Source organism: Brevundimonas sp. NPDC046655 (assembly GCF_044901625.1).
In the GTDB taxonomy this organism is placed as follows: domain Bacteria; phylum Pseudomonadota; class Alphaproteobacteria; order Caulobacterales; family Caulobacteraceae; genus Brevundimonas.
This window is the reverse complement of the sequence record NZ_JBJDPV010000001.1, coordinates 1353062-1463857: the sequence shown is the minus strand read 5'-3', so window position 1 is coordinate 1463857 and position 110796 is coordinate 1353062. Positions and strand designations below refer to the sequence as shown.

The 110796-nt window shown below is 67.5% G+C and carries 110 protein-coding genes and 1 pseudogene (2 of these 111 only partly in view); 65 read left to right on the top strand and 46 right to left on the bottom strand.

Translation table 11 applies throughout. The features are described from left to right. The 4 genes in view from ACI2KI_RS07190 to ACI2KI_RS07175 are tightly spaced (at most 49 nt apart) and all read right to left on the bottom strand, a layout consistent with a single transcriptional unit that may run on beyond the window. Positions 1 to 784, bottom strand: the 5' portion of a protein-coding gene (locus ACI2KI_RS07190) for a hypothetical protein (RefSeq protein WP_404618723.1). Its footprint begins 182 nt before the window's first position; only the first 784 of its 966 coding nucleotides appear in the window; its start codon is at positions 782 to 784; the stop codon falls past the left edge of the window. A gap of 18 nt (positions 785 to 802) precedes the next feature. Beyond that, entirely contained in the window at positions 803 to 1375 is a 573-nt protein-coding gene (locus ACI2KI_RS07185; protein WP_404618721.1) for a hypothetical protein, read from the bottom strand. Between the two features lie 9 nt (positions 1376 to 1384). Next, positions 1385 to 1651 (bottom strand): hypothetical protein, encoded by a 267-nt coding sequence (locus ACI2KI_RS07180; protein WP_404618719.1) that lies wholly within the window; start codon positions 1649 to 1651, stop codon positions 1385 to 1387. A gap of 49 nt (positions 1652 to 1700) precedes the next feature. Continuing rightward, positions 1701 to 3386: a sensor histidine kinase gene (locus ACI2KI_RS07175; RefSeq protein WP_404618717.1), complete on the bottom strand. Its 1686-nt coding sequence runs from the start codon at positions 3384 to 3386 to the stop codon at positions 1701 to 1703. 170 nt (positions 3387 to 3556) lie between these two features. Here ACI2KI_RS07175 and ACI2KI_RS07170 point away from each other — a divergent pair, with 170 nt between their 5' ends. Further along, on the top strand, positions 3557 to 4000 hold the full coding sequence (locus ACI2KI_RS07170; protein ID WP_404618955.1) for a SufE family protein: 444 nt from the start codon (positions 3557 to 3559) through the stop codon (positions 3998 to 4000). Positions 4001 to 4005: 5 nt separating this feature from the next. Here the strand turns inward: ACI2KI_RS07170 and ACI2KI_RS07165 are convergent, their stop codons facing one another. Next, the gene (locus ACI2KI_RS07165) at positions 4006 to 5511 is read right to left on the bottom strand and encodes a serine hydrolase domain-containing protein (protein ID WP_404618715.1); all 1506 of its coding nucleotides are present in this window, start codon (positions 5509 to 5511) and stop codon (positions 4006 to 4008) included. 720 nt (positions 5512 to 6231) lie between these two features. Here ACI2KI_RS07165 and ACI2KI_RS07160 point away from each other — a divergent pair. Beyond that, positions 6232 to 6510, top strand: coding sequence for a hypothetical protein (locus ACI2KI_RS07160; protein ID WP_404618713.1), 279 nt, complete (start codon positions 6232 to 6234; stop codon positions 6508 to 6510). A 37-nt stretch (positions 6511 to 6547) separates the two neighbouring features. Here the strand turns inward: ACI2KI_RS07160 and ACI2KI_RS07155 are convergent, their stop codons facing one another. After that, entirely contained in the window at positions 6548 to 6751 is a 204-nt protein-coding gene (locus ACI2KI_RS07155; protein ID WP_292084360.1) for a hypothetical protein, read from the bottom strand. Between the two features lie 88 nt (positions 6752 to 6839). Between ACI2KI_RS07155 and ACI2KI_RS07150 the strand changes: the two genes are divergently transcribed. After that, positions 6840 to 7421 (top strand): DUF805 domain-containing protein, encoded by a 582-nt coding sequence (locus ACI2KI_RS07150; RefSeq protein ID WP_404618711.1) that lies wholly within the window; start codon positions 6840 to 6842, stop codon positions 7419 to 7421. Between the two features lie 7 nt (positions 7422 to 7428). Here the strand turns inward: ACI2KI_RS07150 and ACI2KI_RS07145 are convergent, their stop codons facing one another. Continuing rightward, positions 7429 to 8886, bottom strand: a complete 1458-nt coding sequence (locus ACI2KI_RS07145; RefSeq protein ID WP_404618709.1) for a sigma-54-dependent transcriptional regulator — start codon at positions 8884 to 8886, stop codon at positions 7429 to 7431. Between the two features lie 133 nt (positions 8887 to 9019). Beyond that, on the bottom strand, positions 9020 to 10816 hold the full coding sequence (locus tag ACI2KI_RS07140; RefSeq protein WP_404618707.1) for a DUF4153 domain-containing protein: 1797 nt from the start codon (positions 10814 to 10816) through the stop codon (positions 9020 to 9022). Positions 10817 to 11101: 285 nt separating this feature from the next. Between ACI2KI_RS07140 and ACI2KI_RS07135 the strand changes: the two genes are divergently transcribed. After that, positions 11102 to 12901, top strand: coding sequence for a M3 family oligoendopeptidase (locus tag ACI2KI_RS07135; protein ID WP_404618705.1), 1800 nt, complete (start codon positions 11102 to 11104; stop codon positions 12899 to 12901). Between the two features lies 1 nt (position 12902). Here ACI2KI_RS07135 and ACI2KI_RS07130 read toward each other — a convergent pair whose 3' ends face one another. Continuing rightward, positions 12903 to 13469, bottom strand: a complete 567-nt coding sequence (locus ACI2KI_RS07130; RefSeq protein ID WP_404618953.1) for a universal stress protein — start codon at positions 13467 to 13469, stop codon at positions 12903 to 12905. Positions 13470 to 13578: 109 nt separating this feature from the next. Between ACI2KI_RS07130 and ACI2KI_RS07125 the strand changes: the two genes are divergently transcribed. From ACI2KI_RS07125 to ACI2KI_RS07075, 11 genes are all read left to right on the top strand, one after another. Then, positions 13579 to 13827 carry an aa3-type cytochrome c oxidase subunit IV gene (locus ACI2KI_RS07125; protein ID WP_292084350.1) on the top strand — a complete coding sequence of 83 codons (249 nt, stop codon included), beginning with the start codon at positions 13579 to 13581 and terminating at the stop codon, positions 13825 to 13827. A 230-nt stretch (positions 13828 to 14057) separates the two neighbouring features. Beyond that, positions 14058 to 15191, top strand: coding sequence for a Re/Si-specific NAD(P)(+) transhydrogenase subunit alpha (locus ACI2KI_RS07120; RefSeq protein WP_404618702.1), 1134 nt, complete (start codon positions 14058 to 14060; stop codon positions 15189 to 15191). Continuing rightward, positions 15188 to 15421: a hypothetical protein gene (locus tag ACI2KI_RS07115; protein WP_404618700.1), complete on the top strand. Its 234-nt coding sequence runs from the start codon at positions 15188 to 15190 to the stop codon at positions 15419 to 15421. Before ACI2KI_RS07120 ends, ACI2KI_RS07115 begins: the two co-directional genes overlap by 4 nt. Before the next feature lie 2 nt (positions 15422 to 15423). After that, the gene (locus ACI2KI_RS07110) at positions 15424 to 15750 is read left to right on the top strand and encodes an NAD(P) transhydrogenase subunit alpha (RefSeq protein ID WP_114818003.1); all 327 of its coding nucleotides are present in this window, start codon (positions 15424 to 15426) and stop codon (positions 15748 to 15750) included. Then, positions 15747 to 16031 (top strand): hypothetical protein, encoded by a 285-nt coding sequence (locus ACI2KI_RS07105; RefSeq protein ID WP_292084347.1) that lies wholly within the window; start codon positions 15747 to 15749, stop codon positions 16029 to 16031. The genes ACI2KI_RS07110 and ACI2KI_RS07105 overlap by 4 nt, the downstream gene beginning before the upstream one ends. 11 nt (positions 16032 to 16042) lie before the next feature. Then, positions 16043 to 16420, top strand: a complete 378-nt coding sequence (locus ACI2KI_RS07100) for a hypothetical protein (RefSeq protein ID WP_404618697.1) — start codon at positions 16043 to 16045, stop codon at positions 16418 to 16420. A gap of 41 nt (positions 16421 to 16461) precedes the next feature. Continuing rightward, positions 16462 to 17880 (top strand): NAD(P)(+) transhydrogenase (Re/Si-specific) subunit beta, encoded by a 1419-nt coding sequence (locus ACI2KI_RS07095; RefSeq protein ID WP_404618695.1) that lies wholly within the window; start codon positions 16462 to 16464, stop codon positions 17878 to 17880. A 29-nt stretch (positions 17881 to 17909) separates the two neighbouring features. Then, positions 17910 to 18317 carry a hypothetical protein gene (locus tag ACI2KI_RS07090; RefSeq protein ID WP_404618693.1) on the top strand — a complete coding sequence of 136 codons (408 nt, stop codon included), beginning with the start codon at positions 17910 to 17912 and terminating at the stop codon, positions 18315 to 18317. Between the two features lie 73 nt (positions 18318 to 18390). After that, the gene (locus tag ACI2KI_RS07085; protein ID WP_404618691.1) at positions 18391 to 18780 is read left to right on the top strand and encodes a cupin domain-containing protein; all 390 of its coding nucleotides are present in this window, start codon (positions 18391 to 18393) and stop codon (positions 18778 to 18780) included. Continuing rightward, the gene (locus ACI2KI_RS07080; RefSeq protein WP_404618689.1) at positions 18773 to 19186 is read left to right on the top strand and encodes a DUF1801 domain-containing protein; all 414 of its coding nucleotides are present in this window, start codon (positions 18773 to 18775) and stop codon (positions 19184 to 19186) included. Before ACI2KI_RS07085 ends, ACI2KI_RS07080 begins: the two co-directional genes overlap by 8 nt. A gap of 41 nt (positions 19187 to 19227) precedes the next feature. Continuing rightward, on the top strand, positions 19228 to 20697 hold the full coding sequence (locus tag ACI2KI_RS07075) for an amidohydrolase family protein (protein ID WP_404618687.1): 1470 nt from the start codon (positions 19228 to 19230) through the stop codon (positions 20695 to 20697). A gap of 22 nt (positions 20698 to 20719) precedes the next feature. Here ACI2KI_RS07075 and ACI2KI_RS07070 read toward each other — a convergent pair whose 3' ends face one another. After that, entirely contained in the window at positions 20720 to 20962 is a 243-nt protein-coding gene (locus ACI2KI_RS07070) for a hypothetical protein (RefSeq protein ID WP_404618685.1), read from the bottom strand. 93 nt (positions 20963 to 21055) lie between these two features. Between ACI2KI_RS07070 and ACI2KI_RS07065 the strand changes: the two genes are divergently transcribed. The 3 genes from ACI2KI_RS07065 (at position 21056) to ACI2KI_RS07055 (ending at position 24458) form a co-directional block, all read left to right on the top strand. Then, positions 21056 to 22045 carry a WYL domain-containing protein gene (locus ACI2KI_RS07065; protein WP_404618683.1) on the top strand — a complete coding sequence of 330 codons (990 nt, stop codon included), beginning with the start codon at positions 21056 to 21058 and terminating at the stop codon, positions 22043 to 22045. Between the two features lie 68 nt (positions 22046 to 22113). Then, positions 22114 to 23547, top strand: a complete 1434-nt coding sequence (locus tag ACI2KI_RS07060; RefSeq protein ID WP_404618681.1) for a hypothetical protein — start codon at positions 22114 to 22116, stop codon at positions 23545 to 23547. Positions 23548 to 23624: 77 nt separating this feature from the next. Continuing rightward, on the top strand, positions 23625 to 24458 hold the full coding sequence (locus tag ACI2KI_RS07055) for a hypothetical protein (protein WP_404618679.1): 834 nt from the start codon (positions 23625 to 23627) through the stop codon (positions 24456 to 24458). A gap of 4 nt (positions 24459 to 24462) precedes the next feature. Here the strand turns inward: ACI2KI_RS07055 and ACI2KI_RS07050 are convergent, their stop codons facing one another. Next, a complete protein-coding gene (locus ACI2KI_RS07050; protein WP_404618677.1) occupies positions 24463 to 25893 on the bottom strand; it encodes a short-chain fatty acyl-CoA regulator family protein in 1431 nt (476 codons plus the stop codon). A gap of 155 nt (positions 25894 to 26048) precedes the next feature. On the opposite strand from ACI2KI_RS07050, the gene aceA reads away from it, so the two are divergent. Further along, the gene (aceA, locus tag ACI2KI_RS07045; RefSeq protein WP_404618675.1) at positions 26049 to 27326 is read left to right on the top strand and encodes an isocitrate lyase; all 1278 of its coding nucleotides are present in this window, start codon (positions 26049 to 26051) and stop codon (positions 27324 to 27326) included. Between the two features lie 29 nt (positions 27327 to 27355). Further along, positions 27356 to 27565: a hypothetical protein gene (locus ACI2KI_RS07040; RefSeq protein WP_313102890.1), complete on the top strand. Its 210-nt coding sequence runs from the start codon at positions 27356 to 27358 to the stop codon at positions 27563 to 27565. A 13-nt stretch (positions 27566 to 27578) separates the two neighbouring features. Here ACI2KI_RS07040 and ACI2KI_RS07035 read toward each other — a convergent pair whose 3' ends face one another. Continuing rightward, a complete protein-coding gene (locus tag ACI2KI_RS07035; RefSeq protein ID WP_404618673.1) occupies positions 27579 to 29861 on the bottom strand; it encodes an ATP-binding protein in 2283 nt (760 codons plus the stop codon). 146 nt (positions 29862 to 30007) lie between these two features. On the opposite strand from ACI2KI_RS07035, the gene ACI2KI_RS07030 reads away from it, so the two are divergent. The 7 genes from ACI2KI_RS07030 to ACI2KI_RS07000 all read left to right on the top strand — a co-directional run bounded on the left by ACI2KI_RS07030 (position 30008) and on the right by ACI2KI_RS07000 (position 37483). Beyond that, positions 30008 to 31420, top strand: a complete 1413-nt coding sequence (locus ACI2KI_RS07030) for a cell wall metabolism sensor histidine kinase WalK (protein ID WP_292084324.1) — start codon at positions 30008 to 30010, stop codon at positions 31418 to 31420. 139 nt (positions 31421 to 31559) lie between these two features. Beyond that, positions 31560 to 32990 carry a phosphate ABC transporter permease subunit PstC gene (pstC, locus tag ACI2KI_RS07025; RefSeq protein ID WP_404618670.1) on the top strand — a complete coding sequence of 477 codons (1431 nt, stop codon included), beginning with the start codon at positions 31560 to 31562 and terminating at the stop codon, positions 32988 to 32990. Continuing rightward, positions 32983 to 34290: a phosphate ABC transporter permease PstA gene (gene pstA / locus ACI2KI_RS07020; protein WP_404618668.1), complete on the top strand. Its 1308-nt coding sequence runs from the start codon at positions 32983 to 32985 to the stop codon at positions 34288 to 34290. The genes pstC and pstA overlap by 8 nt, the downstream gene beginning before the upstream one ends. A 4-nt stretch (positions 34291 to 34294) precedes the next feature. Next, on the top strand, positions 34295 to 35167 hold the full coding sequence (gene pstB / locus ACI2KI_RS07015) for a phosphate ABC transporter ATP-binding protein PstB (RefSeq protein WP_400543372.1): 873 nt from the start codon (positions 34295 to 34297) through the stop codon (positions 35165 to 35167). A gap of 10 nt (positions 35168 to 35177) precedes the next feature. After that, complete coding sequence (gene phoU / locus ACI2KI_RS07010; RefSeq protein ID WP_292084320.1) at positions 35178 to 35927, top strand: phosphate signaling complex protein PhoU; 750 nt, start codon at positions 35178 to 35180, stop codon at positions 35925 to 35927. Positions 35928 to 35970: 43 nt separating this feature from the next. After that, on the top strand, positions 35971 to 36660 hold the full coding sequence (gene phoB / locus ACI2KI_RS07005) for a phosphate regulon transcriptional regulator PhoB (RefSeq protein WP_105562885.1): 690 nt from the start codon (positions 35971 to 35973) through the stop codon (positions 36658 to 36660). Positions 36661 to 36763: 103 nt separating this feature from the next. After that, positions 36764 to 37483 carry a CPBP family intramembrane glutamic endopeptidase, BDIM_20840 family gene (locus tag ACI2KI_RS07000; protein WP_404618665.1) on the top strand — a complete coding sequence of 240 codons (720 nt, stop codon included), beginning with the start codon at positions 36764 to 36766 and terminating at the stop codon, positions 37481 to 37483. Here the strand turns inward: ACI2KI_RS07000 and ACI2KI_RS06995 are convergent. Beyond that, on the bottom strand, positions 37480 to 38415 hold the full coding sequence (locus ACI2KI_RS06995) for an Hsp33 family molecular chaperone (protein ID WP_404618663.1): 936 nt from the start codon (positions 38413 to 38415) through the stop codon (positions 37480 to 37482). The two genes, ACI2KI_RS07000 and ACI2KI_RS06995, sit on opposite strands and share 4 nt — an antisense overlap. Positions 38416 to 38603: 188 nt before the next feature. Here ACI2KI_RS06995 and ACI2KI_RS06990 point away from each other — a divergent pair, with 188 nt between their 5' ends. The 8 genes and pseudogenes from ACI2KI_RS06990 (at position 38604) to ACI2KI_RS06955 (ending at position 46773) form a co-directional block, all read left to right on the top strand. Next, positions 38604 to 39143 carry a hypothetical protein gene (locus tag ACI2KI_RS06990; RefSeq protein WP_404618951.1) on the top strand — a complete coding sequence of 180 codons (540 nt, stop codon included), beginning with the start codon at positions 38604 to 38606 and terminating at the stop codon, positions 39141 to 39143. A gap of 84 nt (positions 39144 to 39227) precedes the next feature. Continuing rightward, positions 39228 to 39752 (top strand): annotated as a pseudogene (locus ACI2KI_RS06985) (HAD-IB family phosphatase); the annotation flags it as partial. Positions 39753 to 39887: 135 nt separating this feature from the next. Next, positions 39888 to 41117, top strand: a complete 1230-nt coding sequence (gene serA, locus ACI2KI_RS06980) for a phosphoglycerate dehydrogenase (RefSeq protein WP_404618949.1) — start codon at positions 39888 to 39890, stop codon at positions 41115 to 41117. A gap of 97 nt (positions 41118 to 41214) precedes the next feature. Then, positions 41215 to 43017, top strand: coding sequence for an autotransporter domain-containing protein (locus tag ACI2KI_RS06975; protein WP_404618661.1), 1803 nt, complete (start codon positions 41215 to 41217; stop codon positions 43015 to 43017). A 242-nt stretch (positions 43018 to 43259) separates the two neighbouring features. Continuing rightward, the gene (locus tag ACI2KI_RS06970; protein ID WP_404618659.1) at positions 43260 to 43886 is read left to right on the top strand and encodes a M23 family metallopeptidase; all 627 of its coding nucleotides are present in this window, start codon (positions 43260 to 43262) and stop codon (positions 43884 to 43886) included. Positions 43887 to 43986: 100 nt separating this feature from the next. Continuing rightward, positions 43987 to 44967 carry an ATP-binding cassette domain-containing protein gene (locus ACI2KI_RS06965; RefSeq protein ID WP_313104377.1) on the top strand — a complete coding sequence of 327 codons (981 nt, stop codon included), beginning with the start codon at positions 43987 to 43989 and terminating at the stop codon, positions 44965 to 44967. Next, positions 44964 to 46409: an ABC transporter permease gene (locus tag ACI2KI_RS06960; protein WP_404618657.1), complete on the top strand. Its 1446-nt coding sequence runs from the start codon at positions 44964 to 44966 to the stop codon at positions 46407 to 46409. Before ACI2KI_RS06965 ends, ACI2KI_RS06960 begins: the two co-directional genes overlap by 4 nt. A 79-nt stretch (positions 46410 to 46488) precedes the next feature. Next, positions 46489 to 46773, top strand: coding sequence for a hypothetical protein (locus tag ACI2KI_RS06955; protein WP_292084308.1), 285 nt, complete (start codon positions 46489 to 46491; stop codon positions 46771 to 46773). A gap of 87 nt (positions 46774 to 46860) precedes the next feature. On the opposite strand, the gene rpsU is transcribed toward ACI2KI_RS06955, so the two are convergent. Then, entirely contained in the window at positions 46861 to 47103 is a 243-nt protein-coding gene (rpsU, locus tag ACI2KI_RS06950) for a 30S ribosomal protein S21 (RefSeq protein ID WP_105562988.1), read from the bottom strand. 189 nt (positions 47104 to 47292) lie between these two features. On the opposite strand from rpsU, the gene ACI2KI_RS06945 reads away from it, so the two are divergent. Then, the gene (locus ACI2KI_RS06945) at positions 47293 to 47976 is read left to right on the top strand and encodes a COQ9 family protein (protein ID WP_404618655.1); all 684 of its coding nucleotides are present in this window, start codon (positions 47293 to 47295) and stop codon (positions 47974 to 47976) included. A gap of 27 nt (positions 47977 to 48003) precedes the next feature. On the opposite strand, the gene ACI2KI_RS06940 is transcribed toward ACI2KI_RS06945, so the two are convergent. Both ACI2KI_RS06940 and purE read right to left on the bottom strand, forming a co-directional pair. Beyond that, positions 48004 to 49086, bottom strand: coding sequence for a 5-(carboxyamino)imidazole ribonucleotide synthase (locus ACI2KI_RS06940; protein WP_404618653.1), 1083 nt, complete (start codon positions 49084 to 49086; stop codon positions 48004 to 48006). Between the two features lies 1 nt (position 49087). After that, positions 49088 to 49579, bottom strand: a complete 492-nt coding sequence (purE, locus tag ACI2KI_RS06935) for a 5-(carboxyamino)imidazole ribonucleotide mutase (protein ID WP_404618651.1) — start codon at positions 49577 to 49579, stop codon at positions 49088 to 49090. Between the two features lie 134 nt (positions 49580 to 49713). Between purE and ACI2KI_RS06930 the strand changes: the two genes are divergently transcribed. Further along, the gene (locus tag ACI2KI_RS06930; protein WP_404618947.1) at positions 49714 to 50280 is read left to right on the top strand and encodes a GGDEF domain-containing protein; all 567 of its coding nucleotides are present in this window, start codon (positions 49714 to 49716) and stop codon (positions 50278 to 50280) included. Between the two features lie 12 nt (positions 50281 to 50292). Here ACI2KI_RS06930 and ACI2KI_RS06925 read toward each other — a convergent pair whose 3' ends face one another. From ACI2KI_RS06925 to ACI2KI_RS06915, 3 genes are read right to left on the bottom strand one after another with little or no spacing between them, the layout of a single operon-like run. Then, the gene (locus ACI2KI_RS06925) at positions 50293 to 50517 is read right to left on the bottom strand and encodes a YdcH family protein (RefSeq protein ID WP_400544032.1); all 225 of its coding nucleotides are present in this window, start codon (positions 50515 to 50517) and stop codon (positions 50293 to 50295) included. Positions 50518 to 50556: 39 nt separating this feature from the next. Beyond that, positions 50557 to 51024, bottom strand: coding sequence for a TIGR02444 family protein (locus ACI2KI_RS06920; RefSeq protein WP_404618649.1), 468 nt, complete (start codon positions 51022 to 51024; stop codon positions 50557 to 50559). Next, on the bottom strand, positions 51021 to 51641 hold the full coding sequence (locus ACI2KI_RS06915; protein ID WP_404618647.1) for a UbiX family flavin prenyltransferase: 621 nt from the start codon (positions 51639 to 51641) through the stop codon (positions 51021 to 51023). Before ACI2KI_RS06915 ends, ACI2KI_RS06920 begins: the two co-directional genes overlap by 4 nt. A gap of 115 nt (positions 51642 to 51756) precedes the next feature. On the opposite strand from ACI2KI_RS06915, the gene ACI2KI_RS06910 reads away from it, so the two are divergent. Then, on the top strand, positions 51757 to 51930 hold the full coding sequence (locus ACI2KI_RS06910) for a YdcH family protein (RefSeq protein WP_292084299.1): 174 nt from the start codon (positions 51757 to 51759) through the stop codon (positions 51928 to 51930). 70 nt (positions 51931 to 52000) lie between these two features. On the opposite strand, the gene ACI2KI_RS06905 is transcribed toward ACI2KI_RS06910, so the two are convergent. Further along, entirely contained in the window at positions 52001 to 52669 is a 669-nt protein-coding gene (locus ACI2KI_RS06905) for a cell cycle transcriptional regulator TrcR (protein ID WP_312063353.1), read from the bottom strand. A 217-nt stretch (positions 52670 to 52886) separates the two neighbouring features. Here ACI2KI_RS06905 and ACI2KI_RS06900 point away from each other — a divergent pair, with 217 nt between their 5' ends. Next, positions 52887 to 53519, top strand: coding sequence for a beta/gamma crystallin-related protein (locus tag ACI2KI_RS06900; protein WP_404618644.1), 633 nt, complete (start codon positions 52887 to 52889; stop codon positions 53517 to 53519). 46 nt (positions 53520 to 53565) lie between these two features. Here ACI2KI_RS06900 and ACI2KI_RS06895 read toward each other — a convergent pair whose 3' ends face one another. Beyond that, positions 53566 to 54537 (bottom strand): NAD(P)H-quinone oxidoreductase, encoded by a 972-nt coding sequence (locus tag ACI2KI_RS06895; protein ID WP_404618642.1) that lies wholly within the window; start codon positions 54535 to 54537, stop codon positions 53566 to 53568. A gap of 79 nt (positions 54538 to 54616) precedes the next feature. Between ACI2KI_RS06895 and ACI2KI_RS06890 the strand changes: the two genes are divergently transcribed. Next, positions 54617 to 54820 carry a DUF1192 domain-containing protein gene (locus tag ACI2KI_RS06890; RefSeq protein ID WP_292084295.1) on the top strand — a complete coding sequence of 68 codons (204 nt, stop codon included), beginning with the start codon at positions 54617 to 54619 and terminating at the stop codon, positions 54818 to 54820. A gap of 103 nt (positions 54821 to 54923) precedes the next feature. Then, the gene (locus ACI2KI_RS06885; protein WP_404618640.1) at positions 54924 to 55451 is read left to right on the top strand and encodes a DUF1465 family protein; all 528 of its coding nucleotides are present in this window, start codon (positions 54924 to 54926) and stop codon (positions 55449 to 55451) included. A gap of 26 nt (positions 55452 to 55477) precedes the next feature. Here ACI2KI_RS06885 and ACI2KI_RS06880 read toward each other — a convergent pair whose 3' ends face one another. Both ACI2KI_RS06880 and rpmE read right to left on the bottom strand, forming a co-directional pair. Continuing rightward, entirely contained in the window at positions 55478 to 57034 is a 1557-nt protein-coding gene (locus tag ACI2KI_RS06880; protein WP_404618638.1) for a murein L,D-transpeptidase, read from the bottom strand. Between the two features lie 150 nt (positions 57035 to 57184). Continuing rightward, on the bottom strand, positions 57185 to 57409 hold the full coding sequence (gene rpmE, locus ACI2KI_RS06875) for a 50S ribosomal protein L31 (RefSeq protein ID WP_292084293.1): 225 nt from the start codon (positions 57407 to 57409) through the stop codon (positions 57185 to 57187). A gap of 133 nt (positions 57410 to 57542) precedes the next feature. Here rpmE and ACI2KI_RS06870 point away from each other — a divergent pair, with 133 nt between their 5' ends. Continuing rightward, positions 57543 to 59396: an ABC transporter transmembrane domain-containing protein gene (locus ACI2KI_RS06870; protein WP_404618636.1), complete on the top strand. Its 1854-nt coding sequence runs from the start codon at positions 57543 to 57545 to the stop codon at positions 59394 to 59396. Between the two features lie 3 nt (positions 59397 to 59399). Here ACI2KI_RS06870 and ACI2KI_RS06865 read toward each other — a convergent pair whose 3' ends face one another. From ACI2KI_RS06865 to ACI2KI_RS06840, 6 genes are all read right to left on the bottom strand, one after another. Beyond that, positions 59400 to 60446 (bottom strand): glycerophosphodiester phosphodiesterase, encoded by a 1047-nt coding sequence (locus tag ACI2KI_RS06865; protein ID WP_404618634.1) that lies wholly within the window; start codon positions 60444 to 60446, stop codon positions 59400 to 59402. 198 nt (positions 60447 to 60644) lie between these two features. After that, positions 60645 to 61451, bottom strand: coding sequence for an inositol monophosphatase family protein (locus tag ACI2KI_RS06860; protein WP_404618632.1), 807 nt, complete (start codon positions 61449 to 61451; stop codon positions 60645 to 60647). A 135-nt stretch (positions 61452 to 61586) separates the two neighbouring features. After that, positions 61587 to 62153 carry an elongation factor P gene (gene efp, locus ACI2KI_RS06855; protein WP_292084287.1) on the bottom strand — a complete coding sequence of 189 codons (567 nt, stop codon included), beginning with the start codon at positions 62151 to 62153 and terminating at the stop codon, positions 61587 to 61589. 125 nt (positions 62154 to 62278) lie between these two features. Continuing rightward, positions 62279 to 62830: a TspO protein gene (locus ACI2KI_RS06850; protein WP_404618630.1), complete on the bottom strand. Its 552-nt coding sequence runs from the start codon at positions 62828 to 62830 to the stop codon at positions 62279 to 62281. Between the two features lie 55 nt (positions 62831 to 62885). After that, positions 62886 to 63131 carry a helix-turn-helix transcriptional regulator gene (locus ACI2KI_RS06845; protein ID WP_331044827.1) on the bottom strand — a complete coding sequence of 82 codons (246 nt, stop codon included), beginning with the start codon at positions 63129 to 63131 and terminating at the stop codon, positions 62886 to 62888. Then, positions 63131 to 63628, bottom strand: coding sequence for a DUF2975 domain-containing protein (locus ACI2KI_RS06840; RefSeq protein WP_404618628.1), 498 nt, complete (start codon positions 63626 to 63628; stop codon positions 63131 to 63133). The genes ACI2KI_RS06845 and ACI2KI_RS06840 overlap by 1 nt, the downstream gene beginning before the upstream one ends. A gap of 86 nt (positions 63629 to 63714) precedes the next feature. Between ACI2KI_RS06840 and ACI2KI_RS06835 the strand changes: the two genes are divergently transcribed. Further along, a complete protein-coding gene (locus ACI2KI_RS06835; protein WP_404618626.1) occupies positions 63715 to 64650 on the top strand; it encodes an ABC transporter ATP-binding protein in 936 nt (311 codons plus the stop codon). After that, positions 64650 to 65375, top strand: coding sequence for an ABC transporter permease (locus ACI2KI_RS06830; RefSeq protein WP_404618624.1), 726 nt, complete (start codon positions 64650 to 64652; stop codon positions 65373 to 65375). Before ACI2KI_RS06835 ends, ACI2KI_RS06830 begins: the two co-directional genes overlap by 1 nt. A gap of 64 nt (positions 65376 to 65439) precedes the next feature. On the opposite strand, the gene bfr is transcribed toward ACI2KI_RS06830, so the two are convergent. Together bfr and ACI2KI_RS06820 are read right to left on the bottom strand one after the other, a co-directional pair. Further along, positions 65440 to 65940 carry a bacterioferritin gene (bfr, locus tag ACI2KI_RS06825; protein ID WP_105563101.1) on the bottom strand — a complete coding sequence of 167 codons (501 nt, stop codon included), beginning with the start codon at positions 65938 to 65940 and terminating at the stop codon, positions 65440 to 65442. A 168-nt stretch (positions 65941 to 66108) separates the two neighbouring features. Next, entirely contained in the window at positions 66109 to 66294 is a 186-nt protein-coding gene (locus tag ACI2KI_RS06820; protein WP_105563100.1) for a bacterioferritin-associated ferredoxin, read from the bottom strand. A 121-nt stretch (positions 66295 to 66415) separates the two neighbouring features. Here ACI2KI_RS06820 and thiE point away from each other — a divergent pair, with 121 nt between their 5' ends. The 3 genes from thiE to ACI2KI_RS06805 all read left to right on the top strand — a co-directional run bounded on the left by thiE (position 66416) and on the right by ACI2KI_RS06805 (position 69667). Next, positions 66416 to 67075, top strand: a complete 660-nt coding sequence (thiE, locus tag ACI2KI_RS06815; protein ID WP_404618622.1) for a thiamine phosphate synthase — start codon at positions 66416 to 66418, stop codon at positions 67073 to 67075. Positions 67076 to 67139: 64 nt separating this feature from the next. Next, on the top strand, positions 67140 to 68816 hold the full coding sequence (locus ACI2KI_RS06810; RefSeq protein ID WP_404618620.1) for an ATP-binding protein: 1677 nt from the start codon (positions 67140 to 67142) through the stop codon (positions 68814 to 68816). A 32-nt stretch (positions 68817 to 68848) separates the two neighbouring features. After that, on the top strand, positions 68849 to 69667 hold the full coding sequence (locus ACI2KI_RS06805) for a hypothetical protein (protein WP_404618619.1): 819 nt from the start codon (positions 68849 to 68851) through the stop codon (positions 69665 to 69667). Positions 69668 to 69676: 9 nt separating this feature from the next. On the opposite strand, the gene ACI2KI_RS06800 is transcribed toward ACI2KI_RS06805, so the two are convergent. The 4 genes from ACI2KI_RS06800 to ACI2KI_RS06785 form a co-directional block, all read right to left on the bottom strand. Continuing rightward, positions 69677 to 70009 carry a VOC family protein gene (locus tag ACI2KI_RS06800; protein WP_292081975.1) on the bottom strand — a complete coding sequence of 111 codons (333 nt, stop codon included), beginning with the start codon at positions 70007 to 70009 and terminating at the stop codon, positions 69677 to 69679. Between the two features lie 221 nt (positions 70010 to 70230). Next, positions 70231 to 70743 carry a serine protease inhibitor ecotin gene (gene eco, locus ACI2KI_RS06795; RefSeq protein WP_404618616.1) on the bottom strand — a complete coding sequence of 171 codons (513 nt, stop codon included), beginning with the start codon at positions 70741 to 70743 and terminating at the stop codon, positions 70231 to 70233. A 50-nt stretch (positions 70744 to 70793) separates the two neighbouring features. Continuing rightward, positions 70794 to 71984, bottom strand: a complete 1191-nt coding sequence (locus tag ACI2KI_RS06790; RefSeq protein WP_404618614.1) for a thiolase family protein — start codon at positions 71982 to 71984, stop codon at positions 70794 to 70796. A 66-nt stretch (positions 71985 to 72050) separates the two neighbouring features. Then, positions 72051 to 72884, bottom strand: coding sequence for an acyl-CoA thioesterase (locus ACI2KI_RS06785; RefSeq protein WP_404618612.1), 834 nt, complete (start codon positions 72882 to 72884; stop codon positions 72051 to 72053). Positions 72885 to 73061: 177 nt separating this feature from the next. Here ACI2KI_RS06785 and ACI2KI_RS06780 point away from each other — a divergent pair, with 177 nt between their 5' ends. Both ACI2KI_RS06780 and ACI2KI_RS06775 read left to right on the top strand, forming a co-directional pair. Further along, positions 73062 to 73553, top strand: coding sequence for a helix-turn-helix domain-containing protein (locus tag ACI2KI_RS06780; RefSeq protein WP_292081994.1), 492 nt, complete (start codon positions 73062 to 73064; stop codon positions 73551 to 73553). Positions 73554 to 73674: 121 nt separating this feature from the next. After that, positions 73675 to 74856 (top strand): DUF1624 domain-containing protein, encoded by a 1182-nt coding sequence (locus ACI2KI_RS06775; RefSeq protein ID WP_404618609.1) that lies wholly within the window; start codon positions 73675 to 73677, stop codon positions 74854 to 74856. Positions 74857 to 74937: 81 nt separating this feature from the next. Here the strand turns inward: ACI2KI_RS06775 and ACI2KI_RS06770 are convergent, their stop codons facing one another. Beyond that, positions 74938 to 76182, bottom strand: coding sequence for a hypothetical protein (locus tag ACI2KI_RS06770; RefSeq protein ID WP_404618607.1), 1245 nt, complete (start codon positions 76180 to 76182; stop codon positions 74938 to 74940). Between the two features lie 255 nt (positions 76183 to 76437). On the opposite strand from ACI2KI_RS06770, the gene ACI2KI_RS06765 reads away from it, so the two are divergent. Next, positions 76438 to 78267: a diguanylate cyclase gene (locus tag ACI2KI_RS06765; protein WP_313105659.1), complete on the top strand. Its 1830-nt coding sequence runs from the start codon at positions 76438 to 76440 to the stop codon at positions 78265 to 78267. Positions 78268 to 78285: 18 nt separating this feature from the next. Here the strand turns inward: ACI2KI_RS06765 and mnmA are convergent, their stop codons facing one another. The 5 genes from mnmA to ACI2KI_RS06740 all read right to left on the bottom strand — a co-directional run bounded on the left by mnmA (position 78286) and on the right by ACI2KI_RS06740 (position 84547). Then, positions 78286 to 79515, bottom strand: coding sequence for a tRNA 2-thiouridine(34) synthase MnmA (gene mnmA / locus ACI2KI_RS06760; protein ID WP_404618605.1), 1230 nt, complete (start codon positions 79513 to 79515; stop codon positions 78286 to 78288). Positions 79516 to 79745: 230 nt separating this feature from the next. Then, complete coding sequence (locus tag ACI2KI_RS06755; RefSeq protein ID WP_105563033.1) at positions 79746 to 80030, bottom strand: DUF1153 domain-containing protein; 285 nt, start codon at positions 80028 to 80030, stop codon at positions 79746 to 79748. A 186-nt stretch (positions 80031 to 80216) separates the two neighbouring features. Then, a complete protein-coding gene (flgE, locus tag ACI2KI_RS06750) occupies positions 80217 to 81953 on the bottom strand; it encodes a flagellar hook protein FlgE (protein ID WP_390183095.1) in 1737 nt (578 codons plus the stop codon). 47 nt (positions 81954 to 82000) lie between these two features. Then, a complete protein-coding gene (locus ACI2KI_RS06745; RefSeq protein ID WP_313104116.1) occupies positions 82001 to 82681 on the bottom strand; it encodes a flagellar hook capping FlgD N-terminal domain-containing protein in 681 nt (226 codons plus the stop codon). Positions 82682 to 82684: 3 nt separating this feature from the next. Then, positions 82685 to 84547 carry a flagellar hook-length control protein FliK gene (locus tag ACI2KI_RS06740; protein WP_404618603.1) on the bottom strand — a complete coding sequence of 621 codons (1863 nt, stop codon included), beginning with the start codon at positions 84545 to 84547 and terminating at the stop codon, positions 82685 to 82687. A 411-nt stretch (positions 84548 to 84958) separates the two neighbouring features. Here ACI2KI_RS06740 and flgK point away from each other — a divergent pair, with 411 nt between their 5' ends. The 6 genes from flgK to ACI2KI_RS06710 all read left to right on the top strand — a co-directional run bounded on the left by flgK (position 84959) and on the right by ACI2KI_RS06710 (position 91686). Continuing rightward, positions 84959 to 87073: a flagellar hook-associated protein FlgK gene (flgK, locus tag ACI2KI_RS06735; RefSeq protein ID WP_390183093.1), complete on the top strand. Its 2115-nt coding sequence runs from the start codon at positions 84959 to 84961 to the stop codon at positions 87071 to 87073. Further along, positions 87070 to 88011 carry a flagellin gene (locus ACI2KI_RS06730; protein WP_292082012.1) on the top strand — a complete coding sequence of 314 codons (942 nt, stop codon included), beginning with the start codon at positions 87070 to 87072 and terminating at the stop codon, positions 88009 to 88011. The genes flgK and ACI2KI_RS06730 overlap by 4 nt, the downstream gene beginning before the upstream one ends. 194 nt (positions 88012 to 88205) lie before the next feature. Continuing rightward, positions 88206 to 89327 (top strand): MlaE family ABC transporter permease, encoded by a 1122-nt coding sequence (locus ACI2KI_RS06725; protein WP_404618601.1) that lies wholly within the window; start codon positions 88206 to 88208, stop codon positions 89325 to 89327. Between the two features lie 20 nt (positions 89328 to 89347). Continuing rightward, positions 89348 to 90115: an ABC transporter ATP-binding protein gene (locus ACI2KI_RS06720; RefSeq protein WP_313106203.1), complete on the top strand. Its 768-nt coding sequence runs from the start codon at positions 89348 to 89350 to the stop codon at positions 90113 to 90115. A gap of 15 nt (positions 90116 to 90130) precedes the next feature. Then, positions 90131 to 91069, top strand: coding sequence for an MlaD family protein (locus ACI2KI_RS06715; protein ID WP_292082017.1), 939 nt, complete (start codon positions 90131 to 90133; stop codon positions 91067 to 91069). Further along, complete coding sequence (locus tag ACI2KI_RS06710) at positions 91066 to 91686, top strand: ABC-type transport auxiliary lipoprotein family protein (protein ID WP_313104035.1); 621 nt, start codon at positions 91066 to 91068, stop codon at positions 91684 to 91686. The genes ACI2KI_RS06715 and ACI2KI_RS06710 overlap by 4 nt, the downstream gene beginning before the upstream one ends. 74 nt (positions 91687 to 91760) lie before the next feature. On the opposite strand, the gene ACI2KI_RS06705 is transcribed toward ACI2KI_RS06710, so the two are convergent. Further along, positions 91761 to 92411, bottom strand: coding sequence for a 3-oxoacid CoA-transferase subunit B (locus ACI2KI_RS06705; protein WP_404618599.1), 651 nt, complete (start codon positions 92409 to 92411; stop codon positions 91761 to 91763). Then, positions 92411 to 93115, bottom strand: a complete 705-nt coding sequence (locus ACI2KI_RS06700; RefSeq protein WP_404618597.1) for a CoA transferase subunit A — start codon at positions 93113 to 93115, stop codon at positions 92411 to 92413. Before ACI2KI_RS06700 ends, ACI2KI_RS06705 begins: the two co-directional genes overlap by 1 nt. A 168-nt stretch (positions 93116 to 93283) precedes the next feature. Here ACI2KI_RS06700 and ACI2KI_RS06695 point away from each other — a divergent pair, with 168 nt between their 5' ends. Next, the gene (locus ACI2KI_RS06695) at positions 93284 to 95749 is read left to right on the top strand and encodes a prolyl oligopeptidase family serine peptidase (RefSeq protein ID WP_404618595.1); all 2466 of its coding nucleotides are present in this window, start codon (positions 93284 to 93286) and stop codon (positions 95747 to 95749) included. 160 nt (positions 95750 to 95909) lie between these two features. Here ACI2KI_RS06695 and ACI2KI_RS06690 read toward each other — a convergent pair whose 3' ends face one another. Next, on the bottom strand, positions 95910 to 96800 hold the full coding sequence (locus tag ACI2KI_RS06690) for a LysR family transcriptional regulator (RefSeq protein ID WP_404618593.1): 891 nt from the start codon (positions 96798 to 96800) through the stop codon (positions 95910 to 95912). 103 nt (positions 96801 to 96903) lie between these two features. Between ACI2KI_RS06690 and ACI2KI_RS06685 the strand changes: the two genes are divergently transcribed. From ACI2KI_RS06685 to ACI2KI_RS06660, 6 genes are all read left to right on the top strand, one after another. Further along, positions 96904 to 99057, top strand: coding sequence for a malate synthase G (locus ACI2KI_RS06685; protein WP_404618591.1), 2154 nt, complete (start codon positions 96904 to 96906; stop codon positions 99055 to 99057). A 284-nt stretch (positions 99058 to 99341) separates the two neighbouring features. Then, complete coding sequence (locus ACI2KI_RS06680) at positions 99342 to 99884, top strand: hypothetical protein (protein WP_404618589.1); 543 nt, start codon at positions 99342 to 99344, stop codon at positions 99882 to 99884. A gap of 245 nt (positions 99885 to 100129) precedes the next feature. Then, positions 100130 to 100942 carry a hypothetical protein gene (locus ACI2KI_RS06675; protein WP_404618587.1) on the top strand — a complete coding sequence of 271 codons (813 nt, stop codon included), beginning with the start codon at positions 100130 to 100132 and terminating at the stop codon, positions 100940 to 100942. Positions 100943 to 101119: 177 nt separating this feature from the next. Next, entirely contained in the window at positions 101120 to 101959 is an 840-nt protein-coding gene (locus tag ACI2KI_RS06670; protein WP_404618585.1) for a hypothetical protein, read from the top strand. Between the two features lie 86 nt (positions 101960 to 102045). Next, complete coding sequence (locus ACI2KI_RS06665; protein WP_404618583.1) at positions 102046 to 104610, top strand: hypothetical protein; 2565 nt, start codon at positions 102046 to 102048, stop codon at positions 104608 to 104610. 16 nt (positions 104611 to 104626) lie between these two features. After that, positions 104627 to 105541 carry a hypothetical protein gene (locus ACI2KI_RS06660; protein WP_404618581.1) on the top strand — a complete coding sequence of 305 codons (915 nt, stop codon included), beginning with the start codon at positions 104627 to 104629 and terminating at the stop codon, positions 105539 to 105541. Positions 105542 to 105612: 71 nt separating this feature from the next. Here the strand turns inward: ACI2KI_RS06660 and ACI2KI_RS06655 are convergent, their stop codons facing one another. Both ACI2KI_RS06655 and ACI2KI_RS06650 read right to left on the bottom strand, forming a co-directional pair. Then, positions 105613 to 106044: a hypothetical protein gene (locus ACI2KI_RS06655; protein ID WP_404618579.1), complete on the bottom strand. Its 432-nt coding sequence runs from the start codon at positions 106042 to 106044 to the stop codon at positions 105613 to 105615. A 226-nt stretch (positions 106045 to 106270) separates the two neighbouring features. Then, positions 106271 to 107614, bottom strand: coding sequence for an MFS transporter (locus ACI2KI_RS06650; protein WP_292082045.1), 1344 nt, complete (start codon positions 107612 to 107614; stop codon positions 106271 to 106273). Positions 107615 to 107804: 190 nt separating this feature from the next. On the opposite strand from ACI2KI_RS06650, the gene cyoA reads away from it, so the two are divergent. Both cyoA and cyoB read left to right on the top strand, forming a co-directional pair. Further along, a complete protein-coding gene (gene cyoA / locus ACI2KI_RS06645; RefSeq protein WP_292082048.1) occupies positions 107805 to 109028 on the top strand; it encodes a ubiquinol oxidase subunit II in 1224 nt (407 codons plus the stop codon). A gap of 37 nt (positions 109029 to 109065) precedes the next feature. Then, positions 109066 to 110796, top strand: partial view of a cytochrome o ubiquinol oxidase subunit I gene (cyoB, locus tag ACI2KI_RS06640; RefSeq protein ID WP_292082050.1) — the 5' portion only. Its footprint extends 255 nt past the window's final position; only the first 1731 of its 1986 coding nucleotides appear in the window; the start codon lies at positions 109066 to 109068; its stop codon lies off the right edge, out of view.

Here is a 110796-nt window from a genome sequence, read left to right as displayed (position 1 = left end):
GGATCGAGGCGGTCGGCGGCGAGGTGTCCGCACTGATCTGGGCTAGGGCGACCATGGCTACATAGTCGGCGACCTGCATGAAATCGGCCTGATCCAGAGCCGAGTTCTCGAGAATGATCAGGGCCTGGCGAAGGTCGTCCTGGGTTTCGTCGCGCAAACGGGAAGGCTGGACGATTACGCCGTAGGGGCCGAGGTCCGCAGGCGTACGGATCTCTCCGCTTACGCCGAACGGATCCTCGCCGCGTACGCGAACGGCGGGTTTGCCGGTGGCGGTCTTGATCGGCATGCTGGTGTGCCACCAGCGGATCGGGCGGCCGGATGTCTGGAAGGCGCGCAAGGCGGCCGCGCCCGCGGTCGTGCCCGAGGTGCCGGTTCGGAAGACGCGGCGATGGGTGACCGCCATGGATCGTGCGGCCTCGTCGCCGTTCTCCGCGGTCACGATGAGGATGTTCGGTCTGCAGCCCGGGGCGCCGATGCGCAGACCCAGGCTGTGCCCCCAGTCGGAAACCCGGTCGATCATGGCGCGGGCCGGCTCGTCCCGCATTCCCACGGTTCCGACGCAGATCGGCATACGCCAGACGGCCAGCTTTCGGCCGGGCGCCGGCGCACCGACCGTCGACGCGAACTGTTGCGCGATCTGGTCGTTCCGCAGGCCCTGGACCAGGACGTCTTCCACCTGCGAAGCAGCGGCGTCCTGCTGCGGGGTCTCAACCGACTGGGCCTGGCCCGGCGACGAGGCGGCCAGGGCGATCAGGACGAGAGGCAACAGCCTTTGGAACATCATGGCCGGTCGGGCTCCATGTTACTGGCGGGCAGGCGGCATGCGGGTGATCAGGGTCAGGGCGATCTGCTCCTGGGCCTTGGCGTTCATATAGATCAGGGTCTGTTCCGCCGCCTTGCGGTCGGCGCGGATTGAATGGGTCAGGCCCAGGCTCTCGGCGAAGGCGCGCGGCGCGCGGCGGTCCGCGCAGGCCGGGCCGTCGATGCCGAACACCTTGGCGGCATTGGCCAGGGTGCAGTTGCGGGCCTCGAGCGGGGCCGCGTCCCAGGCTGCGTCCAGCCGCGCGCGGTCCAGGCCCTTCTCCGACAGAACAGAGGCCGAAGCCCCCGTCTGGATGACATGGGCGGCGACGGCGGAGCGCACCCACATGGCCGGCAGGTCGGCGCGGCCCGCGCACGTCGGCGCGGCGGCCATGACCTTCAGGTCATGATGGTTGAGGGCGTTCATGCCCGAGTTCATGCCGCGCCCGTAGGCGGTCAGGACCTGCGATCGGTCCCCGGCGGGCAGGCGCGACCAGATGCATTCGCTCAGGGTCTGAGGCTCGCTGACCACGGGGTTCGTCGCGACCATGGCGGCGAAAAGCAGGGCGATCATGGACAGGCCTCAGGTGTTGGTCGGAAAAAGCGGCAGCAGCAGAAGCGCCAGGATGGTCAGGACCATCAGGCCGCCCAGCAGGCGCCACAGGCCCAGGCCCGAATGCCGGGTCGGATAGGTTTCAAGCGCCCTCTTTTCCTCAAAGAAGGCCTCGGCTGCTCCAGCTTCGAGCGCCGCCAGCCGACGCTGACGGCGGCTTACGGGGATTCCGGCGAACCACTGGGGGCGGATCAGCAGCGCCAATCCCAGCGCGAGATACAGAAGCTCGATGACCATGGGTATGTCATAGGGCGCGCCGCCGGGCGCGGCAAGGCTGCGTCTCCGCTCAGGCGCTGCGGTTCAGGGGGATGACCTCGGCGTCGCCGAGGATCGGCTCGCGCGCCACCACGACCGGCAGGCGGACGGTGACCGCCGTGCCTTCGCCCAGGGTGCTGTCGATACTCATGGCGCCGTGATGCAGTTCGGCCAGGGCGCGGACCAGCGAAAGGCCCAGGCCCGTGCCCTGCGCCCGCTGTTCGGCGCCGCCGGCCTGTTCGAAGGGGCGGCCCAGACGGGCCAGGTCCTCGGGCGCGACACCGACGCCGGTGTCGGCCACGGTCAGTTCCAGAACCGGCCCGAGGGCCTCGGCGCGAACGGTGACCGAGCCGCCCGCCGGGGTGAACTTCACCGCATTGGACAGCAGGTTCAGCGCGATCTGCTTCAGCGCCCGGCGGTCGGCGGCGACGGTCAGGGCCTCGGGCGGAAGGACGGCGGCCAGATCGACCCCCTTGTCGTCGGCCTGCACGCGGACCAGGGACAGGGCCTCGGACACCATTTCGCGCACGTCGAAGCGCTCGATGGTCAGGTCGTAGCGCGCCGCCTCGATGCGGCTGACGTCCAGCACGTCGTTGATCAGGTCCAGCAGGTGGCCGCCCGCCTCGTGGATCGACCGGGCGTAGTCGGCGTAGCGGTCGGGGATGGGCCCGAACAGGCGTTGACGCATGATGTCCGAGAAACCGAGCACGGCGTTCAGCGGGGTCCGCAACTCGTGGCTCATATTGGCGAGGAAGCGGGACTTGCCGGCGTTCTGGGCCTCGGCCTCGGCGCGCGCGGCCTCCAGTCCGGCCTCGCGGGCGTGGGCCAGGGTGGCGTCCAGGGCCAGGGCGATCAGGCGGGGCGGGTCGCCCTGATCCAGTCGGCGCAGCACCAGCAGGATGCGGCGATCCAGGGCCAGCCGCGGGGCGAACCGAACCTGGGCCTCGATGCCCGCCCGCGCCTTGGCCAGGGCGGCCTGGACGGCGGGGCGGTCGGGCGCATGGACAGCGGCGATCAGCCCCTCGTCGAACAGGGGATCGACGGGCAGAGCGGCGGGCGCCGCGCCATAGGCGGCCAGGGCCGCGCCCGAGGCGTCCAGCACCATGGTCAGGCCGGGCTGGCCGGCCAGAACCTCTTCGATCCGGGTCATGGCCCCTTCGGCGGCGGCGAGACGGCGGGCCTGTCGCGCGGCGCTGAGGCGCAGGGCCAGGGCGGCGGCGCCCCCCGTCAGCAGGGCGGCGACGGCCGCCATGCCGGGCGAGGCCTCGGGCGGGCCATGGACGGCGACGGCGATCAGGCCGGCCAGAACCGCCAGCGCCGCGCCCAGGGCGCCGAACGGGATCAGCCGCGACGACCCCAGGGCCACGGCGGCGACCAGAGGCATGAAGACGAAGCCCCCCAGCGGTCCGGTCAGTCCGCCTGACAGGCCGGACGCCGCGATCGCCGCCAGCGACCAGGCCGCCAGCAGGGCGGCGCGCACCGCCCACCCGTCGCGGCCCAGCAGGATGAGGCCCAGCAGGCCCGGCGTCGCCATGGTCAGGGCCGCGGGAACGCTCAAGCCTTGAACGTTTGCTGGTTGATCCAGTCCGGCGGCGGCGAGCGCCGTCAGCCCGACCGTCGCGGCCCATCCCGCGTGCCAGGCGGCCAGCGCAGATCCGCCGCGCGCGTCCTCGACGGCGGGATCAGGCGTTGCGGGCAGGGCGGCGGGAGCGGTCAATCCGGGGCTTTGCGCGGTTGATTCAAGGGTCTCAGTCTAGACCCGGAGCGGCCCCGCCCCTAGGTTGCTCGCCTCGCAGGCGACTGTCCCAAACTGGCGCAGGAGCTGGCTGTGTGGCGGGCCTGGGGCTTGGCGTGGCGGACGGCGGGGCCTATGTCGCCCACATGAGCATGACCGGCGACCTTCCCCCCTTGGGCCCGACCCAAACCCTCGATGAAGCCCTGGCTGAACTGGTCGAGGAATTCGACTTGCTGGGCGACTGGGAGGGGCGGATCGAATACGTCATCGACCTGGGCAAGGGCCTGGCCCCCTTGCCGGAGGAAGCGCGGATCGAGGCCAACAAGGTGCCGGGCTGCGCGGCCCAGGTCTGGCTGTCGACCCGCCGCGCCGAAGGCCGACTGTTCTTCGACGCCGACAGCGACAGCGCCCTGTCCAAGGGCAATATCGCCCTGCTGCTCAAGCTCTACTCCGGCCGCACGCCCGCCGAGATCCTGGGCTTCGACGCGCGCGCGGCGCTGGATCGCCTGGGCCTGCCCTCGGCCCTGACGCGCCAGCGGGCCAACGGCCTGAACAGCATGGTCGGCCGCATCCGCGAGGCCGCGGCCGGATCCTAGCCGCTTCAGCGGTTGTCAGGGTCCGCCGCCACGCCGTAGCCGGCCACCCGGCCCGATGGGGCCAGGGCGACGGTGAACAGCCGGGTGTTTCCGACCGGACCGACGCGATAGCTGTAGCGTCCGCCGCCGTCCGGCCGGCTGAGGTCCCGCACCAGGGTCATGGGGGCGTCGCGCCATCCTTCGGGCAGGGCGGCCGTCAGGTCGCGGGCATGTCCGGGGTCGGGACGGTATCCCGAGCCGGGCGAGAAGTCCTGGGTCAGGTCCTCCCCGGCCGCCGCCCGGTCCAGAAAGGCGCGCAGGCGTTCGGCCCGCGCCGGGTCGTCCGGCAGGGCGGGGGACAGGGACGGCATCACCTCCGGCTCGACCAGTCCGGCCACGACGCGCGCGATCAGGTCGGGGCGACCATAGCTGGAGTCCAGATTGGCGAAGACCACGACCGTCAGCCCGAGGTCGGGATAGCGGGTCATGGTGCTGGTGAAGCCCTGCCAGGCGCCGTTGTGCATGATGCGACGCTGGCCGTTCAGCTCATTGATGTTCCAGCCGAAGCCATAGCCCTGGGCGTTGGGCTTGCCGTCCTTCAGCACGAAGGGCGTCCACATCTTCCGCCGGGATTCCGGGGACAGCAGGGCGTCGCCGTACAGGGCGCGGTCCCATCGGGCCATGTCCTCGACCGTCGAATAGATGGTGCCGTCGGCGGTGGCGTTGAAGGTCGGCGACACCCAGGCCTGATTGCGCAGGACGCCGTCGCGCATCTCATAGCCCGAGGCCCGGCGCGGGATGATGTCGGCGTCGGAAATCACCCGCGTGGCGCTCATCCCCAGCGGGGCGAAAAAGACCTCGGTCAGGTAGTCGCCGTAGGGCCTGCCCGTGACCCGGTGGATCAGGATGCCCAGCAGCACATAGTTGGCGTTGTTGTAGCTCCAGCGCGTCCCGGGCTCGAACTCCGTCGGCAGGGCGGCGATGGCGGCGGCCAACTGATCCTCGGTGAAATCCTTCCGGTAGTCGAACGCCCCGCCCGGCCCGGTCAGCTTGTCCCCGTCATAGGCGCCGATGCCGGAGGTGTGCGACAGCAGATGGGCCACGGTGACGCCGGCCCATCCGCTCGGCGCCTCGGGAAAATACCGGGCGACGGGGGCGTCGAGATCCACCCGGCCTTCCTCGGCCAGTTTCAGGATCGCGGCGGCGACGAACTGCTTGCCGAGGGATCCGGTCTGCATCCGCGTGTCGCTGGCGACCGGGGCGCCCCATTCGACATCGGCCAGGCCATAGCCCTTCATCAGGACAGGAACCCCATGGCGATAGACGCCGACCGCGAGGCCGGGCGCGCGTTGCCGCGCCATCTCGGCCAGGACGTAGCGGTCGATCTCGGCCTGACGGTCGCTGGACAAGGGCGCGATCTGCACCTGTGACGCGGGGGCGGAAGCGGCGACGCCGTCTTCGGCGGCCGCATGGGATCCGGTCGCCGCCGTCATCAGAACGGCCAGCGCCAGCCCTTTGATCATCCTGCTCATCTACCGCCTTCTTGTTCGCTACAAATGTAACGCTACAGTTGTAGCGAGATGGGGCGTGCGTCAATGCTGCAGGTGAAGAAAAGCGGACGTCGGAAGAGAAGAGAGATGGCGGGAGCGGAGGCCCCGGCCGGCCGTCAGAGGATGGACAGGAAGGCCCCGACCAGGGCGGCGATGGCCAGCGTCAGGAGCAGCGCCTCAAACGGCGAAAGCGACCAAGCGGAACGACGTCGGCGGGTTCTTGCAGCCATTGGGGCCTCTCGGTTTCGATGATGACCATGAGGGCCAGCTCCGGCGCGCCGAGAAGCGGAAGCGGCTGGCCGTAAAGGCCTCGCCACAGAGCGTCCAGCGCGCGATCGGCTTCCCCCATGGGTTCCATGCGAATCACGGAGCCATACGGTCGGAGCCCGAGTCCTTAACAATTGTTAGCAAATGTGGATAACAGCGGTTTTTGTTGATGAATATTGAAATTGCGCCCGGTGTCAGGCGGTTGGCCGCCGATGAACTATCCACAGGGGCCGCCGAGGACTGGCTGAATCGCCTGACCCGCTCATCCTGACGCGCCATCGCGCTGAGGCATCGGATGAATGGTCTGAAACACGTTCGCCTTGGGTGGCCGGAGCCTTATGCGCCCGAAGAGGCGAGGACGCGCCTTGCTGGAACGTCCGCTAACGACCCTTAGGAGACATTGACGGAAAGGGGCGAACCGCGTTGGCTGACCTTATGAGCGCGACATTTCTCAGTTTGATCGAGGCAGTCCAACAAGGATCAATGACGGTCGGCGATTTTTCATCATCGGTCGAGTATGAATGGAACTTCGGAGACGAGCGAGCGACGCTCTCCGAGGCCCAAAAAGCCGCCATCCAGCAAATGTTCGACGTCGTGGTTTATTACTCGCCTTATCCAGACGAGCGCGCCCGCGTTCCCAACTATCGCGACGAGCAAGATGTGCTGCAGGCCGCTCAGGACTGTCGTCGGTCCCTTGAAACAGGCGTCCGCTAACCACCCTTAACCGACATCCAGCCCGTCCGCTTCAAGGTCAGCCCTTGGTGCTCCAGGGCCTTACGGCGCCGCTTCTGACGCGGGCGGCCTGTTCGCGCTGGAAGCGGCCGCCGCGCGGGGGCTTGGGGCGTGCGGCGATGGCTTCCTGCTTTTCACGCAGGGCGCGCTGGATCGGGGTCTCGGTCGGCGCTGCGTCCGCCGGGGCGAGGGAGGCGGGCTGGCCGTCGCGTTTGTCGTTCATGGTCATAGTCTAGCACGTCATTGCAGATGACCCGTCACGACGTCTGACGTAACCTTGTGCTTCCAGTGGAAGTGCGCGGGGCCGGAAAATGTCGGCGGTATGGGACGGGTTCAGGCGGTTGGCGGATTTCCGCGGGCGGGATCCGCGGGGGCGCTTCTGGCCCTACGCCCTGGTCGTGGCGGTCCTGCTCTATGTCGGCATGGCGGCGGCCATGATCCCGGCCATGTCCGGCTTCTTCGAGGAGGCGACGCGCTACGCCGCCGCAAACCCGGAGCAGGTGACAGTGGCGGCGGGGCCTGGCCAATACTCGATCCGGATCAACGATCCCGAGGCCGAGCTAATGCCGGACATGAGCGGGCTGTTCTGGGCGATGCGGCTGGTGTTCGTCGCGGCGGGGCTCCTGCTGGCGGCGGCGGTGACGCGGCGGCTGCATGACACGGGGCGACCCGGCTGGTGGGGTCTGCCGCCGCTGGTGTTCGGCGTGATCGCAGCCACCCTGTTTCCCTGGGTGATGGAGCGTTTCATGCAGTCGGACGAGGCGGCGCTCGGCCCCTTCTTCCTGCTGTTCGCCAACAATATGCTCTACATAGTCAGCCTGATCGGCCTAGTGGTCCTTTTGTGCCTGAAAGGCACGTCGGGGCCTAACCGCTATGGGCATGAGCCGGGCTGAGGCCGCTTCAGCCCGCTTCTTTCAACTGCTCTTCCAGTCCCTGTTCGCGGACCTTGCGGTACAGGGTCGAGCGGCCGATGCCGAGGCGGCGGGCAATCTCGCTCATGTGGCCGGAATAGACCTCGATGGCGTGCTGGATCAGATCGCGTTCGATCTCTTCCAGCGTGCGCAGGTGGCCGCGCGCGTCGATGATGCGCACCGGGCTGTCGGGCTGGCCTTCAGCGCCCGCATTATTGACCGGCGTCTCGGCGCGGTCGTGCGATATGGCGGCGCCGGAGGTCAGCGGCATGGCGACGCCCGAGATGGCCGGGAAGTCGTGGGGCTGCAACAGGGGCGAGTCGGCCAGGACCAGGGCGCGGTAGATCGAGTTTTCCAGCTGGCGCACATTGCCGGGCCAGTCGTAGCCCTGCAGCAGGGCCATGGTCTCGACGGCGCAACCGGCGACGCGCTTGCCTTCCTCGACGTTGAAGCGGGCGATGAAGTGCTCGACCAGGGCCGGGATGTCCTCGCGCCGTTCGCGCAGGGCCGGGGCCTCGATCGGGAAGACGTTCAGGCGATAGAAGAGGTCCTCGCGGAAGGCGCCTTCCTTGACCTGCTGGGCCGGGTCGCGATTGGTGGCCGAGACGATGCGGACGTCGACCTTGACCGCGCGCTTCGATCCGACCGGGTCGATCTCGCCTTCCTGCAGGGCGCGCAGCAGCTTGACCTGCATGTCCAACGGCAGTTCGCCGATCTCATCCAGGAACAGGGTGCCGCCGTTGGCCTCCATGAACTTGCCGGCGTGCTTGTCGACGGCGCCGGTGAAGGCGCCCTTCTCGTGACCGAACAGGATGGACTCGACCAGATTGGCGGGCAGGGCGCCGCAGTTGACGGCCACGAAGGGCTTGCCGGCGCGGTCCGAGGCGCCGTGCAGGGCGCGGGCGATGACTTCCTTGCCGACGCCGCTTTCGCCGGTGATCAGCACCGGGATGCCGGACTTGGCGGCGCGCACGCCCAGGGCCTTGACCATGCGCATCGGCGGGCTGTCGCCGACGATGTCGTCGAACGAGGTACGGCCCGAGACGTGTTTCTTCAGCCTTCCGATTTCAGCTGAAAGCTGGGTCAGTTGCAGGGCGTTGCGCACGCCGATCAGCAGGCGTTCCGGCCCGACCGGCTTGACGAAGAAGTCCTGGGCTCCGGCCTGCATGGCCTTGACCACGGTTTCGATGCCGCCATTGGCCGTCAGGACGATGACCGGAACGGCCACGCCCGCCGTGCGGATCTCCGCCAGGGTCTCCAGCCCCGACAGGCCGGGCATGACGAGGTCCAGCAGGACCACGTCCGCGCCGCCGCCCTTGGTCAGGCGGTCGATGGCCTCGCCCCCGCTCTCGGCATGGACGACGGCATAGCCTTCGCGGTCGAGCACCGCCTGAATCAGGCGGCGCTGCGTGGGATCATCGTCGACGACCAGAACGGTCTTGGCCATTGGATACACACCCTAAACATCACCGTGACGGCCGTCCTCGTTGATCGGGATCGGCTCGCTTCGAGCACACCCTAGACCAAAGGGGGTGAAGATCGGGTTTCGGAGAACTGAGTCAGGGGTTAACGGGCGCCCCTCAGGGGCAGTCCTGTTGGGGCTGGAACCGGGCGCCTCCGCGCGGCGTGGTCAGATCCGGCCAGGGCGAGGCCGTCGGCGCCGTCTCGGGGGCCTTTAGCGCCTCGCGGGGATCGGCGGCCACGCCTGAACCGGAGCCGCAGAAGGCGATCCGATAGTCGCCCTGATGGGTCCAGACGCCGTTGCTCTGCGCGAACAGGGCGATGCGGAAACGGTCGGCCAGCAGGACCTCGACCTGCCCGTCCCCGTTCAGGTCGCGGACGGTCGCCAGGCATTCAACAGAGGATTCGCAGTGGTAGCGAGGGTCGCCAGGGCGCGCCGGAACCACGAAGCCGGCGGGCAGGCTTGCGTCCGCCGGCCAGACCGCGACATGCGGCGTGCGCGGCGGAATAGTCTCGTCTTCCTGCCTGAAGTCATAGCGGTTGTCGCTCGCCTGGGCCGCCATGGCGCGGCGCGCGATCTCGGCGTCGGAGGATCTGGCCAGATCGGCCAAGGCCGCTCGTCCCGCCTTGCCCGCCTCGAAGCGCAAGAAGCCGTAGTCGAATCGCGCCGCGCTGACGGCCCCCCGCTTCAACCGGGCGACCTGATCGCCGACCGACAGACGGGCGGGATCGAGCAGGGGGCTGAACAGGGCCAGGATGACGGCGACGGTCAGCACCGCAGCGGCGACATTGGTGCGCTCCAGCGGCTTCATCCACGCCGTCTTCTTCCAGAAGGGCGACAGCGCCGCCCAGCCGTAACCGGTTGCATAGACCGCCCCGACCAGGGCGCAGGCCGAGGCGATGATCCGATCCGGCGTTAGGCCGTGCTGGCCGATCCGCAAGGACAGCCCCCAGACGGCGATCAGGATCAGCGGCGTCAGCAGGACGGCGGCGACCCGCACGGCCACGCGCAGCAAGACCGGCGGCAGGTTGTCTTCGCGTCCGTCCTGATAGGCGGTGTTGATCAGGATGATCAGGGCGGCGGCGGCCGACAGCACCAGGGCCGTGGCGCTGCCCGTCTTCCACAATCCGTCCAGCCCGGTGAAGGGCAGGGCCAGCAGGAAGCCCGCCACCAGAACAGTGATGACCAGCAGCAGCCAGGACAGCAGCATCAGGGCCACGGTCCGCACGCCCCGGATCAGGCCCGCCCGCACGTCGGTCAGCTGCACGGCGATGGCGAAGACCAGGCAGGTGACGGGAATGGCGAACCACTCCTCGCCGATCAGGTCCGACAGGAAGCTGAGGCCGATGATGCGGAACAGGGCCGCGCCGAGGAAGAGCAGCAGCCAGAAGGCCACGGTGAAGCCCAGCGACAGGACCAGCTGCACCCCGGCCTTCCACGCCGTGTCGAAATAGTCGTCGAAGTCGGCGACCCAGCGCCGCCTTCCCTCTGCCGGGGCGACTGCCGGCACGATCAGGTGATGGGCGATAAACAATGCGGCGGCGGCGAAGGCGACGACGGGGAAGCGCAGATAGGGTGGGCGGAAGTGCTCGCTGGCCTGCTGCGCGGCGTCATGCCAGCCCAGCAGCGCCAGCGCGGCGGCGGTGACCACGCCCCAGATCGTCAGGGCCTTGACCGGCAACCGTCCGACCCCGGCCAGCAGCATGACAGGCGTAAAAGCGCAGGCCAGAACCAGGGCCGCGAACAGCGGCGGGTTGGTCGCGGGCCAGCTCAGGGCGTCGTGCGTCGCCATGCTGCGATACAGGCCATAGAGCACCAGCCCCTGCACCAGTCCGATGCCGATGCGGGCGACCGCCAGCCCCCGCGCGCTATCCAGCGAGGCGCGACCGGTCTGGTCGTGAAACGGGTCGGTCATGGCGTGGCCCCTTCAGCTTCACCGGCAGGGTGGACCGGGATGAAGGCGGAGGCAAATGGTGACCCTCTCCCGATGGGAGAGGGCTTGAGCCTCGGAGAGCCGGAGGCGAGCCGTGAAGGCGAAAGGGTGAGGGGCGAGGTTGTCAGTCGGCGTCAGCCGCGGCGCGACGGCTTGCGCCGGCGGCAAGGGACGACCCTCATTCGACCCTTCGGGCCACCTTCTCCCATCGGGAGAAGGAAGGGGAGATGCTTGCGCCCGCCCGTCCGCGCCCCCACAACCAGAGACATGAACGCGCCCGTCCAGACGACCGATTTCGCCGACGCCCCGCTGTGGGACCTGTCCGACCTCTACGCCTCGCGCGAGGATGCGCGCATCGGCGCCGACCTCGATCGCGCCAAGGCCCTGGTGGATCAGATGAACGCCTTCCAGGGCAAGCTTGTGGGCCAGCGCGGCGACGCGGCGGCGCTGGGCGCGGCGCTGAATCAGGCCATTGATCTGTATGAACAGGCGGCGGACGTCATGGGCGGTCTGGGCGCCTACGCCTTCCTCGCGGCCTCGACGGCGCGCGACGACGCGGGCGCGCAGGGCTTCGAGGCCAATATCCGCGAGAAGATGACGGTCATCGCCACCCCGACCGTCTGGCTGACGCTGGAGATCAACCAACTGGACGAGGCCGAGATCGCGGCCGCTCTGATCGCCCATCCGGCGGCCGCCCGCTGGTCGCCCTGGCTGCGCCGCGTGAGAGCGATGAAGCCGCACGAGCTGTCGACCGAGCTGGAGACCTTCATCGCCGAGCGCGGCCCCATTCAGGCCCAGTGGCCGCGCCTGTTCGACGAGACCCTGGCGGCATTGCGCGCCGATGCCGACGGCGAGAGCCTGACCCTGTCGGAGGCCCTGAACCGCCTCAGCGACGCCGACGGCGCCAAGCGCGCCTCCGCTGCCGAGGGCCTGTCGATAGCCTTCGCCGACAAGGCCCAGACCATGGCCATGGTCATGAACACCGTCGCCGCCGACAAGGCGCTGGAGGACAGGTGGCGCGGCTTCAAACGCCCCGCCGACAGCCGCCACCTGGGCAACGAGGTCGATGGCGAGAGCGTGGACGCCATGGCCGAGGCCGTGGCCGAAGCCTATCCGCGTATCTCGCACCGCTATTACGCGCTCAAGGCCAAGGCCATGGGCAAGACGGCGCTGGATCACTGGGACCGCAACGCCCCCATCGAGGCGACGCCGCCGCGCACCTATGACTGGGCGCAGGCCCGCGAGGTGGTGCTGGCCAGCTTTGCCGACCTCGGCGGCGACTTCGCCGAGCGCGCGGCCTGGTTCTTCGACCGGCCGTGGACCGACGCCAGGGCCCGACCCGGCAAGCAGTCCGGCGCCTACGCCCACCCGGTGACGGCGGACCGCCACCCTTACGTTTTCCTCAACTGGATGGGCGAGCGGCGCGACCTGCTGACCCTGGCCCACGAACTGGGCCACGGGGTGCATCAGACCCTGGCGGCGGCGCAAGGCAGCCTGCTGGCCGACACCCCTCTGACCCTGGCCGAGACCGCTTCGATCTTCGCCGAGGGACTGACCTTCGACCGTCTGCTGGCCGAGGCGACGCCCCGGGATCAGCGCGCGCTTCTGGCCGGCCGCATCGAGGACGGGCTGAACACGGTGGTGCGCCAGATCGCCTTCCACCGCTTCGAGACCCGCTTCCACGACGAGCGCGCGGCGGGCGAGGTCTCGGTCGAGCGCCTCGGCGAAATCTGGATGGAGGAACTGGGCGCCAGCCTCGGCCCGGCGGTGACGCTGAATGCCGGCTATGAGAACTGGTGGGCCTACGTCAGCCACTTCGTCCACTCGCCCTTCTATGTCTACGCCTACGCTTTCGGCGACCTGCTGGTCGCGGCCCTGATGGAGACGCGCGCCAAGGACCCGGCGGCCTTCACGCCCCTCTATCGTGACCTGCTGTCGGGCGGCGGGGCCCACACCTATGTCGAGGCGCTGAAGCCCTTCGGCCTCAACCCGCGCGACCCGGCCTTCTGGACCATCGGGACGAAGCGGCTGGAGCGTCTGGTCGATCAGTTCGAGGCGCTGGGCTGATTCAGTCCCGGGTCTGACGCACCACCAGAACGTCGGACGGCAGGCGTTTCAGCAGGTTTGACGCCGGACTGCCCAGAGTCGCCTGCACCCAGCCGCTGCGGCCGTGCGAGCCGATGACGACCAGATCGGGGGCGTCCCTGATGACGCGCTGCTGCATCACCGTCTGGACGTCGCCCTTGGCGACGAGGGTGCGGACGGTGTCGGGCTTAGGCGGGGCGGCGCGGGCGACGAAGGCGGCCATCTCGGCCTCGGCCTCTTCGCGGGCCGCTTCGGTGATGTCGGCCGAGGGCGCACGCGTCTCGAAGGGCACGCTGTAGGCGTTGACCAGTTCAAACCTGGCGTCGGGGAACAGCCGCAGCGCCGTCTGGAAGGCCTGCAGCGCACCGTCGGAATAGTCGGTGGCTACCAGGATCGAGCGATAGGGGCCGCTCGCACGTCGCTTCACCACCAGCACTGGCTGCTCGGCGTGGCGCACCAGATGGTCCACCGCTGTGCCGAGAAAGAAGTCGCTCAGCCCGTTGTAGTGGCCTGTGCCGGTAACGATGGCGCTCGCATCATGAACGCTGATCGGACGGCGTCAACGCGACAAGCTGGACCGTGTGTGCTCAGGTCTTGAGCCTCGCGCCCCGACCGCTATAAGAGCCGTCGAAATCTTGACTCTTTTTCGGAAGACCGGAATGGCCGACCAGCACGCAGACAATGCCGAACACGCCTATGTGCACGGCTCGATGGAAATCTCGGAACAGGTCTCGACCTGGGAGCTGTTCAAATTCATGGCCAAGTGGGGTTCGTTGCTGACGGCTGCGATCCTGGTCCTGCTGACGGTCTGGTTCGCCGTGGGCGCGGGCTTCCTGGCCGGCGCCATCAGCGGCGTGGTGGTGTTCGTGGCGGGCTTCTTCGCCCTGCGCTCCAAGCCTGCGCACTGAGTTCGGCGCCGCGCTCGCGGCGCAGTGAAACTTGAAAGGCCCGTCGGACACGCGTTCGGCGGGCTTTTTCATGTCTCGCGTCGCGCAGAGAAAGGTTGAAACTTGCGTCTGCGGGGATAATTTTCTCTCGCGTTGCAACAAATTGTCAGGCGAGTGGGCGATTTGCGCTTTGACGCCCGCTTTGGCTTCGTCCTAACGTTCCGGCTCTGGGGGATTTGGGAGGGATTCGCTTGGCTGTCGCCATCGCCGTGACCCGCGAGCGCCGTGAAGGCGAAACGCGTTGCGCTGTAACGCCGGAGACGGTGAAGAAGCTGATCGCCCTGGGCGCGACCGTCTCGGTCGAGGCCGGGACGGGCATCGGCTCGTCCATTCCTGACGCCGACTACGCTGAGGCCGGGGCCACGGTGAAGCCCGACACCCGCGCGGTGCTGGACGGCGCCGATATCGTGCTGAAGGTGCGCGGCCCGACCGCGCAGGAGACCAGCGCGCTGAAACCCGGCGCCATCGTCGTGGCCATGCTGGACGCCTATCGCGAGAAGGATACGGTCGAGGCGCTGAAGGGCGCGAACGCCACCGCCTTCGCCATGGAATTCGTGCCGCGCATCACCCGCGCCCAGGTCATGGACGTGCTGTCGTCCCAGGCTAATCTGGCCGGCTATCGCGCGGTGATCGAGGCGGCCTACGCCTTCGGCAAGGGCTTCCCGATGATGATGACGGCGGCGGGCACGGTCGCCCCGGCCAAGGTCTTCGTCATGGGCGTGGGCGTGGCGGGCTTGCAGGCCATCGCCACGGCCCGGCGTCTGGGCGCGGTGGTCACCGCCACCGACGTCCGCCCGGCCACCAAGGAACAGGTCGAGAGCCTGGGCGCCAAGTTCCTGGCCGTCGAGGACGACGAGTTCAAGAACGCCCAGACGGCGGGCGGTTACGCCAAGCCGATGTCGCCCGAGTATCAGGCCAAGCAGGCGGCCCTGACCGGCGAGCACATCAGGAAGCAGGACATCGTCATCACCACGGCCCTGATCCCCGGGCGCGCGGCGCCGGTGCTGGTCAGCGCCGAACAGGTGGCCTCGATGAAGCCCGGTTCGGTCCTGATCGATCTGGCGGTCGAGGCGGGCGGCAATGTCGCGGGCGCCAAGGCGGGCGAGGTCGTGACCACGGCGAGCGGCGTCTCCATCGTCGGCTACACCAACCTGCCGGGCCGGATCGCGGCCGACGCCAGCGCCCTCTACGCCCGCAACCTGGCCGCCTTTGTCGGGTTGATGCTGAAGGACGGTGTTGTGACGCTGGATCTGGAAGACGAAATCCTCAAGGCCGCCGTCGTGACGCACGGCGGGGCTGTGGTGCATGAGGGCGTGAAAGGATGATTCCTGTTCGTCTGCGAAACGCGCTGTCGGTCTTCTCGCTGGTTGCGATTTTCGGCGGTCCGATCTTCTGCGTCTTCGCGTTGGGAATTGGTTTCGTTGAGGATAGCTCTGGTCAGGCGTTCGGCCGAGGCCTCACGAATATTGCCCCCATCTTCTTCGGAAGCGTGCTCAACGGTGGTTTCTTGAGAGTCCTCATCAGCATTGATGCTCGACTGGAGCAAAGGGTCTGAACATGGAACACGTCGATCCCACCGTCTTCCGCCTGGCCATCTTCGTGCTGGCGATCTTCGTCGGCTACTATGTGGTGTGGAGCGTGACGCCCGCGCTGCACACGCCGCTGATGGCCGTGACCAACGCCATTTCCAGCGTCATCATCGTCGGCGGCCTGATCGCTGCGGCGGCGCTCAGTCCTGAGGCGGCGGGCCCGAATGCCTGGATCGCCAAGGGCGCGGGCGTGGCCGCTGTGACGCTCGCCAGCGTCAACATCTTCGGCGGCTTCATGGTCACGCGACGGATGCTGGCCATGTACAAGAAGAAGGAAAGGCCCAAGGCCTCGTGATCTTTTCGCCTGCCCTGTTCGCTTTTTACGTCTCCTGGGCCGTCACCGGCCTGGGCGTCGCCCTGTGGATCTGGAGCTGGGTCCGGGTGAAGGACCCCATCGGCAAGCTGCGGTTTCAGGACTGCGGCGTGGTGCTGGTCTTCGCCGCCGTCCTGACGCGCATCGTCATTCAGAACCGCGAGATGACCGTCTTCGACTGGGCCATGATATTCCTGGGACCGCTGTTCATCGCCGCCGCGCTCTGGCGACTGACGCGCACCCAAAGCCTGACCAAACGCTGAGAGTAACTGTAATGAAGACCTCCCTGATTTTCGCCGCCGCCCTGACCGCCGCTGTGGCCGCCTCGGGCGCCGCTTCGGCCCAGAAGACCGAAGAGGTCGGCCAGAACCCGTACGGCGGCCTGCATTGGTCCGTCGCCGCGCCGCAGGGCGCCAGCTGGGCGCTGCAATGCCAGTTCGCCCCGGTCACCATTCGCGGCATCCACATGAACCGCATCAACCACACCGGTACGGGCCGCATGGCCGGGCGTCTGCCGAGCGACAACGGCAGCTGTCGCGTGACCAAGACGGGCGGCGAGGGCGGCGTCGGCGTCGCTGTCGTCAAGAACGGCGTGGCCACGTCCGCCGGCACTAATGATCCGGCCGCGCCGGCCGTCGTCAACGTCTTCTGACTTAACGCCTGACTGAACATGACCTCGGGGGAGGGGATCTGATGAACGCATCCATAGCCGCGCTGGCCTATCTGGCCGCGGGGGTCCTGTTCATCCTCTCCCTTCGGGGGCTGTCCAGCCCCGAGACCAGCCGACGAGGCAATACGCTGGGCATGATCGGCATGGCTCTGGCCGTCGGCGTGACCCTGCTGACGCTGGGGACGTCCGGCGCGCTGGACCTGATGACCCTGGCCCTGATCGGCAGCGGGGTCGTGGTCGGCGGCGGGGCGGGGGCCCTGATCGCCAAGCGCGTGCCGATGACGGCCATGCCGCAGCTGGTCGCGGCCTTCCACTCGCTGGTTGGTCTGGCCGCCTGTCTGGTGGCGGTCGGGGCCGTCTATGCCCCCGACGCCTTTGGCATCATGACGGCCGAGGGCGGCATCAAGACCCTGTCGATCGTCGAGCTGAGCCTGGGCGTGGCCATCGGGGCCATCACCTTCACCGGCTCGGTCATCGCCTTCGCCAAGCTGGACGGGCGGATGAGCGGATCGCCGATCCTGCTGCCGGCGCGGCACCTGATCAACATCGGCCTGGGCCTGGCCCTGGTCTTCCTGATCGGCGTGCTGATTGGCACCGGCGGCACGGCGATCTGGGCCTTCTGGGGCGTCTTCGTCATCGCTCTGATCCTCGGCGCGACCCTGATCATCCCCATCGGCGGCGCCGACATGCCCGTCGTGGTGTCGATGCTGAACTCCTACTCCGGCTGGGCGGCTGCGGCCCTGGGCTTCACGCTCGAGAACATCGCCCTGATCATCACCGGCGCCCTGGTGGGCTCGTCCGGCGCCATCCTCAGCTACATCATGTGCAAGGGCATGAACCGCAGCTTCATCAGCGTCATCCTGGGCGGCTTCGGCGGCGGGGACGCGGCGGCGCCGGGCGGCGGCGTGGTCGAGACGCGGCCGGTCAAGCAGGGCTCGGCCGAGGACGCCGCCTTCATCATGAAGAACGCGTCGAAGGTCATCATCGTCCCCGGCTACGGCATGGCCGTGGCTCAGGCTCAGCACGCGCTGCGCGAAATGGCTGACGTGCTCAAGGAAGAGGGCGTCGAGGTGAAATACGCCATCCACCCCGTCGCGGGCCGGATGCCGGGCCACATGAACGTCCTGCTGGCCGAGGCCAACGTCCCCTATGACGAGGTGTTCGAGCTGGAGGACATCAACAGTGAATTCTCCTCCGCCGACGTGGCCTTCGTCATCGGCGCCAACGACGTCACCAACCCCGCCGCCAAGACCGACCCGCAATCGCCCATCTACGGCATGCCGGTGCTGGACGTTGAGAAGGCGGGCACCGTCCTCTTCATCAAGCGCGGCATGGCGGCGGGCTATGCGGGCGTCGAGAACGAGCTCTTCTTCCGCGACAACACCATGATGCTGTTCGCTGACGCCAAGAAGATGGTCGAGGGGATCGTGAAGGCGCTGTGAGGCGACGCGGGCGGCTTAGTTTTGTTCTGTTGCTGACGGCCTCGGTCGCGGCCTGCTCGGCCATGATCCCGGTGCGCATCAGCGGCTCCCTGGAACAACCGATGGCGACCTTCGGGGTCGATCCAGTGCGCCCGGAACGAGTCTGCGTCAGCAGTCTGGCGGTGCATGAAACGTCCAACGCCATGATGCGGCCCGTCTGGACCGTCAGCGCGCGCGGACGCGACTGCCGCAAGCTGACACAGGTCGTCTATGGTCAGGCGCCGAAGGGGTTTGTCGCCGATGGTCCTGCACAGGCGTTGAAGCCGGGCGTCCGTTACCTCGTGGTCGGCCATGGCCGGACAAGCTGGTCCGCCGCGGTTCCCTGGAATGGTGGCGAAGATTTCATCTTCGAAGACGGTCAGTGGCGTCCTGCGCCGCCCTTCATCGCCGGCCGTTGAGTCGCGCTGCGAACAGCGCCATCAAGGCGCTGAGTATTTCAGCGGGGCGGCCATGACAGAGGAGGGGGAGATCGTGTTCAGCGCGGACGAGATCATCGCCAACCTGTCGCTGAGCCCCCATCCCGAGGGCGGGCATTTTCGGCCTATGGCGCGCGATCCGGGGCTGGCGGCCTGCGGGTCCGAGGCCGCGACGGCCTATCGTCTGCTGACGGCCGATGACGCGGATGACTGGCGTCTGGTCGAGATGACCGAGATCTGGGCCTTCTACATGGGAGCGCCTCTGACGCTCGAGATTGTCACCGATCAGGGGCTGAGGCCCTTGGTGCTGGGGCCGGACCAGCCGCAGATCGCGGCCCCTGCCGGGGCCTGGCGGCGGATGCGCAGTCAGGGCGATTGGACCCTGGCCGCCTGTTCGACGGCGCCGGGTCTAGCGATCGAGGCTGTGGAGGCGCCCCATGTCTGAACTGAAGACCCAGCCGACCGACGCCTCGGTCGAGGATTTTCTCGCCGCCGCCGAACCGGCGCGACGGCGCGAGGAAGGCCGCATTCTCTGCGCTCTGATGCAGGAGGTGACGGGCGAGGCCCCGGTCATGTGGGGGCCGTCCATCGTCGGCTTCGGGCGCTACACCTACGTCAATACGACCAAGAAGCCCGCTGACTGGCCGCGGATGGGCTTCTCGCCGCGCAAGGCGGCCCTGACCCTCTATCTGGCCTCGACGCCGGAGACCGAGGCCATGCTGGAGAGGCTGGGCCCGCACACGACCAGCGTGGCCTGCCTCTACATCAAGCGGCTGGTTCAGGTGGACATGGGCGTGCTGCGCGAGTTGTGCATCGCCAGCCGGGACGAGATGAACCGCCGCTATCCCTGATTGGCTTGCCGGGCGCGCGCAGGGGCCTATAGCGGACGGTCATGCGCACCTTCCTGATCGTCGCCGCCGCCGCCCTCTTGTCCGCCTGCGCCACGGCGCCGCTGAGGGCCGTTGAAGCTCCAGTCGAGACGGTCGACCTGCTGCTGACCTCGGCCACGGTGGTCGATGTGGAGAAGGGAACGACGGCGCCCGATCAACTGGTGGCCCTGCGCGGCGGGGACATCGTCGCCGTCCTGCCTGAGGGCGAGGCCAGCCGCTATCGCGCCACGCGGACGCAGGACCTGGGGGACCGCTATGTCATGCCCGGTCTGTGGGACATGCACGTCCACTTCGGCGGGGGCGAGGTCCTGATCGAGGAAAACGCCGAGCTGATGCCCCTCTATGTCGTCAACGGCGTGGTCGCGGTGCGCGATGCGGCGGGCGACCTGGCGCAGCAGGTGCTGGACTGGCGCGACGCCCCGCCGACCCCCGACAGCCCGCGCATCTTCACCTCGGGTCCCAAGATCGAGGGCATCGCCCCGGTCTGGAAGGGTGTGATCGAGACCGGCAGCGAGGCCGATGTCGACGCCGCTCTGGACCGCCTGCAGGCCCTGCGCGTCGACTTCGTCAAGATCACCGACAACACCCTGAAGCCTGAACTCTTCCTCTACGCTGTGCGCGAGGCGAAGAAGCGGGGCATGAAGACCTCGGCCCACATCCCGGCCAGCATCACCGTGCTGGAGGCCGCCGAGGCCGGCCTGTCGTCGATCGAACACCTCGACTACGCCATGAAGGCGGGTTCGAAGGATGAAGCGGCCATCGCCGCCGACTATCTGGCGGGCAAGTACACCTACGCCCAGACCATGCGGCGCTACGCCGACACCTTCGACGTCGAGACGGCGCGGCGGGTCTATGCGCGGCTTAGGGAGCTGGGCACGGCGGTGTCGCCGACCCTCTACGGCTCGACCACCCTGGCCAATCTGGACCTGGACGACCACTCGCACGACGACGGCCTGGCCTATGTCGGACCGGGCATCCGGGCGACTTATGACTGGCGCGTCGAGCGCGCGGCCAAGGCCACGCCGCAGCAGATCGAGGACCGTCACTTCGTCAAGGAGGTGACGTCGCGCACCCTGCCCATGTTGCGCGATGCGGGCGTGGTGATCCTGACCGGGACGGATGCGGGCTTCCTCAACTCATTCAACTATCCGGGCTTCTCGCTGCACGACGAGCTGGAGCTGTATGTGAAGCTGGGCCTGACGCCGCGCGAGGCCCTGATGGGGTCGGTCGTGGACGGGCCGCGCTTCCTCAATCAGGGCGCGCGTTACGGCGCGGTGGCGGCGGGCAAGTCGGCCGACCTGCTGGTGCTGGACGCCAATCCGCTGGTCGATGTGTCGGCGACGCGGCGCATCGCCGATCTGGTGTTGCGCGGTCGTCTGATCGAAGGGAGCGAGCTGGAGCGGATGCGTGGCGAGATTCGCGCCCGCGTCGTCGCCCGCAACGGTGCATTCAGACCCTCGCCAGCGTCCTGACCTTGAAGGCGACCCACAGGGTTTACGCCGCCATGCGCCAGTCGTGGGCTGCGGCGGCCGGGGCGGCGTGGAACTCGTCCCACAGGGCGTCTTCGTCCGAGTAGCGGCTGCTGGCCGAGGCCGAAATGACGTCCACGACCTGTTCTTCCTGACGGTCCCAGATGACGGCCAGGTCGCCCTCGGCCTCGCACGGCACGATCATGTAGCGGTCGGCGAAGGTCTTACGGGCCGGCTTTTGAATCGTCGGGGTGCGGGCGAAGGCCATGTCGTGATCTCCTGAAGCGATTGCCTCTTGCTGATGTTGAGAGGATGCGACAGCATTGCGTCAGTTTCGGACGTATCTCTGTGGAGAAGTTTCTTGCGGCACGACAAGGCGGCGATGGTCATTGATCTGGCGCGCGGCATGGCGGCCAGCGCCGAGGGGCTGACGCTGAACGAGATGGCGGGGCAACTGCGGGTCGGGCGGCGCACGGCCGAGCGGATGCGCGACGCGGTGCTGATGCTGTTCCCGCAGGTCGAGGAGATCAGCGATCCGCCGAGCAAGCGCTGGCGCATTCGCGGCGGCCTGTCCGCTTTCGAACAGGCCCCGACGGCCACCGAGATGCTGGAGCTGACCAAGGCCGCCGCCGCTCTGCGCGCGGCGGGCGAACCGGCGCGAGCGGCGGCGCTGGAGGGGCTGGAGCGCAAGGTCAAGGCGGCCATGCGCTCGACCACCCTGAACCGCATGGCCCCTGATCTGGAAGCCCTGGTCCGGGCCGAGACTATCGCCGTCCAGGCCGGGCCGCGTCCCACCGCCGACGAGACGGTGCTGGCCGAGATTCGCGGCGCGGTGCTGGCCGAACGGCCCCTGAGCTTCATCTACGCCCGTCCGGGGGCCGAGGCGCGCAGCCGCAGCGTGGCCCCCTGCGGCCTGATGTTCGGGCGCGCCAACTACCTGGTGGCGGCGGACCGCGAGAGCGGTCGTATCCAGACCTTCCGTCTGGATCGCATGAGCTCGGTCGAGGCAGGCGAGGGGACGGCGCGGCCGCCCGCCGACTTCGACCTGGCCGCCTTCGCCAGCCAGTCCTTCGGCATCTATCAGGACGAGATCGAGGAGGTGGTGCTGCGCATCGCCCCCGAGGGCGCCGCCGAGGCGCGCGGATGGCGCTGGCACCCCACCCAGACCATCGAGGATCAGGCCGACGGATCGGTCCTGGTGCGGTTCCGCGCCTCGGGCATGCGCGAACTGGCCTGGCACCTGTTCACCTGGGGCGAGCAGGCGACCATCGAGGCGCCGCAGCGGCTGAAGGCGGTCATGGCCGGCGAGCTGGCGGCGGCGGGCCGCGCCCTAGAGGGGGCGCAATCCTGAGCAAACCGTAAGCTGACGCTGGCGTCGCGTCGTCTATGCTCAAGCTGAACAGTTCGGAGTTTCTACCTTTGCGTCTGAAAGCCTTCGCCGTTTCGACCGCTTTGGCCACGGCCTTGCTCGGTGCCTGCGCCTCGGCGCCCCTGCCGCCAGGAACCTGGGATGTGCGCGCCGCGCCGCAGGTCGAGGTTACGCGCGACGGCGACCGCTGGACGGCGGACTACGTGTTCAATCGCGACGCGCAGGTCTGGGCCTTCATGGACTCGGCCCTGATGACCGACGTGCGTCAGCCCTGGCGGCCGACGCAGTGGACGGTCGAGACGCCCGGCGTCGTCATGGAGCGGCGCGGCCACTATGACGTGATCCGCGCTCTGGACGGCGGTCCCGTGCCGCGTCACGTCCGTTTCTCGCTCAAGCCCAAGTCGGTCTATCTGGAGGCGGAGTACGGCACGCTGACCTTCTCGGACGGCGCGGTGGCCCTGCCGACGCGTCAGTTCGACGTCTTCGCCCTGGCGTCGGTCGAGGCGGCCGAGGCCATGCCGGCCGATCTGAACGGGGTCGATCTGGAAGGCGGGGCCTCTACCGTCGTCTGGCGCGACACGGCAGGGCCGGTGCTGTTCAACGGTAGGCGCCACGCCGACCTGACCACGACCGGCGAGCGCTCCTATGTCCTGCTGGGCCAGGCGCGGGTGACGCCGGGCGAGGGGTTGACCACGGTCATCGACCCCAACCTGCCGCCTTGGATCGGCGAGGAAATCCGCAGCTTCGCCCCCCATGTCGGCGACTACTACCTGCGCCGTCTCGGCGCGCCCGGCGTAGGCAGCGAGACCTCGACCGTCATGGTCAGCTGGAACGGCCCGACCGAGCGGCTGTCCAGCATGGGCGGCAGCGTCCTGCCCGGCCTGATCGTCATGAAGTTCGAGGGTGTCGGGGTGCTGAATCCCAACAAGGAGGTGCAGGAACGTTCGCGCTGGTTCATCGGTCACGAGAGCGCGCATTTTTGGCTGGGGCAGGCGGTGCGCTATCAGTTCGCCCGCGATGCCTGGATCACCGAGGGCGGGGCCGACCTGATGGCCGTGCGGGCTTTGAAGGCGCTGGACCCGGCCTATGATGATCGCGCGGAGCTTCAGACCGAGGTGGACGACTGCATCGGCCTGAGCCGCAAGCCGGTGGCCGAGGCGGGCGATCGCGGCGAGCACCGGGCCTATTATGCGTGCGGGGCCGTTTTCGCCATGGCGGCGGAAGGGGCGCAGAAACGACGCGACGGCGGCGACTGGTTCGACTTCCTGCGCCCGGTGCTGGCCGCCAACCGTGAGGACGGCGTGCTGAGCCGCGCCGAATGGCTGGACGCCCTGACCCGCGTCTCGGGCGATCCGTCGTTGTCTGCGACCATTGAGAAGATGCTGGATCAGGGCGCGGCCGATCCGGCCGCCGAGATCGCCAGCCTGTTCCAAAAGACAGGCGTTCGGCATCGGGTCGAGAACGGCAAGGTCGTGCTGATCTGATCGCTGTTATTTGATCGGGATCAAGGACCGAACTTCAGCTCAGGCGTTCTATCGTTCTGGAACGAGAGGAAGTCGCGATGACCTGGTCCAGCCTTATCGTCTATGTCGACGACGAGCCCGACAACATTCAGCGGATCGAGCAGGGCGCCAACCTGGCCAAGGCGCACGGCGCCCATCTGATCGGGGTTTCGGCCTGCGCGCCGGAGACGCCGATGGCCGACGCTTACGGGGCAGGAATTCTGCTAGGCGAGGTGCTGACCGCCCAGCACGAGCGGGCCGAGAGCGCGCTGAAGGGCGCCGAGGCTCGCTTCCGCGAGGTTGCGACCAAGGCGGGCCTGTCTTGCGAATGGCGCGCCGACGTAGGCGACCCGACCAGCCTTCTGGTCAAGCACGCCCGCGCCGCCGACGTGCTGATCGTGGGTCGAGATTCCGCCAACGCCAGCGGCTGGCGCTCGCCCATTCCGTCCGACCTGGCCATGCGCGCGGGGCGTTCGGTGCTGATCATGCCGCCCAACCCGGCGCGGTCGGTGGCGGGTGCGCCGGTGCTGCTGGCCTGGACCGACAGCCGCGAGAGCCGCTTGGCCGCGGTGGCGGCCATTCCCCTGCTGCGCGAGGCCGAAAGCGTGCGCGTGGTCGAGCTGTGCGATCCCGAGGACATGGACGGCGCCCGGCTGCGCACCGCAGACGTGGCGGCTTGGCTGAAGCGGCACGGAGTCAAGGCCGAGGGCGAGGCCCGCGCCCATGACGACCGCTCGGCGGGCCGCCGCCTGCTGGACTGCGCCGCCGAGATGAAGGCCGGCGTCATCGTCAGCGGCGCCTGGGGGCATGCGCGGATGCGTCAGTGGATCTTTGGCGGGGTGACGCAGACCCTGATGACGGAAAGCCCGGTGGCCCTGCTGCTGGCGCACTGAGGCGTCAGGCGAAGGGGTAGGGGCTGACCGACTTCGACCAGTCATCGACCGTCAGGGCGCGGCCGACCGGTGGGGCAGCGCGCTCGGCGCAGGGGTGGCGTTCGCACAGGCGGCAGGCGGGGCCGATGGGGGTGACCTCGGGTTTCTGCAGGTCCAGGCCGCGCGCATAGATCAGGCGGTGAGCGTGCTTCAGCTCGCAGCCCAGGCCGATGGCCAGGTCCTGACCCTCTGTGAAGGCGTCCTGACCCTGACGGTCCACGGTGCGGGCCAGGGTGAACCAGCGCGATCCATCAGGCGTCTCGATGATCTGGGTGACGATGCGACCGGGCGTGCGGAAGGCCGAGTGCAGCCGCCAGCGCGGGCAGGCCCCGCCGAAGCGCGAGAAGGGAAAGGCGCCGGAGGCGTAGCGTTTCGACACATTGCCCGCCTGATCCACCCGCATCAGGAAGAAGGGCACGCCGCGCGCGGTCGGGCGTGACAGCGTCGTCAGCCGATGCGCCGCCTGTTCGAAGCCCACGCCGAAGCGAGCCTGCAGCCGGGCCAGGTCGTAACGGGTTTCCTCCGCCGTGCGTTGGAAGGCGGCGTAGGGCATCAGGACGGCGGCGGCCAGGCTGTTGGTCAGGGAGGTCTTCAGCAGGTTGCGCGTCGGCGCGTCGGGGGCGTTCGCCGCTTCGGCCATGGCCTGAAGCTCGGCCCCGTGCTCCATCAGGACCAACTGGCAGGCGACGGCGAAGGCGCGCGACGACGGGCCCAGGGTGTCGGACAGCAGAAGCCGGCCCCGGTGAGGGTCAAAGCGGCGGGTCCATTCCACCATGACCTCGGCGGGCAGGGTGCGGACCGTCAGGCCGTGGCGGGCAAACAGCCGCGCCCGGGCCAAGGCCTCGACGCTCTCGTCCGGCGAGGACGCCTCGGCCCTGAGGGCGTCGTGCAGGGCCTCGCCGAGGGCGTCGAGCTCGGGGAAGTGGTTGTGGCGGGCTTGAACGTATTCGCGCACCCATTCCGAAGGGCTGTCGGTCGGGGCCGCGCCGCCGCCGGCCTCGGTTTCGGCGCGGTCGCGCACGCGGCGGTCGGTGAAGGCGCGGTAGAGGCGCAGCACGGCGTCGGCGGCGGCGGGCTGATCCTCGGCCAGTTGCATGATCTCGTGGCGGGGCACGGCCAGGCCCTGGAACAGCGGGTCGGCGAAGATCTCGGACAGTTCCGCCTCCGACGCCGCGCCGCCCGACTGGCCGAGGTTGCGAAGATCAACGTCATAGGTTTCGGCCAGACGCAGCAGCAGCTGGGCCGAGACGGGGCGCTGATTGCGCTCGATATGGTTCAGATAGGAGGGCGAGACGCCCAGGTCCGCCGCCATCGCCGTTTGCGACAGGTCGAGGTCGCGCCGCAGCCGCTTGAGGCGGCCGCCCAGGAACAGCTTGCGGTCAGCGGCGGCGTTCATGGCGCGATGATGTCACATAATGACTCCGTGGCAAGTGTCATGATGTGACTGTTTGACTAGAATGGTGTGTCTGAATCTGTGTCATTCGTGACGGATGCATGTTCAGGTCTTAGGGACAGCGGTTGCGGCCGCGCCTTATAGAGACCGAGACGAACATGACGACCTTCGCCGATCTGGTTCCTTCGCCCGCCGGCCGTTTCGATGGCATCGAGCGCCCCTATACGCCGGAGGATGTCCTGCGCCTGCGCGGCTCGGTGCCGATCACCCACACCCTGGCCGAGCGCGGCGCCAACCGTCTGTGGGAGTTGCTGCACACCGAGCCCTTCATCAACGCCCTGGGCGCTGTCACCGGCAATCAGGCGATGCAGATGGTCCGCGCGGGCCTCAAGGCCATCTATCTGTCGGGCTGGCAGGTCGCGGCCGACGCCAACACCGCCGGTGCCATGTACCCGGACCAGTCCCTGTATCCGGCCAACGCCGCGCCGGAACTGTGCCGCCGCATCAACCGCACCCTGCAGCGCGCCGACCAGATCGAGCACGCCGAGGGCGGGGCGAAACGGGATTGGTTCGCCCCCATCGTCGCCGACGCCGAGGCCGGTTTCGGCGGCCCGCTGAACAGCTTCGAGATCATGAAGGCCTTCATCGAGGCGGGCGCCGCGGGCGTCCACTTCGAAGATCAACTGGCCAGCGAGAAGAAGTGCGGCCACCTGGGCGGCAAGGTGCTGATCCCGACCCAGGCGCATGAGCGCAACCTGATCGCGGCGCGTCTTGCGGCCGATGTCTGCGGCACGCCGACCCTGACGGTGGCGCGCACGGACGCGGAATCGGCCCAACTGATCACCTCGGACATCGATGAACGGGACCACCCCTTCATCGACCGCGAGAATCGCACGCCGGAGGGCTTCTATCGTCTTAAGCCGGGCACGGGTCTGGACCACTGCATCGCGCGCGGCCTGTCCTACGCCAAATACGCCGACCTGCTGTGGTGGGAGACCTCGCACCCCGATCTGGACGACGCCAGGAAGTTCGCCGAAGCCGTCCAGAAGGAGCATCCGGGCAAGCTGATGGCCTACAACTGCTCGCCCTCGTTCAACTGGGAAGCCAAGCTGGACAAGGACACCATCGCCAGGTTCCAGCGCGAACTGGGGGCCATGGGCTACAAGTTCCAGTTCGTCACCCTGGCGGGCTTCCACAGCCTGAACAACGGCATGTTCGAGCTGGCCTCGGGCTATCGCGATCGCGGCATGGCGGCCTATTCCGAGCTGCAGCAGCGCGAGTTCGCCAATGAGGCCGCCGGCTACACCGCCACGCGTCACCAGCGCGAAGTCGGCACCGGCTACTTCGATGATGTCGCCACGGTCATCTCCTCGGGCCAGTCCTCGACCACGGCCCTGAAGGACTCGACCGAGACGGCCCAGTTCCACGCCGCCTGAGTTCCACGCTTCACAGGAAAGGAAATGACATGGAACCGCTGAGCAGACCCCAGGCCATCATCGACTTCTGTCTGGCGCCTCTGGCGCTGGACGGATCGACCGAGGCGGAGCGCGAGGTGCGCCGTCGACTGGAGCACGTCATCAAGACCTTCCAGTCCAAAGCCGCTCGGCCGCTGAGCGTGGACTTCTCGTCCATGCCCAGTCAGGTCATCAACGAAGCCGCGCACGGCTACGAATAGAAAGAAAAGACCCTCAGGCCGCCTGAACCGCGGCCTGAGGCGCGTCCGAGGTCAGCTCCGCCACCATGGCCAGCAGGGCCTCGACGCTGAAGGGCTTGGCCAGGTGGCGGTCGGCGCCGGCCTCGGTCCCCGCTGTGATGTGCTCAGGCAGGGCGTTGGCGGTCAGCATGACTATGGGCGTGCGCGACATGCCCATGGCGACTTCGTGCAGGCGAATCTCGCGGGTCGCGGTCAGGCCGTCCATGACCGGCATCTGCATGTCCATCAGCACCAGATCGAAGACCGAGGCGCGACAGGCCTCAACCGCCTGGGCCCCGTCCTCGACCGAGACCAGATCGACGGCCTCCTGATCCAGAATCAGTTCGACCACGCGCCGGTTTGTGGGGTGGTCGTCGGCGACCAGGATGCGCAGGCGGCGCGTCTCGGCGAAGATCGCGTCCGTCGGGGCGACGCTCAGCGTCGGCGCGGCGGGGGCTTCCGCGGGACGCAGCGGCAAGGTCAGGATGAAGGCGGCGCCGCCGCCGGGCTCGCTCTCGCAGTCCAGTCCGCCGCCCATCATGGCGGCCAGTTCCTGGCTGATGGCCAGGCCTAGGCCCGAGCCGCCGAAACGACGGGTGATGTCGCCGTCGGCCTGTTCGAAGCGGCTGAACAGGCGTTCGCGCGTCTCGGCGTCGAAGCCGATGCCGGTGTCCTGAACCACGAAGCGCAGACCCTGCGGCGCGGCGTCGACGGTCAGGCTGACGAAGCCCGAGGCGGTGAACTTGACGGCGTTGGAGACCAGATTGGTCAGTATCTGCTTCAGACGCACGGGATCGCCGTGCATCCAGATGCGGGCCTCAGGCGCGACCTCGACGAAGAACTGCAAGCCCTTGTCGCGGGCGGCGGCGGCGTAGAGCTTGCCCGCCTCTTCGACGGCCCTGGTCAGGTCGAAGGGTTCGTCGCCCAGTTCCAGGCGACCGGACTCGACGCGGGCCAGGTCGAGGATGTCGCTGAGCAGGGTTTGAAGCGTGCGGCTGGACGAATGGATCAGGTCCAGCATCTCGCGTTGCTGTGCCGTCAGGTCGGTCCGGGCCAGGGCCTGAGCCACGCCGATGACGCCGTTCAGGGGCGTGCGGATCTCATGGCTCATATTGGCCAGAAACTGGCTCTTGGCGCGGTTGGCGGCGTCGGCGGCGTCGCGGGCTTCGGCCAGGGCCTGGGCGTCGCGCTTCATGTCGCTGATGTCGGAGCAGACGGTGACCGTGCCGCCCTCAGCGGTCTTGCGGTCCTGAACGCGCAGCCAGCGCCCGCCGATCTGCTGCTCCATCGCGCCCATGGGGCGGCGACGGTTGGCCATGCGTTCGGCGATCCATGCATTTTCCCGCCCAAGGGCGGCGGGATAGAGGCCGGCGTTGATGCCCGCCATCAGCACTTCGCGGAAGGTGACGCCGACCTTCAGTGCGGCGGTCACCTCGGGATTGATCTCGCTGTAGCGCTTGTTCCAGATCGCCAGGCGGTCGTCGGCGTCATAGAAGCCCAGGCCGTCCGGCATGGCCTCGATGGCTTCGCGCAGTTGACCCAGGGCGCTGTGCCGCGACCACCAGACCATCCCGGTCAGGAAGGCGGCGATGATGGCCAACAGGGCGACGCTGGCGCCGATCCACAAGGTCAGGGTCGTCTCGGCGGCGGCGGCGGCGGGCAGGAGGATGCCGGGCGTGGGCGTGACGGTCACCGCGCTCATGGCGACGAAATGAAGCCAGCAAACGCTGGCGGCGCCCAGGACTGTGGCGGCGACAACCCGTTTGGCGCCGCTGCGCCATGGCAGGAGGGCGACGGCGCCGACCAGCAGCAGGCCGCCGATCACCGCGGCCACGACCAGCGGCGCGTTCCATGACAGGGTGGCCCCGGACATGCGCAATCCCGCCATGCCCATGAAATGCATGGCGGCGACGCCCAGGCCGCAGGTCAGGCTCGCCACGATGCGACTGACCCGACTGCTTTCCGCGAGGGCCAGTTGCATGGCGACATAGAAGGCGATGACGACGACCCCGAGCGAGACCGCCGTTTCCGATATGTCGTACCGCATCGGCACGCCGGCGTCGTAGGCCTTCATGGCGATGAAATGGGTGCTCCAGACACCGAGTCCGGCGACCAGTGGCGCGGCGATCAGGTAGGCGCACCGCGAACGTCGCGCGACGTTGCGGGCGCGGTCGAACAGGGAGAGGGCGATCAGCAGACTGAACACGGACACAAGCAGGGCGAACGGGAGGATTCGCCAGTCGTGTTGCTGAACCAGGCAGTTCAGGATCGTATTCACGTCACAAGGCCCTCCAACCCGCCGAAAAGACTGCCGCAAATCGGTGAACAAACTACGCTATGCGCGAATCTTCGCCCATCCGGTCGCCTTTTGAGTCGCGACCAGCATAGGGTCAGTGGCTGAATAATGAGATAACGTCGATCTTCATGCCGTATGAGCATTCGCCTTCGCCGGTCGCGCCGACCGCCTCGTCCCGGCTCTGGACCGCCGGCGCCAGCGGCGGCGTGGCGATTCTGGTCATGGCGGTGCTGGCGGTGATGAAGCCCGAGCTGTCGGGCTGGCTGGCGGCGGGCGCCGTGGCTGTCGCGGCGGCGACCTGGCTGGTCAATCGCCGTCCTCCGGCTCTGGTCAGCATCGGTGAACTGGACCGCGGCGGGCCGGTTGATCTGGTCCCCGACGGCGCGCTGCTGGGTGATGTTTTCGAAGCCCTGGGCGATCCGATCCTGATCATCAGCGGCGGTGAAGCGGACGATATCGCCGGCCGGCGAATCGCCCTGGCCAACGCCGCGGCGCGCGAGCTGTTTCGGCTGAACGGGACGGGCGGGGGGCTGCTGGTCTCGGTGATCCGCGATCCCAAGGTGCTAGAGGCGGTGGACGAGGCCCTGTTTGGCGATTTCAGCAGTACGGTCGACTATGTCGGCGGCGGTGCCCAGGAGCGGCACTGGAGGGCCTTCATCCGGCCCCTGCCGGAGCGGGACGCCCATCTTTGGGGCGCGGGCGCACTGGCCTTGCTGGCGCTGCGCGACGAGACCGACGCCCGCCGCATGGAAATGATGCGCGTCGACTTCCTGGCCAACGCCAGTCACGAATTGCGCACGCCGCTGGCCTCGCTGTCGGGCTTCATCGAAACGCTGAAGGGTCACGCCAAGGACGACCCCAAGGCGCGCGACAAGTTCCTCGACATCATGGCCATCCAGGCCGACCGCATGGGGCGTCTGGTCGCCGACCTTCTGTCGCTGAGCCGGATCGAGCTGAACGAGCACATCGCGCCCCTGGGCCGGGTGGACCTGGCGCGGGCGGCCTCGGACGTGGTGGACGCCGTCAGCGTCATCTCGCGCGAGCGCGGCGTGACCATCAAGGCCGACCTGGGGCAGGGTGGGGCCACGGTCACCGGCGATCGGGACGAGATCGTTCAGGTCATCCAAAATCTGATCGACAACGCCTTGAAGTACTCCAGTCACGGCGGCGTCGTTGAACTGTCGATCAATCGTGACCGGACCCTGGACGAAGCCATGGCCGCGCGAATGCCCGAGGGCACGCGCCTGTCGCTGGTCACGCCGGACCGCGAGGCGGGGCAGAAGTATGCGGTCGTCACTGTGCGCGACCACGGACCCGGCATGGCGCGCGAGCATCTGCCGCGCCTGACCGAGCGCTTCTATCGCGTGGAGGGCCAGAAGAGCGGCGAGCGTCAGGGCACGGGCCTGGGCCTGGCCATCGTGCGCCACATCATCATCCGCCACCGCGGCGGCCTGACCGTGGACAGCGCGCTGGGCCAGGGGGCGATCTTCGCCGCCTGCTTCCCGCTGGCCTCGGCGCGTGATGCTGACCCGGCGACGTGAAGGCCGCGCGACATGAAGGATGTGCGCCGTAACAGAACTGTCACGCGCCCGTCTTAATCCGCTCGCCAATCGCAGGCAGTTTCCCGGCCGAAACGCGCCGGACCCGGCACGTTAATGATTCACGCGTGCACGGACCCGGATGATCTGGATTTTCCTGTTACTGCTGATCGGCTTTTCGGTGCTCGCCTATCTGGGCGGACGCAGGCTGGCCGCGCGTCGCAGCAAGGGCGTCAGAGCCCATTCGCGCCCGGGCCAGCACGGCCTCTACGCCCTGATCTGGGTCGGCGTGCCGGCCCTGGTCGTTCTGGCCGCCGCCTCAATCTTCTCCGCGCCGCTGGAGCGCCAGATGCTGGCCGCAGGCGCGCCTGAGAGCGTCACCCAACTGGAGCCCTTCCGTCGCGAGGCCTTCTTCTCGGATGCGCGTCGCATCGGCGACGGCCTTGAGGCCCAGCAAATCTGGCCCGCCCCCTATGCCGAGGAACTGCCGGCCGAGGGCCGTCGCGCCCACCGCATCTCTTCTGCCCTGAGCTGGGGCGGCGGCGTCGCGGCCCTGATCGCGGCCATCCTGGGCGGGGTCTTCGTCTTCGTTCGCATCCGGCCCGACCTGCGCGCCCGCAACAAGGTCGAGGGCTGGATCAGCGTCGTGCTGTTCGCCTGTTCAGCGGTTGCGGTGCTGACCACCGTGGGCATCATCTTCTCCCTGGTGTGGGACAGCCTTCGCTTCTTCGCCTCCGTGCCGGTCACCGAATTCCTGTTCGGGACCAAGTGGAGCCCGCAGATGGCCATCCGCGCCGACCAGATCGGCTCGTCCGGCGCCTTCGGAGCCGTCCCCCTGTTCGCGGGCACCTTCCTGATCATGCTGATCGCCATGCTGGTGGCGGGGCCGATCGGTCTGTTCTCGGCCATCTATCTGTCGGAATACGCCGGGCGTCGTACCCGCGCCGTGGTCAAGCCGCTGCTCGAAGTTCTGGCCGGGGTGCCGACCGTGGTTTACGGCTTCTTCGCCGCCCTGACGGTGGGGCCGGCCTTCCGCGTCTTCTTCAACACCCTCGGCGGCTGGCTGGCCGGCGGACCGCTGGACGGGGTGGGGCAGTACCTGCTGCTGGTGCAGAACCAGATGGCCCTGGTGGCCGGCGCGGTCATGGGGATCATGCTGATCCCCTTCGTCAGCTCCCTGTCCGACGACATCATGAACGCCGTGCCTCAGTCGCTGCGCGACGGCTCCTACGCCATGGGCGCGACCAAGTCCGAGACGGTCAAGAAGGTGCTGCTGCCCGCCGCCCTGCCAGGCATCGCCGGGGCCTTCCTGCTGGCCGTGTCGCGCGCCATTGGCGAGACCATGATCGTGACCATGGCCGCCGGTCTGGCCGCCAAGCTGACGCTGAACCCGTTGGACACGGTCACGACCGTCACGGTGCAGATCGTCACCCTGCTGACCGGCGACCAGGAGTTCAACAGCCCGAAGACCCTGGCCGCATTCGGCCTGGGCCTGACCCTGTTCGTAGTCACCCTGCTGCTCAACATCGTCGCCATGCGCATCGTGCAAGCCTATCGGGAACAGTATGACTGACGCCGCCCAAAACCCGATGGGGCAGAACCCGAGCGTCAGCCCGCGCACCCAGCGCCTTCAAGCAAGGCTGCGTGGCCGCTATGCGCGCGAGACCCGCTTCAAATGGTACGGCCGCGCGGCCATCGGCTTCGCCCTGACCTTCCTGGTGATCCTGCTGGGCAGTATCATCATGCAGGGTCACACGGCCTTCTACAGCCACAGCGTGACCCTGCCGGTCCATATGGACGCGTCGCGTATCGACCGCTCCTATCCGCAGGGCGCGAACTTCGAGCAGATCGTGGCCGAGCAGCAACTGCGCCGCCTGGGCATCCAGGACGATGCCCAGGGCACGAAGGCGGCGGCCATGAAGGCCCTGTTCTCGTCCGAGCTGAAGTTCCAGGCGTCGGGCATGATCGCGCGTCAACCCAGCTTGCTGGGTCAGACGGTGCCGGTCACCGCGCCCTTGTCCGACAACGCCGACCTCTATCTGAAGGGCGAGATCTCCAGGGGCGTGCCTGAGGATCAGCGCCGCGTCAGCAATGAGCAGATGGCCTGGCTGGACCGGATGAAGGCCTCGGGAGCGGTGCGCGCCCACTTCAACACCACCCTCTTCACCAAGGGCGACTCGACCCAGCCGGAACTGGCGGGCCTGTTGGGCGCGGTGGTCGGTTCGGCCCTGATGTTGCTGGTCACCGCCCTGATCGCCATTCCGGTCGGCGTCGGCGCCGCCGTCTGGCTGGAGGAATACTCGCCGCGCAACCGCATCACGGCGATCATCGAGGTCAATATCAACAACCTCGCCGCCGTGCCGTCGATCGTTTACGGCCTGCTGGGTCTGGCCCTCTTCATCAACTTCATGCACCTGCCGCGCGCCAGTCCGCTGGTCGGCGGTCTGGTGCTGGCGCTGATGGCCCTGCCGACGGTGATCATCGCCACGCGCTCGTCGCTGAAGGCCGTGCCGCCGTCGATCCGCGAGGCGGCCCTGGCCATGGGGGCCAGCCGTACCCAGACGGTGTTCGGCCACGTCCTGCCCCTGGCCATGCCGGGCGTCATGACCGGTTCGATCATCGCCATGGCCCACGCCCTGGGCGAGACGGCGCCCCTGCTGCTGATCGGTATGATCAGCTTCGTCCCCGGCGTGCCGCACGCCATCGACGAGCCGGTCGGCGCCCTGCCTTCGCTGATCTACATCTGGGAGAACGCCTCGGAGCGCGCGTTCCACGAGCGGACCGCCGCCGCCATCCTTGTGCTCCTCGCCTTCATGATCGTCATGAACGCCGCCGCCATCCTGCTGCGTCGGCGCTTCGAACGCCGGTGGTAGTCTTATGATCTCCAAAATCTTCCGCGCCCCCGAGGGCCAAGGCGGCGGCTCCGCTGTCGCAGAGCCGTCGACCCTGACGTCGGCGCCCGTCGTCGGCGCCCACGCCTCGGCGCCGCTCGGCCCGATCAAGATCGCTGCGCGCGACGTCTCGGTCTTCTATGGCGAGAAGCAGGCCCTGTTCGGCGTCTCCCTGGACATCCCGGACAAGACCGTCACGGCCCTGATCGGCCCGTCGGGCTGCGGCAAGTCGACCTTCCTGCGGACCATGAACCGCATGAACGACACCATCCCGGGCTGCCGCGTCACCGGCGAGATCGAGATGGACGGCGGCGACATCAATGACCGCAAGATCGACCCCGTGCTGCTGCGCGCCCAGGTCGGCATGGTGTTCCAGAAGCCCAACCCCTTCCCCAAGACGATCTATGAGAACGTCGCCTATGGGCCCAAGATTCACGGCCTGGCCTCGTCCAAGGGCGAGCTGGACGACATCGTCCAGAAGGCGCTGAAGCGCGCCGGCCTGTGGGACGAGGTCGCCGACCGCCTGCACTCGCCGGGCACCGGCCTGTCGGGCGGCCAGCAGCAGCGTCTGGTCATCGCCCGCGCCATCGCGGTCGAACCCGAAGTCATCCTGATGGACGAGCCCTGCTCGGCGCTGGACCCGATCGCCACGGCCAAGATCGAGGAGCTGATCGACGAGCTGCGCGAGCGCTACTGCATCGTCATCGTCACCCACTCCATGGCCCAGGCGGCCCGCGTGTCGCAACGCACGGCCTTCTTCCACATGGGCAAGCTGGTCGAGACCGGCGACACCGAAGAGATATTCACCAACCCGCGCGAGCGTCGCACGCTCGACTACATCACCGGCCGCTTCGGCTAAGGGCGCGAGCATGAACCAGCATACGGTCAAGGCTTACGGCGACGAACTGAACCAGCTGACGGCCGAGGTCGTCCGCATGGGCGGTCTGGCCGAGGCCCAGGTGGCGGACGCCATTGAATCCGTCGCCCGCCGCGACGTGGCCTTGGCGAGGGCGGTAGTCGATCGCGACAACCGCCTGGACGCCCTGCATCGCGACATCGAGAAGAAGTCGATCCGCCTGATCGCCCTGCGTCAGCCGGTGGCTTCGGACCTGCGCCGGACTTTGGGGGCCATGAAGCTGGCGTCCGATCTGGAGCGCACCGGCGATCTGGCCAAGAACATCGCCAAGCGGGCGCTGATCCTGGCCGAGGGCGAGCCGATGCAGCCCCTGACCCGTTCGATCGAGCGGATGGGCCGTCTGGTCTCGACCCGCCTGCGCGACGTGCTGGACGCCTATACGGCCTCGGAGGTCGAGCGCGCCCTGTCGGTGTGGAGCACCGACGACGAGGTGGACGAGCACTACAACGCCCTGTTCCGCGAGCTGCTGACCTACATGATGGGCGACCCGCGCACGATCACGGCCTGCACCCATCTGCTGTTCATGGCCAAGAACCTGGAGCGGATCGGCGACCACGCGACCAATATCGCCGAGACCGTCCACTATGAGATCACCGGCGAGGAAATGCTGGGCGAACGGCCCAAGGCCGTCCCCGGTCCGGGCGAGGAACAGACACCCACGCCCCATATCTCGACCCTGCCGTCCGATCTGACGGACGACTGACTTCCTTTCTTGCTGACGACTTCGACCGACCGGAGAGCCTGACGTGCAACCCTATATTCTGGTGATGGAAGACGAGGACGCCCTGGCCACCCTGCTCCAGTACAATCTGGAGAAGGAAGGCTATGACGTGACCGTGGCCGCGGACGGGGAGGAGGGGCTGCTTCAGGTCGACGAGCGCCTGCCGGATCTGGTGCTGCTGGACTGGATGCTGCCCAAGCTGTCGGGCATCGAGGTCTGCCGCCGTCTGCGCGGCCGGGCCGAGACGCGCAACCTCCCGATCATCATGCTGACGGCGCGTGGCGAGGAGACGGACCGCGTGCGCGGCCTGGATACCGGCGCCGACGACTACATGACCAAGCCCTTCTCGATGACGGAACTGACCGCGCGCATCCGCGCCGTCCTGCGCCGCATCCGTCCGGGTCTGGCCGACGACCGCATCAACCACGCCGACATCGTCATCGATCGCGTCGCCCACCGCGTCCGCCGTGCGGGCAAGGAGGTCCACCTGGGGCCGACCGAGTTCCGCCTGCTGGATCACCTGATGAAGCATCCGGGCCGGGTGTTCAGCCGCGAACAGCTGTTGGACGCCGTCTGGGGCTCGGACGTCTATGTCGAGGCCCGCACCGTGGATGTCCACGTCGGTCGCCTGCGCAAGGCGTTGAACGTCGAGGGCACGGTCAACCCGATCCGCACCGTGCGGTCGGCGGGTTATTCGCTGGATTTGAACAGCTAGGGCGTCGCCGTCGCCGGCGATGGCCGGCGCGTTAAATTTCGGTCATCCGCATCTGCTGACGGCCTGGCTCGCCTCATGACGACAGGTCATGGGGAGGGGCGCGATGCCGGACGCGATCATTGCAATGCTGGGCTGGGTCGGGGCTGTCGCTCTGGCTGGAGGACTGGCGGCGGTTCTGATGAAGGGGCGCGTGCGGTGGGGCTGGCTGATCGCTGCCCTGCTGCTGATGGCGGTCTATGACGCGCTGTTGACGCGGGGCTATGGCCATATTCCCCTGTCGCTCGGCGCCTCGAACTGGAACTGGGAAGGCAAGGCGATGGCGGTCCTGCTGTCGCTGGCCGTGGCGAGCCTGCCGGTCATCGGCTGGACGCGGTCGGGCCTGACGCTGAAGCAGGATCGCCGGGGTTTGCCGGGGGCCTTGGTCCTGTCGGGTCTGCTGGTCGCCCTGTTTTTCGGGCTGGCCCTCTATTTCCCGGGGCAGGGGTTCGATCTCGACAGCCTGGCCTTCCAGTTGACCATGCCGGGGCTGGACGAAGAGCTCTTCTATCGCGGCGTGCTGCTGCTGATGCTGAACGAGGCCTTCGGCAAGCCGGTTCGCATCCTGGGCGCATGGATGGGGTGGGGCGCGGTGCTGTCGTCGCTGGCTTTCGGCCTGACCCATGCGCTGGGCTATTCAGACGGCGGCTTCACCTTCGAGCCGCTGCTGATGGCCTCGACGGGAGGCGCGGCCCTGATGCTGGTGTGGCTGCGCGAGAAGACCGGCAGCGTGCTGCTGCCGATCCTCCTGCACAACTACGGCAATGCGATCTTCATGCTGGTCTAGGCGGCCGGCTGTTCGATCTCGGCGGGCTCGATCTTGTATACGGTCGAGCAGTATTCGCAGGTGGCGTGGATCATGCCGTCGTCCTCGACCATGGCGGCGCGGTCCTCGGCCGGGAAGGACTGCATGACCGTGACCAGCCGCTCCTTGGAGCAGCGGCAGACGGCGGCCAGGGCCTGGGCGCCTTCCAGTCGCACGCCGTCCTCGTGGAACAGGCGATACAGCAGGGTCTCGGCGCTGACCGTGGGGTCGATCAGTTCGTCGTCGCCCAGGGTGTTGAACAGGGCGCGGGTGCGTTCCCACACCTCCTCGGTCGAGCCGCGGGCCTCGTCGCCGGCGATGACCTGGATCATGGCTCCGCCCGCACGCCAAGAGCTTCCGGTCTCGGTCGTGACCTCGCCGACGGCCAGGCGCACCTTGGTCGGAACCTGTTCTGACTGGGTGAAGTAGTGTTCGGCGCACAGCGACAGGCTCTCGCCCTCGATCGGGGTGATGCCCTGGGTGCGCTCGAAGTCCTCGCCCCGGTCGATGGTCATGATGAAGACCCCCTTGCCCAGCAGGGTCTGGGCGCCGGGGCGTGCGAAGCCCTCGGAGGCCTTGGCCACTTCTTCCGGATCGAAGCGGCAGAAGCCGCGCAGGTGACCAGAGGTATCGTAGTCGGCCACGACATAGCGCACAGGGCCGTCGCCCTGGGCCTGAACGATCAGGCGGCCTTCGAACTTCAGCGCCGAGCCGACGATGGCGGCCAGGACGCAGGCCTCGCCCAGCAGGGCGGCGACGGGTTCCGGGTAGTCGTGTGCCGACAGGATCTTGTCCACCACCTCGCCCAGCCGCACCAGGCGGCCGCGCACGGGCCAGCCTTCGATCTGGAAGGCGGCGGCGAAGTCATCGGCGGGGGCGTTGACGGGCTGTGCGGCGGGCGCGTGATCGGTCACGGCGAAGATCCTGAAAAGGCGAAACTGTCTGGAAGCGGCGCAACATAGGGAGGCGACCGGCGCTTGGTAAGGGGGAGGGCGCGATCGGTCGTCCAGGCTTGCAGCTTGGCCGTTTAAGGCGGAACCTCTTGCGGCGCGGTTCGCTCCTGTCCGAAGACAGTGTTTCGACAAGAAGAGGTTGGTTGCCCATGGTTCAACAGTTCAACGCCGTGGACGAGGTCCGCAAACATCCCGGGATCGCCGCAGGCGTCGTCGCCGTCCTGGCGGGCGTGGGCATCGCCGCCCTGCTGCTGAACCAGCGCAGCGGCCCGACGCGCTATGAGCGTATCCGCGAGCGGGTTGATCCGCGCGGCTGGTTCGACGCCGAGGCCCTGCGCCATCGCTTCGACGACATCGCGCGCGGCGTGCGGCACGGCGCCGACGGCCTGGGACATCGCGCGGCGGATCTGGGCGACTACGCCAGCGATCGCGCCGGCCGCCTTGGCCGAGAGGCGCGGGCGCGGGCCGATCACTGGCTGCACCGCTCGGGCGGAAAATCCGGCAAGTCGATGAAGCGTTACGCCAAGCAGGCGCGCCGATACGCCGAGGATGCGGGCGATTTCGCCCGCGATCACGCCAAGGAGGGCGGAGCCCTGCTGGCCGTGGCCACCATCGCCGCCGCCATCGGCGCCGCCGCCCTGGAAAGCCGTCGCAGAAGCGGGGGTTCGGGCGGCTTCGGCAAATTGTGACGTTCTTGGAAAATTCGTGCGGGAAGGGGCGTTTCGGCGCCCCTTTTCATTGCTGCAAGTGCGAAGGTGAGCTAGGTGCGGGGCATGACTTCGCCCGTCTTCATCTTCGACTTCGACTCCACCCTGGTCCGCATCGAGACGCTTGAAGCGCTCGCTGAAATCGCCCTGTCCGATGCGTCCGATGCGGTTGCGAAAAAGGCCGAGATCGCGGCCCTGACCGATCAGGCCATGTCGGGCCAGGTGGACTTCGGCACGGCCCTGCGTCGTCGTCTGGATCTGCTGGCCCTGACCCGCGGCCATGTCGAGATCCTGACGGATCGCATCCTGGACGAGGCCAGCGCCTCGATCCGCCGCAACGTCGACTTCTTCGAGCGCCACGCCGAGCGGGTCTATATCCTGTCGGGCGGCTTCCGCGAGGTGATTGCGCCCCTGGCCGCGCGCCTGGGCGTCGCGCCCGGTCACGTCCTGGCCAATGACCTGATCTATGACGACGAAGGCCGGGTCACCGGCGTGGACGACGCCAATCCCCTGTCGCGCGACAACGGCAAGCCCGAGGTCATCAAGGCCCTGAACCTGACTGGACCCGTGGTCATGGTCGGCGACGGCTGGACCGACGCCGAGGTCAAGCTGGCCGGCGCCGCCGACCGCTTCTACGCCTTCACCGAGGTCGTCAGCCGCCAGAAGGTGATCGAGGTCGCCGACGCGACCGCCGCTTCGCTGGACGAGGTCCTGTTCGCCGAGGGCGTGGCCGGGCGCTGGTCCTATCCGCGCAACCGCGTCCGCATGCTGTTGCTGGAGAACATCCACCCCGCCGCCGTCGAGCGACTGGAGGAGGCGGGCTACACTGTTGAAACCATGAACGGCGCGCTGGACGAGGACGACCTGATCGAGGCGATCAAGGGCGTGCACGTCCTGGGCATCCGTTCCAAGACCAATGTCAGCAAGCGGGTGCTGGAACACGCCGACCGTTTGCTGGCCGTCGCAGCCTTCTGCATCGGCACCAACCAGATTGATCTGGAGGCCGCCGCCGAGCACGGCGTGGCTGTGTTCAACGCCCCCTATTCCAACACCCGATCGGTGGTGGAGCTGGCCATCGGCCTGACCATCGTCCTGATGCGCGACGTGGCTGACAAGTCGGCGGCCATGCACCGGGGCCAGTGGAACAAGTCGGCCACCGGCTCGCGCGAGCTGCGCGGCAAGACGCTCGGCATCGTCGGCTACGGCGCTATCGGTTCGCAGTTGTCGGTGCTGGCCGAGGGGCTGGGGATGCGGGTCATCTTCCACGATCTGTCGGAACGTCTGGCCCTGGGCAATGCGCGGCGAATGCGCTCGCTGGACGCCCTGCTGGCCGAGGCCGACGTGGTCAGCCTGCATGTCGACGGACGCAAGGATAATGCGGACGTCATCGGCGCGGCCCAGTTCGCGAAGATGAAGCCGGGCGCCCTGTTCCTGAACCTGTCGCGCGGCCACGTCGTCGATGTCGAGGCCCTGGCCGAGGCGGTGAAGTCCGGTCAGATCGCGGGCGCTGCGGTGGACGTCTTCCCCGAGGAGCCGCGCACCAACGCCGATCCCTTCGCCAGCCCCCTGCAGGGCCTGAAGAACGTCATCCTGTCGCCCCACATCGGCGGCTCGACCGAGGAGGCCCAGCAAGCCATCGCCGAGTTCGCGGCCGAGCGTCTGCTGGGCTATCTCAACCGCGGCGACACCACCTTCTGCGTCAACCTGCCGAACGTGCAACTGGCCGAGGTGTCGCGCGCCCACCGCCTGCTGCACATCCACAGGAACCAGCCGGGGGTTCTGGCCGAGCTGAACCGCGCCCTGTCGGCGGCGGGCCTCAACATCCTGGGCCAGCACCTGAAAACGGATGAACGCACGGGCTACGTCATCACAGACGTGGACCGCGACTATGATCCCGAGGTGCTGAAGGTCCTGCGTGACCTGCCGGGCACAGTGCGCTTCCGAATGCTTCACTGATCGCTGTTCAGCTTCCCTAGGGGCATCTTGCGCTCACGGCAAAGCAGCGCATCCTCCGGATAACGACCGCATACGGACGGTCGAGGGAGGAACATCGATGTCTCGTCTTCTTCGAGGAGCGGCCCTGGCCGCCCTGACCCTGGCCGCCGTCTCGACCGCAAGCGCCGCCGGGGCCCAGAGCTACAACCGACTGGTCGTGTTCGGCGACAGCCTGTCCGACAACGGCAACCTCTATCTGGCGACGGGCGGATCGACCCCGGCCTCGCCGCCCTATTATCAGGGGCGCTTCTCCAGCGGGCCGGTCTTCACCGAGCGGCTGGGGTTCAACGCCTCGAACTTCATGGGGCCGGTGAGCGGCAGCATCAACTACGCCTTCGGCGGGGCGCGCACTGACAGCCAGGCCGCACCGATGGGAATGCGAGTCCAACTGGCCCAGTATCAGTCGCGGGGCGGCGTGTTCGGGGCCGGTGATCTGGTCAGCATACTGGGCGGCGCCAACAACATCTTCCAGGGCCTGCCGGCGGCGGGCGCCTCCTCCAACCCGCAAGGCAGCATCGCGCCGGTGGCGCTGGGCGCCGCGGCTGACATGAACTTCATCGTCGGCAGCGTGGCCCAGGCGGGGGCAGGAACCATCCTGGTCACCAACCTGCCCAAGCTCAGCCTGACGCCGCAGTTCCGCGCCACGCCCGCCGCGCCGCTGGCCGACTATGCGGTGACGACCTTCAACGGGGCCCTGTTGACCGGGCTGAACGCCACGGCGGCGGCGCGGCCGGGCACCAACATCATCATGATGGACCTGTTCAAGATCGGCGACGTCATCGCCGCCAACCCCGGCGCCTTCGGCGTGTCGAACGTCACCCAGCCCTGCTTCAACGGGGTGACGGTCTGCGCCAATCCCAACGACTACTTCTACTTCGACGGGGTGCACCCGACGGCTGCGGGCCATGCCGTGATCGCGCGTCTGGCTAATGACTACTTGTACTACGGCGATCTGGGCAGCCAGACGGCGGTGTTAGGCGAGACGGCCTGGCGTCACCGCGAGGATGCGCTGGACGGCGCGACCGCCAGCCTGTCGGGCCGCGACGCCTGGACTACGGGAACGGCGATCTCGGTCTCGGCCCTGGCGGACCGGACCAAGACCGATGCGCGCGGCCGGATCGGCGAGGCAACCTCGGACGGATACGGCGTGCGGATCGCGCTGGAGGCGGGTTCGGAGAGGATGAGGTTCGGTCTGGCCGGCAGCTATCGCAACGCCGACGTGGACGCGGGCAGCCTGAACGTCGATCTGGATAGCTTCGGGCTTGACGTCTATGGCGGCTGGCGCTCGGGCGACCTCTTCGTCAATGCGGCGGCGGGCGTGGCCCAGGACGATTTCAACGACATCAGCCGCCTGACCTCGCTGGCGCCGGTCGTACACACGGGCTCGACGCGCGGCGTTTCGACCGGCGCGCGTCTGCAGGGCGGGATGTGGTTCGACATGGGCGGAATCGCCCTGTCGCCGCGCGCGGCCGTGGCCTGGATCAATAGCGACGTGGACGGCTTCGACGAGCAGGGCCCGGCGGCGCAATACGCCTATAAGGACCGCTCCGTTCAGGGCACGACCGCCGAGATCGCCCTGCGCGCCGAGGCCGGAATCGATCGCTTCCACTTCTTCGCCGAGGGCGGCTATCGCGACAGCCTCAGCGACGACAGCGACCCGGTGCGCACCGGCATCGCCGGAAACCCGGCTCAGGTCCTGGCGCGCGACATCGACAGCCCCTGGGGCGGTCAGTTCCTGGCTTCGGCGGGTATCGAGGGCACGATCATGGACCGCCTCAAGGTCTCGATCGGCTACAAGGGTCGCTTCGGCGATCAGGCCGACAGCCACATGGGCGGGGTGCAACTGACCCTGCCGCTGTAAGGCGTTCGACAGACGGGGAGGGGGCCGCGCGGCGCAAATCGCGCGGCCCCTTTCATTTCGTCAGGGGCGTTTTAGTTCCCGATCCGCGACCCCTTGTCGCCTTGGCGGCGCCCCATTCAGGTCCCGGTGTAATGCCAGAAAAGGACAATCCCGGCCGTCGGCGAGCGTTTTCCGCCACCCGCGCCCTGCGCGATCATGACGGCCCTCCCGCTTGAAAGAGCGTCAGGAGCTGTTGTCTCAGTATGCGTTTCTTACCTCCGGCCGCCCGGCCGTTCGTGTTTCATGTCGGCCACATCACGCTGCTGGCCGGCGCCGCCGTCCTGGCCATGGCCGCGGCCCCGCTGAACGGCGCCAATCCCGCCCCGGACAAGGTCGAGGACCTTTCCGCGCCCGCCGCGCCGCCGGTCATGGCGGTGGCAAAGCCTGCCGGTCCGCTGATGCGCAAGCTCGTGTTCGAGGCCCCGGTGAAGGGCTATCGGATCAACTCGGCCTTTGGTCTGCGCAAGCTGGCCATCGAGGCCAAGGCTCGCGCCCACAAGGGCGTGGACATCGCCGCGCCCAAGGGCACCAGCGTCTATTCGACCGCCGAGGGCAAGGTGATCCGGGCCGGCTTTCAGGCCGGCGGCTACGGCAACTTCATCGAGGTGAAGCACCCCAACGGCATGAGCAGCGTCTACGGCCATCTGAGCCGCATCGACGTCCATACCGGCCAGTCAGTGGCGACGGGCGAGCGCATCGGCCTGGTCGGCTCGACCGGCTATTCGACCGGCCCGCACCTGCATTTCGAGGTGCGCCGCAACGGCGGTCAGGTGAATCCGACCAAGGTCGTCGGCCAGAGTTTCGACGTGAAGGTCAAGGCTCCTAAGTAAGCACGTGCCGGATCATGACTGATCTGTAATGTAAAATGCCCTTTCCATTTCCCGCCTCGCACCTTTAGGATTCGCGTTCTACGATTGCGAGGGGGACGGCATGGTTGCGGCGTTGACGCTGGACGGGATCAGCAAGAGGTACGGCGGCTTTCAGGCCGTGTCCGACCTGAGCTTCGAGGTCGAGAAGGGCACCATCTGCGGCTTCCTGGGTCCCAACGGCGCGGGCAAGACCTCGACCCTGCGCATGATCCTGGGACTACAGCCCGCCACCTCGGGCAGGATCGAGATCCTCGGCGCCGACGACGGGCGCAAGGTGCGTGATCGCATCGGCTTTCTTCCCGAGGAACGCGGACTCTACAAGAAGATGACCCCGGTGGACGCCATCGCCTTCTTCGGCGGGCTGAAGGGCGTGCCGGCGTCCGAGGGGCGCAAGCGCGCCCGCGAGATGCTGACCCAGATGGGCCTCGGCGACGCCCAGAAGAAGAAAATGAAGGAGCTGTCCAAGGGGATGGCCCAGAAGGTCCAGCTGATCGCCTCGGTCGTGCATCGCCCCGAGTTCGTGATCCTGGACGAGCCGTTTTCCGGCCTCGACCCGATGAACCAGCAAGGCCTGGAAGCCATGATCCGGGCCCTGGCCGCCGACGGCGCGACCGTCCTGTTCTCGACCCACGTCATGCAGCACGCCGAACGCCTGTGCGACAAGGTCGTGCTGCTGGCGCGCGGCAAGAAGGCATTTGAAGGCACGGTGGATCAGGCGCGGGCGACCTCGCCGCGCTTCCTGGAACTGGAAGGCGCGCTGGACGTCGCCGCCGTTTCGGCCCTGCCGGGGGTGAGCGGCGTCGAGGTTCTGAGCGAGCAGGACGGCGCGCGCACGCTGCGCGCCGGGCTGGCGCAGGGCGCGGGGGGGCAGGAGGCGCTGAAGTCGGCCTTCCTGAGCGGGCTGGACGTGCGGCGCTTCCAGATCAAGGAGCCGACCCTGCACGACGCCTTCATCGCCCTGACCGGCGATCATCCGGACGATGACCAGACTGTCGCCCGCGATGGCGCCCGTGACGCTCTCAAGACGGAGGCCGCCCGATGAACCGCACCCTTCTGATCGCGCGCCGCGAGTTCATGGCCTACGCCAAGACCGTCGGCTTCTGGCTGTCGCTGCTGGCCTTCCCGCTGTTCGGGGTGTTGGGCGGCGCCATCCCCCTGTTGATGAAGAGCGCAGAGCCGACGCGACAGGTCGCGCTGGTCGATGAAGCGCCCGCCGGGTCCGGCCTGGCCGCCGCCGTGAAGCAGGCTCTGGAGAGCGAGCAGGCGAGGGGCGACATCAGCGCCTTGCGCATGGCCGCCATCCCGGAGGCCGGCGTGGCCGGCGGCGATCGGGTGCGCAAGATCGCCGAGACCGAAGGCTTTGACGCCGGCGTGGCCGCCTTGAAACGCGAAGCCCCGCGCGCGGGCGCCGCCTTTGACCTGCCCAAGCGCAACCTGACCCTGGTCGCCCCGCCGGCCGAGATCGCCGCCGCCGCCCCCGGCGAGGCGCGCGACGCCCTGGCGAGGCGCTATGTCAGCGATGACGCGCCCGAGGGGCAGAAGCTGAGCGGCGTGGTCTTCCTGACCGAGGCGAACGGCCAGCCGGGCGCCCGCGTCTGGACGGCGCGCGCCACCGACGACGCGGTCGAGGACGCCGTTCGCGACGCCCTGAAGGACGCCAACCGTCATCAGGTCTTCGCGGCCAGCGGAATCGATCCGGCCGTGGTGGCCCAGACGGATCGGTTCCGTCCTGAACTGTCGGTCTTCTCGCCCAAGGCGCGTTCGGGCGGCGAGGTCTCGTTCCGCGACAAGCTGCCCACCGTGGTCGGTCTGGCGGTCGGCTTCATCCTGTGGTCGCTCATCATCACCGGCGCCTCGATCCTGCTGAACAGCGTGATGGAGGAGAAGTCGAACAAGATTCTGGAGGTCCTGCTGTCCTCGGCTTCAGCCACCGAAATCCTGACGGGCAAGGTGCTGGGCGTGGCCATGCTGACGCTGACGGTGCTGGTCGCCTGGGGCGGGCTGGGGGGGATCGCCCTGGTCGCCGGGGCGCCGGATATGGCCCGCGACGTAGGCTCAGTGCTGATGAGCAACGGCCTGTTGGTCTACTTCCTGCTGTTCATGGTCGGCGGCTATCTGATGTACGCGGTTCTGTTCGCGGCCATTGGCGCCTTCTGCGAGACGCCGCGCGACGCCCAGACCCTGATGGGGCCGATCATGATGGTGCTGTTCGTGCCGCTGCTGGTCATGCAGATGGCCATCCGTACGCCGGACGCCCCGGTGGTGAAGATCATGAGCCTGATCCCGCCCTTCACCCCCTTCGTCATGGCCGCCCGCGCGCCCAGCGGCCCGCCGCTGATCGAGATCGTCGGCGCCCTGATCGGCATGTTCGTCTTCGCCGCCCTGATGGTCTGGGTGGCGGGCCGGGCCTTCCGCGCCGGCGCCCTGTCGGACGTGAAACTGAACTGGAAGAGCTTCCTCGGCGCGGTGCGCGGGGGCGCCTAAAGCGGGCGAGACGACGGCGCGAAACCGAGCGCGTCGTCGTCCGTTCACCCGGGCAGAGGCTCAATCATTGAGGCGGATCATGGCGACGACGATATTCAGAACGGGCGGCCAGTGGCGTCTGGCGATGTGGGGGCTGATCGCGGCCCTGCTGCTTTTGCCGTTGATCGCCATGCAGTTCACCCGTGAGGTGGCGTGGGACGCCGCAGACTTCGCCTTTGCGGGAGCCCTTTTGGTCGGAGCGGGCCTGGTCTTCGAACTGGCGGCCTGGCGCACGAAAAAGCTGGCCTGGCGGCTGGCGATCGGCGGCGCCCTGGTCTTCGCTGTTCTGCTGATCTGGGCTGATGCCGCCGTGGGCGTTTTCTAGGGCCTCAGCGGACACCAAGACAAAGAAAAGGCCCGCTCCGGCTTCCCGGGGCGGGCCTTGATCTTTCAGCCTGGGGCTGGGGCCGTATTAACGGCCGCCCGGCGTGCGGGGCTTCGGAGCCGGCAGCAGGCCTTCGCGCTGGGCGCGCTTGCGGGCCAGCTTGCGAGCGCGGCGAACGGCTTCAGCCTTTTGGCGAGCGCGCTTTTCCGAGGGCTTCTCGAAGTGCACGTGGCGCTTCATTTCACGGAAGCTGCCTTCGCGCTGCATCTTCTTCTTCAGGGCTTTCAGCGCCTGATCGACATTGTTGTCGCGGACGAAAATCTGAACCAGGGTTATCTCTCCTTTGGCCGCCCGCCGCGTCCTTTCCAAGGGAGACGGGCAGACAAAATAAAATCTCTCCCGAAAGTCAGGCCTTTCGGATGAAGGCGCGCTGATACACGACGAGCGGAGGCCTGTCCAGATCGACACAGGCAATCGTGATGGGTCGAAAAGCCCCGAGGACCGGACTATTCTGGGGATATGACCCAGACCGCCGCCGATCCCAAACCCGCCGCGCCCAAGGGCGACTGGGCCTCCCGCATGGAGCAGGCGGTGCTGGACGCCGCTATAGCACGCGCGCCCGCGCTGGGCTGGAACAGCCGCCTGGTTCGCGCGGCCTGCGAGGCGAACGGGTTGTCGCTCGGCGACGAAGAGCTGCTGCTGCCGAACGGGGCGCGCGATCTGGCCGTCCTGCTGTCGCGCCGTCACGATTCGCGGGCGCTTAAGGCGCTGGAGGCCACGCCCGCCGCCACGATGAAGATTCGTGAGCGAATCGCCGCCGCCGTCTCGGCGCGGATGGAGGCGGGGGCGCAGGACATCGAGGCGGCGAAGCGCTGCGCCGGTTTCCTGACCCTGCCGACCAATGTGGACCTGGGCTTCAAGCTGGCCTGGGAGAGCGCCGACCACCTGTGGCGGTGGGCCGGCGACACGGCGACGGACCAGAACCACTATTCCAAGCGCGCCATTCTGGGCGGCATCCTGATCCCCGCCCTGACCATGCGCTGGTTCGAGGGACGCGAGGCCGCCGAAGCCTTCGTCGCCCGCCGCATCGAAAACGTCATGGCCTTCGAGAAATGGAAGGCGGGCAAGGACTTCGACGCTCCGCTGAAGGCCGTCACGGACGTGCTTGGGCGGCTGAGGTACGGGGCGAAGGAAGCGGACTAACCTTCGCCGGGATGAGCGGGCAGGGGGTTAGATCGAGCCCAGCACCCGGTTCACGTGCGCCATCTTGCGACCGGCGCGGGCCTCGTGCTTGCCGTAGAGGTGCAGGCGAGCGTTCGGTTCGGCGGCGAGCGTGCGCCATTCCTCGACCTCGTCGCCCAGCAGATTGGTCATCTCGATGCGGGCGTGGGCCTCGGTCGGGCCCAGCGGCCAGCCGGTGATGGCGCGGATGTGCTGTTCGAACTGGTCGCAGACGCAGCCGTCCTGGGTCCAGTGGCCGGTGTTGTGGACGCGCGGGGCGACCTCGTTCACCAGCAGGACACCGTCTCCCATGTCGAACAGCTCGATCCCCATGACCCCGACGTAGTCGAGGCCGTCGAGCACCGCCGAGGCGATCTCGACGGCGCGGGCCTGCGTCTTCGCGTCGACGGCGGCGGGGGCCAGAGTGGTCTTCAGCACGCCGTTTGCGTGGATGTTCTCGCCCAGGGGGTAGACGGCGACGACGCCGTCACGGCCACGGGCCGCGATCACTGACAGTTCGCGGTTGAAGACGGCGGCGGCTTCCAGCACGGCGGGACGGCGCCCGATGGCGTCGAAGGCGGCTTCGGCGTCGGCGGCGTCGCGGATCCAGACCTGACCCTTGCCGTCATAGCCTTCGCGCCGGGTTTTCAGCACGGCAGGCAGGCCAAGCTTGTTGATGGCCTTGGCGAGGTCGTTCAGGGTCGAGACAGCGGCGAAGTCGGCGGTCACGGCGCCGACGGCGTTCAGATAGGTCTTCTCGTCCACCCGGTCCTGAGCCACCGCCAGGGCCGTCGGTCCCGGCGCGACCAGGGCGCCGGCCTCGGCCAGGGTCTCGACCGAGGAGGCCGGGACGTTCTCGAACTCGAAGGTGACGACGTCGCACAGACGGCCCAGGGCCTGCAGCGCGTCGGGGTCATTGTAGGGGGCGGTGATCTGGGCGCGCGAGACGCGGGCGGCCGGGCAGTCGGGCTGCGGGTCGAGGATCACCACGTCGAAGCCGAGGCGCGAGGCGGCCTGGCTCAGCATCCGGCCCAACTGGCCCCCGCCGAGAATGCCGAGGGTCGATCCGGGACTCAGGGGCAGCTGGGGCAAGTCAGTCCTCGACGGTTTCGGCGACGGAAGCGGTCTGGGCGGCGCGGAAGGCGCTCAGACGTTCGGCAAGGGCGGGGTCCGACAGGGCCAGGATCTGCGCCGCCAGGATGCCGGCGTTGGCGGCGCCCGCCTCGCCGATGGCCAGGGTGGCGACGGGCACACCGCCGGGCATCTGGACGATGGAGAGCAGGCTATCCATGCCCTTCAGAGCCTTGGACTGGACCGGCACGCCCAGGACGGGCAGGTCGGTCATCGCGGCGGCCATGCCGGGCAGGTGGGCCGCGCCGCCGGCGCCGGCGATGATGACCTTGTGCCCCATTGCTTTAGCATTGGTGGCGAAATCATAGAGGCGTTGGGGCGTGCGGTGGGCGCTGACGACCTTGGCTTCCCAGGCGACGCCCAGCTGATCCAGGCGTTCGGCGGCCAGCTTCATCGTCGGCCAGTCGGACCGGCTGCCCATGATGATGGCGACGGGCGGCGTCGAGGCGGTCATGCGAAGGCTCCCACACGGAAAGCGGCCCGTTACAGCACGCGCGTTGCGCCCGCAACCAAGCTCGCTAGAATCATCTGCGTCGCATGGCCCTGAGTCGGCCTTGATTCGCGACGCCGGAGCCTGACTTGAACCACGTGGCCGAACCGACTGCAGACATTGATCTGCACGCCGAGATCGAACGGCTGCGCGCCGAAGTCGCCGCCCTGATCGTCCGCGCCGAGACGGCCGAAGCTTTGGCGGACCACGACGTTCTGACACGGGCGCTCAACCGGCGCGGCTTCATGACGGTGCTGAACCGCAGCATGGCCTATTGCCGCCGCCATGAGGTCGAGGCGGCGCTGCTCTATCTGGATATGGATGGCTTCAAGGGCGTCAACGACGGCCTGGGTCATGCGGCGGGCGACGCCGCCCTGATGGCCGTGGCGGACCTGCTGCTGGCCAATGTGCGCGAATCCGATGCGGTCGGGCGTCTGGGCGGCGACGAGTTCGCGCTGCTGCTGATGAATGCCGGCGCGGACGAGGGGCGCGAAAAGGCGAAGCGCCTGGCGACCGCGCTGGAAACCGAAGGCTTCGTCTGGGAAGGCGCGACCGTCGCTCTGGGCGGTTCATTCGGCGTCCGCGCCTATGCGGGGCAGACCGATCCTGAGGCCTGGCTGTCGGAAGCCGACGCCGCCATGTGGTTGCGGAAGAAGGCGCGCTGAGCCTTCGCCTGCCTAGGCGATGATGTCAGGCAGGATGCGGTCTTCGATCTTCACGATCTCGTCGCGCAGGGCCAGCTTCTTGCGTTTCAGACGGGCGATCCGCAGCTGATCGGGGATCGGCATGTGGCCGAGCGCCTCGATCGAGGCGTCGAGGTCGGCATGCTCCTGAAGAAGCGCCTTCAGCGTATCGCGAAGCTGCTGGTCCTCGTCGGACAGGAAAGGTTGGTCGTCGTTCATGGCTCGCCCCGGAAGCCCCTTCTTATAACCGACCGGCCGTCAGGCGGGAAGGCGATCCGCCAGCGTCGTCAGCGCCGGGCGCGGCACCACGCGGGCCCACAGCTTCGCGGTCTCGGCCAGGCCGTCGATGGCGCGGCGCGGGGCGCCCGACGGGGCGGGCGCCAAGGCTTCAAGCTCCAGCATCAGGCGGCGCTCGGCGTCCAGCTCCAGCGCCTTGACCTGTTGGCGCAGGGCCTCGCGGTGATCGTTATCGATGTCGGGGATGGGCGCCTTCAGGGTCCGGCGCACGGCGCGCAGCGGGGCGACGACGACGGTGTCATAGGCGCGGGCGGCGTCGCAGGCGGCCTCGATCGTCTCCTCGTCCGGGCGGCGGCCGGTGACGGCGACCCAGGCGGCCCAGAGCATCAGCGGGACGTTCTGCTCGTTGTGGTCCTGCAGGCTCAGGCAGGCCTCCGCCACGCCGGGCGCCTCATAGGCCGTCAGCGTCCAGGCCCAGAGGTCGCTCATGTCTGGGTCAGTCCGGCGTTCAGGCCTTCCCAGCGCCGCACCGCGGCCCAGTCCAGACCGAACAGGTCCAGCGCCCGGCCGACCGATTGATCGACCATCTCGGCGATGCTGGCGGGTCTGGCGTAGAAGGCGGGCAAGGGCGGCGCGATGGTCGCGCCCATCTCGGTCAGCGCCGTCATGGTGCGCAGGTGGCCCAGATGCAGCGGCGTCTCGCGCACCATCAGCACCAGCGGGCGGCGCTCCTTCAGCACCACGTCGGCGGCGCGCGTCAGCAGGGTCGAGGTCACGCCGGTGGCGATCTCGCTCATGGTCCTGACCGAACAGGGCGCGACGATCATGCCCATCGTGCGGAACGAACCCGAGGCGATGGCGGCGCCGACATCGGCCAGCTTGTAGGTCACGTCCGCCTTCGACATCAGGTCGTCGGGGCTCAGATCCGTCTCCTGCGACAATGTGAGCAAGGCGGCCTTCGTAACCACCAGATGGCTCTCCACGCCCAGTTCACGCAGGGCGTCCAGCACCCGCGCGCCATAGACGACGCCGGAAGCGCCAGAGATTCCAACGACCAACCGCGAAGGCTTCGGGTTCCGTATGGTCGAGTTCACATCATCGGCCATTTTGACTTCCACAGTCTCCGTGTTCGGAGCGACGAGGGGTCACCGCAATGTGATTCCACAGGCCGTCGTTCCGGGCGCTCAGTGTAGTGGTCCCTTAGACATGGAGGCGCAAGCCATGACCATCGAGGCTCGTATTCGCGAACTGGGAAATCGGCACAGGACGCTGGATGAGACCATTCAGCAGGAGACGCGCCGGCCCACCGCGGACCCGACACACCTCAGGGAACTCAAGCAGCGAAAGCTCAGGTTGAAGGAAGAGATCACTAGTCTGGAGGCCAGGACCCACTAGGCCTCCCCATGAAAAGAGAACGGCCCCGAAGATCGCTCTTCGGGGCCGTTTCCATTTCAGGTCGGAACGATCAGTCGTCGTTGCGGCCGAAGACCGATTCCGCGGTCGGCTCGGCGCCGGGGCGCACGCGCTCCTCGGGGACGAACTCGGGCTCTTCCGGCTCTGCTTCGATGGCTTGCAGCACGCCTCCGCCGGACTTGGCGTCGTCCTTGGCCTTCTTGTCGGCGGCCTTCTTGACGATTTCGTCCAGTTGCAGCTGGCCGACCAGGCCCAGGGTCACAGGGTCGACCGGCTTGATGTTGGCCGAGTTCCAGTGAGTGCGGTTGCGCACGGTCTCGATGGTTGACTTGGTGGTGCCCAGCAGCTTGGCGATCTGGGCGTCGGTCACTTCCGGGTGGTTGCGCACGAACCAGGCGATGGCGTCGGGGCGGTCCTGACGACGCGACACGGGCGTGTACTTCGGACCGGTCTTGGACGGCTTCAACAGTTCGGCGTGGCGGCTGACCACAGCCTTCATGCGGTAGTCGGGGTTGGCCTGGGCCTTTTCCAGCTCCTCACGCGTCAGCTGGCCGTTGACGATGGGGTCGGCGCCGCGAATGTCGCGGGCCACGTCGCCGTCGGCAATGCCGCGCACTTCCAGCGGGTGCAGACCGCAGAAGTCCGCGATCTGCTCGAAGGAGAGCGAGGTGTTGTCCACCAGCCAGACCGCGGTGGCCTTGGGCATCAGGATGTCGGTCATGGGGCGTGCGTCCCGGCTTTGCGGCCCGAAAATCGGGCGTTTGAATCGACGGCGCCCGACCTTTCGGCCGGGCGCTGAGACCTTCTGTATAGGCCCATTTTCGGCAAAAGAAAACGCTGTCCGAACTGCCTGTACAGCAAAGGTTCATGGAGAGTGTTGAACAGTCTCGCTTGTGGCGCGTTGGTGCGCCGAGGGATTTCAGGGAAGGACAGCTCTCATGAGACAGTTCGCGATTATCGCCGCCGGCGCAGTCATGGCCTTCGGCGGCGCCGTCACCGTGCCGTCCGGTCCGGCCGAGGCTCAGGCGCAGGCGCGCGGCGCCCCGCGCGGCAGCTACACCCAGTCGTGCACGGGCTCCTACGTCAATCAGGGGCGCCTCTACGCCGATTGTCGCGACACGCGCGGCCGGATGCGCGAGACCTCGATCGAACTGGCCCGCTGCTCCAGCAGCGACATCGGCAACGATAACGGCCTGCTGGTTTGCTACAATCACCGGGGCGACTATGAGGACAATGGTCGGCCCGGTGGCGGCAACGGCGGCTGGCCGGGTGGACCGGGCGGCGGCAACGGCGGCGGTTGGGGCAACACCTCCATCACCGTCTATCGCGACGCCAATTATCGCGGCCAGTCGATGACCTTCCGCGAGGAGATCCCGAACCTGCGCAACAGCGGCCTGAACGACGCCATCAGCTCGATGCGTCTGGGCCGCGGCAGCTGGGAAGTCTGCGAGGACGCCAACTATCGCGGCCGCTGCCAGATCATCAGCAGCGACGTGCGTGATCTGGGCCGCTCTGGCCTGAACGACCGGATTTCATCGCTGCGGCCGGCCCGTCGCGGCGGCAACTGGTAAGGACGATGGAACGGGAGGCTTCGGCCTCCCGTTTTTTCTTGGACTGTCAGACGGTCAGAACGATCTTGCCGACATGGTCGCCGGCCTCCAGTCGCTGATGGGCGGCGGCGGCCTGCGCCAGCGGGAAGGTCGCGGCGACCTGGGCGCTGACCTGACCCGAGGCGATCCAGGGCCAGACGGTTTGTTCGACGGCGGCGGCCAAGCGGGCCTTTTCGTCTGCGGGGCGGCTGCGCAGCGTCGATCCGGTCAGGACGATCCGTTTCAGCATGACCCGCATCAGGTCGATCTGGGCCAGGGCGCCGGTCAGGGTGGCGATGACCACCCAGCGTCCGCCGGGCTTGAGCGCATTCAGATTCAGCTCTGCGTAGTCCGCGCCGACCATGTCCAGCACGACATCGACGCCGCCTGCCGCCTTGATGGCGTCCAGCAGGTCGCCGTTCGTGGCGTCCAGGCTGACGTCGGCGCCCAGGGCGCGGGCCGCCTCGGCCTTGGCGGCGCCGCGCGAGGTGGCGATGACGCGCGCGCCCGCCGCCTTGGCCATCTGGATGGCCATGACGCCGATGCCGCTGGTGGCGCCGTGGATCAACAGGGTCTCGCCGGCCTTCAGCCCCCCGCCCTCGAAGACGTTGGCGAAGACGGTGAAGGCGGTTTCGGGCAGGGCGGCCGCCTGGATGAAGTCCAGGCCGTCGGGAACAGGCAGGACGTGGCGGGCGTCGACCACGGCGCAGTCAGCGTAACCGCCGCCACCCAGCAGGGCGCAGACCCGGTCGCCGACGCGCCAGCGAGTCACGCCGTCGCCGACCGCGTCGACCTCGCCCGCGACTTCGAGGCCCAGAATGTCCGAGGCCCCGGGCGGCGCCGGGTAGAGGCCGTTGCGTTGAACAATATCGGGCCGATTAACGCCCGCGGCGCGCACGTGAATGCGAATCTCACCCGGAGCGGGCTCCGGCAAGGGGCGTTCGGCCAGACGCAGGGCCTCGGCGGGGCCCTTTCCGCCTTCGATCTCGATGACCCGCATGATGCCTCCGCCGCTTGCAATCCTAATCATTGGGGCGTTTTCATACGGGTTTGTGCGGTCGCTGACCACGGAGGCGATGATGTCGTTCGAAGATCTGGAGCCGCGGCCCCGAGCCGGCGAGGCGCTGAAGGCCCTGGGACGGGAAGACCTGGACCTATACGCTGTGGATGATCTGCACGAGCGGATCGCCGCGCTGGAGGCCGAGATCGCGCGTTCGAAAGCCGCCATAGACGGCAAGTCCTCCAAGCGCAGCGCCGCCGACGCCCTGTTCAATTTCCGCTGATCAGCCTCTCCCGCGTTTTCGTAATCCGTGGCATGACGATTGCAGTTCCGGTCCGTGCGGAGTCGTTCTGACCCGCGAGTTTGACAGACGCGCGTGACATTTCATGGGTAGGATCGAGTTGACCGCCATCGACGCTGACATGGTCGGATTGCGTTCGCGCAGCGCTGAGGTGCTGGATTTCGCGCGGTCGGAGCTGTTCGATCGGACCTTCCGTGAAGGCATGGAACTGGTCGAGGAGACCGCCGCCTATCTGGACGGCGACGGGCGTCAGGATTCGCGCCTGCTGTCGCGCGCCGCCGCCCTGGCCTATGCGGGCGAAAGCATGAAGCTGACCACGCGGCTGATGCAGATCGCGTCCTGGCTGCTGGTCCAGCGGGCCGTGCGCGAGGAGGACATGACCGCCGCCGCCGCCTGCGAGCCGCGCTATCGTCTGGCCGATCGCAAGGTCGAGGGCGAGCCCAGCCATCGCGAACTGCCCATCGCTCTGATCGAATACGCCGTGCGCGCCGAGAAGCTGTACGACCGCGTCCTGCATCTGGACCAGCGGATGTATCTGGGCGGCGACGAGGAGCAGCCGGTCAATCCGGTGCAGAGCCAACTGGATCGCCTGCAGGCGGCTTTCGGGGGCTAGGCCCCCGATCCCCGGACAAGCGAGGCCTAGGGGCCGACGTCGTTGGCGTCGCTGGGGCCGTCGGCGATGACACGCGGCAGGTTGACCGCAATGCCCAGGGCCTGGGCCAGTTTTTCATCCCGGCGATAGACGTCCTCGCGGAAGGCGACGCGGCCCTGTCCGTCAACGAAGGCAGTCCAGTAGAGCAGGCGCACGGCGATCTCGCGGCCGGTCGTCACGCGTTTGGTCTCGCGGCTGTCCTGGGCCGCGTCGAAGTCGGCCAGCTTGGCCGGGTCGGGCTGCAGCAGCAGGCGGGCGAACTCGACTGCGTTCTGCACCCGCACGCAGCCGTGGCTGCGCTGACGCACCGACAGGTTGAAGGCGCCCTTGGACGGGGTGTCGTGCAGGAAGATGGCGTAGCTGTCGCGCAGTTCGAACTTCACATAGCCCAGCGACGACTGCGGGCCGGCGCGCTGCACCACCCAGCCGTCGGCGTTGATGTACATGTCGTGGGCGGCCAGATAGCCGGGGCCCTTGGGCAGGATCTCGCGGCGGGCGATGCCCATGGGCACGGTCCACGGCGGATTGGCCACGACCGAGGCGAAGGGCTTCTCGAGGCTGGGCGTCTGGTTTTCGGTCGAGCCGACCACGACGCGGTTGGAGTGAACCGGTTTGCCGTCCTTCCAGTAGACCATGATGGCCGCGGCGGTGTTGACCTCGATCCGCTCGGGATTCAGTTCGCGCTTCAGCCAACGGCGTCGCTCAAGGTTCAATGCGATCTGGCGGGCGCGGTCCTCGGCCGTGGCGCCGAGCGAGCGCTGGGTGCCGGGGCCGATGCGGCCGTCCGCGCCGAGGCCGTGGCGGGTCTGGAAGCTGCGGACCGCCTGCTGCAATTCGGTCCCATAGGCCAGATTGCCTTTCAGGCGTTCGCCGGCGGCGGCGCCGAGGTCGCCCTCGGCCACCAGACGGGCGATCAAGGCCGGAATCCGGTTGTCGCTGGCGCCCGGCTCGATCGTGCCGCCCTGGCGGAACGCGGGCCAGCCGCCGGCGCGCGTGATGCGGCGATAGCGAGCGTAGCCGGCCGACAGGTTGGTGTAGCCGATGTCGGTCGGGGCCAGGTTGTCAAACCACTGGGCCAGACGATTGGCGCTGACCGCCTGGGTCAGGCCAGTCGGGATGTCGACGCTGTTCTTCTGCATCTCCCACAGGTCTTCGACCGTCTCGGGACGGACGCGGCCCTCGGCCAGAACCCGGGCGTAGGTCACGGCGGCGGCGGTGGTGCGAATCTCGGCCGAAGCGGGATCGGCGGCCAGACCGACGAAGTCGAAGAAGTCCCCGGCGGGCAGGGCGTGGCGCTCGGCGCCGGCTGCGACCTCGCGCAGGATGCGCAGGCGGTCGGTGGTCCAGATCGGCTTGCCGCCGGTCAGTTGATAGACGGCGCGAACATCGGCCTGGACGGCCTCGGGCAGGCGCCCGGCCTGGGCGTCGAAGCCGGCGATGAAGACCTGGGGATCGACCGGTCGGCTCTGCGCCAGTGCGGAGGTGGTCGCGCCAAGGGTCAGGGTCGTCGTCGCGACGCCAAAGCCCAATTCCCGTCGATTCATTCTAACGCTCTTAGTCCGGTCCGGCGCCAGACCCGTCGCCTGCGCCCCGAAGGATCGAACGCCCCCATGTTATCGACGTTCCGGGCAAACAAAAAGCGCCGGCCCATCGGACCGGCGCTTCTGTGGCGACTATGTCGCAGGCCGTAAGGCTTACTTCTTGATGAAGCCGCCGAACTTGTTGTTGAAGCGCGAAACGCGGCCGCCGCGGTCGAGCATCTGGGCGTTGCCGCCGGTCCAGGCGGGGTGGGTCGACGGATCGATGTCGAGGGCCAGCGTCGCGCCTTCCTTGCCGTAGGTCGAACGGGTCTGGAAGGTGCTGCCATCCGGCTTCACAACCGTGATGAAGTGGTAGTCGGGGTGCGTGTCCGCTTTCATGGGTCTGATCCGTCTCTGCGCTTCGACGATGCCGACCGTCAGTGCGCGTAAATAGAGAAACCCGCCGAGGCTAAACGGCGGGAATGAGCGGCGGCGTTTACACCGGGGGGCGTTCCGGGGCAAGAGCGCTGGCATGACCCAAGTTTCCTCGCCTTCCGCTTCGCCTGACGCCGCCGCTCGGGGACGTCCCGGCGCCGGAGCCTTGCTGGCTGAGCAGATGGAGGAGGCGGGCGGCAAGCGCGCCAAGACCCGCAACATCAGGCCCCTGGCTCAGTTGCTGCCCTTCATGATGCGGCATCGGCTGAACGCGGCGATCGCGGGTCTGTGGCTGATCGGCTCGACCGTGGCTTCCCTGGCGCTGACGGCGACGGCGCGCGGGGCCATCGACAACGGCTTCGAGAACGGCGGCAGGGACATCAGCACCTGGTTTCTGATTCTGGGCGCGAACGCCCTGATTCTTGGGCTGGCGACGGCCCTGCGCTATTTCTACGTCACCAAGACGGGCGAGCGGATCATCGCCGATCTGCGCACCGGTTTGTTCAAGCGCATCCTGACCCTGGATCCGGTCTTTTTCGCGCATATGCGGACCGGCGAGGTGTTGTCGCGCCTGACGACCGACATTCAGCTGGTCGACACCCTGCTGACCACCTCGGTCAGCTACGCCCTGCGAAACTTCTTGACGTTGATCGGCGGGGTGATTCTTCTGTTCTTCGTCAGCCCCAAGCTGACCGGTCTGGTGCTGTTGATCGTGCCGGTGCTGATCGTGCCGCTGTTCATCTTCGGACGCCAGGTGCGCAAGCTGACGGTCAAGTCACAGGACACCTTCGCGGGGGCGGTCGGGTTCGCCGGCGAGAGCGTGGACGCCATCGAGACAGTGCAGGCCTTCGGCCGTGAAAAGAGCGCCATCGCGCGCTTCGGCGCGGCGGTGGAGGAGGCCTTCGGCGTCTCCCTGATCCGCATGAGGGCGCGGGCCGTCATGACCGCCATGATCATCGTCGTCATGTTTGGCGGCGTGACTCTGGTGCTGTGGCTGGGGGCGCAGGACGTGCTCGCCGGAAACATGACGCCGGGCGCCCTGCTGCAGTTCGTCCTCCTGTCGGTCTTCTCGGCCGCCGCCGTGGGCGCGCTCGGCGAAAGCTGGGGCGATGTGCAGAAGGCCGCCGGGGCCATGGAGCGGATCGACGAACTGATGCGCGCCGTGCCCGCCATCGCCCCGCCCGCCAACCCCGTGGCCCTGCCGCAGCCGCCGCTGGGCGAGGTGTCGATGTCGGCGGTGGACTTCGCCTATCCGGGCCGTCCCGACCTGCCGGCGCTGAAGGGTTTCAGCCTGACCGTGCGTCCGGGCGAGACCGTGGCCCTGGTCGGGCCGTCTGGCGCGGGTAAGTCCACCGTCTTCCGCCTGCTGCTGCGCTTCTATGATCCGCAGTCGGGTCTGGTCTCGGTGGACGGCGTGGATGTGCGCGCCGCCGATCCGGTTGCGGTGCGAGAGCGCTTTGCCTGGGTGTCGCAGGAGGCGCCCCTGTTCTCGGGTTCGGCGCTGGAGAACATCCGTTTCGGTCGCGAGGACGCGACCCTGGCCGAGGCTCGCGCCGTGGCCGACGAGGCCCAGGCCCTGGGCTTCATCGAGGCTCTGCCTCAAGCCTTCGACACCCCGCTGGGCGAGCGCGGCAAGAGCCTGTCGGGCGGTCAGCGGCAACGTCTGGCCATCGCGCGGGCACTTGTGCGTGAAGCCCCGATCCTGCTGCTGGACGAGGCCACCAGCGCGCTGGACGCCGAGAACGAGCGTCTGGTGCAGGCGGCGCTGGATCAGGCCATGGAGGCGCGCACCACCCTGGTCATCGCCCACCGGCTGGCCACGGTCCTGCGGGCCGACCGCATCGTCGTCATGGACGGCGGCAAGGTGGTCGAAGAAGGCACCCACGCCGAACTGACGGCGCGCGGCGGCCTCTATGCACGTCTGGCGCAGCTGCAGTTCCAGGGGACGTAAGCTCTAGCGCGCCGCCACCGCCGCGCTGGGGAAGTCGCTGAACACGGCGTCGACGCCCAGGGCGTAGAAGGTCTTGAGGTGGGCGTTCAGGTCGCCGTGGTTGGCGGGGGCGTCGCCGCGACGGCGTTCCAGCGGCAGGAAGGCGTTTTCGGCGCGGAAGGTCCAGACCACGACCTTGAGCCCCGCGGCGTGGGCGTCGGCGACCAGAGGCGCGGCGGGCAGACTGCGGCCTGCGGCGTCGCGCGGCAGGATCATCCCGGTCTCGACGCCGACAGCGTCGGCATAGGCGGCGACGGCGCGCAGGCCCTCAGGCGTGCTCATGGCGGCGTAGGTCAGGTCGGGACGGTCGGCGGGGCCGCCCGTCACGCTCATCAGTTGCAGCAGCGGGGCGTCGATGCGGGCCTTGAGCCTTTGCAGCGGGCCGACCTCGAAGCACTGGATCAGGATGGGAGCGTCGGCCCCGGTCAGGCCGTGGCGCTGCAGGGCGGCGACGAAGGCGTCCTCCATCGGCAGGTTGATGCTCGCGAAATAGGACGGGTGTTTCAGTTCCGGCGCGACGCCGATGATGCGGCCGGTGCGGGCGGTCTCCTCGCGGGCGAGGGCCACGACCTCGTCAAAGGTCAGGAGGGGCTCCTGACCGTCCCAGGCGGTGTTGGCGGGACGCAGCAGGGGCAGGCGCTCGCGGGCGCGCAGGGTTTTCAGTTCCGCCAGGGTGAAGTCTTCGGTGAACCAGCCGGCGGTCTCGACCCCGTCGATGGCTTTGGTGGTCTTGCGAGCCGCGAACTCGGACCGCTCGGCCACGTCGGTCGTGCCGCCGATCTCGTTCTCGTGGCGGACCACCAAATGACCGTCGCGGGTCATGACCAGGTCCGGCTCGATGAAGTCCGCGCCCTGTTCCACCGCCAGTCGATAGGCCGAGGCCGTATGCTCGGGCCGTTCACCGGAGGCACCGCGATGGGCGATGACCTTGGCGACGACTGGGGGAAGGGGCGCAGACATGGCCGGGGTTCCGCTGAGGAGAAGGGCGGCGGTCAGGATGAGGCGGATCATGCCGGAAGGGTAGGGGCGGGACGTGACGTGCGCGTGATTTCTCCCTCCCCTTCATGGGGAGGGTGGTCGCCGCGAAGCGGCGAGCGGGTGGGGAGGCCCAGATAAGCAAAAGGCGGCGGGTCAATGACCGCGCCGCCCCCACCCGACCTCGCCTGACGGCTCGGCCACCCTCCCCATGAAGGGGAGGGAGATTTTTCTTTACGCCGCTTGCAGGATCTTGCGCAGTTGCGGCTGCAGTTCCGGGTTGGCGGCGACGATCTGCTTGCCGTTCTTCGGGTCGCCGTCGATGTCGATGGTGGTGACCACGCCGCCGGCTTCGGTGACGAACAGGATGCCTGCGGCGACGTCCCACGGTTGCAGGTTACGCTCGAAGAAGGCGTCGTAGCGGCCCGCGGCGACCCAGGCGAAGTCCAGCGAGGCGGCGCCCAGGCGACGGATGCCGGCGACGCGCTGGCCGACGGCGTGGATATCCTTGATCGACTGGGCGTGGCCGGACTTGCCGATGAAGGGCAGGCCGGTCGAGATCAGGCTTTCCGACAGGTCGCGGCGGCCCGAGACGCGGATGCGCTGGTCGTTCAGGTAGCAGCCCTTGCCCTTTTCGGCCCAGAACAGCTCGTTCATCACCGGGTTGTAGGTGACGCCGGCGACGATCTCGGATGAGCCGTCGGGGTGCTTGCGCTCCAGGCCCACCGTGATGGCGAAGTGGGGCATGGCGTGCATGAAGTTGGTGGTGCCGTCGATCGGGTCGACGATCCAGGTGTGCGACTTGTCGGTGCCTTCGATCAGGCCGCGTTCCTCGCCGAGGAAGCCGTAGCCGGGGCGGGCCTTCATCAGCAGTTCAAAGAGGGTGTCCTCGGCCTTCAGGTCGGCGGCCGTGACGAAATCGCCGGGCCCTTTGCGCGAAACCTGAAGTTGGGCGACTTCGCCGAAATCGCGAAGCATGGGGCGTGCGGTCTTGCGCACGGCGCCGATGATGACCTGAACGAGAGCAGAGGCGAGGGCCATGGGGTTCTCCTGGTCCGGCTGTCCTTGAAGGCCCTGTCGGCCCGGAGAGACGGAGAAGCAAAAGGGGCGCGGACCATCCGCGCCCCTGTAGATATGTCTTAAGCGCCCGACCTTGGCCGGGAAAGACGGTCTTTGTTAGTCCGCGCGGCGGACGTATTCGCCGGTCGTCGTGTCGACGATGATGCGCTCGCCGGCCGACATGTAGGGCGGGATCATGATGCGCACGCCGTTGTTGGCGATGGCGGGCTTGTAGGAGGACGAGGCCGTCTGGCCCTTCACGGTGGGCTCGGTCTCGGCGACTTCCAAGGTGACCTGTTCCGGCAGCTCCAGGCCGATCGGACGGTCTTCATGCATCTCGATGACGACCTTCATGCCCTCTTGCAGATAGGGGATGCGTTCGTCGCCGACCCAGTCCTTTTGCAGTTCGATCTGCTCGTAGGTAGCGTCGTCCATGAAGACGAGGCTGTCGCCGTTGTCGAACAGGTAGGAGAAGTCCTTCTGTTCCAGGGTGACGCGCTCGACCTTGTCTTCCGAGCGGAAGCGTTCGTTCAGCTTGTTGCCGGTTTCGAGGTTCTTGGCCTCGACGTTGGCGAAGGCGCCGCCCTTGCCGGGCTTGACGTGGCTGGCCTTGGTGACGACCCAGAGGCCGCCGTTGTGCTGCAGGACCATGCCGGGCTTGATGGTGTTGCCGTTGATTTTCATAGAAACCGCTGGATCTGAGGGCTGGGGGCGGCCCGGCCGCTTCACAGGCGGGCGCGCGAAATCGCGGCGAGCCGTAGAGGAACAGCGGAAAAAGGGCAATGGGGCGCTGATCGCCGGTCTGCGGATCAGTGAATGGTCGGCCTGTCGCGAAGCCGGGCCTCGGCCCGATTGGCCAGACGCACGCCCATGCCGGTGGGCGAGGCCAGCTTGCCGGCGCCGGGGTCCAGTTTGCGCGCCTCGTGGGCGAAGGCGGCGGCCAGACCGGCCGAGGACATGGCCGCCAGGACCTGGGTCGTCAGGCGTGTCGGCCGCACGGCCAGCCAGACGGCGCTGACCGTCTGGGCGGCGAGCCAAAGGGCCATGGCACTGCGCCGCTCGGGGCGGGCCGGGGCGTTCCATACGCGGACGGCCGACAGGGTGGTGGCCGAGAACATGGCCGGCAGGATCAGGCTGATCGGGCCGCGCGGTCGTTCGGTGATCGGGGCGTCGCCGCCCAGCGGCTGCAGCGCTCGGCGCGGCTGGGGGCGGATCAGCTTTGAGGCCGCGGTCGTGGCCGCCAAGGCGAATCCGGCGGTCAGGGCCAGGCCCAGCCCGACATGAGTCCAGCTGCGCCCCTCGGCGTTGAGAAGGCCGGAGGCCTGATCGCGGGCGGTGTCGAGGGCGTTTTCGATGGACATGGCGGCTCCTGCAAAGGGTCAGGAAATCAAGTCGCGCGCCCTCAAGGCGGTTCCGTCAGTCCGCCTCATCGCCGCCGGGCGGCTCCAGGTCGGCCGGGTCCAGGTCGTAGTCCAGCAGGTCGCCGGGGCGGCAGCCCAGGGCGGCGCATAGCCGGGCGAGGGTGCGAAAGCGGATGCCCTTCACCTTGCCGGAGCGAAACAGGGACAACTGGGTCTCACTGAGCCCGACCTGAGCGGCCAGATCGCGGGCCTTGATGCCCCTGGCGACGATCAGGGCGTCCAGGGTCACGCGAACCGCCATCAGATCATCTCGTCCAGTTCGGCCTGAACGACCCCCGCCTGATCCACGACGCGGCCCAGCAGGAAAACGGCGCCGCCGATCATGCCCAGCGTCATGCCGGCCACGTCGAAATGCAGATAGCCGCCCTGGGTGGAGCCGATCAGGCGCAGCAGGTTGGTGACGACAAAGACGCTGATCACGCCGCCGAAGCCGAGGGCCAGGCCGACCCGACGCAGGGTCGCAGCCAGGGTCGGCTGTATCAGTCGTCCCCTGGCCAGTTGCCCCATGCCGCCGCCGATCGACCAGACGCCGAACAGGTAGCAGAGCGCCGGGGCGATCCAGATCAGCGAGGCAGCGACCGCGCGTCCGCTGACGAGAGTCGGGACGCGCGCCCACAGGACGATCGGAGCGATCAGGTTGGCCGCGATCAACAGCAGCCCCACGCTGGCCACCATGAAGACCGCCAGCCAGCGGTACTGGCCGCACAGGCGGCGAAAGCGGTCGAGGTCTCGGGTCATGGCGGGTTCCGATTCTGACGTTTCTTTAATCTTGACTTAAAGATTGCGCCTTTGCAACTTTATCTAAGAGTTAAATGGAGGCGGCGATGGCCGGAATGGTGGAGACGGAGGGGCTGTCGCGGCGCTTCGGCGCGCGAACGGCGGTGGACGGGGTGTCGATGACGGTGCCGGATCAGGCGGTCTATGGCTTCCTGGGGCGCAACGGGGCGGGCAAGACGACGACGCTGAAGATGCTGCTGGGTCTGATCCAGCCGACGGCCGGGACGGCGCGGATCGGCGGCGTCGACGTGGCGCGCGACCGCATCGGCGCGGTGCGCAAGGTCGGCGCCTTGCTGGAGGCGCATGGTTTCTACAGCAACCTGACGGGGCGCGAGAATCTGGATCTCAGCCGTCGCTTTCTGGGCCTTCCGGTCAGCGAGATCGACCGGGTGCTGGACGTGGTCGAGATGCGGGCCGACGGCGGTCGTCGGGTCGCGGGCTATTCCCTGGGGATGCGGCAGAGGCTGGGGCTGGCGCGGGCCATGCTGGGCGCGCCGCCGGTCCTGGTGCTGGACGAGCCGACCAACGGCCTGGACCCCGACGGCATCGCCGAGATGCGCCGCTTCCTGCGCGACTTGCCCGCCCGGACTGGAGCGACGGTCCTGCTGTCCAGCCACCTGCTGGGCGAGATCGAGCAGATCGCCACCCATGTGGGCGTGATCCATCAGGGGCGGTTGGTTCTGGAGGGCGAACTGGCGGCGCTGAAGGCGGCCGAGGCGCCGGAAATCCATCTGCGCGTGGACGACCGCATTCGGGCGGCGGCATTGCTGGCCCGGCATGATCTGGACGTGACGGAGGTCGCCGAAGGTCTGACGGCGCGATTGCGCGCGGGCCAGGACCACGACGCCGTGACGGCGGGTCTCAACCGGAGCCTCGTCGAGCAGGGCGTCGCCGTCTTCGCCATCGGCGCGCGCCCCCATTCGCTGGAGGCCCTCTATCGCCAGGTCACCGAAAACGCCCACCCCCTGCCGGAGGCCGCGTGATGCTGTCCGTTCTGTCTGTCGAGGTTCGCAAGCTGAACCGTTCGCTGGCCCTGCTGCTGGCCGTCGCCGCGCCCAGCCTGATCGCCGTCTTCGGCTTCTTCATGGCCCTGCGCGCCAAGGCGTCCGCGCCATGGGAGATGTGGATGATGAGCGGCTCGGCCATCTGGGCCTACTTCATGATGCCGATGAGCGTGACGGCCCTGACCGCCCTGGTCGCGCACATGGAGCATGGGCCGAAGTCCTGGGACCACCTGCGCGCCCTGCCGACCCCGCGCTGGAGCCTGTACGCGGCCAAGGCGGTCTGCGTGATCGGCCTGGTGGTGCTGATGAGCGCGGGCGTGCTGGCGCTGACGGCGGCCTCGGTGTCGCTGGCGGCGCAGATCAAACCCGCCGTGGCGCCGACGGGGGCGTTTGAACTGGTCAACTACGCCAGGATGCTGGGGCTGATGGCGGTGGCGGGCACCTTGATGATCGCCATCCAGTTCTGGGTCGCCATGCGGTTCGCCAGCTTCGTGCCGGCCCTGATCGTGGGCATCGGCGGCACCTTCTTCGCCGTCGTCGCGACCTCAGCCAAGCAGGGCGTCTTCATGCCCTGGCAGATGCCGGTCAATATCCTGGCCGGCGAGGCTTGGCGGATGCAGACGGCGCTGGCGCTGGGCGGGGGGCTGGGCCTGATTGTCCTGATCCTGGCCGTGATCCATCTGGCTCGCCGCGAGGTGCTGTAGCCCAAGCAAAAGGGGCGGCCGACGAATGGCCGCCCCTCTAATGTTCCGACCGCGGCTTGGGCGGTCAGTTGCCGGTGGCGGCGCCGTCGGTCTTGATCTCGCTCATGGCGGACTGAAGGTAGTTCTGGGCGCCCAGCAGTTCGATCAGCTTGTGCTGGTTTTCCAGGAAGTCGACGTGCTCTTCGGTGTCGGCCAGGATCTTCATCAGCAGGTCGCGGCTGACGTAGTCGCGGGCTTCCTCGCACTGGGTGACGGCGTCGCGCGTGGTGGCGCGGCTGTCGATCTCCAACTTCAGGTCGGCGCCCAGGCATTCGATCGGATCCTCGCCGACCTTCAGCTTGTGCAGGTCCTGCAGGTTGGGCAGGCCGTCCAGGAAGAGGATGCGCTTGATCAGCATGTCGGCGTGCTTCATCTCGCCGATCGATTCTTCGTAGATGACGTTGCCGAGGTGGCTGAGGCCCCAGCTTTCGAACATGCGGGCGTGCAGGAAGTACTGGTTGACCGCCGTCAGCTCGTTGGTCAGCACCGCGTTGAGGGTGCGGATGATCGCCGGATCGCCCTTCATGGTCGTCGTCCTCTTGATGCGGCGGCGCTGGACGACGTCGTCATGACGTCGCGGTCCTCAGACCGCCCGTGACGACTTTCATAGCACGGCTTGATGGCCGTGGATCATTTGCGAGTTCTTATCACTGCATTGATAATGCGAGTGAAATCGACTTTCAGAAGCGGGGTTCTATTCCGCCGCCAGGGCGAAGGCCGCCTGGGTGTCCTGGATCATCTGGCGCATTTCGCAGACGCACTTGGCGCATTGCGGAGCGCATTGATTGGACGCGAAAATATCCTTGGGACGGGTCGCGCCAGCCTCGATGGCCTGGGCGACGTCACGCTGGCGAAGGCCGTTACAGTTGCAGACGTACAAGGCGACAAGCCCCGAAACAGTTACTGAGAATGGCTCGCTATAGCATTTATTAAGGCGAGTGCAAATCGTTCGCATGGGGTTGCGACATTGACGCCCGGCGCGGGGACGGGCAGGGCAGGGCATGGCTCGTCAACCCGCAACACCGCCCCGTCCGCCCTGTCAGCTGTATCTGATCACGCCGCCGGCCATCGCCGATCTGGACGCCTTCGCCGGCCTGCTGGATCAGGCCTTGTCGGCGGGGCCGGTCGCGGCCCTGCAGATCCGCCTCAAGGACGCCACGGACGATCAGATCAAGGCGGCTGTGGCCCGGCTGGCGCCCATCGCCCAGGCGCACGGCGTGGCGGTGATCCTCAACGATCAGCCTGATCTGGCCAAGGCGACCGGCTGCGACGGTGTTCACGTCGGTCAGGAAGACGCGCCGGTGGCCGAGGCGCGGCGCATCATGGGGCCGGACGCCATGATCGGCGCCACCTGTCACGACAGCCGCCACCTGGCGATGGAGGCGGCTGAAGCGGGCGCGGACTATGTGGCCTTCGGCGCCTTCTTCCCGACCGACACCAAGGAAACCACGTATCGGCCCGAACTGATCGAGCTGACCATCTGGCAGGAGACGATGGAGACGCCCTGCGTCGCCATCGGGGGCATCACGGTCGACAATGCGGCCCAGGTGGCCGCCGCCGGGGCTGATTTCGTGGCCGTCAGCGCCGGCGTCTGGAGCCATCCCGAAGGGCCGGCGGCGGCGGTGCGCGCGTTCAACGCCGTTCTCGAAAGCGCCTTCTGACTTCAGAGGATGTTTAGGAAGGTCCGGCAGGATGGGGTGTTAGTCGCGTACACCGGACCCGATCATGACGATGAGCCGAGCGCTCGACAGGGCTGAACCCGTTCTCGACGCCGTATCCGCGGACGTCGGCGTCGTCATGTCCCCGCCCAATGCCGCCTTCTTCCGACAGCCTCTGGCGCCGATCCTGACGGCGGTCGGCGTGACCATTCTGGTCGTGTTGGCCATCAGTTTCGCCCGGACCAACGGCCTGGTCGCGGCCCTCTGGGGCGCAGGCGGTCTGGCGATGGCGGTCTGGCTGCGGGGCGGCCGGGGTCTGACCTATGACCTTGGGTTCGGCGTCCTGGTGGTGACGGGCGTGCTGGCAGGCGAGTTCCTGGTCGGCAACGGTCCGGCCCTGTCCATCATGTTCATGGCGATGAACCTGCTGGAGATTGTTCTGGCGGTGGTTCTCGCTCGGCGTTTCGTGCCCGGCTTGAGCGTGAACTCCGTGGAGGGTCTGGCCCGGTTCCTGGCCATTTGCGCCGTCGCGCCCCTGCCTTCCGCCGTTCTGAGCGCACTGGCGCTGGACGCCATGGTCGGCGCTGACATGCTGGATGGATTCCGCATCTGGTGGTGCGGCCATGCGCTCGGTTTCGCCGTCATCGGCGCATTCGGGTTGGCCCTGCAGCGGCGTCATCTTCTGATCGTTCGCCAGCCGGGGCGTCTGGTCGAAGGCGCGACTTTGCTGGGGCTGATCGGCTCTGCCTGCTATGCGATCTTTTCCCATCTGAGCCTGCCCTACGGCTTCTTGTTGATGCCGCTGCTGTTGATGATGGCCGTCAGGTTCCGCGTGTCCGGCATCGCGGCCGCCCTGGTGCTGGTGACGGTCATGGCCATCGGCGGGACCATGGCGGGCCATGGCCCCTATCATTCGTTTTCGGCCGAGAACCGGGCCTTGCTGGCGCAGCTTCTGGTGCTGCTGGGCTACATGCCGATCCTGATGGTCGCGGCGCTGCTGGAGGAACGCGATCGTCTGGCCGAACGGGCGCGGGCGGGGCGCGAACGGGCCGAGAGGGCCTCGGCGGCCAAGTCGCGGCTGCTGGCCAACGTCGCCCATGAGATCAAGAGTCCGGTCGGCGGCATTATCGGAATAGGCGAGCTCTGGGCCGGCGGCCAACTCGGCGCGACCTCGCCGGACCAGGTCGAGATGGCGCAGATGCTGGTCAAGACCGCCCGTCAGGTCGAGACTTTGGCGCATGATCTGCTGGACGTGGCGCGTGCCGAATCCGGGGCGGTCAAGGTCGAGCTGCGGCCGACCGACGTGGCGGGCCTGTTGGAGGACGTCCGACGCGCTCTGATCCTGAAGCCGGAGGCCAAGGGCCTTTCGATCGAAGTCCTGGTCGAGGGCGACGCCCTGATCGCCCAGGCGGACTCGCAGCGTCTGGCCCAGGTGATCGGAAATCTGGCCGGCAATGCGGTCAAGTACGGCGCGTCCGGCGGCCGGGTGCTGCTGAAGACGGCCTGGGCCGACCATCGGGTGCGGATCGAGGTGATCGACTTCGGCCCGGGGCTGTCGCTCGAAAAGCAGGCCCAGTTGTTTGAACCCTTCAACCGTCTGGGACTGGAACGCTCGGCCATCGAAGGCCATGGCATCGGCCTGGCCCTGGCCAAGCGGCTGACCGAACTGCAGGGCGGCGAGATCGGCGTCGTGTCGGCGCCGGGCGAGGGCGCGACCTTCTGGGTCGAACTGGCGGCGGCTTGACCGTCGGCCAGGGCGAGGGCCAAGGTCGCGGCATGAAAACCGTGTCTCTCGTCGCCGTCCTGTCGATCGCCGCCCCCTTGGCGGCCCATGCTCAATCCCAGACAGCCGAGGAACTGACCCGGCTGCTGAACGGCGCGCCGCCGGCCGCGGCGCGGCTCGTGCCGTCTCCGGCTCCGGCGCCCGCGCCTTCCGCGGCGCCGACTGCGAACGCACCCGTTCGACCTGCACCCGCCCCTGCGCCGAGGTCTGTGCAGGCGGCCCCGACATCGCCCGAAACGACGCCGGCGCGGCGATCCTCGTCCGCCACGGCAGCGCCGACGATCGCCGCGCCGGCCAGAGCCGCATCGGCTCCAGCGCCGCGCCCCGCACCCGCCCCGACGACCGTCGTGCCCGCCCGCGCGGCTGACGCGGCAACGCCGGTCGTCCCCGCACGCGCGTCGGCGCCGGGCGCCGCCCCGGCTCCTGTTGCGCCCGCGGCGCCGGCTCCCCGCGCGTTGAGCGCGGCGGCAGTCGCCGCCCTGCCGTTCAGGATCGACCTGCCGAGCGGCTTCCAGTTGTTTGAGGGGCGCGGCGCGCCGGATTCCCACGTCTATTCGGTGCGCAGGGCCGGCAAGACCTTCGCCATGATCTACACCGGATCATCGTCGCAGTTTCCGATCTATGACGGCGAGCAGGTGACGGCGGCGGGCCGTGTGTCGGTCGTCGTGCCGGAGGGGACACGCCGTATCGCCATGGAGCACCTGTTCCAGCAGCCGACGGCGCCGAACGAGATCCATGTCTGGCTGATGAGCCTCGAGGGCGCCGATCGCGACGCCGCCGAGCGGATCGCCCAGTCGCTGGATCCCAAGTAGGCCTCGAGCCTATTCGGACCAGACCGCCAGGTCATTGCCGGAGGGGTCGCGGAAGTGGAAGCGGCGCCCCCCGGGGAAGGCGAATATCGGGTGGGTGATTTCGCCACCCGCCGCCTGGACCTTGGCCAGCATGGCCTCCAGGTCGTGGGCGTAGAGGATGGGCAGGGGCTTGGGCGTCATCGCCTCGGTGGTGAAGCCCCCGTCCAGGCCTTCGCCGAACGCCGCATAGTCAGGGCCGTAATCCTGGAACACCCAGCCGAAGGCGGCCGCGTAGAAGGCCTTGTGCGCCGCCATGTCGGTGGCGGGCAGTTCGAGATAGTCCAGCTTGCCGTCTTCGCGCATGGCGGTTCTCCAGAAAATGGAGGCGGACGCTTGCACGACTGACGAGTCTGCGCAAACCTGCAATTGGTTCGCAAATGCAGGAGTCGCCCCATGATCGTCCTGAGCGCCGGATGCGCCTCGCTGGCTGCGCTCATGCGCGATGCGGAGGCGACGCCGCATACGACACGGGCGCCGGTCGAGATCGACCGACGCCCGCGCCTGATAGCCATGAACGGCGGGAATCAGCGCGCCGTCTGGGTCTCGCCCGCGCGCCAGACGCGATAGCGCACCTCGACGTCCGAGGGGGCGTAGACCACGACCGGCAGACGCGAGTTGTAGCGGATCAGCGGCTGTTCCTGCGTTGTCACGAAGGCTTGGCGCTCCGAGCCGGGCGGGCATCCCATCAGGGTGCTGGCGGCGTTCCCCAGGGCGGGCAGGACGTAATAGTTGTAGCCCCAGCCCTCGGCCGTGCGGGTCTCCAGGCGGCCGCCGAAGACCTGGCGGTTGCAGTCCACCGTCTGGGTCTTGCCTAGGATCAGTTCGACCTTCAGCGCGCTTTCGTCGGTCTGGGCCGGCAGGGTGATGACGTGGCGGGTCTGGCCGGCTGCAGCGGCAGGGAAGGCCTTGAGGGCGTCGGCCGCGCCGGTCTGCGCGTTGACAGAGTTGTCGGTCATGGCGCTGTCAGCCTGAGCCGTGGCGCATGCGGCCAGGGTCAGGGCCGCGACGCCGACGAAAAGGGCGGGGGTCAGTTTCAAAACGGGGTCTCCACGGCCAAGCTCGGCCTGGCCGTGGAAACGCGGATGGATCAGGCCAGTTCCACCGCCATGGCCACGGCTTCGCCGCCGCCGATGCACAGCGACGCCATGCCCTTCTTGCCGCCGCGCGCCTGAAGCGCCGCCAGCAGGGTGGACAGGATGCGCGCGCCCGAGGCGCCGATGGGGTGGCCCAGCGCCGTGGCGCCGCCGTTGACGTTCAGCTTGGCGCGGTCGATGCCCAGTTCCTGCTGGGCGATCATGGCGACGACGGCGAAGGCTTCGTTGACCTCCCACAGGTCTACGTCCTCGACCGACCAGCCCGCCTTCTTCAGCGCCTTCTGCATGGCGGGGACGGGGGCGGTGGTGAAGAGGCCCGGCTCATGGGCGTGGGCGGCGTGGCTGACCACGCGGGCGACGATGGGCAGACCCATAGCCTTGGCCGTGCTCTCGCGGGTCATGACCAGGGCGGCGGCGCCGTCCGAGATCGAGCTGGCGTTGGCGGCGGTGATGGCGCCGTCCTTGGTGAAGGCGGGACGCAGGGTCGGGATCTTGGCCGGATCGGCCTTGCCGGGTTGCTCGTCCTCGCTGACCGTGACAGGACCCTTGCGGGTGGCGACCTCGACCGGGACGATCTCGGCCTTGAAGGCGCCCGAGGCGATGGCGGCCTTGGCGCGGGTCAGGCTCTCGATGGCGTATTCGTCCATCGCTTCACGCGTGAACTGATACTGGGCGGCGGCGTCCTCCGCGAAGACGCCCATGGCCTTGCCGGGGGAATAGGCGTCTTCCAGACCGTCCATCATCATGCTGTCGACGATGACGTCGTGGCCGATGCGGGCGCCGCCGCGATGCTTGTTCATCAGATAGGGGGCGCCGGTCATCGACTCCATGCCGCCCGCGACGATGACCTCGGCCGTGCCGGCCAGCAGGGCGTCGTGGGCCATCATGGCGGCCTGCAGCCCCGAGCCGCACATCTTGTTCACGGTCGTCGCCTCGACATGCTTGCCGAGGCCGGCGCCGATGGCGGCCTGACGGGCCGGAGCCTGACCCAGACCGGCGGGCAGGACGCAGCCCATGAAGATCTGCTCGACCTTTTCAGGGGCGACGCCGGCGCGCTCGACGGCGGCCTTGACCGCGGCGGCGCCCAGATCGGTGGCCTTGACCGGCGACAGCGCGCCCTGGAAGCCGCCCATGGGCGTGCGGGCGAAGGAGACGATGACGACGGGATCGGATGCGGCGGTCATGAGGGGGCGTTTCCAGTATGAATCGTTTCGCGGGGGATTAGGGGAGGCGGAGGCCTGCTGGCAAGGTCAGAGCAGCTTCCTGCGCTGGCGAGCCAGAGCCAGCGGCCGCCCGTCCGCGCCCCAGGCGACGGCCTCGTCCACTGACCAGCCGAGGCCGTGATCCAGCAGGCGGTATTCGAAGAAGGCCCAGCCGTCAGGCGCGGTTTCGGGCGTCGGATCGGCCAGGAAGTCGTAGCGCAGGTCCACCGTCGTCATCATCGGCGGGGCGGTGAAGGCGGTCCAGGCGGGCGGATAGAGGGCGTCCAGCAGATAGGCCAGCCGCAGTTCGTCCAGCGGCGCGCCGTCCCTGGTCCGCATCCACACCCGCTCGACGACCGGCTTGCCTTCGTTGCCGCCCAGGATGTTGGGGCCCCCGTCGAAACGATAGTCGACATGCTGCGAGAAGCGCGGGGCCATGGGGCCGCTGATGCCCGGTGCGTCCTTGAGGCTGTCCAGCGACGGGGGCACGGCGAGCAGGGGGCCGAGCGGCTGGGCGGTGTCGGCGTCGGCGCCATAGGTGGCGCTGGCGTGGTGCGTCAGACGCGAGCCTTGGCCGCCCTCGACCACGGCATAGGCGACATTGCGGCCGCCGCGCAGCAGGCGCGGGCGGAATTGGATGGGCTGGCCGTATCTGGCGGCGGCCAGATACTGGACGCTGAGGCTGCGCAGCGGCGCCTTGATCTCCAGCCCCTGACGCATGGCGCCGGCGCACAGGGCCGCCAACAGGCCGCCGAACGGAAAGCCCGCCTCGGGCGGGGCGCTGATCGGGCCGTTTGAGAACTCGCCGGACAGGTGCGCCGATAGGCCCTCCTCGCAGGGCGTCAGGGTCAGGGCGTCGTGCAACAGGGCGGCTTCGGTCATCGGTCCACGCAACAGGCAAAAGAGGCGGGCGGAGACTGATGCGTCGCCGCCCGCAAGTCGAGGAATGCAGAAATCGCGACAGGACAGTCGCAAGTTCGTTGCTAAAAGAAACTGACAAACTGCGTCCCGATTGGCAACCCACTTGTCAAAAGCCTGACGCGGGGTCACTTTCCCGGCATGGGACGCACCGCCGACTATAGCCGCCAGAGCTGCTCGATCGCCGCCACGCTGGAGGTGATTGGCGACCCGTGGACCCTGCTGGTCATCCGTGACGCCTTCAACGGCGTGCGCCGGTTTGAACAGTGGCAGGACCGGCTGGGCGTGGCCCGCAACGTTCTGGCGGCGCGGCTGAAGTCGCTGGTGCAGCACGGGGTGCTGGAGCCGCAGCTCTATTCCGAACGCCCGCCGCGCAACGAGTATGTCCTGACCGCCAAGGGCAAGGATCTGTACGGCGTGCTGGTGACCCTGCACGCCTGGGGTGAAAAGCATGTGTATGGCGAGGCCGACAGCGGCATTTCCATGGTTCACAAGACCTGCGGCCACGATCTCAAGCCTCGCATCGCCTGTGGCCATTGCAATGAGATCGTCAAACCCCGCGACATAGCGCTCACCTGGGCCGAGAACCGCCCGACCGTGGGGGATGTTCTGCCGAAGGACGAGGCTGCGTAAGGCCGCGCGGACAGGGTCTGGCCGGAGTGACGTTGCGCGCTGTGCGCCGCGATGCGTCCTCGTGGGTGCTTCACTTCGGCTAAATTTGTAATGTTATTACATATCGTCTAATCGCTGCGGCATGTCGAAGCCGATCAATGCCGCTAACGGGAATTTGCACGTCATCCGTCCCGCCGCCGCTCGGATACGCATCGAATCCATCGATGCGTTGCGAGGCCTGGTGATCCTTCTGATGCTGGTCGACCATGCGCGGGAGTTCTTCTTCATCCATGCCCAGGTTTCGGACCCGATGGATGTAACCGCGACTTCGCCGGCTCTCTTTTTCACCCGCTTGACGGCGCATCTGTGTGCGCCTGTGTTCGTGGCCCTGACCGGACTGAGCGCCTGGCTCTACGCTTCGAAGAAGGGCGGCGCTCCGGCTGCCTCGGCCTTCCTGTTCAAGCGGGGCCTTTTCCTGATCTTCCTGGAACTGACCCTGGTCAACTTCGCCTGGACCTTCTCGTTGACGCCGACCACCGTCTTCCTGCAGGTCATCTGGGTGATCGGCCTGTCGATGATGGCTCTGGCGGCCCTGGTTCACCTGCCGCGCCCCCTGCTCATCGCGCTCGGCCTGATCATTGTTCTGGGGCACAATCTGCTGGACCCGATCACTGTGGCTGAGGGCGTTCCGGGCCATGCGATCTGGGCCGTTCTGCATGATCGCGGATATATCGACCTCCCCTGGGGCGGCCAGGCCCGGACCTCCTATCCCCTGTTGCCGTGGATCGGCGTCATCGCCCTGGGGTATGGCATCGGGCCCTGGTTCGTCGCCGAAGGGACGGTGCGCCGCCGGCGTTTGATTGCGCTGGGCGTTGCCATGCTGGCGCTGTTCGCCCTGCTGCGCACGATCAACCTTTACGGCGATCAGCCCTGGACCGCTCAGACCGACCTGCTGCACACCGTCATGAGCGTGCTGAACCTGACCAAATACCCGCCATCGGCGGATTTCCTTCTGGCGACGCTCGGCATCGGAGCCTTGCTGCTGGCGGCGCTGGAGCAGGCGCCGCGACGCCTGGTTGGTCTGCTGGCGATCTTCGGCGGCGCGCCCTTGTTCTTCTACCTGATCCATCTCTACGCCCTGCACCTGCTCAATCTGGGGGCGTTGGTGGCGTTGGGGCCCAATCAGGGCGAATCCTTCAGCCTTCCCGGCGTGGGCTGGATCTGGCTGCTGGCCGTGGCGGTTGCCGTTCCTGGCTGGTTCGCTTGCCGGTGGTTCGGCGAGGTCAAGCGAAACAGCACGCAGTGGTGGATGAAGTACCTCTGAAACCCGGCCAGGGCTGACGTCGAAACGTCAGCCCCAGGGATGCAGTCGTCCTGGCGTCATCCCGCGCGGGGAAGTGGCGGATCAGGGCGTCGTCGTCTCGCCTGAACCGAGCACGCTGGATGCAGTGAACGTCGGAGCCAGAATGGCGATATCGTAGCCCAGCGCCATTTCCCGCCACTCCTGCGGTGCGGAGGCCAGGCCCTCGGCCCTGAGTTTGCGGAGATCCACCAGTATCCACGACCCGGATGCGGCGTCAGTCGGCGATGCCAGGACGACATCCTTGCGCCAATCAGGCTCCTGGGTCGCCATGTCGAACGCGCGTTCGGCGGTGGGGCGGCCGACGCCATTATAGCTGCCGTAGGAGCCCTTTGCGCCCTCGATGAGGATGTGCGTGGCCGTGACGCCTTCGCCCTCGGCACGTTCGGCCACATAGGCGCCCAGGTCGCGCTGATCCAGCGGGTTAAGCGATTTGTAGAAATGCCAGGCGCCGAACTTCATCAGCACCCTGGCTTCGGGATTTTCAGAAAGGCGGGCGGCGAAGGTTCGCTTCATCAACCGCGCCCGGCGCCCGTTGGGGTCCCCCTTGCGCGCCTGCGACGCCTGATAGATTGCGCGGGTCTCTGTCAGCAGGCCAAACAGATAGCGGACGCGCTCCCCGCCATCCTGCGAGACTGCGGCGGCCGCCTGGTCGAGGTCGTCTTGCGTGACCGAGAGCAGGAAGAGGTCACCGGGCGAGGCTGATGCGAGTGCAGCAGTGGTCGCCTCCCGAGCCTGCGCGGCCAGACCGATCAGGGCGGCCCGGGCGAGAGGACCGGGTTCGGCGGCGAGCATTTCCTCGAGCAGATAGCTGCCGGATCCGAGAAACTCCTGGTCGAGACCCCATAGCTGGAAATCCGGTCCGGCGGCGGCGGCGCAATCGCCCGCCATCCGGACTTCATCCCGCCCGCCGAAGAAGGCGATGCCGTCCGGATGGACGCGCAGGAAATCAGCGATCCGGGCTTCGCGATTTTCCGATCGCATGGCGGAATCGACAACGCGGGCCGCTTCCGGACCGGTTTCGATGGCCATGGCCGTCAGGCCGGAAGGCGCCATCAGACGACAGATCTGGGTTGTCAGGACCGGGATCTCCCGCGTCATGTGGCTTTCGCCGATCAGAACATAGCGGCTGGCGGCGATGGCTTCTGACAGGACGGGCGCGCCTGCGCCGGAAAGGCCGTCCGGACTGACGTTAAGGGGGGTGATCACTCCGGCGAGACGAGCCGTCAAGGAGGAAGGCGTCGCTTCCTCGGCGACCGAGCCGGTCGCAAAAGCGCTCAGGCTGGCCATCAAGACGGCAGACAGGCCCGGATGAAATCTTCTCATGCGTTTCCCCCAAAAACGACTCGACAGATTTTGGTCTAGCAACGCCTGAAAAGGACAACCAATGAACTCGAGTCCATGTCCGGGCCGTATCTGCATTGGACCAGGCGTCGGCGATAAAGGGCGTTGCCATCAACATGGCGTCGGGATCGGACCTCGTGACCGTCGAGGGCGGAGAAAACGTTCAGTTTCCGTCAACCCTCCGCCGTTAACCTTTGGGCCATGTTTCTGTCCCTGACGTCCAGGATCGCCGCCGTCGGCGCCCTGGTGGTGATTGCTTTGCTGGCCCTTGTGGCTTCCCTGGTCGACGCCTCGCGGCAAAGTCGCGAGAGCTTCCGCTGGGTGACGCATTCCGCTGAGGTGATCGAGGCCATGGAAGAGACCATGGCGGGGCTGAGGGACGCCGAATCCGGCCAGCGCGGCTATGTCCTGACGCGCAACCCTGGCTATGCGGAGTCCTTTGATCGAAGGGTGGCGGACTCGCTGCGGTCCTTCTCGAAGCTGGTCGAGCTGACCAAGGACAATCCGATCCAGCGGGCGCGCGTTCAGGCGTTCGGCGGTCTGATGTCGGAGCGGACCGAACTGCTGCGTCAGCCGCTGGACCTGGCGCGTCAGGGCCGCTTTGACGAGGCCGAGGCGGCGGTCGCCGGGGGGCGCGGGCTGGATTCCATGGGGCAGGTCCTGCTGGCCTCGCAGGAGTTCCTCAGCGAGGAGCGCAGGCTGCAGACCGAGCGGATCGAGGCCGCCGAGCGCCGTCTCGAATGGGGCAAGCGGTTGGCCCTGATCGGCGGGCCGCTGATCGCCCTGTTCTCGCTGTCGGTGTCCTTCATGGTCATCCACCGTATCCGCCAGCCGGTGCGGGTCATCACGCGGGCCATGACCGGTCTGGGCGGCGGCGATCTGGAGCGACGCATTGTCGGGCGCATGGGCTCGCGCGAGTTCGACCGTCTGGCCGACGGCTATAACGACATGGTGCAGCGCCTCGCCACGGCTTCCGATGACCAGAGGCGCAGCGAACGTGAGCTGAAGCGGGTGCACGACGAGCTACTGAGCAGCAGTCAGGTGTTGCGCGAACGGGGCGAGGTGATCGAGCTGCTGGGCGGCATGGCCCACCGGATGCAGGCGGCCCGCACCGAGGCGGAACTGGCCCAGGTCATCCACGCCTTCGTGCCCCGCGTCCTGCCGGGGCTGCCAGGAGTGCTTTACGCCTACAACAACTCGCGCAACCTGCTGGTCCCTATCTCGACCTGGGGGGACCATGACGGCGACGGCGACGCCTTCGGGCCGGATCAGTGCTGGGCGTTGCGGCGCGGCCAGAGCCATTTCGTCAGCGAGCCGGGCACGGACATCGTCTGCGACCACGTCGGCCATTCGGAGCACGCCTACCACTGCGAGCCGCTGCTGGCCTCGGGCGAGGTCATCGGCGTCCTGCATCTGGACGGGGTGCTGGATGTCGAGAGCGGCTTCCGCATCAAGGTTCTGGTCGAGAACATCGCCTCGGCCATGGTCAACCAGCAGCTGCAGCGCGACCTGAAGGAACAGACCATCCGCGATCCGCTGACCGGCCTGTTCAACCGTCGCTACATGGAAGAGGCCCTGGCGCTGGAGGTGGCGCGGTCGGCTCGGTCAGGCAGCCCTCTGTGCGTGGTGATGTGCGACGTGGATCATTTCAAGCGCTTCAACGACGAGTTCGGCCACGATGCGGGCGACCTGGTGTTGCAGGCTGTCGCCGCCGAACTGGGCCACCGTTTCCGCGACGGCGACATTGTCTGCCGCTACGGCGGCGAGGAGTTCACCATCATCGCCCCCGGCACGACGCCCGAAGCCCTGCTGCAACGGATCGAGACGGTGCGGCAGGCCATCGCCGGCATATCCCTGCGTCATCGCAATCAGGCCCTGGGCAGCACCAGCATGTCCTTCGGCGTCGCCAGCTGGCGGCCGGGCATGGACCGCGAGGGCCGCGCCGCCCTGCAGGCGGCCGATGCGGCCCTCTATCGCGCCAAGAAGGAGGGCCGCAATCGGGCCGTCCTTCATCTTGAGGAAGCGGCCTGAGGGCAGGCCGCCGTTTTGTCAGCCGGCGGCGACCGCCGTCGTGCCGCTGATGAAGCCGCCGCCGAGAACGCGGTCGGGGTCGGCGGGGTCGTAGAGGGCGCAGGCCTGGCCGGGGGCGACGCCTTCTTCGCCTTCATTGAAGACGACCGAGACGATGTTGTTTTCATCCAGCGCCAGACGGGCGGGGGAAGGCTGGCGGGTCGAGCGGACGCGGGCCAGGACGAGGGCGCCGTCGCGGGCGGCTTCCTCGATCGTGGCCTGATCGCCCAGCCAGTTGGTTTCTTCCAGCGTCAGGCTGGCGGTCAGCAGGGCTTCGCGCGGGCCGACGATGACGCGACGCTTGTCGGGGTCCAGTTTGGTCACAAACAGGGGCTCGCCCACGGCGACGTTCAGGCCCCGGCGCTGGCCGATGGTGTAGTCGGTGATGCCGCCGTGCTGACCCAGAACACGGCCGTCCATGTGGACGATCTCGCCCGCCTCACGCCCTTGCGGACGCAGGCGGTCGATCAGGGTGCGGTAGTCGCCGGACGGGACGAAGCAGATGTCCTGGCTGTCCGGCTTGGCGGCGATACGCAGGCCCAGGGCGGCGGCGACGCCGCGCACCTGGGGCTTTTCCAGATCGGCCAGGGGGAAGCGCAGATAGTCGAGCTGATCCTGGGTGGTGGCGAACAGGAAGTAGGACTGGTCGCGCGAGTGGTCGATCGCCTTGCGCATCTGCGAGCGGTTGCCGACGGCGGCGCGGCGGACGTAGTGGCCGGTGGCCATGGCCTCGGCGCCCAGGTCGCGGGCCACGTCCAGCAGGTCGCGGAACTTGACCGTCTGATTGCAGCGGATGCAGGGAACCGGGGTCTGACCCTTCAGATAGCTGTCCGCGAACTGGTCGATCACCGCGTCCTTGAAGCGGCTTTCGTAGTCGAGGACGTAGTGGGGGATGCCGATGAGTTCGGCGGCCAGACGGGCGTCGTGGATGTCCTGACCGGCGCAGCAGGCGCCCTTTTTCTTCAGGGTTGCTCCATGATCGTAAAGCTGCAGCGTGACGCCGACCACGTCATAGCCGGCCTTGTGCAGCAGGGCGGCGACCACGGTGGAATCCACCCCGCCCGACATGGCCGCGACCACGCGCGAACCGACCGGCAGGCCGACGGCCTGTCGCGCGCTCTCGATCGCGGCGTCCATGTCGGCGGCGCCGGACATGGGGGCGATGGTCGGAACGGGGCAAATGTCGTCGGCCAGGGTCATGGCCGCCATATAGAGGCACGCGCGTTCGATTTCGAGGCGGGGGCGTTAAAACCTGAACACCGTCATCCTCGGGCTTGATCCGAGGATCGAGCGAAGTGGCGCGTTAATGGTTTCGACGTTGCGCAGACGGACAACCCGATCCTCGGGTCAAGCCCGAGGATGACGGCGAGGAGAAGGAAGCGAAATGCAAAAGGCCGCCCGTTTCGGGGCGGCCTTTGATCTTGTCGAGGCGCGAGACCTTAGTCCCGGTAGCTCTGAATGCGCGTGGTGCGCAGGCCTTGCATGCCCCATTTGTCGATCGCCTGTTGCCAGGCGATGAATTCCTCGGCCGTCAGACGATACTTCGTCAGGGCGTCTTCCAGGCTGATCAGACCGCCGCGAACGGCGGCGACCACCTCGGCCTTGCGGCGGATCACCCAGCGGTTGGTTTCCGCCGGCGGGAGATCCCGCAGGGTCAGGGGCGTGCCCGTCGGGCCGACCACATATTGTTCGCCTCTACTATTAAGGCGTCGCTCTTGCAGCATGGGCTTAAGCCTCTTTCACCACCACCATCGACGCGTACCCTAGGCGCGCCCCGGCTAAGGGGCGTTTAAGCGTCGTGGTGAAGGAATGGCTAAGACGCATCCTCCGTCCCCGGCGCATCGAAAGCGCCGGAAACGAAGGATTCATCGAGTCTAACGGAGGCTTACTCATCGATTCCTGTTAGCCGATCAGCGCTTGATGCTGAGCAGCTCGGCCAGCATCTCGTCCGCCGTCGTGATGATCTTGGACGAGGCCGAGTAGGCGCGCTGGGTGGTGATCAGGCTGGTGAACTCGGCCGACAGGTCGACGGTCGAGGATTCCAGCTGCTGGGCGGCCAGCATGCCGGCGCCGCCGGTGCCTGCGGCCTTCAGGTTGAAGGTGCCGCTCTCCAGGCTGACGCGGAAGGCGTTTCCGGACACCTGACGCAGGCTGTCGGGGCTGGGGAAGGTGGCCAGGGCGACCTGGGCGATCCGGCGCATGACGCCGTTGTCGAAGATGGCGGTGACGAAGCCGCTCTCGTCGATCTTGATCTCGGACAGGTTGCCGAAGGCGGTGCCGTTGGTGACCGTCGACTGGACGATCGAGGCCGTGTTCAGCTGGCTGAGGCCGCCCGCCGAGGTGTTCAGGTCCAGGGTCAGGACCTGATCGGAAATGCCGAGGCCGTCCGCCCACTTGATCCGCTGGCTGTTGGCCGGGAGCGTCAGGTCGACGGCGGAATCGGAGGCTTCGAAGTTGATGGTGGCGTTATTGGGGTCGTCGAACAGACCCGTGCCGGCGGGCCAGCCCTGCATGGTGGAGACGTCGAGGCGGCCCGAGGGGGTGAAGGCGATCAGGCCGGTCTTGATCTGACCGTTGGAATAGGCGCCGCCGGTGACCACGTCATCGGCCGGAACCGCGACGATTTCAGCGTACCACTGGTTGGCCACGTCGCTCTTCAGCAGGCGGATCTCGACGTTGCGCTGGCCGCCCTTGGAGTCCGAAACGGGGATGTTGATCTTGAAGTCCGGCTTGATGCCGACCGGGTTCTCGTCGTCGCCGTTGTACATGGCCATCGAGTTGATCGACGGATCGTACTTGGTCTTGGCGATGTTGTCGCTGGCGATGCCCAGACCGGGCGAGCCCATGGCGACGGTGACGCCGCCGCCCAGGTCCAGGTCGGTCAGGGACTGGGCCACGCCGCCGACCGTGAAGCCGGTCAGGGCGCCGGCGGCGTCATAGGTGGCGACGCCGTTGATGGTCTGGGCGCCGGACTTGACCGTCACATTGTACTCGCCGGCCACGCCCGTGGGGGCGTAGCGGACCGAGAAGTCCTTGGGCCCCGAGGCGGCGGGGACCACGGCGACGTTGGTGTACTTCTGCGGGCTGGCGGCGGTCGAGACGACCTGGCCGGAATAGAGGTTGGCGTTGATCTGGGCGCGCGTGGTCTTTTCGGCCGTGCCGCCGACGGTGCCGATGTTGATCGAGCGCAGGCGCGTCAGGTCCGAGGGGTCGGTGGCGATGTCGCCGTTGGAGTCGACCGGCCAGCCCTGCAGATACAGGCCTGCGCTGTTCTTCAGATAGCCCAGGTTGTCGATGCGGAAAGCGCCTGCACGGGTGAACAGGCGGCTGTCGGTCGCGCCGACGCCCTCGGCCTTCTCGGTCGTGACGAAGAAGCCCTGTCCGTCGATGGCCAGGTCGGTGCTCTCGGTCGTACGCTGCAGCTGGCCTTCCTGGCTGATGAAGTGGCGCGCCGTGGTGATGACGCCGCCTGCGGCGTAGCCGCCGCCGGTCTTGGCCTGGCTGTTGACCAGGGTCTGGAACTCGCCCTGGGTGCGCTTGTAGCCGATGGTGTTGACGTTCGCGATGTTCTGCGAGATCGCGGCCAGGGCGGCGGAGTTGGCGGAGAGGCCGGAAACGCCGGCCTGCATGGCGCTGTTGATGCTCATTGTATCGGCTCCTTAGGCGGAAACTGGATAGGGGAGAGGGACGCCGTTCAGGCGTCGGTCTCCGGCGTGATGGGGGGCTGAACGCTGGCGTTTTTCTCGTCGAGCGCGATGATGCTGGAGAGCGGCATGACCGAGCTGCCGATCGTGACGTAGGGTTCGTCGGCGTACATCTCGACGCCGGTGATGCGGCCGCGCATCAGGACCTGGGCGTCGACCTTGCCGCCGGTAGCGTCCTTGGCCGTGACCTTCAGGGTATAGACGCTGCCGTCCTGACCTTCGGTCCAGTTGAAGTCGTGGACGCCGGCGCCGGCTTCCGGCGCAGGGCCCTTCCAGACGACCTGACCGGCGGCGTTCAGGACCTGAAGCTCGACGTCCGAGGCGTTCGTGCCCAGTTCGTAGCTCCACGAGGCCTTGCCGTCGGCGGCCTTGGTGGCGTCCCAGACAGCGGTGGCGTCCTTGCCGATATAGTTGGAGGCGCTGGCCAGACCGTCGCCCTTCTGGCCGTTCAGCAGGGCGGTCAGCAGCTGGTTGGACAGCAGTTGCTGCTCGACGCCGGCCATCTGGGTCAGCTGGGCGGTGAACTGGTTGGAGTCCATCGGCGACAAGGGGTCCTGGTTCTTCAACTGCGCGGTCAGCAACGAGAGGAAGGTCTCGAAGTTCGACGCCAGCATGGTCGAGCCGGTGTTGATCTTGTCGTTGGCGGTATTGGCTGTGACGGCGGTGACCATCGGTCAGACCTTCATATCGACGCGGTCAGGCGTCAGCGAAAGGGAGGCCCAGGGGCCAGGAGGCGGCAGGGCCGTGTCGGCCTGGGCGGCCAGACGGGCGGCGCCGGCGAAGGCGCGACGGTCAGGGGCGCGGTCGAAGGCGCCGCCGCCGCTGAAGCCGGAGGAGGGATTGCGCTCCGAGAACTCGAGTGAGTCCTGGGTCAGCTGGAAACCGGCGTCCTGAAGCTGGCGACGCAGCTCGTCGGCGCGGGCGCGCAGGTCGGTGGCGGCGGCCGGGTTGTCGAAGGCCAGGCGGGCGGCCAGTCGACCGTCTGAATCGATTTCCAGGCTGACGTCGACGCGGCCCAGACCTTCGGGCGTCAGGGCCATGTCGAAGCGGGTCGAGCGGCCTTCCAGCTTCCGGATGATCTGGGCGGCCAGTTGCGCCGTGGTCTCGACCGTGGCGCGCGACAGCTGCGACAGGCCCAGGTCGCGCTGACCTGCCGGGGCGGCGGTCTGGGCGTCGAGCAACTGTTGCGAAGGCGCCAGGTCGGCCGAAGCGTCCAGCGGCGCAGCGTCAGCGGGCGGGACCGCGGCGGGCGTCACGGCGTCGTTCAGCGCCGCCGTGGCGGCGGCGACGGGGGCGGCGGAAGGCGTCGAGGCCGACAGGATCGATCGGCCGGCGGTGCTCGTCTCCGTCCTGGCCTCGACCGGGGCATTGGCCGTTGCGGCGTTGGAGCGGCGCTCGTCCAGACGGGCCGAACCGTTGCGCGACGGGGCAGGGGCGGGAGCGGCGACCGCAGAGGGCGGGGGGGCGGGCGCGGCCTCTGCCTCGGCTTCGGTCGAGACGACAGCGGCCGCGACAACCGGTTCCGGCGCGTCGGCGTCAGGGGCGGGTTGCGAGACCGGGGGCGTCGGGAACTGCGCTGTGACGGCGGGCGCGGGGTGTGACGCGGGCGCGGTGATCGAGGCCGTCACCGAGGCCGGCAGGGGCGACGCGGCAGGTTCCGCCGCAGCGGTCCGGACGGTGGCGGGGTCGGGCGCCGGGCGTTCCGAGGCGGGCTCCGGAACCGCCGGCGGGACGGCCGGGGCGGCGACAGGAGCGGGGGCTGAGGACTTCACAGGGGCGGGCGCGACCGTGGCGCTCTCGGCCTGTCGAGGCGCGATCGCTTCCTTGGAAATCGAAGGCGTGGCGACGACGGCGGTCTGGGCGTCGGGCGTGGCGGCGGGCGTGACGGCGGCGGTCGGCGGCGCCGGACGTGCAGTGGGGGCTTTAAACTCGCCTTCAACGGGGGCATCGCCAGCCGCCCGAGGCGCTGTTGGCTCCAGCGCAGCGGCCACGGGCCGAGAAGGCGTCTCGCGGGGCTCCGTCGGAGCGGCGTCGGACAGGGACGAGGCGACCGGCGCGGCCGGCGCCTTGGCGATCTCGGGCGCCAAGTTCGAGGCCTCGGACGTGGCCATCTTCAGGTTCGGGTTCGCCGGCGCGGCGGCGTTATCGACCTGGGACGGCGTCGGCGAGGGGGTTTGCGGCGCCTTGGGAGCCGCGCCTTCAGGCGTCGCGGACGGGACGGGCGAAGGGGCGTTCGCGGCGTCGGCGCTTTCGACGGCCGCATCAGGGATGATGGGCGAGACGACCGACGGGGCGACAGGCGCGATCAGCGGCAGGGGAGGCCAGGCCGGGGCCGTATCGGCCGCGACGTTGAGCGAAGGCGCCTCCACAGCGTCGGATTCGATGGGCGCGGCATCCGGGGCGGCCTCGCCTTCGCTTGCGCCCTTCATCGGCGCCGAGACGGCCGCCACCAGGCCCGCGAACAGGGCCTCGTCCGCCGCCGTATCGACGGAGGCGGCGTTCGCGCCGACCGGGGCGGTCGGGGCGATAAGGGACATGACGCTGAGCGCGGACATGAGAGGCGGCGAGGCTTTCGCTGGATGGGCGGCGCCTACTGCGCTCGGGCTATTCGAAACCGCTGGCGCAAGGCCCGGGCCAAGTTGTGCGAGTTGATGCAACTAATTGAAAAATATCGAAATATATTGACTGTGATCAACGATCTCATCCCGCATTCGCCCGGCGGATCTTGCCGCGCCTTGCGCTTTTTGCCGGGCGGCGGCGGGCCGAACTGACCGGGCGACGTCATGGCCCGCGAATTGCGCCGTGCCTGCTGAACGCACAGGGGCTGAAAAGCCGATGTCTAATAAATTCAAGGAGTTGGCTAGAATGGCTAACCGGAACGCCGGGCAAGATTTGCGCGCAGGCCAGCAAGGCTTGCCGGGCGCGGCCCTGTATGGAGCCCGTTTCTGATGTCTTTGAACTCGATCATGCACATCGCCACGTCGGGCATGAACACCGCCCAGACGCAGCTGCGGGTGGTTTCCGACAACGTCTCAAACGTCAACACGCCCGGCTATATCCGCAAGGTGGCCGATCAGCAGTCCTGGGCCAGTCAGGGCACGGGCGCGGGCGTCGAGATCGCGCGCATCCGTCTGGCCACCGACCGCTTCCTTCAGGCCGCCAGTCTGAACGCCGGCGCCGACGCCGGGCGTCAGGCGGTGCGGTACGAACTCTATAATCACATCCAGTCGCAGTTCGGCGATCCCGGCGCGGACACCGGCTTCTTCGCCCAGATCGACAAGATCTTCTCGGCCTTCTCGACCTCGGCCGAGAACGCCACCTCGGGGCCGCTGCGCCAGGACGCGATCTGGAAGACCCAGGCCATGTTCGACGAGGCCGCGCGCGTGGCCAAGGAGATCCAGAGCACGCGCGAGGAGGCCGATGGGCGTCTGCGTACCGCCGTGGATCGGGTCAACGGCCTGGTCGAGCAGATCGAGAAGCTGAACGTCGAGATCGCCAAGGCCAATGTGGTCGGCACGGACTCGACCGGGGCCGAGACGGCCCAGGCCGCTCTGATCAACGAACTGTCCGAACTGCTGGACGTGCGGATCACGACCCGCTCGGTCGGCGGCGTCGAGGTGCGCACCGGGAACGGCATGCTGCTGGCCGGGCAGGGCGCGTCCAAGCTTGAGTATCAACGGGCGGGCGCGGTCTCGGCCGAGACCGTCTTCAACCAGATCATGATCACCGAGCCCAATGGTCAGCGCCGACCGCTGACCGACGGCTTGGCCTCGGGCGAGATCAAGGGGCTGCTGGAACTGCGCGACGTGGACGCGCCGGCCGCGGCCGAGCGCCTGGGTGAGTTGATGACGCGCCTGGCCGACGAACTGAACCGTGCGCACAACGCTTCGTCGGCGGTTCCGCCGCCCCAGGTGCTGAACGGCCGCAATGTCGGCCAGTCGCTGGAGACGGCGCTGACGGGCTTTACCGGCGCCACCACTATCACCACGGTCGACGCCCAGGGCGTGATCCAGAACTCGGCCCGCATCGTCTTCTCGGGTGGGACGATGACGATCAACGGCGTGGCGGCGACGCCGGCCACCTTCCTTGCGACCCTGAACGGCCAGCTGGGCGGAGCGACCGCCAACTTCGTCGACGGCCGCCTGAGCATCCAGGCCCCTGCAGGGCAGGGCGTCGCGATCGCCGATGACGCGACCAGCCCCAGCACCAAGGCCGGACGCGGCTTCTCGCACTATTTCGGGCTGAACGATCTGGTGTCGACGGAGCGCCCGGCGCTCTACGACACGGGCCTGACGCCCGCTTCGCAGCACGGGTTCACGGCGGGCGAGACGATCAAGTTGCGCTTCACCGATTCCTCGGGCTCGCGCATTCGCGATATCGCAGTGGCGGTTCCCGCAGGTGCCGGAACCATGTCAGAGCTGCTGACCGCCCTGAATGATCCCGCAACCGGCGTCGGCAATCACGGCAGCTTCAGCCTGAACGGCGCGGGCGAACTGATCTTCACCGGTCATGGTTCGCCGCCGTCGACCATGTCGGTGGTCGAGGACGGAACCCGTCAGGTTCCCTCCGGTGTGTCGATGAGCGACCTGTTCGGTCTGAGCGGCGCGCGCTCGTCCCGCGCCGGCGGGTTCACCGTCCGGGCCGACATCGTCAAGGATCCCTCGATGCTGGCCCTGGCCCAACTGAACCTGGGCGCGGCGGCGGGCACGGCGGCGCTGAGCAAGAACGACGGCAGCGGCGGGCGTCTGCTGGCCAAGGCCGACCAGAACGCCACCGCCTTCTCGGCGGCGGGCGGGGCGGGCAGCGTCTCCATGTCCCTGTCGCGCTACGCGTCCGAATTCTCGGGCGAGATCGGCGGCAAGGCCACCATCGCCAAGAACCGCTCGACCAACGCCACGGCCCTGTACCAGGAGGCGGCCGCGCGACGCAGTTCCGTCGAAGGCGTCAACATGGACGAGGAACTGGTGCTGATGACCACCTATCAGCAAGCCTTTAACGCTTCGGCGCGTCTTATTCAGGCGGCGTCCGAAATGTACGACACCCTGATCGGAATGATGCGATGACCCGCGTTTCGACCTTTGGAAACTATCAGTCGGCCCTGCTGCACCTGATGAACGCGCAAGCGCGCGGCGAGGAAGCGCAGAACAAGGTAAACACGAAGAAGAACGCCACCAGCCTGGTCGGCTTTGGACGGCAGTCGGAAACGGTGATCGCGCTGAAGTCCAGCCAGACGCGCATCCAGGGCTTTATCGACACCAACAAGACGGTGGCCGATCGCCTGACGATGCAGGACCTCGGGCTGGGGCGCGTCGCCGACGCGGCGACCGCCGGGCGCCAGGCCATCGCCAACGCCATCGCCGCGGGTCGCGTGGACGGGCTGATGTCCGAGATGGAGACCATCTTCAAGATGGCCCAGGACGGCCTGAACATGAAGCACCAGGGCAAGTTCCTGTTTTCGGGCGGGGCCGTGGACCAGCAGGCGGTCGTCTTGCCTAACGTGCCGCCTGGCGCCACCGACCTGGAAAAGCTGGCCGCCATGCCCGGCGTCGGCGGGGCCTTCATGAACGATCAGCTGAAGCAGTCGTCGGTCCTGGATGAGACGGTCACCATGGACACCGGCTTCCTGGCCAGCGACGCGGGTCAGGCCCTGTTCGATGTCTTCCGCGATCTGCAGATCCTGCATCAGACGGATCCGATGAACGGGCAGATGACCGACACCCAGAAGACCGCACTTACGACGCTGATGACGCGCTTCGAGACGGCGGCCAAGGACGTGGTCAACATCCAGGCCAAGAACGGCTCGATGCAGGCGCGGGTCGACAATCTTCTGGAGGCTCAGGAGTCACGGAAGATCTCGGTCGACACCATGCTGTCGGGCAAGACCGACGCCAACATGGCCGAGGCGGTGACCGAGCTGGAGATGGCCCAGATCGCCCTGCAGGCCTCGGCCCAGGTGCTCAGCCAACTCCGACAGGTGTCGCTGCTCGACTATCTTCGCTGACGCTGAAAAATAGAGGCGGCTGAACGAAACCGTGCAGCCGGCGTTAGAAAGCTGCGCCGTGGCGGGGAGGACGCAGCTTGCAAGGCAGGACGAGGCAAGGCATGGCGAAAAGTCATCGAGCGTTGACAGCGCCGACGCCGCTCGGTCTAAGCTTCGCCGATGCGCCTCTTGCCGCCAGCGTCCATGACTGAACAATGAGTCGGAAGGCCGATTATGAAATCCGGACTGGCGCTGGCGACGGCGCGATCCTGCGCCTGACCGGCGACTGGTCGACGACGGGCATTGGTCGTCAAGGCGATCGGCTGAGCACCGATCTGGCCGGACGCGACGTGGGCGCACTGGATCTTTCCGAACTTGGCCGCTTCGACACGGCGGGGGCGTTGGCCATCGCCCAGGCGACGTCGCGGCAGATCCCCGAGACCGCGTGGTCCGAACGGCCCGAGGCGGGCCGGATCTACGCCATGATAGAGGATCTGGACCGGCAGTCCTGCACGCCGCCGCGTCGCTCGCATCCGGTGACCCGCACCTTCGCCAAGATCGGCCTGGGGGTTTACGACTTTCTCGCCGAGGCCATGTTGTCGCTGGCCTTCCTGGGGCGGTTGATCGTCGCCGTGGGCTCGGCGCTGAAACACCCCGGCGCCATTCGCTGGCCCGCCTGGTTCAGCCAGGCCGAGCGATCCGGGCTGGACGCCATTCCGATCATCGCCGTGACCAACTTCTTCATCGGCGCGGTCATCGCCTTTCTGGGGGCCAATCTGCTGACCCAGTTCGGGGCGGGCGTGTTCACCGTGCAGCTGGTCGCCGTTTCGGTCCTGCGCGAGTTCGCGGTGGTCATCACCTCGGTCTTGCTGGCGGGCCGTTCGGCCTCGTCCTTCGCCGCCGAGATCGGATCGATGCGGATGAACCAGGAGGTCGACGCCATGCAGGTCATGGGGGTCAATCCCTTCCAGGCCCTGGTGATCCCGCGCCTGGCGGCCATGCTGGTCATGCTGCCGCTGCTGACCTTCGTCGGCATGATCGCCGGCCTGTTCGGCGGCATGCTGGTGACCTGGAGCGAACTGGCCTACGGGCCGGCCTTCTTCATCCAGCGCATCACCGAAGATCCGATGATGGACCGGCACCTGATGGTCGGTCTGATCAAGGCGCCGGTCTTCGCCGTGGTTGTGGCGGCCATCGGTTGCCGTCAGGGCATGTCGGTGGCCGGCGACGTTGAAAGCCTGGGACGCCGGGTGACGGCGGCGGTGGTGCAGGCCATCTTCGCCATCATCTTCCTCGACGCCGTCTTCGCCATGCTGTTCCTGGAGTTGAACCTGTGACGGCCCGCAAGAAAAAGCCGATGCGCGAAAACGTCATCGAGGTGCGCGGCCTGTTGAGCCAGTTCGGGGATCGGGTGATCCATCAGGATCTCGATCTGGACGTGAGGCGAGGCGAGGTTCTCGGCGTGGTCGGGGGGTCCGGCACCGGCAAGACGGTGCTGTTGAATTCCATCATCGGCCTGAAGCAGCCGGAGGGCGGGTCAGTCAAACTGTTCGGCTATGACCGGGACGAGATGAGCAAGGCCGAAGCCGCCGAGGTCGAGCGGCGCACCGGGGTCCTGTTCCAGCAGGGGGCGCTGTTCTCGGCGCTGACCGTGCTGGACAACGTCGCCTCGCCCTTGGTCGAGCACACCAATTTGCCGCGCAACACCATTCGCGAACTGGCCGAGATGAAGATCGCCATGGTCGGTTTGAAGCCCGAGGCGCTGTATCTGAAGCCTGCCGAACTGTCGGGCGGGATGCGCAAGCGCGTCGGTCTGGCGCGCGCCCTGGCGCTGGACCCCGAGTTGATCTTCCTGGACGAGCCGACGGCGGGGCTGGATCCGATCGGCGCTGCTGCGTTTGATCAGTTGATCCGCGACCTGTCGGACGATCTGGACCTGACGGTCTTCATGATCACTCACGACCTCGACAGCCTGTACGCCATCTGTGACGAGGTGGCGGTGCTGGCCGACAAGCATGTCGTCGAAAAGGCCACGGTTCAGGAACTGGAGCGTTCCGATCATCCTTGGATCAAGGAATACTTCCTGGGGCCGCGCGGACGCGCCGCCCACCAGAGCGCCGCCTGAGGAGAGCGGGACGAGATGGAAAGAGACGCCCACTACGCCGCTGTCGGCATCGCCACCGTCGCCCTTCTGGCGGCCTTGGCGGTGTTCACGATCTGGCTGGCCCGCCTGCAGTTCAACAATGACTTCGATGTCTATGACATCGTCTTCTACGGCCCGGTGCGCGGCCTGTCCGAGGGTGGCGAGGTGCATTTCAACGGCATTCGCGTCGGCGAGGTCACGGCCCTGAACCTGGACCCCAAGAAGGGGGATCAGGTCATCGCCCGCGTCCGCCTGAACGGCACGACACCGGTGCGCGTCACCTCGCGCGCCCAGCTGGAGCCGCAGGGCATCACCGGTCTGAACTACATCCAGATCACGGCCGGCGAGCCGAGCAGCGCGTTGTTGAAGACCCAGTATCCCGACAATGTCGTGCCGGTGATCCAGAGCCAGCCCAGCCCCATCGCCGAACTGCTGAGCGGGTCGGGCACGGTTCTGGCCCAGACGGTGGACGCCCTGAACCGGATCAATCGCGTCATGTCGGACGACAATATCCGCAGCTTCTCGTCCAGCGTGAAGAGCGTTGAGGCCCTGACCGCCGAGCTGGAGGCCCGCAAGGGCATGTTCCAGCAGCTGGAAGAGACTATCACCAAGGCCAACGCCGCCGTCGGCGAGTATCAGCAGCTGGGCGCCACGGCGCGGCAACTGGTGGATACGGACGGTCGTCAGGCCATCGCCAACATCAACAAGGCGACAGCCGAAGCCCAGGCCGCCATCGCCTCGATTAACCGTTCGGCCACGGGGCTGGAAGGCCCGCTGGGCGACTTCGGCACCCAGACGGTGCCGCAACTGAACGACACCATCCGCCAGCTGGATCAGGCGACGCGCTCGCTGCAGTCGCTGATCGACAATGTGCGTGAAAGCCCGCGCGACTTCATCGCCAAGGCGCCGTCCAAGGAAATCGAGGTGCAACCGTGATCCGTTCTACGCTGCTGATCGCCGCCGCCTCGGTTGCTCTGTCTGGCTGCGCCCTGCTGGCCTCGCCTGACCCGGTACAGCTCTATCGTTTCGGCGGCGCCTCGGCCTTCGCCGGGACGGGGGCGACCTCGGCCTGCCCGGACGTCCATGTCTCGATGCGCCGCGTGGACTTCCCCGAGGCCGCGCGGGGCGACCGCATCCTGGCCGTGACCGGGGCCGAGGCCGCCTACATCAAGGGCGCGCGCTGGGTGTCGCCGGCCGAGACCCTGTTCGAGGAGGCCTTGCGCAACGCATTTCTGGACGGCGGGACCTGCACGGTCCTGAGTTCGGGACCGCTGACGCGCGACGGGCTGCTGCTGAGCGTGGACGTGCGCCGGTTTGAGGCCGTTTACGCTGCGCCGGGCGCCGCGCCCGACGCGAACATCGTCGTGCTGCTGCGGCTGATCCGGCCGGGCGACCGCTCCATTGTGGTCGAGGACCGTATCACGGTCAGTGAGAGCGCCGGGGAGAACCGGCAGTCGGCCATCGTCGCAGCCTTCGATCGCGCCACCGCCGAGGCCAGCCGCCAGATCGTCCTGTGGACGGATCAGCAGGGCTTCCAGGCGACGCGGAACTAGCGTCATTCAGGCAAGGAAAAACCCCGGCGGCCTAGCGGTCGCCGGGGTTTCGCTTTTCAGACGGGCAGGGCGGTTCAGCCCAGGCTGGGCGCCACCGTGTAGTCGGCCTCGGTCTTGGCGGCGACCTCGTCCAGGGTCACGCCCTCGGCCAGTTCGATCAGCTCCAGGCCTGAGCCGTCCGGCTTGACGTCGAAGACGGCCAGATCGGTGATGATGCGGCTGACCACGCCTGTGCCGGTCAGGGGCAGGGTGCAGGCTTTCAAGACCTTGGACTGGCCGTGCTTGTTGGCGTGCTCCATGACCACGACCACGCGCTTGACGCCCGCGACCAGGTCCATGGCGCCGCCCATGCCCTTCACCAGCTTGCCGGGGATCATCCAGTTGGCGATGTCGCCGTTCTGGGCCACTTCCATGGCACCGAGGATCGACAGGTTGATGTGGCCGCCGCGGATCATGGCGAAGCTGTCGGCGCTGCTGAAATAGGCCGACTCGGGGATCTCGGTGATCGTCTGCTTGCCGGCGTTGATCAAGTCGGGGTCTTCCTCGCCCTCATAGGGGAAGGGGCCCATGCCCAGCATGCCGTTTTCCGACTGCAGGGTCACGACCATGCCCTCGGGGATGTAGTTGGCCACCAGGGTCGGGATGCCGATGCCCAGGTTCACATAGAAGCCGTCCCGCAGCTCCTTGGCGGCGCGCTCGGCCAGTTGTTCGCGGGTGCGGGCCATTACGCGGATTCCTTCTGGCGGACGGTGCGCTGTTCGATGCGCTTCTCGGACACGGTCTGGATCAGGCGGTCGACATAGACGCCAGGCGTGTGGATGTGGTCGGGGTCCAGCGAGCCGACGGGGACGATCTCTTCGACTTCGACGACCGTGACCTTGCCGGCGGTGGCCATCATCGGGTTGAAGTTGCGGGCCGTCTTGCGGAAGACGAGGTTGCCGCGATCGTCGGCCTTCCAGGCCTTGATGATGGCCAGGTCGGCGACCAGGCCGGTTTCCATCACATAGTCGCGGCCGTCGAAGTTGCGCACTTCCTTGCCTTCGGCGACCAGGGTGCCGACGCCGGTGGCGGTGAAGAAGGCGGGGATGCCCGCGCCGCCCGCGCGGATGCGCTCGGCCAGGGTGCCCTGGGGGTTGAACTCCAGCTGCAGCTCGCCGGCCAGGTACTGGCGCTCGAATTCCTTGTTCTCGCCGACGTAGGACGAGATCATCTTGGCGATCTGCTTGGTCTCCAGCAGCTGGCCCAGGCCGAAGCCGTCCACGCCTGCGTTGTTGGAGATGACGGTCAGTCCCTTGACGCCCGAGGCCTTCAGGCCCGCGATCAGGTTTTCGGGAATGCCGCACAGGCCGAAGCCGCCGGACATGACGGTCATCCCGTCAAAGGTCAGGCCCTCCAGCGCGGACGTGACGTCAGCGTAGATCTTGCGCATCGCTCTCCCTTTTTCACCGTCTGATGAATATTGCGGTCTTATCCGTCCATAATGCGCGGATGGGCGGGGGGCAAGCGCCGGTTGGCGACCTTGGCGGTTGACCCTGCGCGCAATCATTCGTCTAAACGGACAAAGCCGCGTTCAAGGCGGAGTTTTGGGGAAAGATTCATGCGCAACACGATCATGCGAGCCGCCCTGCCGGCGCTTGTTTTGCTGGCCGCCGTGCCGGCCCTGGCTCAACCTGCTTCGGCGCAAGCCGTCGCCGCCGCGCCCACCTATCAGCAGCCGCCGCAGCCGATCGCGCAGATTCTGGACTCCAAGCCCAATCCGACGGCCAGCCTCAGCCCGGACCGCAAGACCCTGCTGCTGCAGGAACGCTCCAGCCTGCCGAGCATCGCCGAACTGGCCGAGCCCATGCTGCGTCTGGGCGGGTATCGCATCAATCCCCAGAACAACGGCCCGGCCAACAGCCGTGTCACCTGGCTGACGGGCCTCAGCTTCCAGACCGTCGAGGGCGGCGCGGCGCGACCGGTCGCCGGTCTGCCCGCCAATGCGCGTCTGACCAACGTCAGCTGGGCGCCGAACGGCAAGGCCGTGGCCTTCCTGCTGAACACCCCGACTGGCCTTGAGCTGTGGACCGCCGACATGGCCTCCGCCCAGGCGCGTCGCCTGACCGGGCCCAGCGTCAACGCCGCGAACGGCGCCGGTTTCAGCTGGCTGCCCGACGCCTCGGGCCTGCTGGTTCAGGCCGTGCCCGCCGGTCGCCGCGCCGCGCCCGACGTGACGCGTCCGCCCTCGGGTCCGACCGTGGCCGAGACCGGCGGCCGCGCGGCCCCCGTGCGCACCTATCAGGACCTGCTGTCCGATGCCGGCGACGAGGCCCTGTTCGACCACTACTTCACCAGCCAGCTGACCCTCGTGCCGCTGAACGGCCGCGCCCGCACCATCGGCCAGCCGGGCGTCTTCCTGAACGCCTCGGTGTCGCCGGACGGCCGCTACATCCTGCAGACGCGGGTCAAGAAGCCGTACAGCTATGTCGTGCCCGCCAGCCTCTTCCCGGCGGATGTCGTCATCACCGACCTGAACGGACGTGAGGCGCACCGCGTGGCCGACCTGCCGCTGCGCGACAACGTGCCGACGCCGTTCGACGCCGTGGCCCCCGGCCCGCGCTCGGCCCAGTGGCGCGCCGACGCCGACGCCACCCTGGTCTGGGTCGAGGCCCAGGACGGCGGCGATCCGCGCAACGCGGCCGAGGTGCGCGACCGCGTCTTCATGCTGCCGGCGCCGTTCAATGATCGCCCGCGCACCCTGATCGACCTGAAGGAACGCTATTCGGGCGTGCAGTGGGGCCGCGACGATGTCGCCATCGTCAACAGCCGCTGGTTCAACACCCGCCACGAGACCCGGACCCTGGTCGATCCGTCGAACCCCGGCGCGGGCCGCGTCCTGGTCGATCGCAACTATCAGGATCGCTACAATGATCCGGGCGCGGTGGTGGTTGAGCCGAACGCGCGCGGTCGTTCGACCATCCGCTTCACCGCCGACGGCTCCAAGGTCTTCGTCGAGGGCGACGGCGCGACGCGTCAGGGCGAGTATCCCTTCCTCGACACCCTGGACCTGAAGACCGGTGAGACCGAGCGTCTGTGGCGCTCGGCTCAGGGCGAGTTCGAAACCGTCGTCGGCATTCTGGACGAGAACGGCCGCAAGCTGGTCACCTATCGCGAGAGCCGCACCGATCCGGCCAACCTGCGCCTGCGCGACCTGGACGGCGGCGTGACCCAGCTGACCCAGTTCCCCGATCCGGCCCCGCAACTGGCCGACGTGAAGCGCGAACTGATCACCTATACCCGCGACGACGGGGTCCAGCTGTCGGGCACCCTCTATCTGCCCGCCGGCTACGACAAGGATCGCGACGGTCCGCTGCCGCTGCTGATGTGGGCCTATCCGGCCGAGTTCACCGACGCCGCCGTGGCCGGTCAGGTGGTCGACACGGAGAACCGCTTCGTGCGTCCGGCGGGCATCAGTCACCTGTTCCTGCTGACCCAGGGCTACGCCATCCTGGACAACCCGACGATGCCGATCATCGGCCGCGACGGGGCCGAGCCGAACGACACCTACATCGAGCAACTGTCGGCCAGCGCCAAGGCGGCGGTCGATGCGGTGGTGGCCCTGGGTGTCGCCGACCGCGACCGGATCGCCGTGGGCGGCCACTCCTACGGCGCCTTCATGACGGCGAACCTGCTGGCCCACACCGACCTGTTCAAGACCGGCATCGCGCGTTCGGGCGCCTATAACCGCACCCTGACGCCGTTCGGCTTCCAGGCCGAGCAGCGCTCCTACTGGGAGGCGACCGAGACCTATACGGAGATGTCGCCCTTCACCTACGCCAACAAGGTCAATGAGCCGATCCTGCTGATCCACGGCGGCGCCGACGACAACTCGGGCACCTTCCCGGTGCAGTCGGAGCGCTTCTATGCGGCGCTGAAGGGCAATGGGGCGACGGTGCGCTATGTCGTTCTGCCGCTGGAAGCTCACGGCTATCGCGCCCGCGAGTCGGTCGGCCACACCCAGTGGGAAATGGCGACCTGGCTGGACCGCTACCTGAAGCCGAAGGCGACGGCGGCGGCGCAGTAAAATCTGCGCCCCTTCTCCCCCTGTGGGAGAAGGGGCCCGTCAGGGCCGGATGGGGGGTGTCGGTGCGACCTTTGTGGGATGCTGCGAGCCTGGCTTCTTCGCACCCCTCATCCGTCTTGCTTCGCAATCCACCTTCTCCCTCAAGGGGAGAAGGAAGAGGCTATCTGTCCCATTCTGGCACATCGCCGTACAGGCCGGCCAGAAAGTCGACAAAGGCGCGCACCCGGTTTTCCGCGCGAGCCCGCCCCGCGGTCAGGGCGAATATCGCGACGTCCGAGGCCCCTGCGTATTGCGGCAGCACCACCTTCAGCCGTCCGTCGCGCAGCTCGTCTCCCACGTCCCAGGTCGAGCGCAGGGCGATCCCAGCGCCCGCCAGCACCAGTTCGCGCGCCACTTCCGACGAGTTGGTCCGCACCCGGCTGCGGGCGCGGAAGGTCACAGGGCCGTCGGGGCCTTCCAGGCGCCAGGCCGACTGGTTCTCGGCCGCCAGCTGGGCGTGATGGCGCAGGTCGTCCAGGGTCTCGGGCGCGTCGTGTTCGGCCAGATAGGAAGGCGCGGCGCACAGGACGCGCCTGTTGGGGGTCAGGCGGCGCATGGCGGGATCGCTCGCCTCATAGTTGCCGATACGCACCGCCACGTCCACGTCCTCGGCCATCAGGTCGACGAAGGCGTCGGTCAGGTTCAGCTCCAGCGTCAGCCGGGGGTGGGCGTCGAGGAAGGGCGTCAGCAGCGGCGCCAGCCTTCGTCGCCCGAACGAGGTCGGGGCCGAGACCCGCAGCAGGCCGCGCGCCTGGGTCGTGCGGCGCGACACCAGGGCCTCCAGATCCTCGACCCCGTCCAGAAGCTGCATGGCGCGGTCATAGACCAGGCGCCCGGCCTCGGTCGGGGCCAGCCGCCGCGAGGTGCGCTCGATCAGCCGCACCCCCAGCCGGTCCTCCAGCCGCGCCAGCCGCCGCGAGGCCACGGCGGGCGACAGGTCCAGCCGACGCGCGGCGGCGGACAGGCTGCCTTCCTCCAGCGCCCGGACGAAGATCTCATACTCGGCCAGCATGGCGGGATCTCATCATTGCAATTTTTGCAAAGATATCCGTCGATCTTCGCCGTGGCTAGGCGGCGGGCGGGCGGCTAGGGTCAAGGCTCAAGGAGAGCCCGCCATGACCACGACCTATGTCCGCCACGGAAGCCTGAGCGTCGCCGCAGAACTGGACGCCTTCGTTCGCGACGAGGCGGCGCCCGGCACGGGGGGGACGGCGGAGGCCTTCTGGGCGGGGTTCGAGGGGCTGCTGGCGGAATACGCGCCGAAGAACCGCGCCCTGCTGGCGCGGCGTGACGAACTGCAGGCTCAACTGGACGACTGGCACCGCGCCCATCCGGGGCAGCCGGACCCCGAAGCCTATCAGACCTTCCTGCGCGAGATCGGTTACATTGAGCCCGAGCGGGCCGACATCCGCGCTGAAACGGCCAACGTCGATCCCGAGATCGCGACTATGGCCGGGCCGCAGCTGGTCGTGCCCCTGACCAACGCCCGCTATCTGCTGAACGCCGCCAATGCGCGCTGGGGCAGTCTGTATGACGCCCTGTACGGCACGGACGCCCTGGGCGAGGCGCCGAAAGGCGGCGGCTATGACGCCGAGCGTGGGGGCAGGGTCATCGCCCGCGCCCGCGCCCTGCTGGATCAGGCGGCGCCTTTGGCGGAGGGCCGCCATGCCGAGGCGGTGGAATACCGTGTCGAGAACGGGCGGCTGGTCGTCGGCCTGTCCAGTGGACGAACGACGGGTCTGGCCGATCCGGCGGTCTTCCTCGGCTATGCGGGCGAGGCGGCGGCGCCCTCGGGCGTCCTGCTGTGCCACAACGGCCTGCATCTGGAGATCGTGATCGACCGCGATCACCGCATCGGCCGTACCGATCCGGCGGGCGTGGCCGACGTCGTGGTCGAGGCGGCCCTGTCGGTCATCGCCGACGCCGAGGACAGCGTCGCGGCGGTGGACGCCGAGGACAAGCGGCTGGTTTACGCCAACTGGCTGGGCCTGATGCGCGGCGACCTGTCGGCGGGCTTCGTCAAGGACGGCCAGACGATGCAGCGGCGCATGAACGACGATCGTTCCTATGCCGCGCCGGACGGCTCGGCCATGACGCTGAAGGGGCGCAGCCTGCTGATGGTGCGCAACGTCGGCCTGCACCTGACGACCGACGCGGTTCTGGACGGGGAGGGGCGCGAGGTTCCCGAGAGCCTGCTCGACATCGCCATGACCGGCCTGATCGGCTTGCACGACCTGAAACGCCCCGCGGATCAGCGCAACAGCCCGGCCGGCTCCATCTATGTGGTGCGGCCCAAGATGCACGGCTCGGAGGAGGTCGCCTTCGCCGACGCCGTCTTCGGCGCGGTCGAGGCCATGGTCGGGTTGCCGCCGCTGACGCTCAAGATGGGCATCATGGACGAGGAGCGCCGCACCAGCGTCAACCTGGCCAACTGCATTGCGGCGGCCAAGGGGCGGGTGGCCTTCATCAATACCGGCTTCCTGGACCGCACCGGCGATGAAATCCATTCGGTGATGGAAGGCGGGCCGGTCGTTCGGAAAGAGGCGATCCGCAACACCGGCTGGATCAAGGCCTATGAGGACCGCAACGTCGATATCGGCCTGAAGGCCGGTCTGTCGGGGCGCGCCCAGATCGGCAAGGGCATGTGGGCCGCGCCCGACCGCATGGGCGAGATGCTGGCGACCAAGGCGGGTCATCCGCGCGCCGGGGCCTCGACCGCGTGGGTTCCGTCGCCGACGGCGGCGACCCTGCATGCTCTGCATTATCATGAGGTCGACGTCTGGAGTCGTCAGGCCGAGATCGCCGGACGTTCCGCCACCGGCCTGACGCCGCTGCTGACGCCGCCGTTTGCGACGGAAACGCCCTCGGCGGACGAGATCCGTCAGGAACTGGACAACAACGCCCAGGGCATTCTGGGCTATGTCGTGCGCTGGATCGATCAGGGTGTCGGTTGCTCCAAGGTGCCGGATATCCACGACGTCGGCCTGATGGAGGACCGGGCCACCCTGCGCATCTCCAGCCAGCACCTGGCCAACTGGCTGCGTCACGGCGTGGTCACGGAAACCGAGGTGAGGGCGGCGCTGGAACGGATGGCCGTGGTGGTGGATCGCCAGAACGCGGACGATCCCGCCTATCGCCCCTTGGCCCCGGCCTTCGACGGTGCGGCGTGGAATGCGGCCTGGGATCTGGTCTTCAAGGGCGGTCAGCAGCCGAACGGCTATACCGAGCACCTGCTGACCGCTTGGCGACGCCGCGCCAAGGCGGGGTGACGGCCACGCGGCATACCGCCGCTGTCCCAAAATGAAGCGAAAGCTTGTCAAAGCTTGACGGCGACCGTAGAACGGCGGTCGTTAACGTTTCATTAACCCTTGCGGGTGGGGCTTGACGCTGTCTCATCGGCAAGGGTGTGCCAAAACGGGATGGCACGTCTCTTGGAACGCTGACCAACGAACCCCCTCCTGGTGGCGGGGGCGCCGCAGTTTGCGGCTTGGGGAGGCGAATGGTGGGCTGGTTTCTGACCCCTTCCGAAGGGAAGCGCGCGACGGTGCGTCCGATGGCGCGCGTTGGCGGCGTGATGGCGCTGGTGCTGGCCGCCGCTGTCGCTTCGACGGCTTCGGCTGAGCCGATGCGGGATCGCGACCGCGAAGACGCCGCGCGTCAACTGCAGGTCCAGGTCACGGGGCGGATCAAGGCAAGCTGCCAGCTGAGGGGCGGCGGCGAGCTCAATATGGGCGAGTTGCACGGCGGCGAGCGCGCTACGGCCCTGTTCGGCCTGGACTGCAATGTTCCCTTCGATCTGGCGCTGCGTTCGCAGCGGGGCGGCCTGGCCCATATCAGCCAGCCGCAAGGCGAAGGCCCCTTCGCCGGCACGCTGCCCTACGACGTCCTGCTGACGGTTCCGACCCTGCGTCCCGAGCTGGCGGTGGTTCAGGCCAACTTCCAGAGCACGCAGATGAGCGGCCAGCTCAGCAGCGGCGACGGCATTGCAGCGGGCAGCGGCAAGCTTGAGTTCCGTATGAGAAACGCCCCCGGTGCGGGCCTCCTTGCAGGGCAATATACAGAAACGCTGACGCTTACCATCACGCCTCGCGCCTGATCTCCAAGTAACAAATTCAAATACTGATAATGTAATGGGTCGAGCGCATCTCATGTGCTCGACCTTTTTGGCATATTTGTTTCACATTTATGTTCGCTCGTGAGGCGAATATTCCAAAAATCATGACTAACGGTGTTTTTTGTTGTTGACCTGTTTTACGATTAGTTAGTAGGTTCATTTCATCGGGGGGCGAGATTCGCCGCCTGGCTCGACATTTTCTGTCAAACCTCGCTTGGAGAATTCCTATGAAGTTCGCTTCCGTTCTGGCCGCTGCCGCCGCCGCCACGCTCGCCCTGACCGCCACCGCCGCTTCGGCTGGCCCGGAAATTCACCGCGGTGCTACGACCCGCAGCCTGATCGGCAACACCCCGAACCTGATCAACCAGGCACTGGGCACCGCCATCAACTATCAAGGTTCGACCCGCGACGCTGGCTTCCTTGTCGGTCCTGTCACGGCTGCTGTGAACTCGGGCGCAAACCTTCACCCGGGCATCGCTCTGTTCACGATGGACAGCAATGGCTTCGCCGACAACCAAGGCACGGCTAACGCTTCGAGCGGCGCCACCTTCTCGCTGACCGGTTCGGTGACGCCGGACTGCGCCTACTACACCGGCGGCACCGACACGACCGTCAACTTCGGCCAGATCGGCATCAACGCCCAGGACAACAACCCTGACGCGGCGTTTGAAATGGTCGGCGGTGACCGCACGCTGGACATCAACTCGAACCTGGCTGGCTGCAACACCAAGAACACGGTCACCTTCAGCAAGACCGACCTGTCGACCAACGCCGCTGCCGGGTTCGATGGCGCTCAGTTCACCGCCACCATCCCGGTTGAGCTGTCGGCCCAGTTCACCGCCGGCGCCGTGGGCGCGACCAACAACGCCAGCCTGCAAACCGTTAGCCTGCTGCAAGCCGGCAACCAGACCGTCCCGAACTCTTACGGCGCCTGGAAGTCCTCGCTGAACATGCAGGTCAAGATGAAGAACCCCGGCAAGGCTCTGCTGGCCGGCACCTACAACGGCACTGTCGGCGTCACCATCGCCGTGGCTCAGTAAACCTGCTTTCTGGCCGGTCACGGCCTGATGGGGACGGGGAGGCTGAGAAGCCTCCCCGTTTCTGCTTTATAAACTGTCGATCGTTCAAAGGTTCCGGTGCGCTGGCCCGCCGTTTGCAACGGCCAGCAGGGAATTGAGCGCTTGTCCCAGGGAGGCGGCGTTCGGGGGAGTAGAGAAATGTTCTGGCGGGATATTCTGAAATCGCGCGTCGGCGTTTGGGCGGCGTCCGCCGTCGTCGCCGGCGGCCTGGTCTTCGCTTCCGCGGCCGCCTGGGCCATGCGGGTCTCGCCCATGGTGGCCGAGATGACGACGGTCGGCGCGGGCTCCGCGGCGCGTATCGAGGTTGGCAACGTCGGCTCCGTCGCCATGCCCTTCGAGACCCAGGTCACGCGCATGGACTTGGATGAGAACGGCGAGATCGTGGAAACGCCCGCCGATGACAATTTCCTGATCTTCCCGCCGCAGGGCGTGGTCGGGGTCGGCGGCCGTCAGGTGATGCGGGTCCAGTGGGTCGGCGCGCCGGATATCGACCGTTCGCACGCCTATTATCTGGCGGTGAAGCAACTGCCGGTGCCGACCGACGGCAAGCCGCCTGAAAGCGGCGGCGAGGTTGCGGTCACCGTCCTTTACACCATGAAGGCCCTGCTGGTCGTCGCCCCTCCGGGCGCCGAGCCCAAGATCGATGTCGTCTCGGCCAAGCCGACCCGCGTCAGCGCCCCTGCGGCTGAAGCCGCCGCCGTCGCCGAAGGACAGCCGGTTCCGACTGAACCTGGCCTGGAGATCATCGTCGCCAACACCGGCAAGCGCTACGCCCTGATGTCGGGCGCCACCTGGATTATCGAGGGCACGTCCAAGGACGGCGCGCCCTTCCGCCAGGAGCTGAAGTCGGCTGACCTCTCGGCCATCGTCGGCGTGGGCTTCGTGCCCCCGGTCACCGGGCGTCGCACCTTCAAGGTGCCGACGGGCGGCGTTGAGCTGGATGCGGCCAAACCCATTACGGTGCGGTTCGGACGATGAGTCTGCGCGGGGGAGGGGTTTCCAGTCTCGCTCTGATCCTGGGCGTCGCTATGACGCCGGACAGTGCGTGCGCAGCCGGCGCCAGCATGGCGCGCGACGTCTATGAGGCGGCGACGGCCGCCGCCTTGAACCTAGCCAGCTTCGCGATGGCGCAGGCCGCGGATGTCGCAGGCCAGACGACGACGCCAAGCGCGGCGGCTCCGGCTGAACCTGTCGCCGCGGAACAGGCGGTAGAGGCGCCGCCGGCGCGGCGCGACATCAACCCCTATGATCGCGACATCGCGATGACCGTGCCGCTGAACTTCAACAACCGCGTCCTTGGTGAAATGCCGGTCATCCTGACCCGGGACGACCGCTTCATGGTGGAAAGCGCCGGTTTCCAGACGCTGATCAAGCCCCTGTTGATCGAAACGGCTCAGGCGGAACTGGCTGCTCGGCTTGAGGGCATTGCTGATTTCGCGCCCGAGGAGATCAACCAGACGGGTATTCGCCTGGACTATGATCCGGACCAACTCGCCGTCATGGTGCTGCGGATCGACCCCACCAAGCGCAACGTCGAGGCTCTGTTCCGTGGCGGATCGCCCGAAGAGCCGGGCGTGGCGCCTGAAGATTTTTCGGCCTTCCTGAACACCAATATGGTGGTGCAGAGGATCAATCGCACGGGCGACGTCTCGTCCCCTTCGGTCTTCTTGAACGGCGCGGCGCGGTACAAGAACCTGGTCGTCGAGGCCGACGTCCAGGGCCGCGAAAACGTCTTCACCCAGGAATACAATTGGGAGCGGCGCTACGCGCGTCTGGTCTATGATCAGGCGAACGAATATCGGCGCTGGTACCTCGGCGACTTGGATCCCGAACAGCGCGGGCGTCAGGGCTTCGTCGAGATGGGCGGTATCGGCGTGGAACGCCAGCGCCGGCGTTTCGAGAGCTTCCGCAACAACCGGCTAAGCAGTGCGCGTCAACTGGTGCTGCAGGAATCTTCGACGGTTCGGGTGCTGCGCAATGGTATCACGCTGCGCGAGTTCCGGCTGGACCCTGGCCAGTACGACCTGAGCAACCTGCCGCTGGAAACCGGCTCCAACGATATTCAGCTTGAGGTTCGCGGCGAGAGCGGCCGGACCGAATCCGTCGCCTATAGCGCCTATCTGGATCTGATTGATCTGGAGCCCGGCGACTATGAGTACGGCGCCTATCTGGGCGTGACCAGCGACCAGGTCTTCGGTTCGCCGGACTATTCCAACGGCGATGTCGCCTTCACCGGCTACTGGCGCAAAGCCTTCCTGAACCGTCCGGCGCTGGGACTGGGGCTGCAGGCCTCGGAGCGTGCGCAGACGGTGACGGGCCAGACCCAGTTCATCATGAGGAACGGCGCCCGGCTTCAGCTGGACGCCGCCGCCAGCAATGGCGACGCCGGGGCAGGCTACGCCTATGCCGCGGCCTATGACCACTTCGTGGACATGGGCGAAACCTATGACACCTGGACAGTGGCGGCCGACTATACGTCGGAAGACTTCTCGACGATCGGCAATCCTCTGGGGCAAAACCAGACGTCGTGGGTGTTCACCGGCTCCTACAGTCACCGCTTCTCGGTCGATTGGATGGCGACAGTCAGCGCCTATTATCGCAAGACCCGCATCGACACCCTGGACGACGTCTATGGCGTCAACGCCACGACCAGCTACCGTTTCGCCCCGCAGTGGAGCGCGCAACTGGGGCTGGAATTCATCGAATCCGGCGACAACGGCGGCATCTTCGGTCGCGCCAACGACGGGGTGGGCTTCACCTTCGCTCTGGTCTGGCAGCCGCGCTACGACCGTCGCGGCGACGCGCGTTACAGCTCGGCGACGAACTCAGCCAGCGTCAACTTCCAGCAGTACGCGGACAACGGCGTCGGCGCTCTCGGCTATTCGGTCAACTCCAACTATCTGGACGGCGCGGCCAATGTGTCGGGCCAGGTCGACTATATCGCCAATCGTTTCGACGTGAGCCTGACGCACAGCGCCTATGGGCGTGACTTCAGCAGTGTCACGGACGATCAGGTCACCAGTCTGCGTGTCGGCGGCGCCATCGCCACCACGGGCGGAAAGGTCGCTATCGGCCGCAACATCTACGACAGCTTCGCCATCGTCTATCCTCACCCCTCGCTCGGTGATCGGGACGTGATCGTGGGCGACACCCTGGAGGGAGGGCGCTTTATCTCGAAGAGCGGTCTGGCGGGGCCTGCCGTGTCGGGTCAGTTGGCGTCATACATCAACCAGTCCGTCCGCTATGATGTTCTCGATCCGCCACGCGGCTACAATATCGGCGACGGGGTGGCTCGCGTCCGACCGGTCTACAAGAGCGGTTACGCCATTCAGGTGGGTAGCGCGAATTTCGTCAGCGCGATGGGCCGGGTAGTCGGCAATCTGGATCGACCGGTTGCTCTCATGTCCGGACGGGTGCGGCCGGCCGATGATCCTTCGGCTGAGCCCGAACTGTTCTTCACCAATTCCGTGGGCCGCTTCGCCATCCAGAACTTGCAGCCTGGCAAGCGGTATCGCGTTGGGATGTTCTCGACGCCCGCCATGGGCTTCGAGTTCGTCGTTCCTGAAGACAACGAGGGTCTGCTTGATCTGCAGATCATCAGAGTGCCTATCGATGTGCCCGAAGACTGAAGCCAAGGAGGCTGAAATGTCCCTCGTCAGAAAATCCCAGGCTCTGGCCCTCGCGGCGGTCGCCATGGCCTTCGTCGCCATGCCGGGCATGGCCTCGGCAAAGGCCGGCGACTGCAAGCTGGCGATCGAGTCCGCCGCAGAGCAATGGTTGCTTCGCTACGACCCGTTCGACCAGGACGCGGCCGACGACACCTTTGACGTCGCCGTGGTCAACCGGGGGGCGGGGGCGTGCAATATCTCCGCCCGCGTGGAGTTGCGCGCGGAACCGTTCGGTCTGGTCTCCGAGACGGGGGGGCAGCGCCTCGACTACGCCCTTGTTGACGAGCGGGGCGGGGCTGACGTGACGCCTCGCGCGGGTCAAAGCGCCCGTCGAGTCGGCGCTCGCAGTCTGGCCCTGGCGCCCGGCGAGCGTGGTCTGTTGCGCTTCTCGTTCTCGGCGGCCCCCACCAGCGTCCCTGCCGCGGGGCGCTATGCGCAACGAGCCTATCTCAATCTGGAGAGTGACGGCCAGTTGTTGGCTGAAAAGCCGGTCACCCTGGGGCTCGAAGTGCCCAAGGCGGCGGTCATGGGACTAAAGGGGGAACTGCGCCGCAGCCGTGGAGGCGCCGCCACGATCGATCTGGGAGATTTGACGGAAGGTCGCCGCAATTTGCGCACCTCTCTCTATGTGATGAGCACGGCTGGCTATAGCGTTTCGGTTCGGTCGGAGAACCGCGGGCGACTGCGTCAGGGCTCCACCGACTGGTACGTGCCCTACGGTCTGAGCCTAGGCGAGCGGACCATGGATCTGGCGCGGGGCGCACGGTTTGAGGTGGTGTCCCAGAACGCGCGGGTCGATGACTATGCGCTGACCATCGATGTCGGCAGCATCGCTGGAAAGCGGGCGGGCGACTATAGCGACACGCTGACGTTCACCGTCGCGGCGCTCTAGCCCTCTTCCCTGGACAAGAAAAACGCCCCGCAGATCCTGCGGGGCGTTTTTGGATGCCATGCCTGGGTGGCTCAGATCGGCTGGATCGTCAGTGACAAGACGAGGGGCTGTTCCAGGGCCACCTCGTCGAAGCGATAATCGACGGAGCGGATTGTCGCCATGCTTGAGCGACGCAGCTCCTGCATGCCGCTCTTGGCCAGATTCAGCGATCGATCACCATAGAATATCTTGGCCTTTTCAGTTTCAGCCAGGGGGCGATACTGGGCCGAAACGGTGAAGCCTCCGGGGCTGTTGCAGGCCTCGACCACAGATCCGGTGCGACCGCTCTCGGCCATTACGGTCCCGCTGGGGCGAACCCAGCAGGCGACGGGGACGGTCGCGGTCAACCGATAAGTGTGCCCAGCGGTCGGACCGGCCGACGCGACCTGGGGCGCCAGAACGGCGGTCAGGCCTGCGGCGATCGCCAGCAATGTACGGCGTTTTGCCGACTTCAACTTGGTCATGACGTCCTCATCACCCTTGATTTCAATGGGACGATACTTGGCGGCTCTTAACTTCACGCGATCAGACAGGCTTAGCGGGCGCTTAAGCGCCATCGTAAACCGTCGCTAACCTTGATGACCTGGGAGCGCCCGGACGTGGCGGTTGGTCGGGGGCTGGAACGCATGAAAAAGGGGGCGCGATCCGGATCGCGCCCCCGTTAAGATGGAGTAGCCCGTGTGGGGGACGTCAGGTCTTGGCGCCGGCCCGGCCGCGGCCCAGCTCGCGGTTCAGCCACAGGGCCAGCAGGGTGCAGACCGCGCCCGACAGCAGATAGCCGCCGCCGGCCGCCAGGCCGAACTTGCCCGACAGGGCCAGTGCGGCCAGAGGGGCGAAGCCCGCGCCGAACAGCCAGGCCAGGTCCGAGGTCAGGGCCGAGGCGGTGTAGCGATTGGCCAGGCTGAAGCTGGAGGCGATCGAACCGGAAGCCTGACCGAACGACAGGCCCAGCAGGACGAAGCCCAGGATCATGTAGGCCAGCTCGCCTAGGGGGCCGCCGTCCAGCATCTGCGGCGCGAAGCCCGAGAAGGCGGCGATCCCGGCGGCGGTGACGCCCAGCAGGGCGCGACGGCCGTAGCGATCCGCCAGCCAGCCCGAGGCCAGGATGGCGGCGAGGCCGAAGACGGCGCCGACCAGTTCGATCATCAGGAAGCGGCTCGGCGCCTCCTCGGTGTAGAGGAAGACCCACGACAGCGGGAACACCGTCACCATGTGGAACATGGCGAAGCTGGCCAGGGGGGCGAAGGCGCCGATGACGATGCCGCCGCCTTCTTCACGCACGGTCTTGCCGACCGGGGCGGGGTGCAGCTCCAGAGTCTCGAACGCGGCCTGGAAGGCAGGCGTCACCACGATGCGCAGGCGGGCGAACAGGGCCACGACGTTGATGGCGAAGGCCACGAAGAAGGGATAGCGCCAGCCCCAGTCGAGGAAGTCGGCGGCCGACAGCTTGCTGAGGAAGTAGGCGAACAGGGCGCTGGCCACGATCAGGCCGAAGGGCGCGCCCAGCTGCGGCACCATGGCGTACCAGCCGCGACGGTTCTCGGGCGCGCTGACGGCCAGCAGCGAGGCCATGCCGTCCCAGGCGCCGCCCAGGGCCACGCCCTGACCGATGCGCAGCACGATCAGCATGACCGCCGCCCAGTGGCCCGCCTGGGCGTAGCTGGGCAGGAAACCGAGGCAGACGGTGGACAGACCCAGAAGGAAGAGGGCGATGGTCAGCTTCGTCCCGCGTCCGAAGCGCCGGTCGATCTCGATGAACAGGGCCGTGCCGAGGGGACGAGCCAGGAAGGCCACGGCAAAGACGGCGAAGGACAGCAGGGTCCCGCCCAGCGGCCCTGCATAGGGGAAGACCAGCTGCGGGAAGACCACGACCGAGGCGATCGCATAGACGAAGAAGTCGAAGAACTCCGACGTGCGACCGATGATCACGCCGATCGCGATTTCTCCGGCGTCGATTTTGCCGTGTCGCGCGTTGATCTGGCTGGCGTCCCGCTCAAGGGACTCTGAAGAAGGCGCGCCGCTGGTGGCGTTCATGACCGATGACGTTCCCTGGACCCGGGCGCGACACGCGCGCCGACATGGTAAGAATGACGAAAGCCGCCATTTGCTCCCGATCGGCGTCGGGGGGGATAGGACGGATTGTCCAATGTCGCCTCTTGGCGGCCGGGGGTAGGGGCGGCGCACAATGACCGTGCCAGAGCCTCATTTCCGGACAGGAGCCTTCGTGCGCCGCCTGCGACCCCTTCTGTTGTTGCCCTTGCTGGCCCTGCTGCCCGGCTGTGAAGCCGTGGTGCTGTCGCCGGCCGGGGATATCGCCGCCCAGCAGCGAGACCTGCTGCTGATGTCGGTCTTCCTGATGCTGATCATCATCATCCCGGTGATGGCGCTGACCATCTTCTTCGCCTGGAAGTACCGGGAATCGAACAAGGAAGCCCGCTACGAGCCGGACTGGGATCACTCGACCCATCTGGAACTGGTGATCTGGGCCGCGCCGCTGCTGATCATCATCTGCCTGGGCGCCATCACCTGGTCGGGCACCCACCTGCTGGACCCCTACCGCTCGCTGGACCGGGTCAACAAGGGTCAGGCCGTCGCCGAAGGGGTGGAGCCGCTTCAGGTCAACGTGGTCGCCATGGACTGGAAGTGGCTGTTCATCTACCCCGAGTACGGCATCGCCACGGTCAACGAGCTGGCCGCGCCGGTCGATCGGCCGATCCGTTTCCACATCACCTCAACCGGGGTGATGAACTCCTTCTACATCCCCGCCCTGGCCGGTCAGATCTACGCCATGCCGGGCATGGAGACGAAGCTGCACGCCGTCATCAACCGCCCGGGCGAATACGTCGGCTTCTCGGCCAACTATTCCGGCGACGGCTTCTCCAATATGCGTTTCGCCTTCCACGGCCTGGACGACGCCGGCTTCGACCAGTGGGTCGCGGGCGTGCGCGCCGACAGCAAGAGCCTGGATCGCGAGACCTATCTGGAGCTGGAGAAGCCCAGCGAGAAGGTGCCGGTCATCCATTACGCCTCGGTCGATGAAGGCTTGTTCGACGCCGTGCTGAACATGTGCGTCGAGCCGGGCAAGATGTGCATGGGCGAGATGATGGCCATCGACAAGAAGGGCGGCCTGGGCCTGACCGCCGTCCACGCCACCTGGCCGCTGGCCTATGACAAGTACGCCCGTCGCGGCGAGGCCGTTCTGGGTTCGGGCGACTCCTACGTCATGGCCGTCTGCACCCCGCTGGAGGCCGAGAAGGCCGCCGTCGACGCCGCCCGCCGTCGCCAGCAACTGGCCGCCGAGATGACCCGTTCGACGCCGACCGCTCGCGTCATGGGGGCCGGCCTGGCGCGTCCGGGCCAGGCGACCGAACTGGCCCAGTCCGCCCCGTCCTTCGTCTCCGCCTTCACCGCGCCTGCCGCCGCCGACGCGCCCGCGTCGCAATCCTGAGCGCCTGACCCACATGTCTACTGATCAAATCGCATCCATGATCTTCGGAAGGCTGACCTGGGACGCCTTGCCGTTCCACGAGCCCATCCTGGTGGTCACCTTCGCCGTCGTCGTTCTCGGCGGCCTGGCGACCCTGGCTCTGATCACCCGCTACAAGCTGTGGGGCTACCTCTGGACCGAGTGGTTCACGACGGTGGACCACAAGAAGATCGGGATCATGTACATGATCCTTGGCCTCGTCATGTTCCTGCGCGGCTTCGCCGACGCGTTGATGATGCGCCTGCAGCAGGCCATGGCCTTCGGCGGCGCCGAGGGCTACCTGAACGCTCACCACTACGACCAGATCTTCACGGCTCACGGCGTGATCATGATCTTCTTCGTGGCCATGCCCATGATCACCGGCCTGATGAACTATCTGGTGCCGTTGCAGATCGGGGCGCGCGACGTCTCCTTCCCCTTCCTGAACAACTTCAGCTTCTGGATGACTACGGCCGGCGCGATCGTTGTGATGATGTCGCTGTTCGTCGGTGAATTCGCGCGCACGGGCTGGCTGGCCTATCCGCCGCTGTCCGGCATCGGCTACAGCCCCGGCGTCGGGGTCGACTATTACATCTGGGCCCTGCAGATCGCGGGGGTGGGCACCACCCTGTCCGGCATCAACCTGATCGCCACCATCGTAAAGATGCGCGCGCCGGGCATGGGCCTGATGAAGATGCCGGTCTTCACCTGGACCTCGCTGTGCGCCAACGTCCTGATCGTGGCCTCCTTCCCGGTGCTGACCGCCGTTCTGGCCCTGCTGTCGGCTGACCGCTACATCGGCACCAACTTCTTCACGAACGACTTCGGCGGCAACCCGATGATGTACGTGAACCTGATCTGGATCTGGGGTCACCCCGAGGTCTACATCCTGATCCTGCCGCTGTTCGGCGTCTTCTCGGAAGTCACCTCGACCTTCTCGGGCAAGAAGCTCTTCGGCTACACGTCGATGGTCTATGCGACAGTGGTGATCACCATCCTGTCCTACCTGGTGTGGCTGCACCACTTCTTCACGATGGGCTCGGGCGCGTCCGTGAACTCCTTCTTCGGGATCACGACGATGATCATCTCGATCCCGACAGGGGCCAAGCTGTTCAACTGGCTGTTCACCATGTATCGCGGCCGCATTCGCTTCGAACTGCCGATGATGTGGACGGTCGCCTTCATGCTGACCTTCGTGATCGGCGGCATGACGGGCGTCATGCTGGCGGTGCCGCCGGCTGACTTCGTCCTGCACAACTCGCTGTTCCTGATCGCCCACTTCCACAACGTCATCATCGGCGGGGTGCTGTTCGGCCTGTTCGCCGCCATCAACTACTGGTGGCCCAAGGCCTTCGGCTTCAAGCTGGACAAGAAGTGGGGCCTGGTCAGCTTCTGGTGCTGGGTGGTCGGCTTCTGGGTCGCCTTCATGCCGCTGTACGTCCTGGGCTTCATGGGCGTGACGCGCCGGATGAGGGTCTTCGACGATCCGGCCTATCAGATCTGGTTCGTCATCGCGGCGGTCGGCGTCGGCATCATCGCCGTCGGCATCCTGGCCATGCTGATCCAGTTCGCCGTCTCCATCATCAACCGCGACAAGCTGCGCGACGAGACGGGCGACCCGTGGCACGGCCGCACCCTGGAGTGGGCCACGTCCTCGCCGCCGCCGGACTACAACTTCGCCAAGACGCCGATCATCCATGACTCGGACGCCTGGTGGGACATGAAGGCGCGCGGCTACGAGCGTCCGGTC

Bases quoted from the DNA above. Each gene is read 5' to 3' on its own strand.
- ACI2KI_RS07185 (WP_404618721.1), bottom strand. From the start codon at position 1,375: ATGATCGCCCTGCTTTTCGCCGCCATGGTCGCGACGAACCCCGTGGTC.
- ACI2KI_RS07180 (WP_404618719.1), bottom strand. From the start codon at position 1,651: ATGGTCATCGAGCTTCTGTATCTCGCGCTGGGATTGGCGCTGCTGATC.
- ACI2KI_RS07170 (WP_404618955.1), top strand. From the start codon at position 3,557: ATGACCGGCGACCTTCCCCCCTTGGGCCCGACCCAAACCCTCGATGAA.
- ACI2KI_RS07165 (WP_404618715.1), bottom strand. From the start codon at position 5,511: ATGAGCAGGATGATCAAAGGGCTGGCGCTGGCCGTTCTGATGACGGCG.
- ACI2KI_RS07160 (WP_404618713.1), top strand. From the start codon at position 6,232: ATGAGCGCGACATTTCTCAGTTTGATCGAGGCAGTCCAACAAGGATCA.
- ACI2KI_RS07155 (WP_292084360.1), bottom strand. From the start codon at position 6,751: ATGAACGACAAACGCGACGGCCAGCCCGCCTCCCTCGCCCCGGCGGAC.
- ACI2KI_RS07150 (WP_404618711.1), top strand. From the start codon at position 6,840: ATGTCGGCGGTATGGGACGGGTTCAGGCGGTTGGCGGATTTCCGCGGG.
- ACI2KI_RS07145 (WP_404618709.1), bottom strand. From the start codon at position 8,886: ATGGCCAAGACCGTTCTGGTCGTCGACGATGATCCCACGCAGCGCCGC.
- ACI2KI_RS07140 (WP_404618707.1), bottom strand. From the start codon at position 10,816: ATGACCGACCCGTTTCACGACCAGACCGGTCGCGCCTCGCTGGATAGC.
- ACI2KI_RS07135 (WP_404618705.1), top strand. From the start codon at position 11,102: ATGAACGCGCCCGTCCAGACGACCGATTTCGCCGACGCCCCGCTGTGG.
- ACI2KI_RS07125 (WP_292084350.1), top strand. From the start codon at position 13,579: ATGGCCGACCAGCACGCAGACAATGCCGAACACGCCTATGTGCACGGC.
- ACI2KI_RS07115 (WP_404618700.1), top strand. From the start codon at position 15,188: ATGATTCCTGTTCGTCTGCGAAACGCGCTGTCGGTCTTCTCGCTGGTT.
- ACI2KI_RS07110 (WP_114818003.1), top strand. From the start codon at position 15,424: ATGGAACACGTCGATCCCACCGTCTTCCGCCTGGCCATCTTCGTGCTG.
- ACI2KI_RS07100 (WP_404618697.1), top strand. From the start codon at position 16,043: ATGAAGACCTCCCTGATTTTCGCCGCCGCCCTGACCGCCGCTGTGGCC.
- ACI2KI_RS07095 (WP_404618695.1), top strand. From the start codon at position 16,462: ATGAACGCATCCATAGCCGCGCTGGCCTATCTGGCCGCGGGGGTCCTG.
- ACI2KI_RS07080 (WP_404618689.1), top strand. From the start codon at position 18,773: ATGTCTGAACTGAAGACCCAGCCGACCGACGCCTCGGTCGAGGATTTT.
- ACI2KI_RS07075 (WP_404618687.1), top strand. From the start codon at position 19,228: ATGCGCACCTTCCTGATCGTCGCCGCCGCCGCCCTCTTGTCCGCCTGC.
- ACI2KI_RS07070 (WP_404618685.1), bottom strand. From the start codon at position 20,962: ATGGCCTTCGCCCGCACCCCGACGATTCAAAAGCCGGCCCGTAAGACC.
- ACI2KI_RS07055 (WP_404618679.1), top strand. From the start codon at position 23,625: ATGACCTGGTCCAGCCTTATCGTCTATGTCGACGACGAGCCCGACAAC.
- ACI2KI_RS07050 (WP_404618677.1), bottom strand. From the start codon at position 25,893: ATGAACGCCGCCGCTGACCGCAAGCTGTTCCTGGGCGGCCGCCTCAAG.
- aceA (WP_404618675.1), top strand. From the start codon at position 26,049: ATGACGACCTTCGCCGATCTGGTTCCTTCGCCCGCCGGCCGTTTCGAT.
- ACI2KI_RS07040 (WP_313102890.1), top strand. From the start codon at position 27,356: ATGGAACCGCTGAGCAGACCCCAGGCCATCATCGACTTCTGTCTGGCG.
- ACI2KI_RS07030 (WP_292084324.1), top strand. From the start codon at position 30,008: ATGCCGTATGAGCATTCGCCTTCGCCGGTCGCGCCGACCGCCTCGTCC.
- pstC (WP_404618670.1), top strand. From the start codon at position 31,560: ATGATCTGGATTTTCCTGTTACTGCTGATCGGCTTTTCGGTGCTCGCC.
- pstA (WP_404618668.1), top strand. From the start codon at position 32,983: ATGACTGACGCCGCCCAAAACCCGATGGGGCAGAACCCGAGCGTCAGC.
- pstB (WP_400543372.1), top strand. From the start codon at position 34,295: ATGATCTCCAAAATCTTCCGCGCCCCCGAGGGCCAAGGCGGCGGCTCC.
- phoU (WP_292084320.1), top strand. From the start codon at position 35,178: ATGAACCAGCATACGGTCAAGGCTTACGGCGACGAACTGAACCAGCTG.
- ACI2KI_RS07000 (WP_404618665.1), top strand. From the start codon at position 36,764: ATGCCGGACGCGATCATTGCAATGCTGGGCTGGGTCGGGGCTGTCGCT.
- ACI2KI_RS06990 (WP_404618951.1), top strand. From the start codon at position 38,604: ATGGTTCAACAGTTCAACGCCGTGGACGAGGTCCGCAAACATCCCGGG.
- ACI2KI_RS06975 (WP_404618661.1), top strand. From the start codon at position 41,215: ATGTCTCGTCTTCTTCGAGGAGCGGCCCTGGCCGCCCTGACCCTGGCC.
- ACI2KI_RS06970 (WP_404618659.1), top strand. From the start codon at position 43,260: ATGCGTTTCTTACCTCCGGCCGCCCGGCCGTTCGTGTTTCATGTCGGC.
- ACI2KI_RS06965 (WP_313104377.1), top strand. From the start codon at position 43,987: ATGGTTGCGGCGTTGACGCTGGACGGGATCAGCAAGAGGTACGGCGGC.
- ACI2KI_RS06960 (WP_404618657.1), top strand. From the start codon at position 44,964: ATGAACCGCACCCTTCTGATCGCGCGCCGCGAGTTCATGGCCTACGCC.
- ACI2KI_RS06955 (WP_292084308.1), top strand. From the start codon at position 46,489: ATGGCGACGACGATATTCAGAACGGGCGGCCAGTGGCGTCTGGCGATG.
- ACI2KI_RS06945 (WP_404618655.1), top strand. From the start codon at position 47,293: ATGACCCAGACCGCCGCCGATCCCAAACCCGCCGCGCCCAAGGGCGAC.
- purE (WP_404618651.1), bottom strand. From the start codon at position 49,579: ATGACCGCCTCGACGCCGCCCGTCGCCATCATCATGGGCAGCCGGTCC.
- ACI2KI_RS06925 (WP_400544032.1), bottom strand. From the start codon at position 50,517: ATGAACGACGACCAACCTTTCCTGTCCGACGAGGACCAGCAGCTTCGC.
- ACI2KI_RS06920 (WP_404618649.1), bottom strand. From the start codon at position 51,024: ATGAGCGACCTCTGGGCCTGGACGCTGACGGCCTATGAGGCGCCCGGC.
- ACI2KI_RS06915 (WP_404618647.1), bottom strand. From the start codon at position 51,641: ATGGCCGATGATGTGAACTCGACCATACGGAACCCGAAGCCTTCGCGG.
- ACI2KI_RS06910 (WP_292084299.1), top strand. From the start codon at position 51,757: ATGACCATCGAGGCTCGTATTCGCGAACTGGGAAATCGGCACAGGACG.
- ACI2KI_RS06905 (WP_312063353.1), bottom strand. From the start codon at position 52,669: ATGACCGACATCCTGATGCCCAAGGCCACCGCGGTCTGGCTGGTGGAC.
- ACI2KI_RS06900 (WP_404618644.1), top strand. From the start codon at position 52,887: ATGAGACAGTTCGCGATTATCGCCGCCGGCGCAGTCATGGCCTTCGGC.
- ACI2KI_RS06895 (WP_404618642.1), bottom strand. From the start codon at position 54,537: ATGCGGGTCATCGAGATCGAAGGCGGAAAGGGCCCCGCCGAGGCCCTG.
- ACI2KI_RS06890 (WP_292084295.1), top strand. From the start codon at position 54,617: ATGTCGTTCGAAGATCTGGAGCCGCGGCCCCGAGCCGGCGAGGCGCTG.
- ACI2KI_RS06885 (WP_404618640.1), top strand. From the start codon at position 54,924: ATGGGTAGGATCGAGTTGACCGCCATCGACGCTGACATGGTCGGATTG.
- ACI2KI_RS06880 (WP_404618638.1), bottom strand. From the start codon at position 57,034: ATGAATCGACGGGAATTGGGCTTTGGCGTCGCGACGACGACCCTGACC.
- rpmE (WP_292084293.1), bottom strand. From the start codon at position 57,409: ATGAAAGCGGACACGCACCCCGACTACCACTTCATCACGGTTGTGAAG.
- ACI2KI_RS06870 (WP_404618636.1), top strand. From the start codon at position 57,543: ATGACCCAAGTTTCCTCGCCTTCCGCTTCGCCTGACGCCGCCGCTCGG.
- ACI2KI_RS06865 (WP_404618634.1), bottom strand. From the start codon at position 60,446: ATGATCCGCCTCATCCTGACCGCCGCCCTTCTCCTCAGCGGAACCCCG.
- ACI2KI_RS06860 (WP_404618632.1), bottom strand. From the start codon at position 61,451: ATGGCCCTCGCCTCTGCTCTCGTTCAGGTCATCATCGGCGCCGTGCGC.
- efp (WP_292084287.1), bottom strand. From the start codon at position 62,153: ATGAAAATCAACGGCAACACCATCAAGCCCGGCATGGTCCTGCAGCAC.
- ACI2KI_RS06850 (WP_404618630.1), bottom strand. From the start codon at position 62,830: ATGTCCATCGAAAACGCCCTCGACACCGCCCGCGATCAGGCCTCCGGC.
- ACI2KI_RS06845 (WP_331044827.1), bottom strand. From the start codon at position 63,131: ATGGCGGTTCGCGTGACCCTGGACGCCCTGATCGTCGCCAGGGGCATC.
- ACI2KI_RS06840 (WP_404618628.1), bottom strand. From the start codon at position 63,628: ATGACCCGAGACCTCGACCGCTTTCGCCGCCTGTGCGGCCAGTACCGC.
- ACI2KI_RS06835 (WP_404618626.1), top strand. From the start codon at position 63,715: ATGGCCGGAATGGTGGAGACGGAGGGGCTGTCGCGGCGCTTCGGCGCG.
- ACI2KI_RS06830 (WP_404618624.1), top strand. From the start codon at position 64,650: ATGCTGTCCGTTCTGTCTGTCGAGGTTCGCAAGCTGAACCGTTCGCTG.
- bfr (WP_105563101.1), bottom strand. From the start codon at position 65,940: ATGAAGGGCGATCCGGCGATCATCCGCACCCTCAACGCGGTGCTGACC.
- thiE (WP_404618622.1), top strand. From the start codon at position 66,416: ATGGCTCGTCAACCCGCAACACCGCCCCGTCCGCCCTGTCAGCTGTAT.
- ACI2KI_RS06810 (WP_404618620.1), top strand. From the start codon at position 67,140: ATGACGATGAGCCGAGCGCTCGACAGGGCTGAACCCGTTCTCGACGCC.
- ACI2KI_RS06805 (WP_404618619.1), top strand. From the start codon at position 68,849: ATGAAAACCGTGTCTCTCGTCGCCGTCCTGTCGATCGCCGCCCCCTTG.
- ACI2KI_RS06800 (WP_292081975.1), bottom strand. From the start codon at position 70,009: ATGCGCGAAGACGGCAAGCTGGACTATCTCGAACTGCCCGCCACCGAC.
- ACI2KI_RS06790 (WP_404618614.1), bottom strand. From the start codon at position 71,984: ATGACCGCCGCATCCGATCCCGTCGTCATCGTCTCCTTCGCCCGCACG.
- ACI2KI_RS06785 (WP_404618612.1), bottom strand. From the start codon at position 72,884: ATGACCGAAGCCGCCCTGTTGCACGACGCCCTGACCCTGACGCCCTGC.
- ACI2KI_RS06780 (WP_292081994.1), top strand. From the start codon at position 73,062: ATGGGACGCACCGCCGACTATAGCCGCCAGAGCTGCTCGATCGCCGCC.
- ACI2KI_RS06775 (WP_404618609.1), top strand. From the start codon at position 73,675: ATGTCGAAGCCGATCAATGCCGCTAACGGGAATTTGCACGTCATCCGT.
- ACI2KI_RS06770 (WP_404618607.1), bottom strand. From the start codon at position 76,182: ATGGCCAGCCTGAGCGCTTTTGCGACCGGCTCGGTCGCCGAGGAAGCG.
- ACI2KI_RS06765 (WP_313105659.1), top strand. From the start codon at position 76,438: ATGTTTCTGTCCCTGACGTCCAGGATCGCCGCCGTCGGCGCCCTGGTG.
- mnmA (WP_404618605.1), bottom strand. From the start codon at position 79,515: ATGGCGGCCATGACCCTGGCCGACGACATTTGCCCCGTTCCGACCATC.
- ACI2KI_RS06755 (WP_105563033.1), bottom strand. From the start codon at position 80,030: ATGCTGCAAGAGCGACGCCTTAATAGTAGAGGCGAACAATATGTGGTC.
- flgE (WP_390183095.1), bottom strand. From the start codon at position 81,953: ATGAGCATCAACAGCGCCATGCAGGCCGGCGTTTCCGGCCTCTCCGCC.
- ACI2KI_RS06745 (WP_313104116.1), bottom strand. From the start codon at position 82,681: ATGGTCACCGCCGTCACAGCCAATACCGCCAACGACAAGATCAACACC.
- ACI2KI_RS06740 (WP_404618603.1), bottom strand. From the start codon at position 84,547: ATGTCCCTTATCGCCCCGACCGCCCCGGTCGGCGCGAACGCCGCCTCC.
- flgK (WP_390183093.1), top strand. From the start codon at position 84,959: ATGTCTTTGAACTCGATCATGCACATCGCCACGTCGGGCATGAACACC.
- ACI2KI_RS06730 (WP_292082012.1), top strand. From the start codon at position 87,070: ATGACCCGCGTTTCGACCTTTGGAAACTATCAGTCGGCCCTGCTGCAC.
- ACI2KI_RS06725 (WP_404618601.1), top strand. From the start codon at position 88,206: ATGAGTCGGAAGGCCGATTATGAAATCCGGACTGGCGCTGGCGACGGC.
- ACI2KI_RS06720 (WP_313106203.1), top strand. From the start codon at position 89,348: ATGCGCGAAAACGTCATCGAGGTGCGCGGCCTGTTGAGCCAGTTCGGG.
- ACI2KI_RS06715 (WP_292082017.1), top strand. From the start codon at position 90,131: ATGGAAAGAGACGCCCACTACGCCGCTGTCGGCATCGCCACCGTCGCC.
- ACI2KI_RS06705 (WP_404618599.1), bottom strand. From the start codon at position 92,411: ATGGCCCGCACCCGCGAACAACTGGCCGAGCGCGCCGCCAAGGAGCTG.
- ACI2KI_RS06700 (WP_404618597.1), bottom strand. From the start codon at position 93,115: ATGCGCAAGATCTACGCTGACGTCACGTCCGCGCTGGAGGGCCTGACC.
- ACI2KI_RS06695 (WP_404618595.1), top strand. From the start codon at position 93,284: ATGCGCAACACGATCATGCGAGCCGCCCTGCCGGCGCTTGTTTTGCTG.
- ACI2KI_RS06690 (WP_404618593.1), bottom strand. From the start codon at position 96,800: ATGCTGGCCGAGTATGAGATCTTCGTCCGGGCGCTGGAGGAAGGCAGC.
- ACI2KI_RS06685 (WP_404618591.1), top strand. From the start codon at position 96,904: ATGACCACGACCTATGTCCGCCACGGAAGCCTGAGCGTCGCCGCAGAA.
- ACI2KI_RS06680 (WP_404618589.1), top strand. From the start codon at position 99,342: ATGGCGCGCGTTGGCGGCGTGATGGCGCTGGTGCTGGCCGCCGCTGTC.
- ACI2KI_RS06675 (WP_404618587.1), top strand. From the start codon at position 100,130: ATGAAGTTCGCTTCCGTTCTGGCCGCTGCCGCCGCCGCCACGCTCGCC.
- ACI2KI_RS06670 (WP_404618585.1), top strand. From the start codon at position 101,120: ATGTTCTGGCGGGATATTCTGAAATCGCGCGTCGGCGTTTGGGCGGCG.
- ACI2KI_RS06665 (WP_404618583.1), top strand. From the start codon at position 102,046: ATGGCGCGCGACGTCTATGAGGCGGCGACGGCCGCCGCCTTGAACCTA.
- ACI2KI_RS06660 (WP_404618581.1), top strand. From the start codon at position 104,627: ATGTCCCTCGTCAGAAAATCCCAGGCTCTGGCCCTCGCGGCGGTCGCC.
- ACI2KI_RS06655 (WP_404618579.1), bottom strand. From the start codon at position 106,044: ATGACCAAGTTGAAGTCGGCAAAACGCCGTACATTGCTGGCGATCGCC.
- ACI2KI_RS06650 (WP_292082045.1), bottom strand. From the start codon at position 107,614: ATGAACGCCACCAGCGGCGCGCCTTCTTCAGAGTCCCTTGAGCGGGAC.